Origin of the sequence: Paracoccus limosus, from assembly GCF_009711185.1 — a bacterium.
Taxonomy (GTDB): Bacteria; Pseudomonadota; Alphaproteobacteria; order Rhodobacterales; family Rhodobacteraceae; genus Paracoccus; species Paracoccus limosus.
In genome coordinates, this window is sequence record NZ_WMIF01000018.1 from 1 (window position 1) to 81,213 (window position 81,213).

General features: G+C 66.7%; 74 protein-coding genes. 41 read left to right on the top strand and 33 right to left on the bottom strand.

Annotation, left to right across the window (positions count from 1 at the left end; translation table 11 throughout):
- Nucleotides 1-107, top strand: a 107-nt coding sequence (locus GL279_RS12865; RefSeq protein WP_155064130.1) for a transposase domain-containing protein, incomplete at its 5' end; no start/stop codon positions are given.
- Between the two features lie 24 nt (nt 108-131).
- Nucleotides 132-509, top strand: a complete 378-nt coding sequence (locus tag GL279_RS12870; RefSeq protein WP_343039814.1) for an ABC transporter permease — start codon at nt 132-134, stop codon at nt 507-509.
- Between the two features lie 70 nt (nt 510-579).
- On the opposite strand, the gene GL279_RS12875 is transcribed toward GL279_RS12870, so the two are convergent.
- The 6 genes from GL279_RS12875 to GL279_RS12900 all read right to left on the bottom strand — a co-directional run bounded on the left by GL279_RS12875 (nt 580) and on the right by GL279_RS12900 (nt 7,038).
- Nucleotides 580-2,076, bottom strand: a complete 1,497-nt coding sequence (locus GL279_RS12875; RefSeq protein WP_155065048.1) for an aldehyde dehydrogenase family protein — start codon at nt 2,074-2,076, stop codon at nt 580-582.
- A gap of 88 nt (nt 2,077-2,164) precedes the next feature.
- Nucleotides 2,165-3,727: an FAD-binding oxidoreductase gene (locus GL279_RS12880; protein WP_155065049.1), complete on the bottom strand. Its 1,563-nt coding sequence runs from the start codon at nt 3,725-3,727 to the stop codon at nt 2,165-2,167.
- Nucleotides 3,724-4,053, bottom strand: a complete 330-nt coding sequence (locus GL279_RS12885; protein WP_155065050.1) for a c-type cytochrome — start codon at nt 4,051-4,053, stop codon at nt 3,724-3,726. Before GL279_RS12885 ends, GL279_RS12880 begins: the two co-directional genes overlap by 4 nt.
- Nucleotides 4,054-4,063: 10 nt before the next feature.
- Nucleotides 4,064-4,405 carry a twin-arginine translocation signal domain-containing protein gene (locus tag GL279_RS12890; protein ID WP_155065051.1) on the bottom strand — a complete coding sequence of 114 codons (342 nt, stop codon included), beginning with the start codon at nt 4,403-4,405 and terminating at the stop codon, nt 4,064-4,066.
- Nucleotides 4,406-4,444: 39 nt separating this feature from the next.
- The gene (locus GL279_RS12895; protein ID WP_155065052.1) at nt 4,445-5,554 is read right to left on the bottom strand and encodes an aldehyde dehydrogenase family protein; all 1,110 of its coding nucleotides are present in this window, start codon (nt 5,552-5,554) and stop codon (nt 4,445-4,447) included.
- A complete protein-coding gene (locus tag GL279_RS12900; RefSeq protein ID WP_343039810.1) occupies nt 5,551-7,038 on the bottom strand; it encodes an aldehyde dehydrogenase family protein in 1,488 nt (495 codons plus the stop codon). The genes GL279_RS12895 and GL279_RS12900 overlap by 4 nt, the downstream gene beginning before the upstream one ends.
- 127 nt (nt 7,039-7,165) lie before the next feature.
- Between GL279_RS12900 and GL279_RS12905 the strand changes: the two genes are divergently transcribed.
- The 9 genes from GL279_RS12905 (at nt 7,166) to glpK (ending at nt 17,438) form a co-directional block, all read left to right on the top strand.
- Nucleotides 7,166-8,065 carry a helix-turn-helix transcriptional regulator gene (locus GL279_RS12905; RefSeq protein WP_155065054.1) on the top strand — a complete coding sequence of 300 codons (900 nt, stop codon included), beginning with the start codon at nt 7,166-7,168 and terminating at the stop codon, nt 8,063-8,065.
- Nucleotides 8,066-8,208: 143 nt separating this feature from the next.
- Complete coding sequence (gene glpD, locus GL279_RS12910; protein WP_155065055.1) at nt 8,209-9,777, top strand: glycerol-3-phosphate dehydrogenase; 1,569 nt, start codon at nt 8,209-8,211, stop codon at nt 9,775-9,777.
- Nucleotides 9,778-9,835: 58 nt separating this feature from the next.
- Complete coding sequence (locus GL279_RS12915) at nt 9,836-10,924, top strand: ABC transporter ATP-binding protein (RefSeq protein ID WP_155065056.1); 1,089 nt, start codon at nt 9,836-9,838, stop codon at nt 10,922-10,924.
- A 1-nt stretch (nt 10,925) separates the two neighbouring features.
- Nucleotides 10,926-12,002 carry an ABC transporter ATP-binding protein gene (locus tag GL279_RS12920; RefSeq protein WP_155065057.1) on the top strand — a complete coding sequence of 359 codons (1,077 nt, stop codon included), beginning with the start codon at nt 10,926-10,928 and terminating at the stop codon, nt 12,000-12,002.
- The gene (locus GL279_RS12925; protein ID WP_155065058.1) at nt 12,002-12,889 is read left to right on the top strand and encodes a carbohydrate ABC transporter permease; all 888 of its coding nucleotides are present in this window, start codon (nt 12,002-12,004) and stop codon (nt 12,887-12,889) included. The genes GL279_RS12920 and GL279_RS12925 overlap by 1 nt, the downstream gene beginning before the upstream one ends.
- Complete coding sequence (locus GL279_RS12930) at nt 12,889-13,692, top strand: carbohydrate ABC transporter permease (RefSeq protein WP_155065059.1); 804 nt, start codon at nt 12,889-12,891, stop codon at nt 13,690-13,692. The genes GL279_RS12925 and GL279_RS12930 overlap by 1 nt, the downstream gene beginning before the upstream one ends.
- The gene (locus tag GL279_RS12935; protein ID WP_170293970.1) at nt 13,692-14,117 is read left to right on the top strand and encodes a DUF2160 domain-containing protein; all 426 of its coding nucleotides are present in this window, start codon (nt 13,692-13,694) and stop codon (nt 14,115-14,117) included. The genes GL279_RS12930 and GL279_RS12935 overlap by 1 nt, the downstream gene beginning before the upstream one ends.
- Nucleotides 14,118-14,186: 69 nt before the next feature.
- Nucleotides 14,187-15,899 carry an ABC transporter substrate-binding protein gene (locus GL279_RS12940; protein WP_155065113.1) on the top strand — a complete coding sequence of 571 codons (1,713 nt, stop codon included), beginning with the start codon at nt 14,187-14,189 and terminating at the stop codon, nt 15,897-15,899.
- Between the two features lie 57 nt (nt 15,900-15,956).
- Nucleotides 15,957-17,438 carry a glycerol kinase GlpK gene (glpK, locus tag GL279_RS12945; protein ID WP_155065060.1) on the top strand — a complete coding sequence of 494 codons (1,482 nt, stop codon included), beginning with the start codon at nt 15,957-15,959 and terminating at the stop codon, nt 17,436-17,438.
- Nucleotides 17,439-17,453: 15 nt separating this feature from the next.
- Here the strand turns inward: glpK and GL279_RS12950 are convergent, their stop codons facing one another.
- The 9 genes from GL279_RS12950 to GL279_RS12990 form a co-directional block, all read right to left on the bottom strand.
- Nucleotides 17,454-18,227: an ABC transporter ATP-binding protein gene (locus GL279_RS12950; protein ID WP_155065061.1), complete on the bottom strand. Its 774-nt coding sequence runs from the start codon at nt 18,225-18,227 to the stop codon at nt 17,454-17,456.
- Nucleotides 18,214-19,032, bottom strand: coding sequence for an ABC transporter permease subunit (locus tag GL279_RS12955; protein WP_155065062.1), 819 nt, complete (start codon nt 19,030-19,032; stop codon nt 18,214-18,216). Before GL279_RS12955 ends, GL279_RS12950 begins: the two co-directional genes overlap by 14 nt.
- Before the next feature lies 1 nt (nt 19,033).
- The gene (locus GL279_RS12960) at nt 19,034-20,011 is read right to left on the bottom strand and encodes an aliphatic sulfonate ABC transporter substrate-binding protein (protein WP_155065063.1); all 978 of its coding nucleotides are present in this window, start codon (nt 20,009-20,011) and stop codon (nt 19,034-19,036) included.
- A 10-nt stretch (nt 20,012-20,021) separates the two neighbouring features.
- On the bottom strand, nt 20,022-20,609 hold the full coding sequence (locus GL279_RS12965) for an NAD(P)H-dependent oxidoreductase (protein ID WP_155065064.1): 588 nt from the start codon (nt 20,607-20,609) through the stop codon (nt 20,022-20,024).
- Between the two features lie 22 nt (nt 20,610-20,631).
- Entirely contained in the window at nt 20,632-22,056 is a 1,425-nt protein-coding gene (locus GL279_RS12970) for an FAD/NAD(P)-binding protein (protein WP_170293971.1), read from the bottom strand.
- Nucleotides 22,057-22,060: 4 nt separating this feature from the next.
- Nucleotides 22,061-23,257 (bottom strand): FMNH2-dependent alkanesulfonate monooxygenase, encoded by a 1,197-nt coding sequence (gene ssuD / locus GL279_RS12975; RefSeq protein WP_155065066.1) that lies wholly within the window; start codon nt 23,255-23,257, stop codon nt 22,061-22,063.
- A 413-nt stretch (nt 23,258-23,670) separates the two neighbouring features.
- A complete protein-coding gene (locus GL279_RS12980) occupies nt 23,671-25,185 on the bottom strand; it encodes a malonate--CoA ligase (protein WP_155065067.1) in 1,515 nt (504 codons plus the stop codon).
- A 15-nt stretch (nt 25,186-25,200) separates the two neighbouring features.
- Entirely contained in the window at nt 25,201-26,580 is a 1,380-nt protein-coding gene (locus tag GL279_RS12985) for a malonyl-CoA decarboxylase (RefSeq protein WP_155065068.1), read from the bottom strand.
- 32 nt (nt 26,581-26,612) lie between these two features.
- Entirely contained in the window at nt 26,613-27,995 is a 1,383-nt protein-coding gene (locus GL279_RS12990) for an SLC13 family permease (protein ID WP_155065069.1), read from the bottom strand.
- 172 nt (nt 27,996-28,167) lie between these two features.
- Here GL279_RS12990 and GL279_RS12995 point away from each other — a divergent pair, with 172 nt between their 5' ends.
- A complete protein-coding gene (locus tag GL279_RS12995) occupies nt 28,168-28,833 on the top strand; it encodes a GntR family transcriptional regulator (protein ID WP_155065070.1) in 666 nt (221 codons plus the stop codon).
- Between the two features lie 7 nt (nt 28,834-28,840).
- Here GL279_RS12995 and GL279_RS13000 read toward each other — a convergent pair whose 3' ends face one another.
- Nucleotides 28,841-29,725 (bottom strand): oxidoreductase, encoded by an 885-nt coding sequence (locus GL279_RS13000; protein ID WP_155065071.1) that lies wholly within the window; start codon nt 29,723-29,725, stop codon nt 28,841-28,843.
- Between the two features lie 124 nt (nt 29,726-29,849).
- Nucleotides 29,850-30,617: a lipase family protein gene (locus GL279_RS13005; RefSeq protein ID WP_246175306.1), complete on the bottom strand. Its 768-nt coding sequence runs from the start codon at nt 30,615-30,617 to the stop codon at nt 29,850-29,852.
- Nucleotides 30,618-30,800: 183 nt separating this feature from the next.
- On the opposite strand from GL279_RS13005, the gene GL279_RS13010 reads away from it, so the two are divergent.
- The 5 genes from GL279_RS13010 to GL279_RS13030 are packed head-to-tail and all read left to right on the top strand — an operon-like array spanning nt 30,801 to nt 35,440.
- Nucleotides 30,801-32,228 carry a hypothetical protein gene (locus GL279_RS13010; protein ID WP_155065072.1) on the top strand — a complete coding sequence of 476 codons (1,428 nt, stop codon included), beginning with the start codon at nt 30,801-30,803 and terminating at the stop codon, nt 32,226-32,228.
- Nucleotides 32,228-33,067 carry a hypothetical protein gene (locus GL279_RS13015; protein ID WP_155065073.1) on the top strand — a complete coding sequence of 280 codons (840 nt, stop codon included), beginning with the start codon at nt 32,228-32,230 and terminating at the stop codon, nt 33,065-33,067. Before GL279_RS13010 ends, GL279_RS13015 begins: the two co-directional genes overlap by 1 nt.
- On the top strand, nt 33,067-33,993 hold the full coding sequence (locus GL279_RS13020) for a hypothetical protein (RefSeq protein ID WP_155065074.1): 927 nt from the start codon (nt 33,067-33,069) through the stop codon (nt 33,991-33,993). The genes GL279_RS13015 and GL279_RS13020 overlap by 1 nt, the downstream gene beginning before the upstream one ends.
- Nucleotides 33,986-35,071 (top strand): OmpA family protein, encoded by a 1,086-nt coding sequence (locus GL279_RS13025; protein WP_155065075.1) that lies wholly within the window; start codon nt 33,986-33,988, stop codon nt 35,069-35,071. The genes GL279_RS13020 and GL279_RS13025 overlap by 8 nt, the downstream gene beginning before the upstream one ends.
- Before the next feature lie 42 nt (nt 35,072-35,113).
- The gene (locus tag GL279_RS13030) at nt 35,114-35,440 is read left to right on the top strand and encodes an SLC13 family permease (RefSeq protein ID WP_211371310.1); all 327 of its coding nucleotides are present in this window, start codon (nt 35,114-35,116) and stop codon (nt 35,438-35,440) included.
- A gap of 344 nt (nt 35,441-35,784) precedes the next feature.
- Here the strand turns inward: GL279_RS13030 and GL279_RS13035 are convergent, their stop codons facing one another.
- From GL279_RS13035 to GL279_RS13055, 5 genes are all read right to left on the bottom strand, one after another.
- The gene (locus GL279_RS13035; RefSeq protein WP_155065076.1) at nt 35,785-37,416 is read right to left on the bottom strand and encodes a Na/Pi cotransporter family protein; all 1,632 of its coding nucleotides are present in this window, start codon (nt 37,414-37,416) and stop codon (nt 35,785-35,787) included.
- A gap of 208 nt (nt 37,417-37,624) precedes the next feature.
- A complete protein-coding gene (locus GL279_RS13040) occupies nt 37,625-39,019 on the bottom strand; it encodes an efflux transporter outer membrane subunit (RefSeq protein WP_155065077.1) in 1,395 nt (464 codons plus the stop codon).
- A gap of 51 nt (nt 39,020-39,070) precedes the next feature.
- Nucleotides 39,071-42,175: an efflux RND transporter permease subunit gene (locus GL279_RS13045; RefSeq protein WP_155065078.1), complete on the bottom strand. Its 3,105-nt coding sequence runs from the start codon at nt 42,173-42,175 to the stop codon at nt 39,071-39,073.
- Nucleotides 42,176-42,178: 3 nt separating this feature from the next.
- Nucleotides 42,179-43,384, bottom strand: a complete 1,206-nt coding sequence (locus GL279_RS13050) for an efflux RND transporter periplasmic adaptor subunit (protein WP_155065079.1) — start codon at nt 43,382-43,384, stop codon at nt 42,179-42,181.
- Between the two features lie 39 nt (nt 43,385-43,423).
- The gene (locus tag GL279_RS13055) at nt 43,424-43,990 is read right to left on the bottom strand and encodes a TetR/AcrR family transcriptional regulator (RefSeq protein WP_155065080.1); all 567 of its coding nucleotides are present in this window, start codon (nt 43,988-43,990) and stop codon (nt 43,424-43,426) included.
- 113 nt (nt 43,991-44,103) lie between these two features.
- Here GL279_RS13055 and GL279_RS13060 point away from each other — a divergent pair, with 113 nt between their 5' ends.
- Nucleotides 44,104-44,808 carry a FadR/GntR family transcriptional regulator gene (locus GL279_RS13060; protein WP_343039811.1) on the top strand — a complete coding sequence of 235 codons (705 nt, stop codon included), beginning with the start codon at nt 44,104-44,106 and terminating at the stop codon, nt 44,806-44,808.
- Here GL279_RS13060 and GL279_RS13065 read toward each other — a convergent pair.
- Entirely contained in the window at nt 44,805-45,545 is a 741-nt protein-coding gene (locus GL279_RS13065; protein ID WP_246175307.1) for an IclR family transcriptional regulator domain-containing protein, read from the bottom strand. The two genes, GL279_RS13060 and GL279_RS13065, sit on opposite strands and share 4 nt — an antisense overlap.
- Before the next feature lie 147 nt (nt 45,546-45,692).
- Between GL279_RS13065 and GL279_RS13070 the strand changes: the two genes are divergently transcribed.
- The 6 genes from GL279_RS13070 to GL279_RS13095 all read left to right on the top strand — a co-directional run bounded on the left by GL279_RS13070 (nt 45,693) and on the right by GL279_RS13095 (nt 52,039).
- Nucleotides 45,693-46,427, top strand: coding sequence for a 3-oxoacid CoA-transferase subunit A (locus GL279_RS13070; RefSeq protein ID WP_155065082.1), 735 nt, complete (start codon nt 45,693-45,695; stop codon nt 46,425-46,427).
- Nucleotides 46,424-47,092 carry a 3-oxoacid CoA-transferase subunit B gene (locus GL279_RS13075; RefSeq protein ID WP_155065083.1) on the top strand — a complete coding sequence of 223 codons (669 nt, stop codon included), beginning with the start codon at nt 46,424-46,426 and terminating at the stop codon, nt 47,090-47,092. Before GL279_RS13070 ends, GL279_RS13075 begins: the two co-directional genes overlap by 4 nt.
- 1 nt (nt 47,093) lies before the next feature.
- The gene (pcaF, locus tag GL279_RS13080; RefSeq protein WP_155065084.1) at nt 47,094-48,293 is read left to right on the top strand and encodes a 3-oxoadipyl-CoA thiolase; all 1,200 of its coding nucleotides are present in this window, start codon (nt 47,094-47,096) and stop codon (nt 48,291-48,293) included.
- Nucleotides 48,294-48,602: 309 nt separating this feature from the next.
- A complete protein-coding gene (locus GL279_RS13085) occupies nt 48,603-50,048 on the top strand; it encodes an amino acid permease (RefSeq protein WP_211371311.1) in 1,446 nt (481 codons plus the stop codon).
- A complete protein-coding gene (locus GL279_RS13090; protein ID WP_343039812.1) occupies nt 50,045-50,986 on the top strand; it encodes an asparaginase domain-containing protein in 942 nt (313 codons plus the stop codon). The genes GL279_RS13085 and GL279_RS13090 overlap by 4 nt, the downstream gene beginning before the upstream one ends.
- A 75-nt stretch (nt 50,987-51,061) precedes the next feature.
- Nucleotides 51,062-52,039, top strand: a complete 978-nt coding sequence (locus GL279_RS13095; protein ID WP_155065087.1) for an FUSC family protein — start codon at nt 51,062-51,064, stop codon at nt 52,037-52,039.
- Between the two features lie 12 nt (nt 52,040-52,051).
- Here the strand turns inward: GL279_RS13095 and GL279_RS19150 are convergent, their stop codons facing one another.
- Nucleotides 52,052-52,468, bottom strand: a complete 417-nt coding sequence (locus GL279_RS19150; protein ID WP_170293972.1) for a response regulator — start codon at nt 52,466-52,468, stop codon at nt 52,052-52,054.
- Between the two features lie 326 nt (nt 52,469-52,794).
- Between GL279_RS19150 and GL279_RS13105 the strand changes: the two genes are divergently transcribed.
- The 6 genes from GL279_RS13105 (at nt 52,795) to GL279_RS13130 (ending at nt 59,421) form a co-directional block, all read left to right on the top strand.
- On the top strand, nt 52,795-53,589 hold the full coding sequence (locus GL279_RS13105) for a DeoR/GlpR family DNA-binding transcription regulator (protein ID WP_155065089.1): 795 nt from the start codon (nt 52,795-52,797) through the stop codon (nt 53,587-53,589).
- Complete coding sequence (locus GL279_RS13110; RefSeq protein WP_155065090.1) at nt 53,586-55,109, top strand: sugar ABC transporter ATP-binding protein; 1,524 nt, start codon at nt 53,586-53,588, stop codon at nt 55,107-55,109. The genes GL279_RS13105 and GL279_RS13110 overlap by 4 nt, the downstream gene beginning before the upstream one ends.
- Before the next feature lie 2 nt (nt 55,110-55,111).
- Nucleotides 55,112-56,086, top strand: coding sequence for an ABC transporter permease subunit (locus tag GL279_RS13115; protein ID WP_155065091.1), 975 nt, complete (start codon nt 55,112-55,114; stop codon nt 56,084-56,086).
- A gap of 50 nt (nt 56,087-56,136) precedes the next feature.
- Nucleotides 56,137-57,075 carry an ABC transporter substrate-binding protein gene (locus tag GL279_RS13120; RefSeq protein ID WP_155065092.1) on the top strand — a complete coding sequence of 313 codons (939 nt, stop codon included), beginning with the start codon at nt 56,137-56,139 and terminating at the stop codon, nt 57,073-57,075.
- A 67-nt stretch (nt 57,076-57,142) separates the two neighbouring features.
- Nucleotides 57,143-57,853 carry an L-ribulose-5-phosphate 4-epimerase AraD gene (araD, locus tag GL279_RS13125; RefSeq protein ID WP_211371313.1) on the top strand — a complete coding sequence of 237 codons (711 nt, stop codon included), beginning with the start codon at nt 57,143-57,145 and terminating at the stop codon, nt 57,851-57,853.
- Nucleotides 57,850-59,421 (top strand): ribulokinase, encoded by a 1,572-nt coding sequence (locus GL279_RS13130; protein ID WP_155065093.1) that lies wholly within the window; start codon nt 57,850-57,852, stop codon nt 59,419-59,421. Before araD ends, GL279_RS13130 begins: the two co-directional genes overlap by 4 nt.
- A gap of 22 nt (nt 59,422-59,443) precedes the next feature.
- On the opposite strand, the gene GL279_RS13135 is transcribed toward GL279_RS13130, so the two are convergent.
- On the bottom strand, nt 59,444-60,247 hold the full coding sequence (locus GL279_RS13135) for an SDR family NAD(P)-dependent oxidoreductase (protein WP_155065094.1): 804 nt from the start codon (nt 60,245-60,247) through the stop codon (nt 59,444-59,446).
- 147 nt (nt 60,248-60,394) lie between these two features.
- On the opposite strand from GL279_RS13135, the gene uxuA reads away from it, so the two are divergent.
- Both uxuA and GL279_RS13145 read left to right on the top strand, forming a co-directional pair.
- The gene (gene uxuA / locus GL279_RS13140; protein ID WP_343039813.1) at nt 60,395-61,603 is read left to right on the top strand and encodes a mannonate dehydratase; all 1,209 of its coding nucleotides are present in this window, start codon (nt 60,395-60,397) and stop codon (nt 61,601-61,603) included.
- Nucleotides 61,600-62,280, top strand: a complete 681-nt coding sequence (locus GL279_RS13145) for a D-lyxose/D-mannose family sugar isomerase (protein WP_155065095.1) — start codon at nt 61,600-61,602, stop codon at nt 62,278-62,280. Before uxuA ends, GL279_RS13145 begins: the two co-directional genes overlap by 4 nt.
- Here the strand turns inward: GL279_RS13145 and GL279_RS13150 are convergent.
- Nucleotides 62,265-62,891, bottom strand: a complete 627-nt coding sequence (locus GL279_RS13150; protein WP_155065096.1) for an RraA family protein — start codon at nt 62,889-62,891, stop codon at nt 62,265-62,267. The genes GL279_RS13145 and GL279_RS13150 overlap by 16 nt on opposite strands.
- Nucleotides 62,888-64,132, bottom strand: coding sequence for an aminotransferase-like domain-containing protein (locus GL279_RS13155; protein WP_155065097.1), 1,245 nt, complete (start codon nt 64,130-64,132; stop codon nt 62,888-62,890). The genes GL279_RS13150 and GL279_RS13155 overlap by 4 nt, the downstream gene beginning before the upstream one ends.
- Before the next feature lie 129 nt (nt 64,133-64,261).
- On the opposite strand from GL279_RS13155, the gene GL279_RS13160 reads away from it, so the two are divergent.
- Nucleotides 64,262-64,705, top strand: a complete 444-nt coding sequence (locus tag GL279_RS13160) for an Lrp/AsnC family transcriptional regulator (protein ID WP_155065098.1) — start codon at nt 64,262-64,264, stop codon at nt 64,703-64,705.
- Between the two features lie 5 nt (nt 64,706-64,710).
- Here GL279_RS13160 and GL279_RS13165 read toward each other — a convergent pair whose 3' ends face one another.
- Nucleotides 64,711-65,838, bottom strand: a complete 1,128-nt coding sequence (locus tag GL279_RS13165) for an HPP family protein (RefSeq protein WP_246175308.1) — start codon at nt 65,836-65,838, stop codon at nt 64,711-64,713.
- 177 nt (nt 65,839-66,015) lie between these two features.
- On the opposite strand from GL279_RS13165, the gene mprF reads away from it, so the two are divergent.
- The gene (gene mprF / locus GL279_RS13170) at nt 66,016-68,673 is read left to right on the top strand and encodes a bifunctional lysylphosphatidylglycerol flippase/synthetase MprF (RefSeq protein ID WP_170293973.1); all 2,658 of its coding nucleotides are present in this window, start codon (nt 66,016-66,018) and stop codon (nt 68,671-68,673) included.
- A 333-nt stretch (nt 68,674-69,006) separates the two neighbouring features.
- On the opposite strand, the gene GL279_RS13175 is transcribed toward mprF, so the two are convergent.
- A complete protein-coding gene (locus GL279_RS13175) occupies nt 69,007-70,119 on the bottom strand; it encodes a helix-turn-helix transcriptional regulator (protein WP_170293974.1) in 1,113 nt (370 codons plus the stop codon).
- Between the two features lie 365 nt (nt 70,120-70,484).
- Between GL279_RS13175 and GL279_RS13180 the strand changes: the two genes are divergently transcribed.
- Nucleotides 70,485-70,883 carry a hypothetical protein gene (locus tag GL279_RS13180; RefSeq protein WP_155065102.1) on the top strand — a complete coding sequence of 133 codons (399 nt, stop codon included), beginning with the start codon at nt 70,485-70,487 and terminating at the stop codon, nt 70,881-70,883.
- 70 nt (nt 70,884-70,953) lie between these two features.
- Here the strand turns inward: GL279_RS13180 and efp are convergent, their stop codons facing one another.
- Nucleotides 70,954-71,520, bottom strand: a complete 567-nt coding sequence (gene efp, locus GL279_RS13185) for an elongation factor P (RefSeq protein WP_155065103.1) — start codon at nt 71,518-71,520, stop codon at nt 70,954-70,956.
- Between the two features lie 133 nt (nt 71,521-71,653).
- On the opposite strand from efp, the gene epmA reads away from it, so the two are divergent.
- A complete protein-coding gene (gene epmA / locus GL279_RS13190; protein ID WP_155065104.1) occupies nt 71,654-72,706 on the top strand; it encodes an EF-P lysine aminoacylase EpmA in 1,053 nt (350 codons plus the stop codon).
- A gap of 364 nt (nt 72,707-73,070) precedes the next feature.
- Here the strand turns inward: epmA and GL279_RS13195 are convergent, their stop codons facing one another.
- Both GL279_RS13195 and GL279_RS13200 read right to left on the bottom strand, forming a co-directional pair.
- Nucleotides 73,071-73,271: a hypothetical protein gene (locus GL279_RS13195; RefSeq protein ID WP_155065105.1), complete on the bottom strand. Its 201-nt coding sequence runs from the start codon at nt 73,269-73,271 to the stop codon at nt 73,071-73,073.
- A gap of 348 nt (nt 73,272-73,619) precedes the next feature.
- Nucleotides 73,620-74,306, bottom strand: coding sequence for a hypothetical protein (locus GL279_RS13200; RefSeq protein WP_155065106.1), 687 nt, complete (start codon nt 74,304-74,306; stop codon nt 73,620-73,622).
- 508 nt (nt 74,307-74,814) lie between these two features.
- Here GL279_RS13200 and GL279_RS13205 point away from each other — a divergent pair.
- From GL279_RS13205 to GL279_RS13225, 5 genes are all read left to right on the top strand, one after another.
- Nucleotides 74,815-76,119 carry an AAA family ATPase gene (locus GL279_RS13205; protein WP_155065107.1) on the top strand — a complete coding sequence of 435 codons (1,305 nt, stop codon included), beginning with the start codon at nt 74,815-74,817 and terminating at the stop codon, nt 76,117-76,119.
- Nucleotides 76,116-77,243: a ParB/RepB/Spo0J family partition protein gene (locus tag GL279_RS13210; protein WP_155065108.1), complete on the top strand. Its 1,128-nt coding sequence runs from the start codon at nt 76,116-76,118 to the stop codon at nt 77,241-77,243. The genes GL279_RS13205 and GL279_RS13210 overlap by 4 nt, the downstream gene beginning before the upstream one ends.
- Before the next feature lie 835 nt (nt 77,244-78,078).
- Entirely contained in the window at nt 78,079-79,068 is a 990-nt protein-coding gene (locus GL279_RS13215; protein ID WP_155065109.1) for a glycosyltransferase, read from the top strand.
- Between the two features lie 56 nt (nt 79,069-79,124).
- Nucleotides 79,125-80,255 carry a UDP-galactopyranose mutase gene (gene glf / locus GL279_RS13220; RefSeq protein WP_155065110.1) on the top strand — a complete coding sequence of 377 codons (1,131 nt, stop codon included), beginning with the start codon at nt 79,125-79,127 and terminating at the stop codon, nt 80,253-80,255.
- An 8-nt stretch (nt 80,256-80,263) separates the two neighbouring features.
- Nucleotides 80,264-81,139 carry a hypothetical protein gene (locus GL279_RS13225; protein ID WP_155065111.1) on the top strand — a complete coding sequence of 292 codons (876 nt, stop codon included), beginning with the start codon at nt 80,264-80,266 and terminating at the stop codon, nt 81,137-81,139.
- Here the strand turns inward: GL279_RS13225 and GL279_RS13230 are convergent.
- The coding region (locus tag GL279_RS13230; protein ID WP_155064130.1) for a transposase domain-containing protein at nt 81,109-81,213 on the bottom strand (105 nt) is incomplete at its 5' end. The two genes, GL279_RS13225 and GL279_RS13230, sit on opposite strands and share 31 nt — an antisense overlap.

The window sequence follows — 81,213 nt, forward strand, 5'->3', positions numbered from 1 at the left end:
ACTACCTCGCCGATACCCTCCGGGCCATCCTCGACGGACACCCCAGATCCCGCATCGAGGACCTCATGCCCTGGTGCTACGACCAAGCGTCAAGCCTCGCTGCATAGGGCCTCGTCGTCGCGCTTACGATCATCTTTCTGCTGGCCTTTGCGGCGCTGTGGCCGATCCTGCTGAACACCGCCGCCGGCGTCAGGCAGCTGAACCCGCAATGGCTGCTCTTGTCGAAAAGCCTTGCCGCCACCGGCCGGGAAACGCTGGTGCGGGTGATCCTGCCGGGCGTGCTGGGCCAGATCCTGACCGGGCTGCGGCTGGCCATCGGCATCAGCTGGATCGTCCTTGTCCCCTGCGAGATGCTGGGCGTGCAGGCGGGTCTGGGCTATTTCATCCTCGATACCCGCGACCGGCTGGCCTATGGCGAACTGGTCGCCGTGGTGCTGGTGATCGGCGTCATCGGCTATCTGCTGGACCTGCTGGCGCGGCGGCTGGCCCTGGCGCTGCGCGGCGGCTGAGCGCCTCGCGCCCGCAGCCCCAAACGGGCCGAGGTCAGCGACCCCGGCCCGCGCGCCTATCAAACCCGGCTCAGAACGGAAAGACCGGGACCTCGTCGCGGGTGGTGATCCATTGCGTGCGGGTGAATTCCTCCATCACCCATTCGCCGTTGAACCGCCCAAGGCCCGAGTTCTTTTCGCCGCCAAACGGGGCATGGGCATGATCATCGACGCTGATGCTGTTGACATGGGCCATGCCGGCGCGGATGCCGCGCGCGAACCGCACCCCCCGTTCGGGATTGCCCGAGATGACGGCGCATGACAGGCCGTATTCGGTGGCATTGGCCAGTTCCAGCGCATGTGCCTCATCACGGGCCTTGATGATCGGCAGGACGGGGCCAAAGGTCTCATCCGCCGCGATTTCCCATTCGGGATCGACATCGGCAAAGACATGCGGCGGCAGCACATTGCCCTGCGCCTCGCCGCCCGCGACCAGACGCGCGCCGGCGGCTTTGGCGGCCTCGATCTTGTGCTGGATGCCGGCCAGCTGCTGCGCGTTGATGATCGGGCCCACATTGGTCGCGGGATCGGCCGGGTTGCCACTGGTCAGGCCGGACACCCGCCGGGCAACCGCCTCGACAAAGGCGTCGTAGATCCCGGCATCGACGATGGCGCGGTTCGTGGACATGCAGATCTGGCCCTGATGCAGAAAGCGGCCAAAAACGGCGGCGCGGGCCGCAGCCTCGGGGTCGGCATCGGCCAACACCACGATCGGGGCATTGCCCCCCAGCTCAAGCGCGACGCGCTTGATCCAGCGCCCGCCGGCGGCGATCGCCCCGACCCGGCGGCCGACATCGGTCGAGCCGGTAAAGGACACCAGACTGGGCGTCGGATGCTCGACGAAATAGTCGCCGATTTCCGAGCCCGAGCCGACGATCACGTTCAAAAGACCCGGCGGCAGCCCGGCTTCTTCCAGGATCTTGCCCAACAGCGTGCCGCCCGTCACCGGCGTGTCCGAGGCCGGTTTCAGCACCACGGCATTGCCCAAAGCCAGCGCCGGCGCGACCGAGCGCATCGACAGGTTCAGCGGAAAGTTCCATGGGCTGATCACGCTGATCACGCCCAGCGGCGCGCGATAGACGCGGCTTTCCTCGCCCGGGGTCGAGGTTGCCAGAATCTGGCCATGCGCCCGCGTCGGGAATGTCGCGGCCTCGGCCGTGATCGCCTGCGCGGCGCCCAGCTCGAACGCGGCCTTGACCTGGGTCGAGCCGGATTCGCGGGTGATCCAGCCACGGATTTCATCGGCGCGCGCCTCCATCACCGCGACGGCGCGCTGGATGATGCGGGCGCGTTCGGCCGGGGCGGTGGCGGCCCAGGCGATCTGCGCCTCGGCGGCGGCGCGATAGGCCGCGTCGACATCCTCGCGGCTGGCCAGCCGGATGTTCAGCAGGGTCTCGCCGGTATAGGGGTCGCGGTCGTCAAGATCGCGCGCCGAGGCGCCGTCGCGCCAGCTGCCGGCGATGAACTGCTTGTCGAGCCCGGCATAGGGGGCTGGCGCCGCCCCTCGGGTCGCGTCTGATACGGTCATGGTGTGGTTCCTTTCATGCGTGATCGTCGATGCCGCGGCAGGCATCGCCCGGCGCGGCCCCGCGATGGGCCCGCGCCGAGACCTGGTCTCAGATGTCGATACCGGACTTGCCCGGCGCGATGATCCCGTTGGGGTCCAGCGCCCGTTTCAGGGTCTGGTTGATCCGGCGCTGGACCGGGCCATAGCAATCGGCAACCTGATCCATGAAGGCATTGTTGGTGCGATAGACGGCATAGCCTTCGCTGCGGAACGTCTCGATCAGCTCGCTCATGCAGGCATGGGCGTTCTTGGTGTCTTCTTCGTCGGTCTTGTCAAACAGCAGGTCGATGACATGGTGCATGTCGCGCATGCCGACGATGTATTCGCCGCAATAGTCAAAGCCCCATTTGTTCAGGATCCGGGTGGCCAGCGCCGTCTGCTTGCGGGTCTCGGATCCCTTGGCGACGGTCACGGGCGCAAACCACATCGAGCCGCCGCCGCCGCGCCAGCGGTAAAGGCCGAATTCCTGCAATGACATGCCCCCCCGCATCAGCGCGGCGCGATAGGCAAAGGGCTCCTTGTCGCCCATGTCCTCGGCGGTAAAGATCTCGCCCTTGCCAAGCGCCTTGACGGCATCGGTGACGATCTTCCAGTTCACCTCGATCTGCTCGGGCGTGCCGTAAAGCGCGGCATAGACGTTCCAGGCGCCGATGCCCTCGGCCGCCTTCATCGCCTCGATCCGCTCGACTGGCATGGCGCCCTTGCCATCATAATATTTCGAGCGCGGGATGATCGCCGGGGCCTCCCACAGCGCATGGGCAAAGACCACGGCGTTCGGGATGATCTGCGCCAGCCGCAGCGGGCGCATCATGTCCACGATCGCCGCGATGTCATCATCGTCATTGAAGCGGATATAGAAGGGTTTATAGGCCGGCGGCTTGTGCATCAGCCACAGGCCCATCTTGGTCACGATGCCATAGTTCGACTGGGTGAAGATGCCGTCCAGATAGGGGCCGAACCCCCATTTGAACACCTGCCAGCTGTTCGAGCCCTCGACACCGCCCATGGCGGTGCGCAGCACCTCGCCATCGGGCAGCACCACCTCCATGCCGCATTGCATCATGAAATGCTCGCCATAGGGCGTGTAGCCCACACCGCGATCCAGCGTATTGCCGACCGGCGAGGCAATCGCCGAGGGCGCCGGGCAGGACACCCACAGCGGGATGTTGTGCTCTTCAAGGTAGTCGACAAGCTGCTGGTAGGTCACGCCCGGCTCCAGCAGCGCCGTGCCCAGTTCGGCATCGACTTCAAGGATACGATTCATGTGGCGAAAGTCGATGACGACCTGATGCCGGCGACCCTTGGCATTGCCCTGGGCATAGGTGCCATAGCCAAAATTGCGCCCGGTCGAGGTCGGCCAGACCGGCACGCGGAACTCATTGCAGATGCGCACGATGTCCTGCACCTGCTCGGTGCTGGTCGGCTGCAGGACCGCCGACATGGCGTATTCCTCATCGGCGACCGGCATCATGGTCTTGAAATAGGGGGTCAGCCGGTCCTCGTCGGTCAGCACGTTGTCTGCGCCGACGACGGCCTCGAATTTGGCGATCGCGGCCAGGAAATCCTCTTTCGAGACCCCGTCCGGGACATGTGCCAGCTCGCGCGTGGTCATTCTGCGGGCTCCTTGTGATTGGCGATGACATAGGCCGCGATCTGCGACAGCGTGGTGTCGTCGACCATTGCGGCGGTAAAGGCGGGCATCGGCCCCGAGCCGTGACGCGCAAAGAACCGGATGATGTCCTCGTCGTAGCTGCCTTGCAGCAGGTTCGGACCGACCGAATTCTCGTGTCCGCTGTGGCAGCGCGAACAGACCTTGTTCCAGGCCTCTTCGCCGGTCGAAAACATGCGGCTGTCGTCCAGCCGGGCGTCCTGGGCATGGGCCATCCCCGCAGTCAGGACCAGCGCCGCCAATGTGGCAGGCCATCGTTTTCCGGGCATCGGTCTCTCCTTAGCTCAGAATGGTGAAGGTGGCGCCGTCGGCGCGGTGACGCGCCGGCCCGACGCGCCGGCCCGAGGCATTCAGCGCCGCGTCAAGCAGCACCTGCCCGGCGCCGTCCAGATGCGTCTCGACGGTGACGGGCCCGGTGCCCCCGAGGGCGCGGCCCAGTTGGGCAAAACGGTCAAGCTGATTGCCCGACAGCCGGATCCTGTCCGGGCCGGCGGCAAATCGCGGCATCTCGATGCTGTCGATGCGCAGCAGGCGGCCCGGCTCGGCGGCAAGGGCGGGAAAGGCCAGCGCCGCACCGATGGCGCCTGCCGTTCCCTGAATGAATGTCCGGCGTGAAATCATGTCCTGCTGGTCCTCCCTGGAGAATGTCTGGCAAAGGTTTCAAGGCTGGTGCGGCCAAAGCGGGGCGTCGATCCCGATCCGGCGGCGTTCGGTGAATTCGGCAAGCCCGGATGCGCCGCAGAAGCGGCCGTCGGACGCGGCCGGCCCGCCATCGGGCAAGGGCAGGCGGTTGATGGTGCAATTCGCGGCCCCGACGCCCTCGGCCAGCCACAAGGCGCGGCCAAGGTCGCGGCTGAATATCGCGCAACCGGGCGCGGGCGCACCGTCCAGGGCGGCGGCCAGCGCGGCGCCGTCTCCCGGCACCTTCAAAAGCCACAGCGCGCCCGCGTCACCGCCCCGCGCCGCGATGTTCGCCGCCAACGCCTCGGCCACGGCTGCCTGCACGATCACCGGCCCCAGTGCCGCATCTGGTGCGGCCAGCACGGCATCGGCCGTCGCCTCCAGATCGGCATCGTCAAGGACGATCAGGACGGACCTGCCCTGCAGCTCCAGCAGCATCGGCTTGAGGTTCTCGCCCGCCAGACGGCCGACAAGGCGCGCGGCAGGCTGTGGCCCGGCAAAGCTTACATGACGCACCGGCGTGGCGGCGATCAGCGCGGCGGCCAGCTGCGTGCCCTCGCCGGGCGCGGCCGGCACGACCCCGACCACCCCGGGCGGCAGGCCCGTCCGCTCCACGCATTGCCCGATAAGCCCGTGCACATCGCGCGATCCCTCGAACGGCAGGATCACGACCGTGTTGCCCAAGGCGATGGCAAAGGCAAAGGCCCGCACCGTATGCGAAATCGGCGCGACTGCCGGCACGATCCCAAGGCAGACACCGCGCGGCTGCACAAGCTGCATCTGGATCCGGCCTGCGGCATCCATCGGGGCTATGCTGCCCTCGGGCAGAGTGCAGGCGCCGGCGGCGGCCTCCAATATCTCGACCGCGCGCCGCAGATCGGCCGCCGTTTCCGCGCCGGCCTCTGGCGCGGCCAGCGTCTGGAACCGGGGCGCATCCGCCCGCAGCGCATCCGCCAGCGCCAGCAACCCCTTGCGCCGGGCGCGCGGATCGGTCGCGGCCCAAAGCGGAAAGGCAGCCCGGGCCTGCGCGATGGCCGTCCGCGCCCGCTGCATCTGTGCCGGGTCTGGCACTTGCGCTGCGCTGCTCATATCCCGGCCCCACTGTCCGGCCGGCCAAAGCCGGTGCGGCGCGGCGCCCGGGCAATGTCGATCCAGCGCGTTTCCGTGAATTCGTCCAGCATCTGGACACCGCCAAAGCGGCCAAAGCCGCTGTCCTTGACCCCACCCACCGGCATGTCCGGGCGGTCATTCAGCGTCGGGGCATTGACATGGCACATGCCGCTATCGATGCGGCGCGCGACGCCGAGAGCGTGGGCGATGTCGCGCCCGAACACCGCGCCGGAAAGCCCATAGCGGGTGTCATTGGCGATGCCGATCGCCTCGGCCTCGGACTGGACGCGGCAGATCGCGGCGACCGGGCCAAAGCATTCCTCGGCATAGATCATCATGCCCGGCTCGACCCGGTCAAGCACCACCGCATCGACATAGGGCCCGCGCCGCGCGCCGCCTGCCAGCACCATTGCGCCCTTGGCCACGGCATCGGCCACCATGTCCTCGATCCGCTGGGCCACGCCCTCGCTGACCATCGGTCCCAGGGCGTAGCCGCCCAGCATCGGGTCGCCCGCGCGCAGATTGCGGGCCAGCGCCGCCAGACGCTGGGCAAAGGCATCGGCCACCTGCTCCATGACGATGATCCGGTCGGTCGCCATGCAGATCTGGCCCTGATTAAAGAACGACCCAAAGGCAGCCGCATCCGCCGCCGCGTCCAGATCGGCGTCCTCCAGGACGATGAACGGGGCCTTTCCGCCCAGTTCCAGCAAGCAACGCTTCAGATGGCGGCCCGCCAGCTCGGCGACAATCCGGCCAACGCGGGTCGAGCCGGTGAAATTCACCCGCCGCACGGCATCATGGGCGATCAGCGCGGTGACGATTTCTTCGGACAGGTCGGGGGCATGGGTCACAATGCCAAGCGCGCCCTCGGGCAAGAAGCCGGCCTCGGCCAGCACCCGCCCGATCAACATATGCATCGCCGGGCAGTTCTCGGAGGCTTTCAGCACCACCGTATTGCCGCAGGCCAGCGCCGTCGCCACCGCCCGCATCCCCAGCACGAAAGGCGCGTTCCAGGGCGCGATGGCCAGACAGACCCCGACCGGATCGCGAAAGCACATCTGCAATCCCTCGGCATCGCGCCGAACGCCGCCGCCGATATGTTCGGTCAGGTCGGCCGCCGTTTCCAGATGCCGACGCGCGATATCCAGATTGAAGCGCACCCAGTCGTCCGTGGCACCGATCTCGGCCCGCATCAGACGGGCGATTTCGGGGGCATAGCCGTCAATCAGACCGGCGGCGCGGTCCAGCACGGCGCGGCGGGCGGCGGCGGGCTGGCCGCTCCAGCCGGGAAAGGCACGGGCGGCGGCATTGACGGCCGCCACCGCCGCCTTGACGCCATGCGCGGGCACGCGCGAGGCCACGGTTCCATCGGCGGGGTTCAGGCGTGTGTAATATCCGCTTTCGCCATCTGGCGAACCCGTCCGGCCCGCGGGCGGGCATAAGCCGTCGTCTGGATGTTGCACCGCGCCCTCCCCGGCAATCCGCAGCCCGTTTCCGCTCTCCCCAGCGGAACTGGCCCAGAAATAGGGGTTGCCATTTTACTTCGGAATGTCATTTTCAGGCGGATTCTTGTGATTTTCGGTCGAATGAATGGCAAAGCCGGTCGGCGCTGACGATCTTGCCAAACAGGTGCGCGTCGAGGCGCTGCCTGCCACCCTGCGTCCCCAGGTGCTGCGTCCCTGCCGCGGCCAGTATGAGATGTTCACCCATGTCCTGCTGCTGGACGCCGGCCAGGCCGCCATCGAAATGGCCTCGGGCACGGCCGAGGTCGACAGCCCTGCCGGGGTGATCCTGCCTGCCTCGTCCGCGATGACGCTGACCTTGGGGGCGGGCACCAGCGGCTGGCTTCTGGGCCTGTCGCCGATGGCTCTGGCCAATGCCATCGGCGCGGGGCCGGAATCCAGCCTGCTGGCGCCGCTGGGCCTGCACCAGATCATCGCCCGCGACTTTCACCCGCAAACGGTGCCCGACCCCGACATGCTGGCCCGGGCCATTCTGGCCGAGCTTGCGCGCGGCGCCGAGGGGGGCCAGCTTGCCGTCGTGGCCTATATGCGCCTGATCCTGCTGTCGGTCTGGCGCGAAAGCCGCGTCGAGGTCTCGGCCCCCGGCCATGGCAGCGAGCTGCACATCCTCGAAGGCTTTCGCCGCACCGTCGAGGTGCATTTCCGCAGCCACAAGCGGATCGCCGATTATGCGCTGTTGCTGGGCATCACCGAAAGCCGCCTGCGCCGGATCTGCCAGCGCAACCTGCAACGCAGCCCTCTGGAACTGGTCCATCTTCGGATGATGCGCGAGGCGACGACATGGCTGGAACGCTCGGGCAAATCCATCGCCGAGATCGCCCATGCGCTCGGCTTTGCCGAAAGCACCGAATTCAGCCATTTCTTCAAGCGCCACAGCCAGTTGTCGCCACGCCAATACCGCGAGACGGTGCGCCGCCGCGCCGAGGCGGTCACCGGTTCGCTGACATCCTTCGCCGATTGGCCCTGAGCGCGGGCTTGACCCGATCCGATGCGCGGCTTGCCATGTCGCATGTTCGTTTACATTCTATTTACATTAAAAACGAAAATCGGCGTTGACCGGGATCGCGAAAGCGTTATTGCTGGTGACAGCGGATGCGAGTGAGGCGCGGCATGTCTTCAGCAACGACCGACCTGTTCGTCATCGGCGGCGGCATCAATGGCTGCGGCATCGCCCGCGACGCGGCCGGGCGCGGACTGTCGGTGACGCTGGCGGAAATGGGCGATCTGGCGCAGGCGACCTCTTCGGCCTCGACCAAGCTGTTCCATGGCGGGCTGCGCTATCTGGAATTCTTTGAATTCCGGCTGGTGCGCGAAGCGCTGGAGGAACGCGAGACGCTGCTGACGGCCATGCCGCATATCAGCTGGCCCATGCGCTTCGTGCTGCCCTATTCGCCCGAGATGCGCTTTGAAAGCGACACGCCGACCTCGCGTCTGCTGGGTCTGGCAATGCCGTGGCTGCGCGGCCGGCGTCCGGCATGGCTGATCCGGCTGGGGCTGTTTCTTTACGACCATCTGGGCGGGCGCAAGATCCTGCCCGGCACGCGCCGGCTGGACCTGTCGCGCGATCCGCTGGGCCGCCCGCTGAAGCCCTTTACGCTGGGCTGGGAATATTCCGACTGCTGGGTGCAGGACGCGCGGCTGGTGGTGCTGAACGCGCGCGATGCGCAAGCGCGCGGCGCGACCATCCTGACGCGCACCCGCGTCACCCATGCCGAGCGGGCGGGCGATCTGTGGCATGTCACCACCGAAGGCCCCGAGGGCCGGCGCGCGCATCGCGCCCGCGCGCTCGTCAATGCCGGCGGGCCGTGGGTCGAGGATGTGATCCGCAACGTCGCCCATATCGCGACCAGCGAAGGCGTGCGGCTGGTGCGCGGCAGCCATATCGTGGTGCCGAAACTTTACGACCACGACCGCTGCTATTTCTTTCAGGGCACCGATGGCCGCATCATCTTTGCCATCCCCTATGAGCAGGATTTCACCCTGATCGGCACCACCGACATGGACCATCAGGGCCCGCCGGGCGAGGTGAAATGCACCGATGCCGAACGCGACTACCTGTGCCAGTTTGCCAGCGCCTATTTCGCCAAGCCAGTGACGCCCGATCAGGTGGTCTGGACCTATTCCGGGGTGCGGCCGCTTTACAATGACGGTGCCAAATCGGCGACGGCGGCGACGCGGGACTACGTCCTTAGCCTCGATGCCGGGGGGGCGCCGCTGCTGAATGTCTTTGGCGGCAAGATCACCACCTATCGCCGGCTGGCCGAGGGGGCGCTGGCTAAGCTCGCGCCATTCTTTCCGCAGGCGGGCGGGGCATGGACGGCGGGCGTCGCCCTGCCCGGCGGTGATTTCCCGGTCGACGGGGTCGAGGCGCTGCTGGCGCGCATTCAGGCGCGCTATCCGTTCCTGTCGCCGCGCGTGGCGCTGCGCCTGATGCGCACCCATGGCACCGAAACCTTTGCCGTGCTGGGCAATGCCCAGAGCTGGCAGGATCTGGGCCGCGACTTCGGCGCCGGCCTGACCGAGGCCGAGCTGGACTGGTTCCGCGCCCGTGAATTCGCCTGCACCGCCGAGGATATCCTGTGGCGGCGCACCAAGCTGGGCCTGCATCTGACGCCGGACCAGCGCGCTGCGGTGGACCGCCATCTGCAACCGGAACGGAGCATGGCCGCGACGACATGACGGGGGCCGGCCCGTCCGCGCCGGGGAGGGCGCGGCGGCAACCGGAGAGGGAGGAAAGATGACGCTGGAACTGCAAGGCGTGTCGCGGCTGGTCGGGGGGCGGGTCCATATCCACCCCACCAGCCTGACATTGCAAAAGGGCACGATGAACGTGCTGCTGGGGCCGACGCTGGCGGGCAAGACCTCGCTGATGCGGATCATGGCCGGGCTGGACCAGCCGACGACCGGGCGCGTGCTGTGGCAAGGGCGCGATGTCACCGGCCAGCGCGTGCAGGATCGCGGCGTGGCCATGGTCTATCAGCAATTCATCAACTACCCCGGCCTGACGGTCTATGAAAACATCGCCTCGCCCCTGCGCATCCGGCGCCGCCCCCGGGCCGAGATCGACGCCCGCGTCCGCGCCACCGCCGAGATGCTGCGCCTGACGCCGATGCTGCAACGCAAGCCGCTGGAACTGTCGGGCGGCCAGCAACAACGTTGCGCGCTGGCCCGCGCCCTGGCCAAGGACGCGGGGCTGGTCCTGCTGGACGAGCCGCTGGCCAATCTGGACTACAAGCTGCGCGAGGAATTGCGCGTCGAGATCCCGCGCATCTTCGAGGCCTCGGGCGCGATCTTTGTCTATGCCACCACCGAACCCGAAGAGGCGCTGCTGCTGGGCGGGCAGACCGCAACGCTGTGGCAGGGCCGCGTGACGCAATTCGGGCCCACGCCGCAGGTGTTCCGCCAGCCGCAAGACGCCATCACCGCCCGCGTGTTCAGTGACCCGCCGATGAGCTTTCTGCCGGTGGTCAAGCAGGGTGGCCGGCTGCGCTATGGCGCCGCTCCCGAGATTGCCGCCCCGGCGGCGCTGGCGGCCCTGCCCGATGGCCGCTATCTGGCCGGCTTTCGCGCCCATCATCTGGGCCTGCGGCCCGGCGCGCCGGGCGCCCTGCCCTTTGCCGCCCGCGTGATCGGGACCGAGATCACCGGCTCGGAGACCTATATCCATGTCGCGCATGACGGCGCGCCCTGGGTCGGGCTGATCGAGGGTGTGCACCGGCTGGAGCCAGGCGCCGGGATCACGGTCTGGCTGGACCCCGCGCAGCTTTATCTTTTTGCCGAGGATGGCCGGCTGGCCGTTCCCCCCGCCCCGGCGGAGGCCGCCTGACATGGCCCGCATCACCTTGCAAAACCTTGCCCACAGCTACCTGCCCCACCCCGCCGGCGAACAGGATTTCGCGCTGAAGGAACTGAACCACGTCTGGCAGGACGGCAGCGCCTATGCGCTGCTAGGCGCCTCGGGCTGTGGCAAGACGACGCTTCTGAACATCATCTCGGGGCTGTTGCGCCCCAGTCAGGGGCGGGTGCTGTTCAACGACCGCGACGTGACCGATGCCGCCACCGCCGAGCGCAACATCGCGCAGGTGTTCCAGTTCCCGGTGGTCTATGACACCATGACCGTGCGCCAGAACCTTGCCTTTCCGCTGCAGAACCGGGGCCGGGACGCTGCCTATATCAAGGCGCGCGTGCAAGAGATCGCCCGCATCATCGGCATGGAGGCGGCGCTGGACCGCCGCGCGCAGGGGCTGACGGCGGATGCCAAGCAAAAGATCAGCCTTGGCCGCGGCATGGTGCGCGAGGACGTGAACGCAATTCTGTTCGACGAGCCGCTGACCGTCATCGACCCGCATATGAAATGGGAATTGCGCACCCAGCTGAAGCGCCTGCACCGCGAGTTCGGCCATACGATGATCTATGTCACCCATGACCAGACCGAGGCGCTGACCTTTGCCCAGCAGGTGGTGGTGATGCATGACGGCCGCGTGGTCCAGATCGGCACGCCGCAGGAGCTGTTCGAACGCCCCGCCCATCGGTTCGTGGGCTATTTCATCGGCTCTCCGGGCATGAACTTCCTGCCGGCCGAAATCGCGGGCAGCAGCGCGCGGCTGGCGGGCGGTGCCACGCTGTCGCTCTCGGGCCATTACGCCCCGGCCACGGGCGCCATCGGCATCCGTCCCGAGCATCTGTTCCTGACCGACCGGGGCGGTCTGCCCGTCACCATCCGCCGGATCGAGGATGTCGGCCGCCACCGCCTGATCCGCGCCGAATTCCAGGGCGCGCCCCTGAACATCGTCGCCCCCGAGGGCCTGCCCATCGACGGGCTGTCCCATGTCGGCTTCGACGCCCGGCGGATCAATGTCTATGTCGGTGACTGGCGCGTCGCCCCGCAAGAGAAGGCTGCCTGATGGAAAAGACCACCAACAACCGGGCGTGGTTTCTGGTGCTGCCGGTGCTGGTGCTGGTCGCCTTTTCGGCGGTGATCCCGCTGATGACCGTGGTGAACTATGCCTTCAACGACACATTCGGCAACAACGAGTTCTTCTGGGCCGGGCTGGAATGGTTCGACGAGATGGTGCATTCCTCGCGCCTGCACGGCGCACTGGGGCGGCAGGCGCTGTTTTCGGCGATCATTCTGGCGATCGAGGTGCCCCTGGGCATCTTCATCGCGCTGAACATGCCCAAACGCGGCTTCTGGTCCAGTCTGGTTCTGGTGCTAATGGCGCTGCCGCTGCTGATCCCGTTCAACGTCGTCGGCACCATCTGGCAGATCTTTGGCCGGGTCGACATCGGCCTTCTGGGGCATACGCTGGAAGCGCTGGGGCTGGACTACAACTATACCAATGACCCAATTGATGCATGGATCACCGTGATTGCGATGGATGTCTGGCACTGGACCAGCCTTGTTGCGCTGCTTTGTTATGCGGGCCTGCAATCCATCCCGCAGGCCTATTATCAGGCCGCGCGCATCGATCAGGCCAGCCGCTGGGCGGTGTTTCGCTATATCGAACTGCCCAAAATGAAGGGCGTGCTGCTGATCGCGGTGCTTTTGCGCTTCATGGACAGTTTCATGATCTATACCGAGCCCTTTGTCGTCACCGGCGGCGGTCCAGGCAATTCGACCACGTTCCTGTCGATTGACCTTGTGAAGATGGCGGTGGGCCAGTTCGACCTTGGCCCGGCGGCGGCCTTCAGCCTGATGTATTTTCTGGTGATCCTGCTGGTCAGCTGGGTGTTCTACACGGTGATGACCAATATGGACCGCAGCGCGTCCGATATTCCGGAGGGGCTGTGATGCGGATCAAACCCTCGGCCATGGTGATGGCGCTCTATCTGATCTTTTTGATGCTGCCGATCTATTGGCTGGTCAATATGAGCCTGAAGACCAATACCGAGATCACCGGCACCTTCAGCCTCTATCCGCATGACCTGACCTTTCGCAACTATCGCGTGATCCTGACCGATCCCAGCTGGTATATGGGTTACGTCAATTCGATCATCTATGTGGTGATGAACACGGTGATCTCGATCGCGGTGGCGCTGCCTGCGGCCTATGCGTTTTCGCGCTACAATTTCATGGGCGACAAGCACCTGTTCTTCTGGCTGTTGACCAATCGCATGTCGCCACCGGCGGTGTTCGCGCTGCCGTTCTTTCAGCTTTATTCCTCGATCGGGCTTTTTGACACGCATATCGCGGTGGCTCTGGCGCATTGCCTGTTCAATGTGCCGCTGGCGGTCTGGATCCTTGAAGGCTTCATGCGCGGCGTCCCGCGCGAGATCGACGAGACCGCCTATATCGATGGCTACTCCTTCCCGCGTTTCTTCCTGCGCATCTTCATGCCGCTGATCGCCTCGGGCATCGGCGTCGCGGCCTTTTTCTGCTTCATGTTCTCATGGGTCGAGCTGTTGCTGTCGCGCACTTTGACCTCGGTCAATGCCAAGCCCATCGCCGCAACCATGACCCGCACGGTCAGCGCCTCGGGCATGGATTGGGGCGTTCTGGCGGCAGCGGGGGTGCTGACCATCGTGCCGGGCGCCTTGGTGATCTGGTTCGTGCGCAATTATATCGCCAAGGGCTTTGCCCTGGGGAGGGTCTGATGAGCGAAACCGAAACCCTTGCCCGCCGCCGCGCCAATTGGCCGGCGATCTATGCCGCAGCCGTCTTGGTGCTGGGCGCCGTGCTGGCTCTGCTGATCCGCGCCACGCCCGTCACCGAGGGCGCCCGCGACTGGACCGCGCCGATGATCCCCGGCGGCTGGATGGCATGGACGTTCCCGGTGGCGCTGTTCTTCTGGATCATCGCCAGCCTTCTGGTCCTGTTCACCATCCTTGCGATCCGCTTTCCCGAGGTGCCCCGGCGCGGCATCCTGCGCATCGAGACCACGCGCGGCGACCGGCTGTTCATCTCGCTTCTGGGCTCGGCCTTCATCTGTCTGGGCTGGCTCTTGCTGGCGGGTCCGCCCTTGTGGTGGGCGCTTGGCCTTTGCGCGATCTATGCCGCAGCGGTGTTCCGCTGGGTCTGACCATTCCCTGCCGCACCGCGTCCGGCAGGGCAATCACGACGTCTCATCAGGGAGGATGATATGAGACCGATGACAACGACGACCGCGCTGGCCACGGCATTTTGCGTGCTGGGCCTGCCGGCATGGGCCGATATGGAGGCGGCCCGCAAATTCCTTGACGCCGAGATCGGGGACATGTCCACGCTGTCGCGCGCCGATCAGGAAAAGGAAATGCAATGGTTCATCGACGCCGCAAAGCCGCTGGCGGGAATGGACATCAAGGTGGTCTCGGAAACCATCACCACGCATGAATACGAATCCAAGGTGCTGGCGCCGGCCTTTACGGCCATCACCGGCATCAAGATCACCCATGACCTGATCGGCGAAGGCGATGTGGTCGAAAAACTGCAGACCCAGATGCAGACCGGCGAGAACATCTATGACGGTTACGTCAACGACAGCGACCTGATCGGCACGCATTGGCGCTATCAGCAGGCGCGCGACCTGACCAAATGGATGGCGGACGAAGGCAAGGCCTTTACCAGCCCAACGCTGGATCTGGCCGATTTCATCGGGCTGAAATTCACCACCGCGCCGGATGGCGATCTGTATCAGCTGCCCGACCAGCAATTCGCCAACCTCTACTGGTTCCGCTACGACTGGTTCAGCGATCAAAAGACCAAGGACGATTTCAAGGCCAAATACGGCTATGACCTTGGCGTGCCGGTGAACTGGTCGGCCTACGAGGACATCGCCGCATTCTTTACCGGCCGCGACATGTCCTATATCGAAGGCGGCCCCAAGAAGGCATGGGGCAACATGGACTACGGCAAGAAGGACCCGTCCCTTGGCTGGCGCTATACCGACGCATGGATGTCCATGGCCGGCATGGGCGACAAGGGCGAGCCGAACGGCCTGCCGGTCGACGAATGGGGCATCCGCGTCGATGAAAAATCGCGGCCCGTGGGCTCATGCGTGGCGCGCGGCGGCGCGACCAATGACGCGGCGGCGGTCTATGCCGTGACCAAGGCCATCGAATGGCTGAAAAACTACACGCCCCCCGAGGCGATGGGCATGACCTTTGGCGAGGCGGGCCCGGTCCCGGCACGCGGCGACATCGCCCAGCAGATGTTCTGGTATACCGCCTTCACCGCCGACATGGTCAAGCCGGGCACGCCCGTCATGAACGCCGACGGCACGCCGAAATGGCGCATGGCTCCCAGCCCGCATGGCGCCTATTGGTCGGACGGCACCAAGATCGGCTATCAGGACGTGGGCAGCTGGACGCTGCTGAAATCGACGCCGGTCGACCGCGCGCAGGCCGCATGGCTTTACGCGCAATTCGTCACCTCCAAGACCGTGGATGTGAAGAAATCCGATGTCGGCCTGACCTTCATCCGCCAGTCCACCATCGACAGCAAGCACTTCTCGGACCGCGCGCCGCAACTGGGCGGCCTGATCGAGTTCTATCGCTCGCCCGCGCGCACGCAATGGTCGCCGACCGGCACCAATATCCCGGACTACCCCAAGCTCGCGCAGCTGTGGTGGCAGAACATCGGCGACGCGCTTTCAGGTGCCAAGACCCCGCAAGAGGCGCTGGATGCGCTCTGCGCGGAACAGGAAAAGGTGCTGGCGCGGCTGGAACGCAGCAAGGTGCAGGGCGATCTGGGTCCCAAGCTGAACGAGGAAAAAGACCCGCAGGAATGGCTGGACGCCCCCGGCGCGCCGGTCGCCAAGCTGGAAAACGAAAAGCCGCAGGGCGAAACCGTGTCCTATGACGAGCTGATCAAATCCTGGCAGTAATGCCGGGTTCCCGGGGGCGGTCCGCCGCCCCCTTCCCTTTTTGCCGGAGCCGCTGCCATGACCCATATCCTTGCCATCGATCAGGGCACCACCTCGTCGCGGGCGATCATCTTTGACGGCGCGCTCAGACCCATCGCCATGGCGCAAGAGGAGTTCACCCAGCATTTCCCGGCCTCGGGCTGGGTCGAGCATGATCCTTCGGACCTTTGGACCACGGTCGCAGCCACCGCCCGCGCCGCCATCGAAAAGGCGCGGGGCACGCGCATCGCCGCCATCGGCATCACCAACCAGCGCGAAACCGTGGTGGTCTGGGACCGTGCGACCGGCCTGCCCATCCACAATGCCATCGTCTGGCAGGACCGCCGCACCGCCGATCTGTGCGCAAGCCTGCGCGAGGCCGGGCACGAGCCGATGATCAGCGCCCGCACCGGGCTGCTGCTCGACCCCTATTTCTCGGGGACCAAGCTGAAATGGCTGCTCGACAATGTGGACGGTGCGCGGGCCCGCGCCGAGGCGGGCGAGCTGGCCTTTGGCACCGTGGACAGCTGGCTGATCTGGAACCTGACCGGCGGCGCGGTGCATGCAACGGATGCCACGAACGCCGCACGCACGCTGCTTTACAACATCGTCGAGAACCGCTGGGACGATGACATCTGCGCGCTTCTGGACATTCCCATGGCGCTGTTGCCCGATGTGCGCGATTGCGCCGGCGATTTCGGCGTCACCCGGGCGGATCTGTTCGGCCGCGAGATCCCGATCCTTGGCGTGGCGGGCGATCAGCAGGCCGCGACCGTGGGGCAGGCCTGTTTCCGGCCCGGCATGATGAAATCGACCTATGGCACCGGCTGCTTTGCGCTCTTGAACACCGGCGAGCGGATGGTGCCCTCGCAAAACCGGCTGCTGACCACCATCGCCTATCGGCTGGACGGGCGCACCACCTATGCGCTGGAGGGCTCGATCTTTGTCGCGGGCGCGGTGGTGCAATGGCTGCGCGACGGGCTGCAGATCATCCGCAGCGCCGCCGAGACCCAGCCGCTGGCCGAACAGGCCGATGCGGGGCAAGAGGTCATCATGGTGCCGGCCTTTACCGGCCTTGGCGCACCGCATTGGCGGCCCGATTGCCGCGGCGCCATCTTCGGCCTGACCCGCAATTCGGGGCCGGCCGAACTGGCTCGGGCGGCTTTGGAAAGCGTGGGCTATCAAACCCGCGATCTGCTGGAGGCGATGCGCGCCGACTGGCCCGATGCCGGCGATGCGGTCTTGCGCGTCGATGGCGGCATGTCGGCCAGCGACTGGACCATGCAATTTCTGGCCGACATTCTGGGTGCGCCCGTCGACCGGCCCACCGTGACGGAAACGACCGCGCTGGGTGCGGCCTATCTGGCCGGGCTGGGCGCGGGCCTGTGCCCGCCGCCCGAGGAGTTTGCCGAAGGTTGGGCGCTGGATCGGCGGTTCCAGCCCGACATGTCCAACGACTGGCGCGACGCCCGCTATGCCCGCTGGCAGCGCGCCGTGCAGGCGGCCATGGTGGCGATCTGAACCGCCACCCGCCGCTCAGGCGGCAAAGATCGCGTCCAGAATGCCAGCCTCGATCTCGGCCAGTTCAGCGGCGGTATGCGGGCGGTCGCGCGCGATGCGGGTTTCGCTCAGAATGCCGCCACGGCCCAGCACGATGATCCGGTCCGACAGCGCCACCGCCTCAGAGACATCATGCGTGACCAGAACGGCGGTAAAGCCCGCGCGCTCATGCATGTTGCGGATCAGCTTTTGCATGGTCAGGCGGGTCAGCGCGTCCAAGGCCCCCAAGGGCTCGTCCAGCAGCAGCAGGCCCGGATGGCTGACCAGCGCCCGCGCAAGCGCCGCGCGTTGCCGCTGGCCCCCCGACAGCTGCGCCGGCCAGAACCCGGCCTTGTCGCCCAGCTCGACCGCGCGCAGCGCCTCGGCCACCGCCTCGGGGTCCGGCCCGGTGCGCAGGCCCACCGCGACATTATCGGCCACGCTGGCCCAAGGCAGCAGGCGCGGTTCCTGAAACATCAGCCGCAGCCGGTCACCGGCGCGGTTCGCCGCCACGCCATCGACCAGCACGCTGCCGGAACTGGGCTGATCCAGCCCGGCGATCAGCCGCAGCAGCGTGGATTTGCCGCAGCCGCTTTTGCCGACGATGGACAGAAATTCGCCCGGCGCCACCTCAAGGTCCAGATCGGCCAGCACCCGGTTGCCGCCAAAGCTGCGCCCGGCATGGCGCAATTGCACACGCGCGCCGGGGCTGTGCAGCGGATGCGCCACCGGCACCGCGATGTCGCGCGGCAGGATCTCAGTGATTGGCATAGGCGGGGCTCCATTTCAACACGCGGCGTTCCAGCGCGCGGGTCAGGGTGTCGGCCAGCTTGCCAAGCGCCGCATAAAGCAGGATCGCCAGCACGACGACATCCAGCACCATGAATTCACGGGCCTGCATCGCCATGTAGCCCAGACCGGACGAGGCCGAGAGCGTTTCGGCCACGATCAGCGTCAGCCACATGATGCCAAGGCCATAGCGCAGACCGACAAAGATCGAGGGCAGCGCCCCGGGCAGCACCACACGGCGAAACAGCGTGCGCCCGTTCATGCCATAGGCGCGGCCCATCTCGATCAGCTGCGGATCGACATTGCGGATGCCGTGCAGGGTGTTGAGATAGATCGGAAAGAACACGCCCAAAGCCACCAGGAACAGCTTGGCGCCCTCGCCGATGCCGAACCACAGGATGACCAGCGGGATCAGCGCCAGATGCGGAATGTTGCGCACCATCTGCAAGGTGGTGTCGGTCAGCAGCTCGCTGCGCCGCGACACGCCATTGGCGACCCCCAGCGCAAAGCCGATGCCGCCGCCGACCACCAGCCCGGCCAGCGCCCGCGCCGCCGAAACGCCCAGATGGTTCACCAGCTCGCCCGAGGCGGTCATCCGCGCCCCGGTCGCAAGGATGGTCGAGGGACGCGGCATCACCGTATCCGACAGATAGCCGGTGGCCCCCGCCAGCTCCCACAGCAGCAGGATGGCGGCCGGCACCGCATAGGGCAGCAGGCTTTGCGCCGAGGGCAGGCCGGGCCGCCAGCCGGCAAAGCGCGCCCGGTTCAGGGTTTCGGCAAGGCTCATCTTACGCTCCCTGACTGGCGGTGGGGGTCCAGACCACCGAGGCGATGTCCAGCTTGCGCGGGATGATCCCCAGATCGTGGAAGGTGTCGGCCACCCCCTGCTCATAGGCGACATGTTTGGGCTCGACGAAGCCGATCAGGCCAAGATCGCTGCCCTTGCGGGTCAGGAACCGCTGGACCACCGGCTGCGACAGGCCGGTTTCGCGGGCGAAGGTCGCAACGGTGCCGGGCAGATCGGCCTGCCCCTTTGCGCCCGCCTGCTGCACGGTCTTGACCAGCGTCGCGACCAGTTCGGGGTTGTCGCGGACGTAATCGCCATTGGCCGAGTAGAAATTGTAATCGGGCTCCAGCCCCTCGGTCGTGCTCAGCACGCGGGTGTTGGGACGTTCCTGCGCCGCCGCGAAATAGGGATCCCAGATCGTCCAGGCCCCGATGGCGCCGGCGTCAAAGGCCGCGATGGCATCGGGCGGCGCCAGATCCTGCGGCTTGATGTCGTCCAAAGTCAGCCCGGCGGTGCCAAGCAGCCGGATCGTGGCGTAATGCGCCGAGCTGCCGCGCTTGAAGGCGACCTTCTGGCCCTTCAGGTCGGCGATGCTCTGGATCGGCGAGTCCTTGGGCACCAGAATGGCATGCCCCTCGCGCGAGCCCTGCCCCGCGCCGACAAACAGCAGGTTGCCCCGCGCGGCATGGGCAAAGATCGGCGGCACGTTGCCGGTATAGCCGAAATCCAGCGCATTGGCCGACAGCGCCTCAAGTAGTGGCGGGCCCGAGGTGAACTCGGACCAGCTGACGCGGATACCCTTGTCGGCCAGCGCCTGTTCAAAGGCCTGCGAGCCCTTGACCAGCCCCAGAATGCCGCCCTTTTGCCAGCCGACGCGCAATTCGCGGGCGGGGGCCGCGCGCAGCAGTCCGGGCGTGGCCAGAGCGGCCAGACCCAGCCCAAGGGCCGCGCGACGCGAGAATGTGGTCTTGATGGTCATGATCAGGCTCCTAAAGCGCGCGCAGGATCGGCGCGAACACGGCCGCATCGGGTTCCGAGGCGACGCGGGGGGAAAGGAAGGGCGCCAACTGGCCCACGGCGCGGACCAGCCGGGCGCGGGTGGCCTCGCCCGCCAGCCGGGTGCCCAGAAAATCGCGCTCGGCGGCGTGAACGCCGGTCGCCAGCACCTGAGCGTCGAAATAGGCAAAAAGCGGGCGCAGGTGGTGTTCGATCATCAGCGCATGGCGGTCGCCGCCGCCGGTCGCGGCCAGCAGCACCGGCTTGCCGGCCAGAAGGCCCGGATCGATCAGATCCATGAGATGTTTGAACAGCCCGCCATAGCTGCCCTTTTCCACCGGGCTCGCGATGACCAGCGCATCGGCACGCAAAAGCGCGCTGACATGCACCAGCGCCTTGGGATCCAGATCGCCAAGGCTGCGGGCCGTCCCCAGCGAAGGGCCCAGATCGTTCAGGTCAAAGACATGGCTGGCGGCGCCGAAACGGGCGCTGGCCAGTCCGACGGCGGTTTCGACCAGCGCGCGGCTGCGCGAGGGCGTGGAAAGGCTGCCGGCAAAGCCGGTGATGTTCAGTCTGGGCATGAAGGCCTCGGATCTATCTGTGTCAGACGGTCCGCAGCTGGGACCGCGTAATGGGCGCCAGCATGGCGGCCCGGGCGATTTCGCGGGCGATGTCCTTGGCCTGTGCCGCGCATTCCGGCGCACCGACCAATTCGCCCAGATGGCCCCGTGCCAGCGGCCCGGCGATCAGGATGCGGTCGCTGGCGCGACCCTCGGCATCAAGCGCCTTGCAACTGGCCGTGGTGGCCAGGCCAAGCCCCAGCGGACAGGGCGCGATCAGGCCCAGACGGGCCAGCGCGCCAAGCGCGGGGCTGGCGGCGATACATCGGTCCTGCGCCGGGCCGGTGGTCACGACCACGCGGTCAAAGACGGCCTGCCGCGCATCGGTGCGACCGCGCGGGCGCCAGTTGACGAGGATGCCGGCATCGCCTGCCTCGGCGCGCAGCAGATGCCCGGCCAGAAATTGCAGCCGGCCTTGGGCGATCAGGCCCGCGATCACCGTTTCGGTCTGCGGCGGCAGGCGATAACGGTGCACGTCCCACCATGTCCGCGCATGCCGCAGCAGGCGGCGGCGGGCGTCCTCGGGCAGCGCGGTCCAGATCTCCTGACCCTGCGCGCGCAGCCGGTAGAACACCGCCTGCCAATCCTGCCCGCGCGCCTGTTCGTCGACGATGGCATGGCGCACGCGGCGCAAAAGGTCCGAGGCCTGACGGCTGGGCGGATCAAGGAAATCGGCGCTGCTGTCCTGTCCCCGCGGCCCCTGCCCGCGCGAGCGCAGCCCGCGGCGCGACAGGCAGGTGATGGCACCGCGATGGCCCTGCCGGTCCAGCGTGGCGATGACATCGGCCGCCGACAGCGCCGCGCCAAGGATCAGCACGCGCGCATCCTGCGGCACTTCGGCCAGCCGGGCCTCGTCCTGCGGATCGGCGATCAGCGCCGGCTGGCCGCTGAGCCCGGCCAGAAGCTTGGGCAGGGCCGGTGCCGGATGGCCGGTCGCCAGCACCAGAAGCTCGGCCCGGATCCGGCTTTCGTCCGACAGGATCAGCACGAAGCTGCCGTCGCCCGCGCGTTCGATATCACTGACCCGCGCCCGGATATGGCGGATCGCGCCGCTGGCCAGATGCGGCGCCAGCCGGTCGGCCACATAGCTGCCGAACAGGCCCCGCTGCGGATAGATGTCGCCGCCCTCGGCCTGCGCATCGGGGGTCAGCCGCGCCGGATCGGCCTGCAGCCAGCTCAGGAAATCGCCGCGATCCTCGGGGTCGATCGACATGCGATGCGCCGGCACATTGATGCGATGCGCCGGATCGCGCGAGGAATAGGCCAGACCCCGCCCCAGTTCGGCGCGCGGCTCGACCACGGTGATCCGCGCCGGCAGGGCCATGCGGGCCAGTTGCCATGCCAGGCTGGCGCCGGTCAGGCCGCCGCCGATGATGACCACGCGCAGGGGCTGGGGAACCGAAGTCATCGGCTCAGCCCCCGGCGACCAGCACGGGGCGCTGCTGGCGGTTGTCGGGCCGGAACGGCCGGAAGTCATTGCCCACCGTCTCGCCGAACGGGTCTTGCGCGCTTTGGCGCGGCCGCGCCTGATCGCTGGCCAGAGGCAACAGCGGCAGCACCCGTTCGCCAAAACTGTAGGCCTCTTCCAGATGCGGATAGCCCGACAGGATAAAGCTGTCGATGCCGATGCGGCGGTATTCGTCGATGCGTTCGGCCACGGTCGCTGCATCGCCGACCAGCGCGGTGCCGGCGCCGCTGCGCACCAGACCGACGCCCGCCCAAAGGTTGGGGCTGATTTCCAGCCGGTCGCGGCGGCCACCATGCAGCGCGGCCATGCGGCGCTGGCCTTCGGAATCCATGCGGGCGAAATTGGCCTGCGCCTTGGCGATGGTTTCGTCATCGACACGGCTGATCAGGCTGTTGGCGGCCTCCCAGGCTTCGGCGTTCGTATCCCGCACGATGACATGCAGGCGGATGCCAAAGCTCAGCTCGCGGCCCTCGGCTTCGGCCAGCCGGCGCACGGCCTCGACCTTGGCGCGGACCTGTTCGGGCGGCTCGCCCCAGGTCAGGTATTTGTCGACCTGCCTGGCCGCCACGCCGTTCGCCGCCTCGGAGGAGCCGCCGAAATACAGCGGCGGGCCGTTTTTCTGCACCGTCGGGAACAGCAGCTTGCCTTCGTCGATCTGCAGATGCTTGCCGTGGAAATTCACCGTCTCGCCGGCCAGAAGCGCCTTGTAGACGGTCAGGAATTCCTGCGTCACCTCATAGCGTTCCTCATGCGACAGATGGATGCCGTCGCCGGCATTTTCGACCGGATCGCCGCCGGTGACGACATTGATCAGCACCCGCCCGCCCGAAAGCCGGTCCAGCGTCGCCGTCATCCGCGCCGCCAGCGTCGGCGATTGCAGGCCCGGACGCACCGCGACCAGAAACCGCAGCCGTTCGGTCTGCGAGGCCAGAGCCGCCGCCGTCACCCAGCTGTCCTCGCAACTGCGGCCCGTGGGCAAGAGCACACCGTAATAGCCCAGCGAATCGGCGGCCTGCGCGATCTGGCGCAGATAGGGCAGATTGACCGCGCGCGCCCCTTCCGAGGTGCCAAGGAACCGGCTGTCGCCATGCGTCGGCAAGAACCAGAAAACGCGGATGCTTTCGGGGATTGCGGTGCTCATCTGACAGTCCTCTTTCGCTCGGGGCGCGGCAATCGGCGGGCCGCGTCTCTCTGTCGCCACAATACACGTAAACACGATTGGATATATAGTCATTTAACACCGGACGGCGAAAAAGGCGGATTTCCTACCCGGTCCTGCCCATGCGGGAAGCATCTTCCCCGCGCCGGGGCCGGAACAGAGCATTGATCCCGCCGCCGCCCATCTGGCAGAACGGTGCGCGGGAAAGCGGGCAAATCCCGAGGCTTGCGCGCCATCGCCCGCGCGGGGGCCCTGCGCGGGCCAGTGCGGGCCTGCCCGTTTGCCGGGCAATCGCCGAGGACCCAGCAGACATGGAAACGCCCCGGCTGCCGGGCGTGGCAGATCCGGGGCGCGACGCAGCCGGGCGGATGGGCCCGGCTGCGGGTCAGGGGGGCTCAGCCGTCGTAAAGCCCGGCAAAGCGGTCGCGCAGCAGGTTCTTTTGCACCTTGCCCATGGTATTGCGCGGCAGTTCCTCGACAAAAAGCACGCGCTTGGGCTGTTTGAAGCGGGCGAGCCGGTCCTGCAGGGGGGCAAGCACCTCGGCCTCGGTCAGCGCCGGTGTGCCGCTGGGCACCACCACCGCCGTCACCCCCTCACCCAGATCGCCATGCGGCAGACCGATCACCGCGCTTTCGGTGACGCCGGGCAGAGCGTCGATCTCGGTCTCGATCTCCTTGGGATAGACGTTGTAGCCGCCGGTGATGATCAGGTCCTTGCCGCGCCCGACGATATGCAGATAGCCGGCCTCGTCGAATTTCCCCAGATCGCCGGTGATGAAAAACCCGTTCGCGCGCAGCTCGGCGGCGGTCTTTTCGGGCATCTGCCAATAGCCCTTGAAGACGTTCGGGCCGCGCACCTCGACCATGCCGATCTCGCCCTGCGGCAGCTCGGCGCCGGTCTCGGGATCGGTTACGATGATCTCGGTTCCGGGCAGCGCCATGCCGACCGTGCCCGCGACCCGCGCCCCCTCATAGGGGTTCGAGCTGTTCATATTGGTTTCGGTCATGCCATAGCGTTCAAGGATGGCGTGGCCGGTGCGGGCCTGCCATTCGCGATGGGTTTCCGCCGGAAGCGGCGCCGAACCCGAAACGAAGAGCCGCATTGCGGCGGTCTTGTCGCGGTCCAGCGCCGGTTCCTGCAACAGCCGGACATAGAATGTCGGCACGCCCATCAGCACAGTCGCCCGATCCATCAGCGCCATGATCCGCGCCGGATCGAACTTCGGCAGAAAGATCATCGAGGCGCCCGAGAACAGCGTGATGTTCGTCGCGACGAACAGGCCATGGGTGTGAAAGATCGGCAGCGCATGGATCAGCAGGTCATCCGCCGAATAGCGCCACGCCTCGCGCAGCGCCAAGGTGTTCGAGACCAGATTGCCATGCGTCAGCATCGCGCCCTTGGAGCGCCCCGTGGTGCCCGAGGTATAAAGCAGCGCCGCCAGATCGTCGGCCGCGCGCGGCACGGTGGCAAACCCCTCGGGGGCAGCCTCTGCCGCCTCGGTCAGGCTGCCCTGCCCGCCGGCATCCAGCGTCATCAGCCGCGCGCCGGCCTCGGCGGCAATCGGGGCCAGCGTCTCGGCCCGGGCCGGGTCGCAGACAAAGACCCGGGGCCGGGCGTCGCCGACGAAATAGCCGACCTCGGCCGGGGTATAGGCGGTATTCAGCGGCAAGAACACCGCCCCCGCCCGCACTGTCGCAAGGTAAAGGATGATCGCCTCGACCGATTTCTCGACCTGCACCGCAACGCGGTCGCCGGGCTGGACGCCAAGGGCCAGCAGCGCATTGGCCATGCGCCCGGTGCGCGCCACCAGATCGCCATAGCCGATGCGCCGGCCATCCGGGGTCTCGATCGCGGTGGCGGCGGGATCGGTAATGCCGGCCTCCAGAATATCGAACAGGTTCTCGCTCATGACTTCCCCTCCAGTTCAGGCCGCCGGCAACAGGCGCCTGACATCCTCCGAGGCGGCCACCGCGCCGCGCTCGGCAAAACCCTCGTGATTGGCCTCGATCCGGTCGAGGTCGTAAAGATAGTTCACCATCATCCCATGCGATTGCTGCACCCCCTTGGCCGAGACATCGCCAAGATAATCCAGCCGCTCCAGCCGGGCGCCATTGCCCAGATGGAAACGCGCCACCGGGTCGATCACCCGGCCACGTCCGTCGCGGGCGCGCAGGAAATAGGTGGCGGCTGCCGCCAGCAGCGGCGCGCGCAGCGCCTCGGCGCGGACGGGATCGTCCTGCCAGCCCGGCTCGTCCAGCAGCGCCAGCGCGATGCGCTGTTCGGCATCCAGCATCCCCAAGGCCGGATCGGCCCGCGCCTCGGCCAACCATGTGGCAAAGCCCGGCACCGGCGACAGGGTGACGAAGGTGCGGATATTGGGCAGTTCCGCCTTCAGCTCGCCCACCACCTGCTTGATCAGGAAATTGCCAAAGGACACGCCGGCCAGCCCGCGCTGCGTATTCGAGATCGAATAGAACACCGCCGTATCGGCATCCTCGGCCGCGATCGGCTGGCGGGCAAGGTCCAGAAGATCGGCGACATTGTCCGGGATGGCGCGGGTCAGCGCCACCTCGACAAAGATCAGCGGCTCATCGACCAGCTGCGGATGGAAAAACCCGTAGCAGCGCCGGTCCGTAGGCTCCAGCCGGTTGCGCAGATCGTCCCAGTTCTGGATCGCATGCACGGCCTCATAGCGGATGATCTTGGCCAGAACCGCCGCCGGGGTGTTCCAGTCGATATGGCGCAGGCCCAGAAAGCCGCGGTTGAACCAGGACGAAAACAGATGCGCGAAATCGCTGTCGACCCGGCGCAGGGCCGGCGTGTCGCGCAGATGGCGCAGGCATTCCTCGCGCATGCGCACCAGCGCCGCCGTGCCGCCCGGCGCAAGGTTCAGCCGTCGGAACAGTTCTTGCCGGCGGGGTTCCGAGGCGGCGTGCAGCGCCTCGATGGCATCGGCCCCGCCCGCATCGCGCGAAAGCGCGGCCAGCGCCTGCTCGACACGGGTGGCATCGGGGCCGAAACGCTCGGCAAGGTTTTGCAAGAAGGCCAGCCGCGCCCCGGCATCGGCCCGGTCAAAGGCCGCCAGCAGCTCGGCTGCGATGGCGCTGCCCGAGGCCTCGCCCCGGCGCGACAGCAGCGCCTCGGCCAGTTCGGACAGGTTGGGCGCCTCGACCGGCGGGCTGCCGGCGTCGCGGCGGCCCCACAGCCGCCGGGTGCGGTCGGTCAGCGTCTCGAACAGCTCGGCCAGAAAGGCCGGCCGGCTTTGGCGCTGCGAGTCTCGCGGAGATTCTGCGGTCTTCATCATTCGGGCCTCCTGACGGGTTCAGGCCGCGGGCGTCAGCCCGGCAGCACGACAAAGATCAGCCACAGCACCACCGGAGCCACGACGGTCACCAGCGCGCCATAGCCCAGCAGTTTGCGGAAGAACGCCTGCTTGTCGACCCCGGTGGCATTGGCCAGCACCAGTGCACCATTGGTCGAAAACGGGCTGACGTCCACGATGGTCGAGGCGACCGCCATGCCGGCGATGAAACCGATGGCACTGACCCCGGTGCCCGCCTGCAGAAACGGCACCGCCAGCGGGATCAACGAGCCCAGCACCGCCGTGGACGAGGCAAAGGCCGACACCACCGCGCCGACAAAGAACAGCACCAGCGCCGCCAGCAGGGGCGAGGCCATGCCCGCGACGCTGTCGCCGACAAAGTCGATAGTGCCCATATGTTCCAGCACCGCGACATAGGTCGAAACGCCGGTGATCAGCATGATCTCGGGCCATGCCACCTGCGCCATGGCGCGTTTCTGCATGGTGGGCGCCCAAAGCGCCAGCGCAAGGCCGATGGTCAGCGCGACAAAGCCGATGTCCAGATTGAAGGCCAGAACCAGCACCGCCAGCGCGACCAGCCCGCCCAGCGTGAAGATCTGATACAGCGTGCCCTCGGGCTCATTGCCCTCTTCGACCTCGGCCACCAGCTTGTTCGAACTGCCGCCGCCCTCGGCACCGATGCGGCGCGACAGGGCCTCGGCCTCGCTGTCGCCAAAGATCTGCGGGCCGGTGGCCGGACGCGCGATCTCGATATGCGGGACGTTGACGGTGACCGGGCCATCGCTGCGCATCGCCATCAGCTTGCGCCCGCCCAGCACCATGAACAGGATCAGCGCGACGCCCGCGTTGACAAAGAAGCTGGCGGCGAATGTCGCCATCTCGTTCAGCGGCAGGCCGGCCTTGGCCACGACGCCATTGGTGATGCCGCCGTAGATGCTGATCGGCGAAAAGCCCCCGGCCTGCGCGCCATGCACCACCATCATCCCCATCAGCATGGGCGAGATGTGGTAGCGAAAGGCAAACCCCAGCGCGATGGGCGCGACGATGGCGACGGCGCCGGGGCTGACCGCGCCCACCGCCGTCAGCATGGCCGAGATGCCGAACATGATCCACGGAATCGCCGCGATCCGCCCCTTGACCGCGCGCACCGCCATGCGCACCAGCCAGTCGATGGTGCCGTTGTTCTGCGCCAGCGCAAACAGCCATGTAATGCCGACCAGCGTCAGGAACAGCCCGCCCGGAAAGCCGGCGATGATTTCCTTGCTGGTCTGGCCGGCCATCAGCGTGCCGACCAGAAAGGCGCCGACGAAGGCCAGCACGCCCATGTTGATCGGCCAGATCGTGGCCACGACGAACATCGCCACAAGGGCGTAAATCGAAATCAGATGCGGGGTCATGCGCGGCTCCTCCTGCTTGCAACATTCCCGACGATCCGCCGCCCTCCCAAGCGGGCGAATCCTCCCCAGCCTCGTTATACGCTTGCGTGGCCTTGTTGTATATAACAGATGCCGATATGGATATTTGCTTCGGGCATGGCTAGATTGCGCCAAAGGGCGACCGGGGGCGGGGATGCGACTTCCCAATGCGATGCGGATCAGGAATGCGCTGGAAAATGCCATCGTGCAGGGGCGATACGCCCCCGGCGACCGGCTGGACCCCGAGGCCTTGGCCCGCGAATTCGACTGTTCGCGCACGCCAATCCGCGAGGCGCTTTACCAGCTGGAATCCTCGGGTCTGGTCAAGGTCATGCCCAAGCGCGGCACATTCGTCACCGCCTGGAGCCCCGAGGAACTGGCCGAGCGTTTCGAGGTCATGGCCGAGGTCGAGGCCAGCTGCGCCCGCCTTGCCGCCCGCCGCATGAACGAGGCCGAGCTGGCGCGGTTCCAACAGATCCACGAACGCTGCCGCGCCTTTGCCGAGGCCGGCGACGTCGAGGGCTATTACGCCGAAAACTCGCGCTTTCACCATTGCATCTATGGCGGCACCCATAACGCCTTTCTGGAACAAGAGGCATCGCGGCTACATGCGATGTTGCAGCCCTATCGCCGGATGCAGCTGCGCGTGCGCGGGCGTCTGGGCGGCTCGCTGCGCGAACATGAGGCGGTGGTGGCCGCGATCCGGGCCGGCGACGCCGAGGCGGCGGGCCGGGCCCTGCGCGATCATGTCGTCGTGCAGGGCGACCGTTTTCACGACCTGCTGGCGATGATGCGGCAGGACGCGGCCGCGCGCGGCTAGGCCGGGTTCAGCCGGCCAGCGCGTCAAGCCGCGCCAGCGCCTCGGGCGGCAATTGCAGCGCGGCGGCCGAGATATTGTCGCGCAGATGGCTGCGCCGCGCCGTGCCGGGAATCAGCAGGATGTTCGGGCTGCGCTGCAACAGCCATGCCAGCGCCACCGCCTGCGGCGATTGCCCCAGCCCCGCCGCAACCTCGTTCAGCGTGGCGTCCTGCAGCGGCGTAAAGCCGCCCAGCGGGAAATAGGGCACATAGGCGATGCCATCGGCCTCAAGCGCGTCGATCATGGCATCATCGGCGCGCTGCACCAGATTGTAATGGTTCTGCACGCAGGCGATGGGCGCGATCTCGCGCGCGCGGGCCAATTGCTCGGCGCTGACCGTGCTGATGCCGATATGGCCGATCAGCCCCTCGTCGCGCATCTCGCACATGGTGCGCATCGGCTCAAGCACGTCATCCTCGGGGCCGCCCATGCGCAGATTGACTAAGGGCAGCTGCGACAGGCCCAGCCGGTCCAGATTGTCCTGAACCGAGCGGCGCAGGAAATCCGCGCTGCGCTCAAGGATCCAGTCGCCCTTGTCGTCGCGCCATGCGCCGATCTTGGTCACCAGCACCAGCCCGTCGGGATAGGGATAAAGCGCCTCGCGGATCAGCCGGTTGGTGACATGCGGGCCATAGAAATCGCTGGTGTCGATGTGATCGACGCCCAGGGCCACCGCCTCGCGCAGGACGGCATGGGCCTCGTCGGGGTCGGCAGGCTCGCCAAAGACATGCGGGCCGGCCAGCTGCATCGCACCATAGCCCATGCGGTTCACGCTGATCGCGCTGCCGGCAAAGGTAAAGCGCCCGGCGGCAGCGGCCGGATGGACGCCGGCATTGGGAACGGGATTGGTCATCGCGGCTCTCCTGTGATGCGGTCCTTGGGATATGGCACCGCCGGGGGCGGGTGATAATCCCCGCCGGCATCGAAACATCCCGCAGGCCCGATGCGGAATGCCCCCAATGCAGAATGCCCGGGGCTCAGCCCGGGTTCCCGCCGCCGGTCAGCAGGGCCAGCGCGCCGGGCAGGCGCAGCCCGTGGCGAAACCGCCCCTCGCGCAGAAAGATCAGCACCTGCGCCATCACCACCGGATTGTTCATCAAAAAGGTATGGCTGGCATGGACCACCAGATGATCGCGCATCCCGGCTAGCCGCGTGCTTTCGACCGAGACCTTGCCGTCATTGGCGCCCGGGATCGGCGCCGACAGCAGCGGGTTCAGCGAGATATCCCCCGCGATGATGCCCAAGGGGTAATCGGCCGGCGGCAGCCGGCGCGGCAGGCTGGCGGGATCGGTGCCCAGCTCGGCCCCGGCCGGGCCGTTCAACAGCCGAAACAGCGCCCAATCGCCATATTCGTCCACGATCTCCGAGCCCTTGTTCGGCGGCGCCAGCATCACCACCCGCCCCAGCCGCACCGGCGGCCGCCGCGCCAGCCATGCGCGCAGCAGGATGCCGCCCATGGAATGGGTGACGAAATCGACGCGCGACGGGCCGCAATCGGCCACCGCGCGATCGACATGGCCCAGAAGCTCCTCGATCCGGGCGTGGGTCGAGGGGTAAGAGTGGTTCACGACCCGGTAGCCCGCACCCTCCAGCACCTCCTCGAGCAGCGTGAACGAGGCATCGCTGCGCGCCAGCCCATGCAGCAGCACGACGCAATCCTGCGCCTGCGCCGGCGCGGCCAGCAGCCCCAGCAGCAGCGCGCCGCGCGCCAGAATCCGGCGTGGCAGTTTCGGCATGGCGGTCATCGGGCGCCTCCTTTCCGGGGGTCGATCCTGCGCCAAAGTCGCGGCGGATCGCAAGCGCCCGCGCCCTTGCGTTAACTTTGCCTTAAAATACAACTTCAGACCGGTTGACGAATATGTTGATTGATCTTCATTCCCAAGAGTGCCCGAATCCGTCTTTCTTGCTTTTCCTGTTCCGAGGTTCCCGTGATTGCGCGCCTGAAATCCATTTTCCGCTCGGACGCCTTCGTGCCGTCGATGTCCGTCTTTCCCAGCATCGACACCAAGGCCATCGCCGGGGCGCTGAAATTGCAGGAACAGGGCCGCGACCGTGGCCTGCACAACCAGCCCCCGCCCGATGCTGCGGGCTTTGACCATGTCGAAACCGGCATCATCGAAAAGGTCGAAGAGCTGCGCCGCAAAGGGCTGGAAAACTATGAAAACAACCGCCGCGTCTATAACGAGCGGCTGGCGCGGGCCGGGCAGGCCTCGAAAGAGGTCGATATCGCCGCCGGCGCCGCGCGCAACGATTTCGGCGCGCTGGTGCAGGTCTGGCGTTCGCGCATCGTGGCGGCGCGCGAACGGCTGAACGAAAGCTACAACTGGCGCAACCGCTATCGCCAGATCCACCGGCTGGAACGGCCGGCCAACGAATTCCACGGCTGGGTGAATGTCATCGCGCTGGCGCTGATCCTGATCGTGCTGGAAGCCGGGATGAACAGCTATCTGTTCTCCAAGGGCAATGAATTCGGCCTGCTGGGCGGGCTGCTGGTCGCGGTGATCGTGTCGCTGGTCAATGTCGGCGGCTCGCTGCTGCTGGGTTATCTGGCGCGCTACATGAACCGGCGCAACCCGCTGGCCAAGCTGATGGGGCTGGGCGCGCTGGCGCTGTGGCTGGGCCTGGCCGGGGCGCTGAACCTTGCCGTGGCGCATTTCCGCGACGGGCTGGAACGCGGCCTCGTCTGGGCCGAGGCGGCGGCGCAGGCGGTGCCGGGGCTGATCGCGCGCCCGCTGGAACTGGCCTCGCTGGAAAGCTGGCTGCTGGTGGGGCTGGGGGCGCTGATCTCGGTTCTCGCCTTCCGCAAGGGCTGGCACACCGACGACCCCTATCCCGGCTACGGACCGGTCGAGCGCAATCTGGAACAAGCCCGGCTGCGCTATGAAGAGGAATTGCACGCCGCGCTGGAGGATCTGCAAAAGCGCCGCGACGAGGCCATCGAGGAATTGCAGGACGCCAATGAACAGGTCCGCGACGGCATCACCGAGGCGGTGGATGCGCTGTTCGGCCAGTCCAGCCTTGGCGCGCATCTGCGGGCGTTTCTGGAGCAATGCGACCTCAAGGTCGCGCATCTGCTGGCGATCTATCGCGACGCGAACCTTGCGCAGCGCACCCAGCCGGCGCCCGCCGCCTTCAACACGCCCTATGCCTTTCCCGCCTTCGCCCCCGAGGCCATCGACGCCAGCCGCCGCCTGACCGCCGAGGCCGAGGCCGAGCGCGTCAAGGCCACCGTCGAAACCGCGATCAGCGAGATCTTCGATCAGTTCGAAACCGCGCGCCAGCAATTCAGCGTCACTGATGACGTCGAACTGGACGGGCCCAAGCCCGGACGGGCCGGACGCGGCGAGGCCGCGTGATGGCCCGCAGCAGCAGAACCAGCCGGCGCAGCCGCAGCGGCGCCCGCCGGCGCGCGACCCGGCGCGGACCTTCGGCGCTGTTGATTCTGGGCGCGGCGGCGGCGCTGGCGGTGCTGGCGGGGCTGTTCCTGCTGCAGCGCCAGACCGAGGAACAGATGGCCGTCGATCCCGACACGCTGTGCCCAACCGGCGGCCCGCGCGCCATGGTGGCGATTCTGGTCGATGTGACCGACCCGCTGGCCCCGGCACAGGCGATGAAGCTGCGCGAATATGTCCGGCGCGAGGTCGATCAGGCCGAAACCGGGACCGAATTCTCGCTGGGCATGGTGTCGGATGACGCCAGCCGGCTTGGGGCGCAGGTGGCGCTCTGCAAGCCGCATTCCGGCGCCGATGTCAGCCAGCTGAACCAGAACGTGCGCCTTGTCGAAAGCCGCTACGAGGACCGGTTCCTGAAGCCGCTGAACGGGCTGTTCGAGCAGATGATCGCCGCCTCGAACGCCAAGCAATCGCCGATCATGGAGGCGCTGCAGGCGCTGATCGGCGACACGCCCGGTTTCGTCACCTTCGACGGGCCGAAACGGGTGATCCTTGTTTCGGACCTGCTGCAACATTCCGATGCGATGAGCTTTTATCGCGGTCAGGACTGGCAGGGTTTCGCCGCCTCGCCCACCGCGCAGCGCCTGTCGCAAAGTCTGGGCGGCGCGCAGGTCGAGCTGTACCTGATCCCGCGCCCCTCGGGCTTCAAGGGCGATCCGGCCGCCGTCGAGGATTTCTGGATCCGCTATTTCGATCATCAGGGCGCCGGCCTGCCGGTGGTCCACAGGCTGGGGGATCTGTAATGGCCCGCGCAACCACCCGTCGCATGCACGATGTCTCGCCCCGCGAATCCTGGGACCGGATCGTACTGCTGCTGGCCTTTGTCGCGGGCGTCGCCGGCGGCATCGCGCTGAAGCTTTCCGGCGTGCATCCGTTCTGGGCGGCGGGCTATGCCGCGCTGGTGCTGTGCAGCTATGCCTTGCTGACCTATTTCACCACCAATCTGCGCATCGAACCCGAGGCGATCGGCGACAACTGCTATTACCTCGGCTTTCTGTTCACGCTGACCAGCCTTGCGGTGACGCTGTATTTCGTCGTCGAATCCGGGGCCGAGGACCGCGCGCGGCTGATCCCCGAGGTGATCTCGGGCTTTGGCGTGGCGCTGTCCTCGACCATTGTCGGCGTGTTCCTGCGCGTCTTGATGATGCAGTTCCGCGTCGATCTGGTCGCCCGCGAACGCGAAACCCGGCTGGAGCTGGACATAGCCTCGCGCGATCTGCGCGAGGAAATGGCCCGCAGCGTGCGGCAGATCAAATCCTTTACCATCGAGGCGCTGCAACATGCCAGCGAACGCGAGGAAGCGATGCGGCGCACCACCGCCGCCATGGTCACCGACATCCGCGAACAGATGGGCCAGACCACGGAAATCGTGAACGACGCGCTGCGCGAGGCCGCACAGGCGCAGGCCAGCGCCGCCATCACCGCCATCCGCGACAGCGTGACCGAGGCCGCGCAGGGCCTGCTGAACACTGCGCAGGCCGCCGAATCCGGGCTGGAGGCCGATGCCAATGCCGCCCATGTCGCCCGGCTGCGCGCGACCGAGCGCATGACCCGCAGCGCATTGGCCGTCGAGGCCGCCTGCACGCGGCTTGCCGAACAGGCGGCGGTGCTGGGCACGGCGCTGGACCGCGCCTCGGCCCGGCTGGAGGCGGGCGACCGCCATGCGTGAACCGGGCGCCGCCCGCGGCTTTGACCGCAATTACAAGCGCGGCGCCGTCATGGGCCTGACCGTGGCCGAGGCCTTTATCCTGCTGGCCTTTTGCCTGCTCCTGCTCTTCAGCTGGTGGCAGGTCGAAACCGAACGCAAAAGCCTGGTCGCCGCCGATGAGATCGCGCATCTGACCGATGCGCAAAAGGCCGAGATCGTCGCCGGCCTGTCGGATGGCACCTTCCAGATGGCCAATACGCTGCGCCATGAAATGACCCGCGCCGGCCTGCCGGTCGCTGGCCCCGAGGCGGTGGCCGATGCCAAGGCCTTCTCGCGGTTCATGTCGGAACAGGATCTGAAACGGCTGATGCAAGGCGCGGCGGAACTGCCGCCCGAGACGCGGCTGCGGCTGGCCGATACGGTCGAGGTGGGCGACGCCCGCCGGCTGGCGCAGGCCATGGACCGCATCGAGGCCGAGACCCCGGTCGAGGATCCGACACAGCGCATCTCGCAGCGGTTGGCACAGGCCGACGCGGCCGAGCGCCAGTTGGTCGAGACCTTGCAGGACCGGCTGGGCGGCACCATCCGCGCTGCCGGCGGCTCGATCGGCGCCGATGGCGCGATCAGCCTGCCGCAATCGGTGCTGTTCGAGGTCAATGACGACAAGGTCAAGAATCCCGCCTTTCTGCGCGATTTTTGCGCGCCCTGGCTGCAGACCCTGCGCCAGTCCGGGGTGGACATCTCGGAGCTGAAGATCGAGGGCCATGCCTCATCCGAAGGGCCGCCCGGCGCCAGCCCGGAACGCGCCTATCTTTACAACCTCGACCTGTCGCAGCGCCGGGCGCAAAACGCGCTGCGCGTCTGTCTGAACGCGGTCGAGAATGCACCGGTGCAGGCCTGGGCGCGCGATCACCTGACGGCGGTGGGCTATTCCTCGAACCGGCTGATCCGCGACCCGGATGGGGCCGAGAACCGCGACGCCTCGCGCCGGGTGATGTTCTCGGCCGCGGTGGACCGCAAGCAGCTTCTGGACCAGATTCAGGACGACATCGCCCGCGACGACCCGGCGCGACCGACCCACCGGCCCGCCCAACCCTAGGCGGAACCGCCCCGCCGCGTTCCGCCGGATGCGGAGCGTGCCATGACCCATCGCCAGATCGCGGCCTTGATCCTTGCCGGGATGATGGGGCTCTTTGTCAGGGGGCGGCTGCGCTATGATCTGGTGGCGCTTCTGGCCTCGCTGGCGGCGAGCACCGTCAAACCGCACCAGGCCTTCAGCGGCTTCAGCGATGATATCGTCATCATCGTCGGATCCGCACTGGTGGTCAGCGCCGCCGTGGGGCCTTCGGGCATCATCGAAACCGCGATGAATTGGCTGGCGCGGCGTGTCACCGGGCTGGGCGCACCGCTGAGCCTTTTGGTCGTGCTGGTCGACACGCCGCTGATCCTTGCCGTCTGGGGCAGTTGATCGGGCTGGGTCCCGGGGGAACAGCGCGGCGCTATCGCTCGCTCTGAGCGGCGGGAGCCACCGGCGTTGCCACCCGCTGCGGGTGCGGGACCAAGCGGCATGGGGGCCGACACCATCCAGCTGCGATGTGGCGCCCCCCAAAACACACCTGGCTTTGGTCATGCGCCCGCAGCGGCCCTAAGCGCCTTCGGCGGCACACCCACCGCCAGCGGTCGCCCACGCGCGCCGTCACACCATCGTGGCGGGCCCACCCCCACAGGCCACGCCCCAAAGACTGGCGCCCCCTGCGCAATCTCGTGCAAATGCACAGGCGCAACCACCTGCCCCGGCACCACCCAAGCGCCCTACCCCGAACGCAGGCGGCTTTCGATCAGCAGCCCCTCCTCGTCCAGAATCGGATGCGCGACCGAGACCAGATGCGCGTTGATCCGCTTGAGGTCGCGCAACATGTCCAGATGCAGCGACGAGGTTTCGCGGCTGGCGGGATGGCCTTCGCGCAGGCGGATCAGGTGCTTCTTGGCGGATTGCCGTTCAAGGTTGCGGATCTCGACCTTGATCTCCATCAGGCGACGGGCCATGTCGCGGTCGCGGCTTAGAAACACAGTCTGCGCCAGCCGCAGGTTTTCCTGCGTGGCAACGAACAGCGTGTCCAGTTCCGCATAGCCGGGATCGGAAAAGCGCAGGCCCAGCCCCACCTTCATCCGCACGGCGGGCGCCAGCCCCTTGTCGATGATGTCGCCAACATGCTCCAGGTTGATCACATAATCCAGAATGGTGATCGAGCGGCGGCGGTCGTCCTCGCTGGCGGCGGCACCAAGGCGCGACAGATAGGTCTTGATCTCTTGCTGGCGGCGGTCGACGCGGGTTTCGATCTGGGCCACCTCGGCCAAGGGCGCGGTGTCGTTTTCGCGGAATGCCAGCCGGGTCTGGGTCAGCATGCGCTGCACGGAATCGCCCACCGCCAGCACCTCGCGGCTGGCCCCGGTCAGCGCCAGCAAGGGCGTGGCCAGCGCGCTGTCGTCCAGCCAGGCCGGGCCCGGTTCGGCGCCGGCATCGTCGTCATCCGGCACCAAGCGCTGCAAAAGCCGCCCCAGCGGCCCGGCCAGCGGTGAGGCCAGCGCCGCCAGTGCCAGATTGAAGGCCAGATGCGCCTCGACCGCCAGCCCGCCGCTGGGCAGTGGCAGAGCCGCAAGCGCGGTGCCCGCCACCCCCGCCAGCGGCAGTGCCAGCACGCAGCCTGTGGCGCGCACGACCAGATTGCCCAAGGTGACACGGCGCGCAGCCGCCCCAAGCTGCGCCGTGGCCAGAACCGCCGGCACCGCCCCGCCAAGGTTCGCCCCCAGCACCAGCACCACCGTCAGCCCCGCCGGCAGCACCAGCGAGGCGACCAGCAGAACCGCCGCCAGCGAGGACGAACACATCACCGCGATCAGCGCCGCAAACAGCAATGCCACCGGCCATGCCCCATCCAGCAGCGGCAGAAAGGCCGCCACCGCCTGCGATTGCCGCAGCGGCAGCGTCGCCTGTTCCAGCAGCACCAGCGACACCAGCATAAGCCCGATGCCGATCAGCGCCCGGCCCAGACCCGAACACAGCGCCGTGCCGCGCCGGCCCAGCACATAGCCCAGAAACAGTAAAAGCGGCGCCAGCGCCTCGACCCCGGCCGAAACCATCACCGCCGTCAGCGCGGTGCCGATATTGGCCCCCAAAAGCAGCACCTGCGCCATGCGCGCGTCGATCATCCGCCGTTCGACGAACGAGGCGGTCAGCAGCGCCGTCGCGGTCGAGGATTGCAGGCCCAGCGTCGTGATCACACCCGACAGAAAGGCGCGCGGCCCGGTTCCCGCCCCCTTGCCCATCGCCATGCGCAGGCGCATGCCAAAGGCATCGGTGACGCCATCGCGCACCAGCCCCAGCCCGAACAGCAACAGGGCGATGGCGCCAGCCAATTGGAAAAACACGAGCAGCGAAGCCATGACACCCCCTTTCACCGGGATCATGCAACAAGGGCGTTAATCAAACGTGACCGCCGCCCCAAGGCCACGCAAGCCCGGCAGCGATCCGGCCGGTCCCTGTCACATTACTGTCACAATCAACACCACAATGCCCGATTGCGAGGCATCACGTCCCCGTGCCCCCGCAAATACGGCTGCCCGGCAGCGATGCGCCGAGCGGGGTCCTGGATCAGGACTTGGGCTTGGCCATGCCGACACCGCCGGCCGAGGCCGCGCTTAGCGCCACATAGTTCAGCGCCTGCTGGCGCAGGGCATTGGCCAGATCCTGACGCGCCGACAGCAGCGTGCGCTCGGCGTCCAGCACCGGGAAGAACCCGGCCTCGCCCAGCTCATAGGAGGTCCGCGCCAGACTGACCGATTCCCGCGCATTGGCAACCAGCCGGGTCTGGGCATCGACCGAGCGCGCGTCGCGGTTATAGCCGGCCAGCGCGTTCTCAACCTCTTCGACGGCCTTCAGCACCGCCGCCTGCCATGCCAGCCGCGCCTGTTCCGCCTTGGCCTCGGCCGCGGAAAGCCGCGCCTTGTTGGCGCCGCCCGAGAACAGCGGCACCGAGATCTGCGGGCCAAAGCCCCAGGTCTTCATGCTGCCGCCGCCCGACAGGTTGACGGGGGTGACATTGCCCGACAGCGTCAACTTGGGATAGAAGGCCGCCTTGGCCTCGCCCACGCCGGCGACGGCGGCGGCCAGATTGGCCTCGGCCACGCGCACATCGGGGCGGGCGCGCACCACATCGGCCGGAACGCCGACGCTGGCGCGATAGCGGGCGCGCGGCTGGCTGCTGCCCTTGCGCAGACGCTGCGCCAGATCGGCGCTGCGCCCGGCGGTCAGCGTCGCCAGCCGGTTGATCGACTGGTCATAGCCCACCTCCAGCGTCGGCAGCGCGGCCTCGGCCTGGGTGACCAGCTGCTCGGCTTGCAGGACCTCGACGCGGCTGACGCTGCCCAGCACATCCTGTTCGCGGGTCAGGGCCAGCGTGCGCTTGCGGCTTTCAAGGCTTTGCCGGGTCAGGGCGACCGCCTCCTGATAATAGCGGGCATCGACATAGGCCTGCGCGATGGCGCTGGCCACGGTCAGCCGCGCCACCTCGGCCGAGAAATAGGCCGCATCGACCTGCGCCGAGGCGCCGGCGCGGGCGGCGCGGTTCTGGCCGAAAATGTCGATCAGCCACGAGACGCCCAGCGTGCCCGAGGTGCTGTCGCTGATCACGCCGGTGCCATTGCTGTCGCCCCGGTTCGCTGCGCCCGACAGGGTCGCCTGCGGCAGGTCATTGGCGCCGACCATGCGGGCATTGGCCTGTGCCTCGCGGATGACGGCAACGGCGGTCTGCACATCAAGGTTGCGCGCAAGGCCTGCGGCGATCAGCGCATCCAGCTGGCTGTCACGGAAGGACGACCACCAGATATTGCTGCCGGCACGGCGCGCCGGGCTGTCGGCGGCGAACCGCTCGGGCAGGTCGGCCTTGGCGGCGGTCAGGCTGGTGGCGGGGGCGCAGGCGGCCAGCGCCAGCGTCGAGGCAAGGCCGCCCAGCATCAGGCGGCGCGACAGGATCAGGGATTGAGTCATGGTTTCACTTGCACAAAAGGGAAAGGACGGGCCCGAAGGGGGCCCGCCGGATCACGCGGTCTGGCCGGCTGCGCCCCGCGCCCGGCTGAACAGCCCAAGCACGAAGACGAAGAACACCGGAACGAAGAAGATCGCAAGCACCGTTGCCGCAACCATGCCGCCGATCACCCCGGTGCCGATGGCATTCTGGCTGGCGGCCGAGGGGCCGGTGGCGATGGCCAGCGGCACCACGCCCAGCGTGAAGGCCAGCGAGGTCATCAGGATCGGGCGAAAGCGCAGCTTGGCGGCCTCGACGGCGGCGTCGATCAGGCTTTGGCCCTGTTCGCGCAGTTCCTTGGCGAATTCCACGATCAGGATGGCGTTCTTGGCCGACAAGCCAATGATTGCGATCAGCCCGACCTTGAAATAGATGTCATTGGGCATGTCGCGCAGCAGCACCGCGACCACGCAACCCAGCACACCCAGCGGCACCACCAGCATCACCGACAGCGGGATCGACCAGCTTTCGTAAAGCCCCGACAGCAGCAGGAAAACGAACAGGATGCTCATGGCATAAAGCAGGGTTGCCTGACTGCCGGCCTGAATTTCCTCAAGCGATTGCCCGGTCCATTCATAGCCAAAGCCCTGCGGCAGCGCCTCGGCCAGCCGCTGCATCTCGGCCATGGCTGCGCCCGAACTGTGGCCCGGCGCGGCATCGCCGGCGATGCGGATCGAGGGATAGCCGTTATAACCGACCACTTGCGACGGCCCCTGTTCCCAGTTCACCGTGGCAAAAGAGCTGAACGGCACCATGCCGCCATTGCTGTTGCGCACCGTCAGCTTCAGGATGTCCTCGGCATTCATGCGCGCGCCGGCATCGGCCTGCAGCATCACCCGCTGCATCTTGCCGGCATTCGGGAAGTCGTTGACATAGGCCGAACCCAGATATTGCGAGATCGTTCCCGAGATATCGGCAAAGGTAACGCCAAAGGCATTGGCCTTTTCGCGGTCCACGGTGACAAAGACCTGCGCCGCCGATGGCAGGCCCTCGATGCGCAGCCCGGTCACGATGCCGCCCTTTTGCGCCTCGTCGATGATCTGCTGCGCGGCTGCCAGCAGGGCCTCCTGCCCCTGCCCGGCACGATCCTGCAAGCGGAAGCTGAAGCCGCCGGTTGTGCCCAGACCCGGGATCGGCGGCGGCGACAGGGCATAGACCTGCGCATCCTGATAGGAAAACATCTGCATGTTCGCTGCCATGGCAATCTGATCGGCCGATTGGTCGCGCTCGGCCCAGTCCTTGAAGGTGGTAAAGATCAGGCCGGCATTTGGCCCCTGCCCCGAAAAGCTGAAGCCGCGGATCGACACGACATTCTCGATCTCGGGCATATTCTGATACATGGCAGTCGCCGCCGCCAACACCTCGTCGGTGCGGTTCGAGCTGGCGGTGGGGGGCGTCTGGATGTCGGTGATGACAAAGCCCTGATCCTCGTTCGGCAGAAAGCTGGTGGGCAGGCGGACAAATCCCGCGCCCATGGCCACCACCAGCAGCGCATAAAGCCCCATCATCACCAGCCGCCGCCGCGTGACCATGACGACCGAACGGCCATAGCTGTCGGTCAGCGCATCAAAGCGGCGGTTGAACCAGCCAAAGAAGCCGCGTTTCTCATGATGGCCGGTGATCGGCTTCAGGAAACTGGCGCACAGCGCCGGCGTCAGCGTCAGCGCAAGGAAGGCCGAAAACAGGATCGCCACCACCATGGTCAGCGCGAACTGCCGGTAGATGATGCCCGACGAGCCGGGGAAGAACGCCATCGGGATGAACACCGCCGCCAGCACCAGCGTGATGCCGACGATGGCGCCCGAGATCTGGCCCATGGCCTTTTGCGTGGCTTCGCGCGGCGGCAGGCCTTCGGTCGCCATGATGCGCTCGACGTTCTCGATCACCACGATGGCGTCATCGACCAGAATGCCGATGGCCAGCACCATGGCGAACATGGTCAGCACGTTGATCGAGAATCCGGCGACCAGCATCACCGCGACCGTGCCGGCCAGCGCGATCGGCACCACGATGGTCGGGATGATGGTATAGCGGAAATTCTGCAGGAACAGGAACATCACCGCAAAGACCAGCACCATCGCCTCAAGCAGCGTATGCACCACCTTTTCGATCGAGGCCGCGACGAAGGGGGTCGTGTCATAGGGGATCTGGTAGCTGACGCCCTGCGGGAAGAATCGCGACAGCTCCTGCATCTTGTCATGCACGGCGGCCGAGGTGTTCATCGCATTGCCGGTCGTGGACAGCTGGATGCCCATGGCGGCGGCGGGCTTGCCGTTGATGCGGGTGGCAAAGCTGTAAGTCTCGGCGCCGACCTCGATGCGGGCCACGTCGCGCAAAAGCACGGTCGAGCCGTCCGGGTTGGCGCGCAGCACGATGCGGCCAAACTGGTCGGGATCATCGAGCTGACCCTTGATCAGCACATTGGCGGTCAGCTGCTGTCCGATAGGGTTCGGATCGGCCCCGACCTTGCCCGCCGAAACCTGCGCGTTCTGCGCCCGGATTGCGGCCAGCACATCGGCGCTGGACAGGTTCAGGCCGGTCATCTTGGCCGGGTCGATCCAGATGCGCAGCGCACGCTCGGGGGCAAAGACCTGCGCCCGGCCCACGCCCTCGATCCGGCGCATTTCGCCGGCGACGTTGCGGTTGATGTAGTCGCCAAGCGCGATGTCATCCATGCTGCCATCGTCCGAGGTCAGCGCCACGAACATCAGAAAGCCCGAGCCCGCTTCCTCGATCAGCACGCCCTGATCGACCACGCTTTGCGGCAGCAGTGGCTCGACCCGCGCGACGGCGTTCTGCACATCGACCTGAGCGCGGGCGATATCGGTGCCCGGGGCAAAGGTCGCGGTGATCTGCATGGCGCCGGAACTGTCCGAGACCGACTCGTAATAGGCCAACCCTTGCACGCCGTTCAGCTCGTCTTCGATGGGCTGGGCAACGGACTGGTTGATCTCGCCCGGCGCGGCGCCGGTGTAGCTGGTCGAGATGGTGATCTGCGGCCATGCCACCTGCGGATATTGCGCAACCGGGATCCGCGGCAGGGCGAGCAGCCCTGCGATCACGATAAAGATCGAGATGACCCAGGCCAGCACCGGCCGGGTGATGAAGAATTGCGCCATGGATCAGCCCTTTTCCGACGAAGCGGCGGCCTGCACCGCATCCGGCGCAGGCGTCGCTGCGGCCTCGGCCCCGGCCTCGGCCCCGGCCCCGGCCCCGGCGGGTTGGGCCACGACCTTGGCCTGCGGATAAAGCTTCTGCGCGCCCGCCACGACGACGCGGTCGCCGGGGTTCAGCCCCTGTTCGACCAGCCAGCGGTTGTCGCTGGTCTGGCCCAGCACCACGTCGCGGCGCACCACGCTGTCCTCGCCCTCCAGCGCATAGACATAGGCCTGCCCGGCCTGATCGCGCTGCACGGCCATCTGCGGAATGGTCAGGGCGTTTTCACGCACCGCCTGTTCGATGCGGGCACGGACGTAAAGCCCGGGCAGCAGCATGCCGTCGGGGTTCGGGAATTCGGCGCGCAGCGTGATCTGGCCGGTGGTGCTGTCCACACTGGCCTCGGAGAACAGCAGCTTGCCCGAATGCGGATAGCTGGTGCCATCGTCAAAGATCAGCTGCACCCGCGCCTCGTTCGCGGCATCCATGACCAGTTGCCCCGCCTCGCGCGCGCGGCGCAACGCAAACAGGTCGGAGGCCGATTGCGTCACATCGACATAGACCGGGTCCAGCTGCTGGATCGTGGCCATGATGTCGGTCTGGGCGTTGACCAGCGCACCCTCGGTCACCAGCGCGCGACCGACGATGCCGGAAATCGGCGCGATCACATCGGTATAACCCAGATTCAGCTCGGCCTCTTGCAGGGCGGCGCGGGCGATGGCGACATCGGCCTCGGCCTGCGCCAGCGTGGTATTGGCGTTCTCCAGATCGACACCGGCGGTCACGCGACGCTCGCGCAGGGCGGCGGCGCGTTTCATCTGGTCGGCGGCATTGTCGCGGCTGGCCTCGGCACGCTTGAGCGTCGCTTGGGCGCTGGCCACGCGCACCGCAAAGGGCGCCTTGTCGATGCGGTAAAGCACATCGCCCATCTTGATGCGGCTGCCCTGTTCAAAGACCCGCTCGGTGACGATGCCGCCGACGCGGGGGCGCACCTCGGCGGTGCGGGTGGCGGCAACGCGGCCCGGCAATTCGTTGACGACGGGCAGCGCCTCGGGGGTCATGGTCTGGACGCTGACCACCGGCGGCGGCAGTTCCTGCGCGGAGAGCGGCGCTGCGGACAATAGCAATGCGGTCAGGCAGGCGAACCTGCCCGGCAATCTGTCGGGAAGCATGAGCGGATCTTTCGGTGTGGGGAGGGGAGAGTTAGGGCGTCAGGGTGCCGAGACCCCCTTGTCGGTCTTGGCGACCTCCAGCAGGTCGTCGAGGATCTCGTTGCGGGTCACATCGTCAAAGCGGTGAAACCCGAAGCATTCCAGAAACATCATGCCGTAAAGCGTCAGCAACAGCCGCAGCATCCGGCGCGGCTCTTCCGCCTCGGCGGAAATGCGGCAGGCGTCTTCGGACAGGGCCTCGCGCATGACCTCGCGGCATTGCGCATTCTCGCCCATGCTGGCGCTGATCAGCATGGTGATGGCCACGTCGTCATCGGTGGGCGCCGTGCGGAAATGTTCGATCAGGGTGCGCAGATAGGCGTTCGGCTCGCCCTCATGATCGACCAGCATCGCGGCGAATTCGCTGCGGTGGGTGGCGATCTGGTGGCGGGTGAAGGCAGCCAGCAGCCCGGCCTTGCCGTCGCAATCATAGACCACGCTGGACTTGCTGACGCCCGCCTCTTTGGCGACGGCATCGATGCTGAGCCCGCTGACGCCGACACGGCGGGCAACCGCCTCGACGGCCCGCATCAATTCCTCGCGGTCGATGCTGCGCTTGCGTCCCATTCCGGCCTCGTCTATTTCAATACGACCGTTCGTAAATAATTCGTGGGCCTGAGTCAACCGGCTTGCCCGAAGGCGGTCAATGCGGCACAGTCGGCCGTCATCTGGGGGGAAACGTGCAGGACTGGCTGGCGGGCAAGACGCCGATCCAACGCAAGAACGCAGCCGAAGTCGTGTTCGAGGATCTGCGCGCGGCCATTCTGGCCGGAGGCATCCCCATCGGCAGCCGGCTGCCGTCCGAGGAAAAGCTGGCGCGCAGCTATGGCGTCAGCCGACCCATCATCCGCGAGGCGATGCGGTCCCTGCAAACGCTGGGCCTGACGCGGTCGCGCTCGGGCAGCGGCAGCTTTGTCATCTCGGACAGCCCGCCGCCGGACCTGGCTTACGGCGCCGTCACCGCCCGCGACCTGATCGAGGCCCGCCCCCATGTCGAGATCCCGGCCGCCGGCTGGGCCGCCCTGCGCCGCAGCGAGGCGCAGCTGGCGCGGCTGATGGCGCTTTGCGACCGGATGGAGCAAGAGGTGGCCAGCCTGACCTGGGTGGGTCTGGACAGCGATTTCCACGCCCTGATCGCCGAGGCGGCGCAGAACGCGCTCTTTGCCCGCATCGTCGTGGAATCGCGCGAGGCGCTGCAAAAGCAGTCCGAGCTGGTCAACCTGATGGCGGACCGGCGCATGGCCTCGAATATCGAGCACCGCCGCATTGCCGAGGCCATCGGCTCCGGTTCAGAGGCTGCGGCGCAAGAGGCGATGCGGGCGCATCTGGACCGGGTCGCGGCCGCCGTCACCGGCATCACCGCGCGCAACCGCAAGAACGGCTAGCGCAGCAGCCCGCGCAGCTCGGTCTGGATGCGTTGCAGGCCGGGCAGGAAACGCGCCGGCAAGTCCTCGACCGTGGCATGCGATGCCGCAAGCCCGATGTTCAGCGCCGCCACCACCCGGCCGCGCATGTTCCACAAGGGCACTGCGATCGAGCGCAGGCCCAGTTCCACCTCTTGGTCGATCACGGCATGACCCTGGGCACGCACGCGAGCGATCTCGGCCGCCAGCGCCACCGCGCCGGTGCGCGTCCTTGGCGTCCGGGCCGGGAACGGCGCCTGCGCCAGCACCGCGTCCAGTTCCGCCTGCGGCAGCGCCGCCAGCAGCACCCGGCCCATCGAGGTGCAATAGGCCGGCAGCCGCGACCCCGGCATCAGCGCAATCGACATCACCCGTTGCTGCGCCGCGCGTGCGACATAAACGATTTCCGCCCCGTCGAGAATCGAGACCGAGCTGCTTTCGCCTGTCTCCTCCGACAGCTGATCCAGCCATGGCTGCACGATCTGCGGCAGCGGCATGGTCGCCAGACAGGCCGTGCCCAGCCGCAGGACGCGCGGGGTCAGGGTGAAATATTTGCCGTCGTAATCGGCATAGCCGTGATGGGCCAGCGTCAGCAGGCAGCGCCGCGCCGTCGCCCGGTCGAGCCCCGCGGCGGTCGCCGCCTCGCCGATGGATTGGCGCGGACGCTCGGCGGTGAAGGTCTCGATGACGCGCAAGCCCTTGGCGAGCCCCCCCATCATGTCGCGTTCCGTAATCCCCATCACCCTGAACCCTGCCAAAACGTGCGATATGCGAACAACGGTCCCATAGCGCACAAATTTGATTTACGGAAGGGGATTTCCGGGTGTAGCCAAGGCCCGCGCTGACCCATTTGCACGAGGATAGCCATGGACAAGACGCTTCCCGATCTGGCCGCCGCCGTGGCCGGCATCGAAGACGGCATGACGGTGATGATCGGCGGCTTTGGCGGCTCGGGCGCACCGATCGAGCTGATCCACGCCCTGATCGACCGCTTTCGCGCCACCGGCCACCCCAAGGATCTGACGGTGGTGAACAACAATGCCGGCAACGGCCATGTCGGGCTGGCCGCGCTGATCGAACAGGGCATGGTGCGCAAGCTGATCTGCTCGTTCCCGCGCTCGGCCGATCCGCGCGTGTTCACCGAGCTGTATCTGGCCGGCAAGATCGAGCTGGAGCTGGTGCCGCAGGGCACGCTGGCCGAACGCATCCGCGCCGGTGGCGCTGGCATCCCGGCGTTTTACACGCCGACCAGCTATGGCACCGATCTGGCCAAGGGCAAGCCGGTCGAGGAATTCGACGGCCGCCCCTATGTCCGCGAACGCTGGCTGAAAGCCGATGTGGCGCTGATCAAGGCCGAGACCGGCGACACCTTGGGCAACCTGACCTACCGGATGGCCGCGCGCAATTTCGCGCCGCTGATGGCCATGGCCGCCGCCCGCACCGTGGTGCAGGTCAGCCATCTGGTCGCGCCCGGCGGCATCGACCCCGAGGCGGTCATTACCCCCGGCATCTTTGTCCAGGGCGTGGTCGAGGTGCCCCACCCCGCGCAGGAAGAAGACCTGAACCGCGCCAATGCCGTCTACCCGGAGGTGGCCCAATGACCAAGCTCAGCTCGACCCAGATCGCCTGGCGCGCCGCCCAGGACATCGCCGATGGCGCCTATGTCAACCTTGGCATCGGCTTTCCCGAGATGGTGGCGAAATTCCAGCCCCCCGGCCGGCAGGCGATCTTTCACACCGAAAACGGCATTCTCGGCTTTGGCGAGGCCCCGGCTGCGGGCGCCGAGGACTGGGATCTGATCAATGCCGGCAAAAAGGCGGTGACGCTGAAGCCCGGCACGGCGTTCTTTCACCATGCCGACAGCTTTGCCATGGTGCGCGGCGGCCATCTGGATGTGGCGATCCTTGGCGCCTATCAGGTGGCGCAGAACGGCGATCTGGCGAACTGGTCGACCGGCCCCAAGGGCGTGCCGGCAGTGGGCGGCGCCATGGATCTGGTGCATGGCGCCAAGCGCGTCGCCGTCATCACCGAGCATGTGACCAAGGACGGCAAACCCAAGCTTCTGGACGCCTGCACCCTGCCGCTGACCGGCGTCGGCTGCGTGACGCGGGTCTATACTTCGCTGGCGGTGGTCGACATTCAGGACGGCCATTTCGTCCTGCGCGAGAAACTGCCGCAGATCTCGCTTGACGAGCTGCAATCCCTGACCGGCGCCACGCTGCACCTTGACGGTGCCGTGGCCGATCTGATCGTCCCGGAGCTGTGACATGACCGAAGTTTTCATCTGCGACTATATCCGCACCCCCATCGGCCGTTTCGGCAGCGCGCTGGCCCCGGTGCGGGCCGACGATCTGGGCGCGGTGCCGCTGCGCGCGCTGATGGCGCGCAATGTCGCCGTGGACTGGCAGGCGGTCGATGACGTGGTCTTTGGCTGCGCCAATCAGGCCGGCGAGGACAATCGCAACGTCGCGCGCATGTCGGCCCTGCTGGCCGGCCTGCCGCTGGAGGTGCCGGGCACCACGATCAACCGGCTCTGCGGGTCGGGCATGGATGCGGTGCTGGTCGCCGCGCGCCAGATCGCCGCCGGCGAGGCCGAGCTGATGATCGCGGGCGGGGTCGAATCGATGTCGCGCGCGCCCTTTGTCATGCCCAAGGCCGAAAGCGCCTATAGCCGTGCCGCCGAGATCCACGACACCACCATCGGCTGGCGCTTTGTCAACCCGGCGATGGAGCGGCAATATGGCGTCGATTCCATGCCGCAGACCGGCCAGAACGTCGCCGATGATTTCGGCATCTCGCGCGAGGATCAGGACGCGATGGCGCTGCGCTCGCAGCAGCGCGCCGCCGAGGCGCAGGCCAATGGCCGTCTGGCGCGCGAGATCACCCCGGTCAGCATCCCCCAGCGCAAGGGCGAGGCGCTGGTCGTGGACCGCGACGAACATCCCCGCGCCACCACGGCCGAGACGCTGGCCAAGCTCAAGCCGCTGTTTGCCAATGGCTCGGTCACGGCGGGCAATGCCTCGGGCGTCAATGACGGCGCGGCGGCGCTGATCCTTGCCAATGAGGCGGCGGCGCGCCGATACGGGCTGACCCCGATCGTGCGCGTGCTGGGCGGCGCCACCGCAGGCGTGGCACCCCGGATCATGGGCATCGGCCCGGCGCCGGCCAGCCAGAAGCTGATGGGCCGTCTGAACCTGACCCCGGCCGATTTCGACGTGATCGAGCTGAACGAGGCCTTTGCCAGCCAGGGCCTTGCCACGCTGCGCCTGCTGGGCATTGCCGATGACGACCCGCGCGTGAACGCCAATGGCGGCGCCATCGCGCTGGGGCACCCCTTGGGCATGTCGGGGGCGCGCATCACCGGCACCGCCGCGTTGCAACTGGCCCATGTCGGCGGGCGCCGCTCGCTTTCGACCATGTGCATCGGCGTTGGGCAGGGAATCGCCATCGCGCTGGAGCGCGTCTGAACCGGGGCGCTGCCCCTGCGGGGCGGTTGCAGGCTGCGCGACAAGGCGCCGCAGCAACCGCCCGGCGAATTCGTGCCGGCCGGCCGTTAGCCCCATCCCGGACACAATCCCCCGCCCAATCATGGCCTTGCGCCGGCCTGCCTGCACAGCCGGGCCGGGCCGCCGCCCCCTGTCCCGGCACAGAACCGCCAAGTTTTCCTTGACGTTGCGGCAGAGCCGGAACTATCGCGAATCTGTCAAACAGCTTTGCAGCCTTGGCATTCACGGATGCCGGGCGCCAAGCGTTCGGGGGATGAGGGAGAACATCTGTTGCATCACCAAGCACCCGGTTCCGAGGGGCATGTCTATGCCGCCGAAGAAGCCGGTTTCCACAAGGAATTGAAACCACGCCAGATCCAGATGATCGCCATTGGCGGCGCCATCGGCACCGGGCTGTTTCTGGGCGCGGGCGGGCGTCTGGCGGTTGCCGGTCCCTCGCTGGTTCTGGTCTATGCGCTTTGCGGCTTTTTCGGCTTTCTGGTGCTGCGCGCCCTGGGCGAGCTGATCATGCACCGGCCCAGCTCGGGATCGTTCGTCAGCTATGCGCGTGAATTCTATGGCGAAAAACTGGCCTTCGCGGCAGGCTGGATGTATTGGATCAACTGGGCGATGACCTCGGTGGCCGATGTCACCGCCGTCGCCGTCTACATGAACTTTTTCAAGGCCTATGTGCCGTGGCTGGCGGGCGTGGACCAATGGGTCTTTGCGCTGGTGGCGCTGATCGTCGTGCTGGCGATGAACCTGCTGTCAGTCAAGGTCTTTGGCGAGCTGGAATTCTGGTTCAGCCTGATCAAGGTGGTGGCGCTGGTCGGCTTCCTGATCATCGGCATCTATTTCGTCGTCACCGGCACGCCCATCGCGGGGCACACCCCCGGCCTGCATCTGATCTCCGAAGGCGGAGGCTGGTTCCCGAACGGCATCCTGCCCGCGCTGGTGCTGACGCAGGGCGTGGTCTTTGCCTATGCCTCGATCGAGCTGATCGGCACCGCCGCCGGCGAGACCGAGGATCCGCGTCAGGTCATGCCGCGCGCCATCCGCACTGTCGTGCTGCGTCTGGTGGTGTTCTACGTCGGCTCGGTGCTGCTTTTGTCGCTGCTGCTGCCCTATACCGCCTACAAGGGCGGCGAGAGCCCCTTTGTCACCTTCTTCGGCGCCATCGGCATCGAGGGTGCGGATGTGGTGATGAACCTTGTGGTGCTGACCGCCGTGCTGTCCTCGCTGAACGCCGGGCTTTATTCCACCGGGCGCATCCTGCATTCGATGGCGATCTCGGGCTCGGCCCCGGCGGCGCTGGCGCGGATGAACAAGTCGGGCGTGCCCTATATGGGCATCGGCGTCACCGCTGCCGTCACCGTGATGGGCGTGGTGCTGAACGCATGGCTGCCCTCGCAGGCATTTGAAATCGCCATCAACGTCGCGGCGCTGGGGCTGATCTGCGCCTGGGGCACCATCGTGCTGTGCCAGCTGAAGCTCTGGAGCCTTGCGCGTCAGGGCAAGATGCAGCGCCCCGAGTTCCGCATGTTCGGCGCGCCCTTTACCGGCATCCTGACGCTGGCTTTCCTTCTGGGCGTGGTCGTGCTGATGGCCTTTGACTATCCGGTGGGGACATGGACCGTGGCCTCGCTGGCGCTGATCGTGCCGGCGCTGATCATCGGCTGGCATCTGGCGCGCGGTCGCATCGCCCGCATCGCCGCTCAGGCCGGAACCACCGCGTGAGCGGGTTGGCAGACACGCCTCTGGTCGCGGTCATCGCGACCGGGGGCACCATCGCCAGCCGCAAGGATGCAGCGGGCGCCGCGCGGCCGGCGCTGAGCGGTCAGGATCTGCTGGACCTCTTGCCGCCGATGCAGGTCCGCCTGCGCCCGGTCGAGCTTTTGGCCAAGGACAGCTCCAGCCTGACCCTGACCGACATGCAGGCGATCAGCGATGCGGTGGCGGCCCAGCTGGCCGACCCCGAGGTCGCCGGCGTGGTCGTGCTGCACGGCACCGATTCGATGGAGGAAACCGCGCTGCTTCTGCATCTGCAGGGCCGTACGGCCCGGCCGGTGCTGCTGACCGGGGCGCAATTTGCCGCCGACAGCGCCCAGCCTGACGGGCCGGGCAATCTGGCGGCGGCCATCGGCGCGGTGCTGCAGGGTCCGGCCGGGGTCCGCGTTGCCTTTGGCGGGCGGCTGCTGCCGGTCTGGGGGCTTTACAAATCCGCCTCGGACAGTGCCGACGCCTTTGCCCGCGCCAAGGCCGATGCCGTGCCACCCCGATTGCCGCCGCTGCCGCGCCCGGTGCCGGGTCTGCGCGTCGATATCGTCGCGCTGCATCCGGGCGCCGATGCGCTGCATCTCGATGCCAGCATCGCCGCCGGAGCGCGCGGCATCGTGCTGGCGGCGCTGGGGTCGGGCAATACCACCGCTGCGGTGGTGCAGGCCGTGGCCCGCGCGCGAGACGCCGGCATTGCGGTCGTCACCTCCAGCCGGGTGCCGAACGGCTGGCTGGCGCCCGCCTATGGCGGCGGCGGCGGCGGCCATGATCTGGTCGAGGCGGGGGCGGTGCATTCCGCGCTGCTGCGTCCGGGTCAGGCGCGGATCCTGCTGGCGGCACTGCTCGCCAATGATTGCGCTGATCGCGCCACGCTGACGGCCGCTTTCGGCCAAGCCTGAACCACGACAGGTTGCGCCCGCGCCGCAACGCGCGCAATACGGGCGCAACCCCCTTAGCTCGTGCCAGACCAAGCCATGAACCCTGCCTCTCCCTGGACGCTGCGCGCCCTGCAATTGTTTTCGGCCGCCGCCATTTCGCTGGTGGTCGCGGTGCAGCTGGGCCTGCACAACCCGTTCTGGGCCGCGATGCCGGTCTGGGTCGTGGCCCAGCCCAACCGTCAGGACCTCTTGCTGCGCGGCACGCTGCGGGTGCTGGGCACCGCCATCGGCGCCGCCATCGGCTGGTGGGCGCTGACCGCCCTGCCCGACCCGACCGCCCGCATCGCCGTGCTGACGGTGACCGTGGCGCTTGGCACCGCGCTGACCTATTGGATCGGCACCGCCTACAGCTATGGCATCCTGCTGGCCGCCATCACCATCGCCGTGGTGCTGATCCCGGCCATGGATCACCCGGTCGATGCCGCCGCGCTGGCGCTGGACCGGATCCGCTGCACGATGATCGGCGTGATCGCGGTCACGGTCATCACCTTCCTTTTTACCCCCCGCCGCAGAGAACGGCTGCCCCCGCGCATCGCGCCGCCATGGCGGATCGTGCTGCGGCAGGGCCTGCTGGGGGCGGCGGCGGGGCTGCTGGCGGGGCTGCTGCTGCGGCATCTGGGTGGGCCTGCGGGCATCGCCTCGGCCCTGTCGCTGTGCATCTTCATCCTGATCATCGGCTCGGCGCGCAATCCGACGCCGATGCTGACCTATATGCCAACCGGCGCCAGCATCGGCGTGCTGGCGGCGCTGGCCTATCGCGGGCTGGATCTGGCGCTGCCCGATCCGGCGGGGCTGGCGCTGGGGCTGGCGCTGCCGTTCCTGGCTGCGGGCGCCATCCTGCGCAGCCGCGCCCGCACCGCACCTCTGGGGCTGGATTCGAACATGTGCTTTCTGCTGACGGCCGAGGCCGGCACGGCGGGACATGGCTTTTCGGCGCATCTGCAGGGCGGGGTGGCGCTGGTCCTGACCGCCTTTTGCCTGACCGCACTGCTGCGGCGCCTGCCTGCGGCCTAAGGCGCGCCGCGCTTAGCCGGCGTGGCGCAGTTTGTGCAGCACTTCGCCGATCTGATAGGGTTTTTCGACCACCGGCACGCCGGCGAATTCCGCCGGCAGCACCAGATCGCCGCCATAGCCGGTGGCAAAGACGAAATGCACCCCCTGCGCCAGCAGCGCCCGTGCCACCGGAAAGCAATCCTCGCGCCCCAGCTTGACGTCCAGCACCGCCAGATCGGGCGGCCCGTCCTTGATCATGCGCAGCGCGGTGGCGACATCGCCGGCCAGCCCCATGACCTCATAACCGAAATCCTTCAGATCGGCCTCCAGCGCCATGCCGATCAGCAGCTGATCCTCGACCAGCAGCACGCGCGCCCGGCCGGGGCGGGCGCGGAACTGCCCCCCCTGCGCGACCCCCGGTCTGCCGAACTGATCCGACATCTCGCTCATGCGCGGATCTCGCCGCAGCGCCGCATCACCGCACCCGGCCGGACAGATCACGCGCCGCGTGTATCCGCGATGGGCGAGAGGATTGGCCAAGGGATTGGGCAGGCATGAAATCTTTCGCAGCTCCGGTCGGTGTCGCCTTGTTTGGTAGAGATGGCCCGCAGGCTCGGCAACGTCGAACGCATTCCTGACACGACAATGTAACTTATGTTTAGGGTTCGTCCCGCCGCCAACCTGCGGGCGAGTTTCGTCATGCCGCGATGCAGTATGAACATTTTCTGAAAGAGTATTTACACCGATGACGAAGTACTTCAAAGATTGGCGCAAGAATGCGCAACTTGGGGGGAGTTGTGAGCGATTCCGACCGCCAGGAAAAAATTGTATCGTTATTGGATGAACGACCTTTCGCATCCGTGCGCGATCTTCAGCAATTGATCGGCGTGTCGGGGGCAACGATCCGACGCGATATAGAAAAGCTGAACGAAGCCGGACGCGCCCGCAAGGTCTATGGCGGCGTCGCCGCGATCGAACTGGGGCCGCGCCCCGACTCACTGCCCTTTGTCGAGAACCGCGACATCGCCGTGGCCGCCAAGCGCGCCATCGCGCGCGAGGCCGAAAAGCTGGTGCAGGACGGCAGCTCGGTCATCATCCATGGCGGCTCGACCTGTTTTCACTTCGGCATCCGCATCGCGCATCGCAACCTGCGTGTCTTTACCAATTCCATGCCGCTGGCCGCGCATCTGGCGGAAAGCGGCACCTGCCAGCTGACCGTGGGCGGGGGCGACCTGCACCGCGAGCCCGGCGTGCTTTACGACCCGGCCGAGGGCAACCGCCCCTTTTACGCCGCGCAGTTCTTTGTCGGCGCGCTGGGGATCAGCGAATTCGGCATCCTTGAACAGCATCCGCTGCTGGTGCGGCTGGCCGACGAGATGAGCCGCGTCGCCGCCGAGACCATTCTTCTGGCCGACAGCCGCAAATTCGGCATCCGGCCACCGACCGTATCGCTGCCTTTCTCGCGCATCGCGCGGGTCATCACCGACGACGGCCTCAGCGACGCCCATGCCCGTATGCTGGAACGGGCCGGTGTCGAGGTCGTCATCGCCCAGATCGAGAGGGAACAATGAGCCAGACCCCGATCCTCGAGATGCGCAACATCTCGAAGACCTTCGGCGCCGTCCGTGCGCTCAAGGATGTCAGCCTGACCGTCTATCCGGCCGAGCTGCACGCGCTGATGGGCGAAAACGGCGCCGGCAAGTCGACGCTGATGAAGATCCTGTCCGGCGCCTATATCGCCGATCCGGGTGGCACCATCACCATCGAGGGCAAGCCGCAGGCCGAGGCCAAGGGCGCCGTCGCCGTGATCTATCAGGAACTGTCGTTGGCGCCGAACCTGACGGTGGCCGAGAACATGTTCCTTGGCCGCGAGATCGCCACCCGTGGCGTCGTCGACCGCGCCACCACCCGCGAACGCGCCCAGCCGATCCTCGACCGTCTGGGCGTCAGCTTCGACGCGCGCACGCTGGTCGGGCAATTGTCGCTGGGCGAGCGCCAGATGGTCGAGATCGCCCGCGCCCTGACCACCGACGCCCGGCTGATCGTCATGGATGAGCCGACGACCTCGCTGTCGGCGCGCGAAACCGACCGGCTGTTCGAGGTGATCGCCCGGCTGAAATCCGAAGGCATCGCCATCATCTACATCAGCCACCGCATGGAAGAGGTCTATGCGCTGGCCGACCGCTGCTCGGTGCTGCGCGATGGCGTCTATATCGGCACGCTGGAACGCGACGAGCTGTCGGCGCAGCGGCTGGTGCAGATGATGGTCGGCCGCGATCTGGACAGTTTCTACAAGAAAGAGCACGTCGCCTCGCCCGACCATTCCGGCACGCCGCTGATGTCGGTGCGCGACATGTCCGATGGCGGGCTGGTCAAGGCCTGCAATTTCGATCTGTGGAAGGGCGAGGTTCTGGGCATCGCCGGCCTCGTCGGCTCGGGGCGCACGGAACTGGCGCGGCTGATCTATGGCGCCGACGACCGCAGCAGCGGCACGGTGGCGCTGGACGGCAAACCCGTCGACACCAGCGAGCCGCGCGTCAGCCTTGCCAATGGCGTGGCCTATCTGACCGAGGACCGCGCCAAGCTGGGCCTATTCCTTGACATGTCGATCTCTGAAAACGTCAATGTCGGCGTGATCCAGCGCGATGCCGGCAAGGGCGGCTTGCTGAACTTTGCCGCCGCCGCCAAACGCGCCAACGAGGCGATCAAGGCGCTGGCGGTCAAGGCGCCGAACGCCCGGATGCCGGTGGGCGGGCTGTCGGGCGGCAACCAGCAGAAGGTGCTGATCGCGCGCCTGCTGGAAACCAAGCCCCGCGTCGTCATTCTGGACGAACCGACCCGCGGCGTCGATGTCGGCGCCAAATCCGAAATCTACAAGCTGATCGACGCGCTGGCGCGTCAGGGCGTCGGCGTCATCGTCATTTCCAGTGAGCTGGCCGAGATCATCGGCACCTGCGACCGCGTGCTGGTGATGCGCGAAGGCCATCTGGCCGGCGAGGTCGCCTCGCGCCCCGGCCAGCCGATCAGCCAGGAGGCCATCATGGAACTTTCGACCGGCACTGTGGCCGAACCCGCGATCCAAGGAGCGTAACAATGTCCGACAAGACCAGCCCCGCGGCCAACCAACGCCTGCGCACGATTATGAGCGTGGCAGGGATGCTGCCGGTTCTCATCCTTCTGGCCATCGTCTTCCAGATGATGAGCGGCCGCTTCATGAGCGTGAACAACCTTTCGAACGTCATGCAGCAGGCCTCGATCAACATCGTGCTGGCCTCGGGGATGACCTTCGTCATCCTGACCGGCGGCATCGACCTGTCGGTGGGCTCGATCCTGGCCACCTCGGCGATGGTGGCGGTGATCGTGTCGCTGATCCCCGAATTCGGCTGGTTGGGCGTGCCCGCGGCCATGCTGGTCGGCCTGGCCTGCGGTCTGGCGAACGGCATCCTGATCTCGGCGCTGAAACTGCCACCGTTCATTGTAACCCTGGGGTCATTGACGGCGGTCAGGGGCATTGCCCGACTGGTCGGCAATGACACCACGGTGTTCAACCCCGACCTGCCCTTCGACGTGATCGGCAACGGCAGCCTGTTCGGTATTCCGTGGCTGGCGATCATCGCGCTGGCGGTGATCCTGCTGTCGTGGTTCATCCTGAAACGCACCGTGCTGGGCACCTGGATCTATGCCACCGGCGGCAACCCCGAGGCCGCGCGCCTGACCGGGATCAAGGTGCCGATGGTGCTTCTTTTCGTCTATGGTCTGTCGGGCCTCTTCGCGGGTCTCGGCGGCGCCATGGCGGCAGCCCGTCTTTACGCGGCAAACGGGCTGCAACTGGGGCAGGCCTATGAACTGGACGCCATCGCGGCGGTCATTCTGGGCGGCACCAGCTTTGTCGGCGGCGTCGGCTCGATCTGGGGCACGCTGATCGGCGCGCTGATTATCGCGGTTCTGTCGAACGGCCTGATCCTGATCGGCGTCTCCGACATCTGGCAATATATCGTCAAAGGTCTGGTCATCATCGCCGCCGTGGCGCTGGACCGCTATCGCCAAAAGGGCGGCGCCCGCACCTGAGGCGCACCCTGACCCCCATTCGAACACGCATATAACGGGAGGAAAACCACATGCGTTTTACGAAAACCCTGGCTTCGGCCTTGGCACTGGCAGCAGTCTCGGCCGTTCCGGTCGCGGCAAAAGACCTCAACAGCGTCGGCATCTCGGTCGGCCTGTTGGGTAACCCGTTCTTCGTCGCCACCATCAAGGGCATCGAGGACTCGGCCAAGAAGATCAACCCGAACGTCAAGGTCACCTCGGTTTCGGCCGATTATGACCTGAACAAGCAGGTCAGCCAGATCGACAGCTTCGTCGCCGCCGGCGTCGACATCATCATGCTGAACGCGGTCGACGCCTCGGCCATCGGCCCGGCGGTGAAACGCGCCACCGATGCCGGTGTCGTGGTCGCGGCCTTCGACGTGTCGGCCCCCGGCGCGACCGTCACCGTGATGACCAACAACGTGCAGGCCGGCGAGAAAGCCTGCGCCTATCTGGCCGAAAAGCTGGACAACAAGGGCGATATCGTCATCGTCAACGGCCCGTCCTCGTCCTCGATCCTTGACCGGGTCAAGGGCTGCAAGGACGAGCTGGCCAAGCACCCCGACATGAAGATCCTTTCGGATGACCAGAACGCGCAAGGCTCGCGCGATGGCGGTCTGAACGTCGGTCAGAACATCCTGACCCGCTTTGACAAGATCGACGGCGTGTTCGCCATCAACGATCCGACCGCGATCGGTTTTGCGCTGGCCGCCAAACAGGCCAACCGCAGCGAGTTCATCATCACCTCGGTCGATGGTGCGCCCGATATCGAGAACGAGCTGAAATCGGGCAAGGGCCTGATCAAGGCCTCGGCCTCGCAAGACCCCTACACCATGGCCGGTCAGGCGCTGGACATGGGCTATGAGGCGCTGCAGGGCAAGACGCCCGAGCCCAGCACCGTTCTGCTGGAGCCGCAGCTGATCACCCACGAAAACATCGGCGACTACAAAGGCTGGACCGCAGCCCGCTGATCGCTTCGGGCCGTGCGGGGTGCATATCCCCGCGCGGCCTTTTTCTATTGACCGAAAGACCGCCCCCATGTCCGATTCTTTGTCCGGCGATCTGCGCCACGCCGTGCTTCAGGCCAATCTCGACACCGTCCGCCACGGGCTGGTGATCTCGACCTTCGGCAATGCCAGCGGCATCGACCGCGCGGCAGGCCGCATTCTGATCAAGCCCAGCGGCGTGCCCTATGACCGGCTCAGCGCCGAGGACATGGTGGCCTGCGATCTGGACGGGCGAGCACAGGACAACCGGCTGCGGCCATCGTCCGATCTGGCGACGCATGCGGTGCTTTACCGCGCCTTTCCCGGCATCGGCGGCGTCGTTCATACCCATTCCACCTATGCCACGATCATGGCGCAGGCGCGGCGTGCGATCCCTTGCCTTGGCACCACACATGCGGATTATTTCTACGGCACCATCCCGGTGACCCGCGATCTGACCCCCGATGAGATCGCACAGGATTACGTCGGCAACACCGGCCGCGTCATCGCCGAGACCTTTGCCGAGCTGGACCCTCTGGCGGTGCCGGCGGTGCTGGTCGCCGGCCACGGCCCCTTTGCCTGGGGCCGCACCCCGGCCGAGGCCGTGCATAACGCGCAGATGCTGGAGTTCGTCGCGCAGATGGCCTGGCACAACATGGCGCTGAACCCAGACCCGCAGCCGATTTCCGAGGCGCTCCTGGACCGGCATTACCTGCGCAAGCACGGCGCGCAGGCCACCTATGGTCAGGGGGACGTGCAATGATCGTCGCCGGCGTCGATTTCGGCACGCTCAGCGTGCGCGTCACCCTGATGGATTGCACCACCGGCGCGACTTTGGGCGGCGCGGTTGCGGGCTATCCGCTGAAACGCAGCGCCGCCGATCCCCTGTTGGGCGGGCAATCGCATGACGACCAGATGGCCGCGCTGACCCGCGCCATGCGCGAGGCGGTGGCCAATGCCGGCATCGACGGCACTGCGGTCGCGGCGCTGGCCTGCGACACCACCGGCTCCAGCGTCGTCATGGTCGATGAAAACCTGGAACCGCTGGCCGATTATTACATGTGGTGCGACCACCGCGCCCATCACGAGGCCGCCGAGATCACCGCGCTTGGCCGCGCCGAAGGGCTTGAGGCGCTGGACTGGTGCGGCGGCACCTATTCGCATGAATGGGGCTATGCCAAGGTGCTGCATTTCCTGCGCCACAACCCCGGATTGCGCAACCGCTTTGCCACGGCGCTGGAACATTGCGACATGGTGGCGGCGGTGCTCTGCGGCATTCGCGATCTGTCGCAACTGCCGCGATCCATCTGCGCCGCCGGGCATAAATGGATGTGGGGCGCCGCTTGGGGCGGGCTGCCGCCGCAGGACTTTCTGTCGCGCGTCGATCCGCTGTTCGATGGCATCAATGACAAGCTCAGCGGGCGCTTCCTGACCTCGGATCAACTCGCCGGGCATCTCTGCGCGGAATGGGCGGACAAGCTGGGTCTGCGGGCCGGCATCCCGATCCCGGTCGGCGCCTTTGACGCGCATTGGGACGCCATCGGCGCCGGCGCGCATCCAGGCGACATCACCAATGTCGTCGGCACCTCGACCTGCATCATCGCCATGGGGCCGCAAGGTTTTCCGCCGGTGCCGGGCCTGTGCGGCGTGGTGCCGGGCAGCGTCCTGCCCGACTGGACCGGGATCGAGGCCGGCCAGTCCGCCACCGGCGACGTGTTCGAGGCCATCGCAAAACGCGCCAGCCGCGCCGTGGGCGATCTGTGTGCCGAGGTGGCGCATCTGCCGCCGGGTGGCAGCGGCCTCATGCGGCTGAACTGGGACAATGGCGACCGCACGGTGCTGGTGCGCTCGGATCTGGGCGCGGTCACGCTGGGCTGGGATCTGAACCACAGCGCCGCCGATGAAATGCACGCCGCCATCGAGGGCATGGCCATGCATGTGCGCATCATCACCGAGCGCATCGAACAGGGCGGCATGACCACCGCCCGCATCGTCAACGCCGGTGGCATCCCGCAGAAAAACGACCTGCTGAACCAGATCTACGCCGATGTGCTGGGGCGCGAGGTGCATGTGCCGGCGCATTCGCCCACCGGCACCGGGTCGTGCATCTTTGCCGCGGTGGCGGCGGGAGCGTTCGACAGCTTCGATGCGGCGCAGGCGGTGCTGTGCCCGCCGGCGCGGGTGTTCAGCCCACGCGGCGGCTATGACGATCTGTTCGCGCTGTTTCGCGACCTTTACTTCGGTCTGGGACAGGGGCAGGCGCTGGACCTTGGCGCGGTGCTGCCACGCCTGCGCGCCTATCGGCTGGGCGGGGCGGCGGCGCGGGCCTGATGCCCGCCGCCCACCCGCGCCGTCACTTGACCGCCAGCCCGGCGGTCAGCCCGCCGTCGATGCCATAATCCGATCCGGTGATGAAACCGGCCTTGTCCGAGCACAGGAATGCGATCAGCTCGGCCACCTCTTCGGGCTCGCCGATGCGGCCCAGCGGATGAGCGGCGCCAAAGCGGGCAAAGACCTCGTCTTGCGCCAGTTCGCTGCCGAGCTTGCGCGCCGCCAGCTCCAGTATAGGCGTGCGGATCGAGCCGGGCGAGACCGAGTTCACCCGAACCCCCGCCGCCGCATGGTCCAGCGCCATGGCCCGGGTCAGCGCGTGGATCGCGCCCTTGCTGGCCACATAGGCCGCGACGCCCTGCTGGCAGGCGTGCCCCTGCGCCGAGGACAGGTTGACGATGGCGCCGCCGCCGCGCTTTTCCATCTCGGGGATGGCATGGCGGCCGGTCAGCATGATGCCGCCGACATTGACCTCCATGCAGCGCCGGATGTCCTCCCAAGACGTGTTCAGCACGGTGCCATAGGGATGCACGGCGGCCGAGTTCACCACGATGTCGAGCCCGCCGAACAGATCCACCGCCTCGGCCACCGCCGCCTCGACCGAGTCGGGATTGGCGACATCGGCGCGATAGGCGGTGACCGACAGGCCCTGCGCCAGGGCCAGCGCCGTCAGCTCGTGATTGGCGGCGCTGTCGATGCCGCAGGCCAGAACCGCAGCGCCCCCGCGCGCCAGTCGCAGCGCCGCCGCCCGGCCGATGCCGGTGGTGCCGGTGACCAGCGCGACCTTGCCCGCGAAATCCTGCTCTGCCCGATCCTGCCCCGTCATGCGCGATCACCCTCCTTGCGGTTCCGCAGCCCTTGTCTTGCGCGCGATCCTAAGCCTTGCGCGGCCAAGGTGAACCCCCAATCATATTCACGGATGGACAGCCCCGCCAGAACGGCAATAGTGGCGCCCGCAAGACGGGAGGAATCGATGCAGTTCATGGAGGAATGTTTCCGCTGGTATGGTCCGGGCGACCCGGTGCCGCTGGCCCATATCCGCCACGCCGGCGCCACCGGCATCGTCACGGCGCTGCATGCGGTCTATGACGGATCGCCCTGGCCGATTGACCAGCTCGCCGCGCTCAAGGCCGGGATCGAGGCCGAGGGGCTGACATGGTCGGTGGTCGAAAGCATCCCCGTGCACAACCAGATCAAGATCGCCGGCCCCGAGCGTGACCGTTACATCGGTTACTACAAGGACTCGATGCGGGCTCTGGCGCAGGTCGGGCTGAAAACCATCTGCTACAATTTCATGCCGGTGGTCGACTGGACCCGGACTGAGCTGCGCCACCCGATGCCGAATGGCGCGCTGGCGCTGCGCTTTGACGCGGTGGATTTCGCGGCCTATGACGCTTTCGTGCTGAAACGCCCCGGCGCCGAGGGCGATTACACCGCCGCGCGTCTGACCGAGGCCAAGGCCCGGCTGGCCCTGCGCGGGCCCGAAGGCATGGCGCGCGTCGAACATACGCTGATCGCCGGCCTGCCCGCCGCCGAACGCAATTACGACCGCGCCGGGTTTCTGGCGGCGCTGTCGGAATATCGCGACATCTCGGCCGCCGACCTGCAGGACAACCTGACGCATTTCCTGCGCCAGATCGGCCCCGTGGCCGAGGAACTGGGCCAGCGCCTGTGTATCCATCCCGACGATCCGGCGTTTTCGCTGTTCGGCCTGCCGCGCGTGGTCTCGACCGCCGATGACGCGCGCCGCATCCTTGCCGCCTATGACAGCCCGGCGAATGGCCTGACCTTCTGCACCGGCTCTTATGGCACGCGGGCCGACAACGACCTGCCAGCCATGGTGCGCGAATTCGGCCCCCGCATCCATTTCGCCCATCTGCGCAATGTCACGCGCGAGGCGGACGGCTCTTTCCACGAGGCCGATCACCTTGGCGGCTCGACCGACATGCCCGCCGTGATCCTCGCGCTGCTTGACGAACAGGAACGCCGCCGGGCCGAGGGCCGCGCCGACTGGCAGATCCCGCTGCGTCCCGACCACGGCCATCTTCTGGCCGATGACATCGCCAAGGACCGCATCAATCCCGGCTATTCGCTGATCGGCCGGCTGCGCGGTCTGGCCGAGCTGCGCGGCACCATGGCCGGCATCGCCGCTGCCCGCAAACATCAGGGGGAACCGGCATGAACCGCTCCGAAGTCAACGAAATCCTGCGCGAAGGCGCGGCCTTCATTGCCTCTTTCGGCTGGCGCCTGCCGCCATTCGCCGATTGGAGCCCGGACGATTTCCGCGCCCGCAAAGATCAGGCCGGCGCCATTCTGGGCGCAAGCCTTGGCTGGGATCTGACCGATTTCGGCCTTGGCCGCTACCGCGACACCGGGCTTTTCCTGTTCACCGCCCGCAACGGGAGCGAGGCCGATCTGAAGGCCGGGCGCGGCATGTGCTATGCCGAAAAGATCATGTGGGTGCGCGACCGCCAGATCACGCCGATGCACCGCCACAACATCAAGGCCGAGGATATCATCAACCGCGGCGGCGGCGATCTGGTCCTGGAAATCCACGGCAGCAACCCCGACGGCACGGTGAACCGCGACGATGCGGCCACGGTGCCCTGCGACGGCGTGATGCGGCAACTGACCCCCGGCGCACTGCTGCGCCTTGCCCCCGGCGAAAGCGTTACCCTGCTGCCCGGCGTCTGGCACAGCTTCTGGGCCGAGGGCGGCGATGCGCTGGTGGGCGAGGTGTCGACCGTGAACAACGATCTGACCGACAATGTGTTCGAGGAATCCGTGGGCCGCTTCGCCGACATCGCCGAGGACGAGGCGCCTTGGCGGCTGCTCGTCTCGGACTACGGCAGGCTCTGAAGCCCGAAGATCGCGTCAAGGGTTTCGCCGGCCGCCAGCCGGCGGACCCATTCGACCTCCAGCGCCACCTTGGCCTCGCAGCGATCAATCAGTGCGTGGGCCTCAAGGGGCGTCAGCGCGGCCAGCCCGTCATCGTCGCCGATGATCAGATCGCCCGCCGAAACCGCACGGCCGCCGATGGTCACCGGCCCGTTCACCTCGGTCCCTGCCGCCGCCTTCGGGCCGCGCGGGTTGATGTGACGAACATAGACCGCCAGCCCCTCCATCCCCGCCAGATTGCCGGTGTCGCGCACGGCGCCGTCACAGACGATGCCGGCGGCACCGATGCGGTGCAGATGCCCGCCCAGCACATCGCCGATCATCGCCCAGCCCGCCTCGCCGGCGGCGTCGATCACCAGCACCTCGCCCGGCTGGATCAGGCCGATCGCGCGCAGCACCGGGCCGAAGTCCGGCGGCGCACAGCGCGCGGTGACGGCACGGCCGAACAGCGCCGGGTTTTGCCCCGCCGGGCGCAACGGGCGCAGCGCGATGTCGATCTGGCACTCGGGCGCATGATCGACGATCACCGGCACCGGAATGGCGCGCCAGCGGTCCAGCAGTTCGGGCGTCATGCGGCGATTCCTTCGGCAAGGGTGGCGCGGGCGGCCTCGGCCAGCCGGCGCACGCCTTCGGCCAGTTTCTCGGGCGGGTTCAGGGTAAAGTTCACCCGGATCGCGCCATGGTCCAGCCCCTCGGGGTCAAAGACCGACGAAGGGCTGACGCAGGTGCCATGGTCCAGCGCCAGCCGCAGCAGCCGGTCGGTGTCCATGCGCGGATCGCGGGCGCGGGCCCAGACGAACATCCCGCCCTCGGGCGGCGTCCATGTGAACAGGTCCGACAGATGTTCGTCCATCGCCGCCAGCAGCGCATCGCGCCGGCTGGAATACAGCGACAGGATGCCGGGCAACACACGCTCCAGCAGCCCCGCCTGCAAGGCGCGCAGCAGGATCATCTGGCACAGCCCGCTGGTCGACATGTCCGAACCCTGCTTGGCCAGCACCAGCGCCTGCACCATCTCGGGCGCAGCAATGACCCAGCCCAGGCGCAGACCCGGCGCCAGTTCCTTGCTGACCGTGCCCAGATAGATCACCGGCCCGTCATAAGCGCCCTCGCCTGCCGCCAGCTCGATCAGCCGCGGCAGCCGGGTGCCATCGTAATACAGCGTGCCATAGGGGTCGTCCTCGACCAGCCATGTGCCGGTGGCGTGAGCGGCCTCGACCAGCGCGCGGCGCTGTTCCAGCGGCACCAGCCGCCCGGTCGGGTTCGAGAAATTCGGCACCGTATAGGCAAATTGCGCCCCGGCCATCCCCGCCACCAGATCGGGATCGCGGGCCAGATGCAGCGGGCGATAGCGCGGCATCCGCGGCCGCCAGGCATCCAGCGCGCCCAGATAGGCCGGCGATTGCGCGGCGATGGTCTGGCCCGGATCGACCAATACCTTGCCGATCAGCTCCAGCGCATGCATGCCGCCGGTGGTGATCAGGATATTGTCGCGCGTCAGCAGCAAGCCGCCGGTGCTGAAGCGCGCGGCGATGGCATCGCGCAGCACCGCCAGCCCCTCGATCGGCGAATAGGCCAGCGTCAGGGCCGGATCCTCGCGCACGACCCGGCCGGCAATCTCGGCCAGTTCCTCGACCGGCCAGACCGAGGCATCGGGCAGCCCGCCCGCCAGATTGATCAGGCCGGGGATCTGGCTTGCACCCAGAAACAGGCGCGTGACCTCATTGGTCTGGGCCAGCCAGCCGGCCAGCGCCGGACGCGGCGCGGGGGTTGCGGATTGCGGGGCGTGGGTGAGGGAAATCGGATCGGCCATGCTGCACCTGAAAGCGAATCCGCGCAACATACTGCTGGTGACGTGGCGTGTCCCTGCAAATATCGCTATGATCGGCGGCATCCGCGCGTTTCTTGGCTAATTCCTGCGCCCGGATTGGAGATTTCCGCCATGGCCGAGCTGGACGCCATCGACCGCCGCATCCTGTCGATCCTCGAAACCGAGGGGCGGATCTCGATCCTTGATCTGGCCGAGCGGGTCGGCCTTTCGGCCACGCCCTGCGGTCGCCGGGTGCGCCGGCTTGAGGATGAGGGCGTGATCCGGGGCTACGGCGCGCGCATCGACCCGCGCGCGCTGGGGCTGCAGATCGGCGCCTTCATCTCGGTGCGGCTGGGCCGGGTCGGGCCCGAGGGTACGGCGCAATTCCTGCGCGCCGTCGCCACCCTGCCCGAGGTCGTCGAATGCCATCTCGTGACCGGCAACAGCCTCGATTACATGCTGCAAGTGCGGCTGCGCGACGTGGACGCGCTGGGGCATTTCATCCGCGACAAGTTGCAGGCGATCCCCTCGGTGGGCGAGACCTCGACCATGGTGATCCTGTCGCGCGAGGTCTGAGCCGGTCAGCCGGCGCGCAGGCTCTGCCGGGTCAGGGCCGCGATCAGATCGGTCTGGGTGACGATGCCGCGCAGCCGGCCGGCCTCCAGAATCGGCACCGCATCGCAATCGGGCCCCGAAAGCAGCGGCAGCAGCGCCGCCAGCGGACTGTCGGGGCGGGCCAGCGGCACGTTGCGGCGCATGACGGTTGCGGCGCGGCCGGACCCCGGCAAGGCGCGACCGCGCCCCGCCCGGGCCTGCACCTGCTGGCGGGCATGGCGGATCAGGTCGATCTGGCAGATCAGGCCCAGATAGCGGTCGCCCTCTTCCACCACCGGCACGGTGTGGAAATCATGGCGGGCAAACAGGTCGGCCACCACATCCAGTCCGGTTTCCGGCGTGACCGTCACCAGATCACGCGACATGATCGAGGCGGCATCCTCGGGCCGGGCATGGCTGGCGGCCTGCAATTGCGCCGCGCCGATCAGGCGGGCCAGATCCTCGACGCCAAGGTTCAGCGACTGGCGATAGGATTGCAGGATATTTTCCAGCTCGGCCTCGGACAGGCCCAGCCGCTCGGCCGGGGGCGGATCGGTGGTGCCATGCGGCCCGGGATCGTCGAAATGCCGGAACGGGTAATGCCGCCCGGTCGCGCGGGCATAGGCGATGGCCAGCGCCACCAGCATGACCGTGCCCAGCGTCACCGGCGCCAGCACGAACCACAGCCCCAGCGCGCGGATCGCCTCGGGGTTCATCGCCGCCGTCATCGCCACCGCCCCCGCCGGCGGATGCACCGCGCGCAGCCCGATCATCGCAACGATGGCAAGCCCCACCGCCAGGGCGATGCGCAGGCCCGGATCGCGCACCGCCAGACAGGCGGCCACCCCGACCAGCGCGCCGGCGGCATTGCCCACGACCGCCGACCAGGGCTGCGCCAGCGGACTGTTCGGCGCGGCAAACAGCAAGACCGCGCTCGCGCCAAAGGGGGCGATCATGTAAAGCCCCAGCCGCAGGTCGGTCCCCGCGGCCGCCATGACCAGCGCCACCGCCAAAAGCCCCAGCACCGCGCCCGACCCGGCCCGCAGCGCCTCGCGCGATGAGCCCGGACCGATCGCCGGGCCGAGGGCGCGCCACACCCTTGGCAAATGACCCATGTTTCCCCCCTGATTCGGGCGGCACATTGTCGCAGCCGTGCCGCAACCGCAATGCCATCGCCGGCAAACATGCGCCGGACCGACGCGCCACCTTTCCCCTAGGGCGCGGCTGCTCTATGCAGCTTGAAATGTTTCGGCCGCGTCCGACGGGCGCCGGCCCCCAGACACAAGATGACGATGCGCCTTTCGCCTCCGCCCGAGCGGCTGACCGATCCGGAAGACCCGGCCCTTGCCCAGTCCGCGCGGCCGGCGCTGTGGCGGATGCTGCTTCCCTATGTTGTGGCCTTTGCCCTGTTCGGTGCCGGGCTTTACGCGCTGAACCGGATGCTGGCCCCGGTCGATATCCGTGAGGTCGCCCAGCAGATCCGCGCCACCCCCTGGAATGTCACCGGGCTTGCGCTGTTCACCACCGTTCTGGGCTATCTGTTTCTGGCCGGATATGACTGGTCGGCCTTGCGCCATATCGGCAAGCCGCTGCCCTTGCCGGTGTCGATGACCGGCGGGCTGATGGCCTATGCCTTTGGCAATACCATCGGGCTGTCGGCGATCTCGGGCGGCGCGGTCAGGTGGCGGGTCTATTCCGGGCTTGGCCTCGACGGCTATGACATCGCCGCGATCTCGACCTTTACCGCCGCCTCCTTCGGCGTCGCCGCCTCGGTCATCGGCTTTTCGGCGCTGGCGCTGCATCCGACGGCGCTGGGGCCGCTGCTGCCGCTGCCGCCGCCGACGATCCGGCTGATCGCCATTGCGGCGATCCTTGGGGTGATGCTGCCGCTTCTATGGGCCGCCGCCACCCGGCGCGAGCTGCACATCGGCCGCTTTTGCCTGCATGCGCCGACCTTGGGGGTGCTGGGCTCGCAACTGGTGATCTGCCTTGGCGACATCGTCTTCTCGGCGCTGACGCTTTATGTGCTGCTGCCGGTGGCGGATGTCAGCTTCCCGACCTTCCTTGCGGTCTTTGCCGCCGCGATGATGGCCGGCATCCTCAGCCATGTGCCGGGCGGCGTCGGCGTCTTTGAAAGCGTCATCATCGCCGCCATGCCGCCCAGCGTGCCCATTGATCAGGTCGCGGCCGGGCTCTTGCTGTTCCGGCTGATCTATTACCTCGTGCCCTTTGCCATGGCGCTGGTGCTGCTGGCCTCATACGAGTTCTGGCGTGTGCTGGGCGGGCGGCCGATCACCACCGCGCTCGGGCGCCATCTTGCCGCGGTCGAGCCCGCGCTGCGCGCCGTCACGCCCCTGGCGCCGCTGCTGCTGGCGGTCATGGTCTTTGGCTCGGGCCTGTGGATGAGCGTCGCGGCCCTGCTGCCGCCGATGACCGAGACGGCCGAGCTGGCCGAAAGCTTTTTCCCGCTGGCCTTTGTCGAGGGCTCGATCCTGCTGTCCTCGGCGCTTGGCGCGGGGCTGATCGTGCTGTCGCTGGGCGTGGTCCGGCGCAGCCTTGGCGCCTTCTGGCTGACCGTTGCCGCCATGCTGACCGGGGCGGTCTTTGCCCTGCTCGAAGGGCTGGACCTGGAACAGGCGGGCGCGCTGGTGCTGGGCGTGCTGATCCTTTTGCCCTTCCGCTCGGCCTTTCACCGCCGTTCGATGCTGACCCATTCGGCGATGACGCCGGGCTGGATCGCGCTGATCATCGCGGCGCTGGCGGGCTTTGGCTTCGTGCTGTTCTTTGCCCATAAGGACACGCCCTATTCCAACGAGATCTGGTGGGAATTCGCCGCCGATGAGCGCGCGCCACGGGCGCTGCGCGCGGGCCTGCTGGTCTGTCTGCTGATCGGGCTGGCGGCGCTGTTTTTGCTGCTGCGCATCCCACGATTCCGCCCGACGCCGCCCGATGCCCGCACGCTGGAGATCGCCGGCCATATCGCCATGCAGGGCGACAATCCCGACGCGGGCTTCGTGCTGACCGGCGACAAGGCGGTGATGCTGTCCGACAACCACCAGGCCTTCCTGATGTTCGGCGTCGCCGGCTCCAGCTGGATCGCCTATGGCCCCCCCGTGGGCGAGACCGAGGCCTGCGAAGAGGTCGCCTATAGTTTCGTCGATGCCGCCCGCCGCGCCGGCGCCCGGCCGATCTTTTACGAGGTCGGGCTGGACGCGGTGCCGCTGATGCTGGATCTGGGCATGACGCTGCACAAGATGGGCGAAGAGGCGGTGATCGACCTGACCCGGTTCTCGCTGGAGGGTCCGCAGCGCAAGCGCCTGCGCACCACCTATGCCCGCGCCGGCCGCGACGGGCTGACGCTGGAGATCGTGGCGCCGCCGCATTCCCCCGCCCTGCTGGCCGAGCTGCGCGGCATTTCGGACGAATGGCTGACCGGCAAGAAATCCCGCGAAAAGGGCTTTTCCGTCGGCCGCTTCGATCCCGACTGGCTGAACCACTGGCAGATTGCGCTGGTGCGTGAAAACGGCACCATCATCGCCTTCGGCAATATCATGACCACCGAGCATCACCACGTCGCCTCGATCGACCTGATGCGGCACCGGCTGAGCGCGCCTTCGGGGACGATGGAGTTCCTGTTCACCGCGCTGATGCTGGCCCTGAAAGAGCGCGGCTATCCGGCGATGTCGCTGGGCATGGCGCCCCTGGCCGGGCTTGACCCGCACCGCTCGCGCCGGACCTGGGATCGTTTCGGCGCGCTGATCTTTCGCCACGGCGGCAGCTTTTACAAATTCGAGGGGCTGCGCGCCTTCAAGGACAAGTTCGGCCCCGACTGGACCCCGCATTACCTTGCCACCCCCACGGCCATGCCGCCGCTGCTGCCCTTGGCCGATGCGGCCCGGCTGATCGCGCGCAAACCGGGCGTGGGCAGTGCGGTGCGGGACGAGGACTAGACAAATCCACAGCAAATTCCTGCCGCCATAGCGCAGCTGCGTCATGCGCGAGCCGTCGATAGCGGGCAGTGTCGTCCTTGGCTCGCCCGCGCAGGAAACGTCACAAGGCACTTGTTGCGGCGCGAGTGGTTTTAGCGAGTGATGGGGTGCCCCGTCCAAGCAGACGGTCCGTTGGCTGTGGTGGCCCGGCGGACTGTGGCAAATGGGCAGCCTGTGGCGAAGAGATGTTGACAGAGCCGAATTTCGAAAGCTGACCTTTCATGCGTCTGGCGCAGGGGGCTCCTTCAGCCCCCTGCCCGACCCGCGCAAACCGGAACCCGGCCTCATAAGGTCTCACGGGTTCCGGTTTTTTTCCGCCATCACCTCGCGAATGACGCCGCCGCGATCCCGCACCTCCATCTTGGCCAATACGGCGCGGATCTGGTTGCGGATGGTGTGCAAGCTGGTCTGACGCAGATCGGCCATCTCTTGCGTGGAATGCCCTTCGGCAATCAGCGTCGCAATGGCAACTTCTGCCGCCGAAAGCTGAAAGCGAGCGCCCAGCCGATCCTCGATAGTGACCTGCCGGTTGCGGCGCGAGATGACAAAGGTGCGCTGACGCTCAGACCAGCCGCTGCCGTGAAAGAACCCGGGAAACAGCGGCGAGACCGGCATCTCGGCATGGGGGCCGATCAGCTTGCGGATGATATATGGCCCGGCCTCGCATTGACGCAGGGCATTGCCCCCTCGACCGAACCGGGTCTGATCCTGCGCCGCCCACAACTGCACATCAGGATCACCAAAGCGCAGGCGCCCCAACATGTCCACCCGCAGCAGTCCCGCCATCCCGGACAGAATTGCGGGATCGGCCCAGAGCACCATGAAATCGTGATCGGTGATGACCACCCCGCCCTGGTCCGCCTGATCGTCCCGACCGGTCAGCGCAGTTGCGCGCAGTTCAGCCACCACCTGCGAGACCTCGAAGGCATGGCTAATATATGGCTCAAGCTGCTCCAAAAGCACCAGCGCGCGCGCATCGGTTTCCTCGCGCCGCTGCCGGCGCACATTGACCCCGACGAACAGCGAACTTGAGCGATACGCCCGGGTCTTCAAGGCGACGCCGCCAATCAGGTCATCCTGCTGCCGCATCCAGTCATTGTAGAATTCGGTCCGTTGCAACTGCGCGTCGTCGATATGGGCCAGCGACCGCTCGGCCCGCCCCGGAGCAAGGTTCAGAAAGTAGCCCGAAAACGGATTGATCCGATGGTAATAATCCGCAAAGACCTTCAGGCCTTGCGCATCGATCCCCTGCCCTGTCGTGACATAGATCGCCTCGCGCGAGGCGGCATTCACGCCAAACAGCGTCGCGCCGACCCCCGGCACGGCCCGTTCCAGCGCCAGAAGAAAGCCATGCCAGCCAGCCGGTTGCAAAGCCGCATGATGCAACGTCGCAATCAACTGCTGCAAGCTATCCGGTCGCATGCCAAACACGAAGCGCGCTCCGCCGAGGATACCCAGAGCCCCGCCGCGAGGCCCAGTACCAGCACAACAAACATATTATGCTTTTTTTGGCCTCCTCTCCAGTATATAAAGTCGGCCCCGACAATTTATCCCTTGGCCGCCACAGGAAAGATATAGAAAGTTAACAGCTCGGACTGAGGCGAGAATAAACTCAACCAATATAGCTCATTTGGATGATGCGCATCAGGCATGATCCGCGCAATCTTCAAGCGATAGATCTTTTAAATCCCGCCAGAACAACCCAAAATTGAAACAGGGATGACTGTCGCATTTTAAAAGAATCTATACCGCTCGTTCTTTAAAAGGAAGATATGATGCTAAAAGTGTCTGGGATATTTGCTGCCGCCCTGCTTCTTGCTCAGCCGGCATTGTCACAGGTCGTGACGCAGCAAAAGCCTTCAGCTTATTGCGAAACTCCGCCTTACACCGGTCAAGGCGGCAAGAACTGCCATTCCGTGTGGCAAGAAATCACCGCCCCTCCCGGATATATCTTTGAAAAGGACAGCCTGAAGGGCGGGATAACTTCGATCATTCCCGGCGAACACGGGGAGTGCACGACAGAATGGCAGGATGAGCGCAAAGTCATCCCCGGACTCACCCAACCCGGAAGGATCCGCCTAAAAGCCTATGGCGAACGTAACTCGGGATTCGGCACCGGCGGCCACACAAAGTGCGAATACACTGTCAACATGCTCAAACTTCCGTCGTGACCGGACTGCTTGAACAAAACAAAACGGGGCCCGCACGGGCCCCGCTTCCCCATCCCTCGCTTCGCGAAAATCACGCCTTGGCGCGCTCCACATAGCTCAGATCCTCGGTGTTGATGATGACCTTGGTGCCCACGCCGATATGCGGCGGCACCATGATGCGCACGCCGTTATGCGCGGTCGCAGGCTTGTAGCTCGACGAGGCGGTCTGACCCTTCACCACCGGCTCGGTCTCGACCACCTCGACCGTCACCTTCTGCGGCAGCTCGATCGCGATCACGACGCCGTTGTGGACTTGCAGGAAAACGCTGATCCCGTCCTCCAGAAACACCTTGTCATCGCCCACGACATCGGGCGAGGCGACAAGCTGCTCATAGCTTTCCGGCTCCATGAAATGGAAACCCTCGCCGTCTTCATAAAGGAAGTTATACGAGCGCTCGTCGACATGGGCGCGCTCGACCTGCTCGGTCGTCTTCCAGCGTTCCGAGACCTTGTTGCCGTCCGAGATGCGGCGCAGATCGACCTGCGTCGTCGGCGTGCCCTTGCCGGGGTGGAAGTTCGTCGCCGTCAGGACGACATGGAGCTTGCCGTCGATCTCGACGACATTGCCTTTGCGAAGGCTGGAGGCGATGACTTTCAAGGTGGTATCCTTGGCTGCTTTTCAAATGGCGGAAGGCCGGCTAGGACTGCCGGCAAAGATGGCGTCCCATAGCGTTTTCCGCACGCGATTGCCAGCCGCTCGCGGAAATTCATTCGCCAGAAGGAGTTCCGCGATGACCCGCCCTGCCCTGCCGCCCGAAACGCCCTGGTGGCACCCGCATCGCCATGCCGAACGCCGCGCGCTTCTGCTGACACGCAACCGCATCCAGTCCGGGATCCGCGACTGGCTGGCCGCGCGCGACTTCGTCGAGGTCGATCCGGCCGCGCTGGCGATCAGCCCGGGCAATGAGGCGCATCTGCACGGTTTCGCCACCCGGATGATCGGCAATGATGGCGTGGCGCAGCCGATGTATCTGCACACCAGCCCGGAATTCGCGATGAAGAAACTGCTGGCGGCGGGCGAGCAGCGGATCTTTTCCTTTGCCCATGTCTGGCGCAACCGCGAACGCACAGCCCGGCATCATCCCGAATTCACCATGCTGGAATGGTATCGCGCGGGCGAGGATTATCGCGTGCTGTTTTCCGATTGCATCGCATGGCTGCGGCTGGCGGCGCAGCGCGCGGGCGCGCCCCTCTTGCGCCACGGCCATGCAACCTGCGACCCCTTTGCCGAACCGCAGGTGATCTCGGTGGCCGAGGCCTTTGCCGCCCATGCCGGCATCGACCTGCTGGCCACCTGCGACGGCGCCGAAACCGACGCCCGCGCCTTGCGTGCCCAGGCCGGGGCGCAAGGCATCCGCCTTGGCGGCGATGATACATGGTCGGACATGCTGTCGCGCATCCTCGTCGAAAAGGTCGAGCCGCATCTGGGCCACGACCGCCCGACCATCCTCGACCGCTATCCGGCCGCCGAGGCCGCCCTCGCCCGCCCCGCCGCCGACCCGCGCGAGGCCGAACGCTTCGAGCTTTACGCCTGCGGCGTCGAGCTGGCCAATGGCTTTGGCGAGCTGACCGACCCCGCCGAGCAACGCCGCCGCTTTCAGCTGGAGATGGACGAAAAATCCCGCGTCTATGGCGAACGCTATCCGCTGGACGAGGATTTCCTGACCGCCCTTGCGCTGATGCCGCCGGCCTCGGGCTGCGCCATGGGCTTTGACCGGCTGGTGATGCTGGCGACCGGCGCCCCGCGGATCGAGGACGTGATCTGGACCCCGGTGCCCGGCTGACCTCCCTGCCCTGCCGCTACGCTGCCGCCGGTTCGAGCGCGAGCCCGGCCCGACATGGACCAGCAGCACCGGCACCTCGACCAAAGGTCAGATCACCGCTGCAACGGCCAGCCCGAAGGTCGCGATGGTCACAGATCAAAATTGTTGCCGGCGGTGCTGTACGGATGATCTGCCTTTATTAGCCGCGCCAAGGCCAAGCGGATCAGGAACTGGATTCCCAAATACAGCAGCAACGCGATGCGCCGGGCATCCCTTGGCCGGCGCCGCCCGTCAGGCTGAACACGGTAAAGATGGTGAACAGCGGCGCCATCGGCCGGATGCGTGGCAAGAACACCGATTGATACGTCGCCTCGCCCCGACGAGATCAGGATGCGGCGACAAAGAGAATACCCAGATGGATGACATTGTCCTGTAAGCCGAACATCTGCGGCAGCACGGACCGGAAAAGCCACGCAAAGACCGAAGAGAACAGGGCCGGGAACACCGAATTCAGCGCCGCCGCATATTGCCCGCCGTCCCGCGCCAACTCGTTCCAGACCAGAACCATGGCGATGGGCGGTCGCACAGGACTATCGCCGCCAGCTCGCCATGTGGCGCCGATCACTGGCTGGCGACTCCTCATCATTGAATGCGTCGAACACCGCTTCGGACGGTCAGCACCTTCTTGGGGCTGATGGCAATGGGTCGGTTGATCTGGATGGGTCATCCCACACCCTCTGATCGCCCCGACGCAGCCGGGCATGGAGCAAAGGCACGTGGGCACCGATGTCCGTGCGACCAAGAGGACGGATCAGCATGGCGCACGACGACAAGGGAACCTTGCTGCACGTCCGCACTTGCCCCCTACCCGCTTGGGCCGCGCCCCGGCATATCCGCAGGAAAACCCCGAAATGCGCCCTACCCGGACAGGCGCTCAGCCGGTCTCGATCCGCACCCGCCCGACCCGCCCATCGCTGCGCAGGACCGCGATACGCAGCCGCGCCAGAAGGTGGCTTTGCACATAAGCAGCATGGAACCGGCTGGGCGCGATCAGCAGCAGGCAATCGCCCTCGACACCCCCTTCGCGCAGCCCGGCAAACCACGCTTCATAGGACAGCCGGTCCTCGGCCTCCAGCAGCGCACAGGCCCTGCCCCAGAGGCCGTCGGCCGGAACCGGCACGGGCGTCGCGCGCGGAAACGGGATCACCTGCGGCCCCGCTTCGGGCGCGCGCGCCTCACCGCCCATCCGGGCCACGAAATCCGGGCCGATATTTTGCCACTCCGGCTTGGTGTCGATCATCAGCCGGTCCAGATCCAGCCCCAGCACCGAAACCCGACCCCGGGCCCCCTGCCGCTTGACCACGATCCAGCCCAGGCCGCGCAGCCGCGCCATGTCGCGCTTGACCGTGCGCTCATCGACGCACCACAGCCGGGCGATCTCGCGCTGGCCCACCGCCAGCTCGTCGCGCTGCCAATTGTAGCGGCTGGTCACCAGCGCCATCAGCCGCAGCACCAACCGCTGCCGGTTCTGGTCGCCCGCCAGCGCATGTGCCATCATCGCTGACAGCACGTCATATTTCTTCGAAGCCGCCTCTCGTCCGACGGGTCGAATCACCTGCATCCCAATCCTGCCTGCCGGTTGGTCCCGGCTGTCCTGCTCTGTTGCGATGGTCGGATCCGGGATCGGCCCTGCCTGTGCCGCGGCCCTTATGGGCTTTTATGCTTCCCGAAACGCTTTTCGCCACCGTCCTCGCATTAGCGTCCTCCTTTCCGATTCTGTCAAGACCGTTGCGTTACCGCGCCCTGCACCGTTCGCCTTCGATCATATGAAAAACGGTATCAATGGTATTGCGGGACATCTAGGCCGTCACCCAATCGGGACCCCATGTCCCCCAATCTGCGCCGCAACTGCCGTGCGCGTCCCCTAATCGCCGGGTGCATTCCCAAGGCCTTGGCCCCGATCACCCCGCAACGGGCCCCGCGCGCCACAACCCCGATTCGCGCAACCCCCGTTGGGTTTTGCTATATTGCGGCAATTCGGCCTCCTCAGTTAACTTGGCTTTTGCGTCAAGCGCAAATCCGGCGTAAAAGGCGAAAGAACAATAATCAACGTCCTCTGAGGCAGACACATGTACAGTCACGAAGACCTGGCCCGCTTACAGGCGCAGTCATTGAAGATGCAGGGCTGGATCCGGCGCCAGACCTTCAGCCCCGACAATGAAAAGTCCCTGCGCCGCTTCTCCAGCTGGGAGGTGGCCGAGCTGATCTTCCGCATCAACCAGTCCACCTTCCGCGGCAAGCTCGCCGCCGACCCGAACCTTCCCCTCGGGGAAGTCGAAGAGGATGGCCGCCAGCGCTGGTTCAGCCTCGATGAGATCAACGAGCTGCGCCGCCGCATCCGCATCAACAAGAAGTCGCTGATGCCGCCACGCCCCGAAGGCAAGCGCGCCTTCCGCGCTGCCATCGCCAACTTCAAGGGCGGCGCCGGCAAGTCAACCGTGGCGCTGCACTTTGCCCACGCCGCCGCGCTGGACGGCTACCGGGTCCTTGTCGTCGATTTCGATCCGCAAGCCACGCTCTCGCACAGCATGGGCCTGACCGATGTCGGTGAGGATCATACTGTCTGGGGTATCATGGCCCGCGATCTGGAGCGCGAGACCGACCGCATGAACGCCGCGACGCGGGGCGCCGAATCCGGCACCGCCTTGCCCCAGCGCAAGCTGCCGGCCTCGATCCGCGACATGGGTCTGGGCACGCTGCGCCCGGCCGATTTCATCAAGCCCACCGCCTGGGCCACCATCGACATCGTGCCGAGCTGCGCCAACGCCGCCTTCGTCGAGTTCGCCAGCGCCCAATACCGGCACCTGAACCCGGAATGGACCTTCTTTGGCGCGGTATCGCGCTTCCTCGACAGCCTGGCCGATGATGCCTATGACCTGATCCTCTTCGATTGCCCGCCGGCCATCGGTTACCAGTCGATGAATGCGGTCTTTGCCGCCGACATGCTCTATATTCCCTCGGGCCCCGGCTATTGGGAATATGACTCGACCACCAGCTTCATCGGTCAGCTGGCCGAGGCGCTTGGCGATCTGTCGCATGGCTTTGAAAACTTCCCCACGGGGAAGATCGCGCTGCCGAAATGCTTTGCCGACATCCGCTTCCTGATGACCCGTTACGAGCCCTCGAACGAGCTGCATCAGGCGATGCTGGCGGCCTTCCGGCAGGTCTTTGGCGATCGTATGGCCGAGCACCCGATCGAGCTGACCCGCGCCGTCGAGCAGTCGGGCCGCTTCCTCAGCTCGATCTATGAGATCGACTATCGCGAGATGACGCGCGGCACCTGGCGGCGCGCGCGGGCCAGTTTCGATCAGGCCTATGAAGAGTTCAAGACCCATGCAGTCGCTGCCTGGGCCAAGCTGGAGGATCAGGCATGAGCCGCAAGCGCCGCGTCTTCGACATCGAAATGCCCGACGAAGCCGCCGAGCCGATCGTCCCCGCGGGGAAGGTCGAACCGGCCGAGCCCGAGGCGCCCGCGCGCGAACAGCGGCGCGGCCCGATGGCCGCCGCCATCACCGAGGCTGCCGAATCGACCCGCGAACGCGCCCGGCTTGAGGCGCAGATCCGCGCCGAAAACGACGCATTGGCTGCCGAGCATGTGCGGCTGAAACGCGACGGGCTGATCACCGACCTGATTCCGCTGGACGCCATCGACACCCGCAAGTTGATCCGTGACCGCGCACCGGGCCCGGATTTCGAGCTGGCCGAGCTGGTCGAATCGATCCGCGATATCGGGCTGTCGAACCCGATCCGGGTCGAGCCGGGCGAGGCGGGCCGCTATGAGCTGATCCAGGGCTGGCGCCGGATTTCGGCCTATCGCCAGCTGCTGGAGGAAACCGGCGACGTCGAGCGCTGGGGCCGGATCCCGGCCGGCATCGCCGCGCGCGGCGATGAGCTGGAGCGGCTGTATCGCCGCATGGTCGATGAGAACATGGTCCGCAAGGACATCTCGTTTGCCGAGATGGCGCAGCTGGCCGTGCATTACGCCATGGACCCGCTGACCGAGGAGAATGACCCCGAAAAGGCCGTGGCGATCCTGTTCCGCTCGGCCGGCTATCAGAAGCGCAGCTATATCCGCTCGTTCATTCCTCTGGTCGAACGGCTGGGCGAGGTGCTGATGTATCCGCACGAGATCCCGCGCGCCCTTGGCCTGTCGCTGGCGGCGCGGCTGGAGGATGTGCCGGGCCTTGTCGGGGCGATCCGCGAGGAGCTGTCGGATTGGGACAGCCGCAGCGTCAAGGATGAGCTGGACGTGCTGCGGCGCATGGCGGGGCAGGGGGCGGGCACCGAACGCACTGCACCGGCGCAGCAGCCTTTGGCCGCGCCCTCGGTGCCCGGCGCCAAGGCCAAGACCACCTTCCAGATCGAGCGGCCGCAGGGGCGCGCGAAATGCACCGCCGCCAATGGCCGGCTGGAGATCCGCCTTGCCCGCGATTTCTCTGCCGTCGATCGCCGGCGGCTGGAGGCGGCAGTGGCAGCGCTGCTGGAGCAGATCGGTTGACCTTCCCCACGGGGAAGTTTTTAATAAGTCATTGAAATAAAATTATTTTATAAACCTTCCCCGTGAGTTTCTCGGGGAAGGTTTCGTTTTGTGGGGGTTGCGGTTGGGACTTGGCGCGTGGCTTTGCTGGCCGTTGGGACCGTTGGGGCCATGCTTTGCCCTCGGGCGGCGTTTGGCGATCGGGCGCGCAGGATCGGCCAAAGACCAGAGGGCCCGCACTGTCGGCATGATGCCGCTTGCGGGCCGGGCTGCGAGGGCAGGGGGCTCTGCGCGGCGCGGTCGGCTTGGCGTCAGAGGCGCGGCCTTCGTTGGGGCGTGGCCGCAACGAGGCAAGGGTGCGGGGCAGGGCGGGGCTGTGGCGGGACATCCTATCCGCTTCGGTGCCTCCGCCGTGCGAGGCATTCCGTTGAGAGCCCAGGTGTCGCAGGAGAGCAGGCCTGTCTGCCGATGTGCCATGCGCGGTGGGTGGCGGCGGTCGTGAGGCTGGATCCCCGGCGGTCAATGGAGCGGGTCGTGACCGGCTGTCAGCCATGCGGGACTTTGCGGAGCCTCGCCTTTATCTTTTCCTCTGCCTTGATCGCGACGCAAAGCCATGTCGCGAAAGCCTGCGGCATGGCCATTCAGAGTGCGATAGCGCCTGGCCTCCAGAGCCTGGCCAAAGCCGCCGAAATGCGCGCCGGCACCGCTGACCCCTCCCAGCCCCAACGCCTTTGCTTCCCGGCGTCGCCCGCCCCGTGGCGGCCATCCGCCCCCGCGTCCGCAGCCCTTGCAGCCCTTGCTTGTTCCCGCCCCCCTGATCCGCTAGGTGTAGCGCCGTCACAGCAGCGAACATGTAATGTCAGCCAACCAACCCTTGCCCGCCACGCATCGTCCGAGCATCGCGGCGCTTGTGGTGACGCATCAGCGGCTGGCGAAATTGCGCGTCACGGTCGAGCGGCTGCTGGCCGAAGAGCTGGATCACGTGCTGGTCTTCGACAATGGCTCGCAAGATGGCACCGGTGACTATCTGGCCGGCATCGACGATCCGCGCCTGCAAGTGGTGCTGCACCCGGACAATCTGGGCGGGGCAGGGGGCTTTGCCCGCGGCATGCGGCAGGTGGCCGAGCAGATCGATCCCGACTGGCTGGTGGTGATGGATGACGATGGCCGGCCCCGGCCCGGCTGCATCGCGCGCTTTCGCGCGGCACTGGCCGCCGGTGAGGTCGCGGGCTGGGACGCGGTGGGCGCCGCCGTGCTGACCCCGGGCGGCTATATCTGCGAGATGAACCGCCCCTATCGCAACCCGTTCTGGCACGGGCCCGAGTTCCTGCGCACCCTGACCGGTGGGCGGCGCGGCTTTCACCTTGAGGATGCCGCCTATGCCGAGGATGCGGCCCCGGTCGCGGTGGACATGAGCTCATTCGTCGGGCTGTTTTTGTCGCGGGCGGCGCTGGCGCGGGCAGGCTATCCCGACGAGCGGCTGTTCATCTATGGCGACGACCAGCTTTATACGCTGCAGATGCGGCGCAAGGGGCTGCGCATCGGCTTTGTGCCGCAGATCCAGTTTGAGCATGACACCGGCTCGATCCAGTCCGGGCGGCTGGTGCTGCGGCCGATGTGGAAAGTGTATTACATGTATCGCAACGCGCTGATCGCCTATCGCGTCGCGGCGGGGCCGTGGTTCTGGCCGCTGTTGCCGGTGCTGGCGGTCAAGTGGCGCCGCCATGCCGACCGCTATGGCGAGGATGGCGCGCGCTATCGCCGCATCCTGCGGCAGGCGTTTCGCGACGGGCTGACGCGGCGGCTGGGGCGGTCGCATCTTGAAATCGTGGCACTGAGCAGATGACAACGGCCGGCACCCGGGCGAAACGGGGGCGACATGGCGCAGGAATGGGGGCAGGTATGGATATCCTATTGGTGGGGGCGGGGCTTTCGGGCGCGGTGATCGGGCGCGCGCTGGCCGAGGCGGGGCACCATTGCCGCATCATCGACAGCCGCGACCATATCGCCGGCAATTGCTATACCCGGCGCGACGATGAGACCGGAGTGATGATGCATGTCTATGGCCCGCATATCTTTCACACCGATGACGAGGGGGTGTGGGATTACGTCAACCGCCACGCCACCTTCATGCCCTATCAGAACCGGGTGAAGACCACCTCGCAGGGCGCGGTCTATTCGCTGCCGATCAACCTTTTGACCATCAATCAGTTCTTTGGTCAGGTGCTGCGCCCCGACGAGGCGCGCGATTTCATCGAGGCCAAGGCCGATACCAGCATCGCCGACCCGCAGAATTTCGAGGAACAGGCGCTGCGTTTCGTCGGGCGCGAGCTTTATGAGGCCTTTTTCAAGGGCTATACCGAAAAACAATGGGGCTGTTCGCCGACGGAATTGCCGGCCTCGATCCTGAAGCGGCTGCCGGTGCGGTTCAATTACGACGACAATTATTTCTTCCACCGCTTTCAGGGCATGCCGCGCGACGGCTATACCGCGATGGTGGAATCTATTCTGGACCATCCCAATATCGAGGTGGCGCTGAATACCGATTACGACCCGGATATGAAGGCCGATCACGTCTTTTGGTCGGGGCCGCTGGACGGGTATTTCGGTTACCGGCTGGGCCGGCTGGGCTATCGCACGCTGGATTTCGACGCCTTTCGTTATGACGGCGATTATCAGGGCTGCGCGGTGATGAATTACGGCGACCGGCAGGTGCCCTATACCCGCATCACCGAGCACAAGCATTTCAGCCCTTGGGAAAGCCATCAGGGCAGCGTCTGCTATCGCGAAGTCTCGCGTGCGGCGGGGCCGGGCGACATTCCCTATTATCCTATCCGGCTGGTCGAGGAAAAATCCCTGCTGGCGCAATATGTCGCGCTGGCCGAAGAAACGCCGGGCGTCACCTTTGTCGGCCGGCTGGGCACCTATCGCTATCTGGACATGGATGTGACCATTCGCGAGGCGCTGGATACGGCGGGGGTGTTTTTGCGCGACAGCGCGCAGATGCCCACCTTCGTGCAAGCGCCTCTGTAGGAGCGGGGATGTTCGGTCTGTTCCGCAAGCCCGGCAAGGAAATCATGACCGGCGAGAATTTCAGCATCGAAACCGCCAATCATCGCCTGCAATATCAGGCAGGCGGTGAAACGCTGATCGTTGCGTTCGACGATGCTGCGCGCTCTGTTGAGACGCCCTTTATCGGCAGGCCGACATGGGGGCAGAAATTCTATCGCAGCGAGGGTCATTCACTTTTGGGCGTCATTGCGCGAAGTAATGACTGGTTCCGCTGTGCAGAGGTCATCCGGGAATTGGAAACCCTATCTAGGTCCGGGTTCTTTGGCAAATTCCGCAAGGTCGTGATGACCGGCTGCTCGATGGGTGGCTTTGCAGCGGGGGCATTTGCGCCGCTGGCGCCGAACTGCACGGTGATTGCGATGAGCCCGCAGGCCACCCGCGACCCGCGGCTGGTGCCATGGGAAAGCCGCTTTCCCAATGGCAAGGTGCAGAATTGGAACTTGCCTTATGGAAACGCCTTCGCGGGCATCAGGTCGGCAGGTCTCGCCTATGTGTTCTTCGATTCATTGAATAGGCAGGATCTGAAGCATGCCAGAATTCTGGCGGCCGCGGCGCCGGTAGTGCTGATGCCCGTTCCCGCCGGTGGCCATGGTGTGCCGCCGATGCTGTCGCAGTTGGGAAAGCTGGGCGACGTGACGCGCGCCGCAATCGACGGCACCCTGTCTCGGGAGACCTTTCTACGCGACATGCGCGAACGCAAGCAGACGGCGCGTTATTACCGAATTCTTGCCCGCGAGGCGCTGTATCGTGGGCGCAATGGCGCCGCGATCCAGGTTTGCGATGCCGGGATCAGGGTAAGCGCGACGACGAGGCCCTATGCAGCGAGGCTTGACGCTTGGTCGTAGCACCAGGGCATGAGGTCCTCGATGCGGGATCTGGGGTGTCCGTCGAGGATGGCCCGGAGGGTATCGGCGAGGTA

Coding starts and splice junctions, on each gene's coding strand:
- GL279_RS19150 (WP_170293972.1), bottom strand. CDS start 52,468: ATGAGCGAGATGTCGGATCAGTTCGGCAGACCGGGGGTCGCGCAGGGG.
- GL279_RS13065 (WP_246175307.1), bottom strand. CDS start 45,545: ATGATGGGGGGGCTCGCCAAGGGCTTGCGCGTCATCGAGACCTTCACC.
- GL279_RS13130 (WP_155065093.1), top strand. CDS start 57,850: ATGATCGTCGCCGGCGTCGATTTCGGCACGCTCAGCGTGCGCGTCACC.
- GL279_RS12905 (WP_155065054.1), top strand. CDS start 7,166: ATGGCAAAGCCGGTCGGCGCTGACGATCTTGCCAAACAGGTGCGCGTC.
- GL279_RS13150 (WP_155065096.1), bottom strand. CDS start 62,891: ATGACGCCCGAACTGCTGGACCGCTGGCGCGCCATTCCGGTGCCGGTG.
- GL279_RS12985 (WP_155065068.1), bottom strand. CDS start 26,580: ATGATGAAGACCGCAGAATCTCCGCGAGACTCGCAGCGCCAAAGCCGG.
- GL279_RS13145 (WP_155065095.1), top strand. CDS start 61,600: ATGAACCGCTCCGAAGTCAACGAAATCCTGCGCGAAGGCGCGGCCTTC.
- GL279_RS13210 (WP_155065108.1), top strand. CDS start 76,116: ATGAGCCGCAAGCGCCGCGTCTTCGACATCGAAATGCCCGACGAAGCC.
- GL279_RS12995 (WP_155065070.1), top strand. CDS start 28,168: ATGCGACTTCCCAATGCGATGCGGATCAGGAATGCGCTGGAAAATGCC.
- glpK (WP_155065060.1), top strand. CDS start 15,957: ATGACCCATATCCTTGCCATCGATCAGGGCACCACCTCGTCGCGGGCG.
- GL279_RS13050 (WP_155065079.1), bottom strand. CDS start 43,384: ATGCTTCCCGACAGATTGCCGGGCAGGTTCGCCTGCCTGACCGCATTG.
- GL279_RS12935 (WP_170293970.1), top strand. CDS start 13,692: ATGAGCGAAACCGAAACCCTTGCCCGCCGCCGCGCCAATTGGCCGGCG.
- GL279_RS12925 (WP_155065058.1), top strand. CDS start 12,002: ATGGAAAAGACCACCAACAACCGGGCGTGGTTTCTGGTGCTGCCGGTG.
- uxuA (WP_343039813.1), top strand. CDS start 60,395: ATGCAGTTCATGGAGGAATGTTTCCGCTGGTATGGTCCGGGCGACCCG.
- GL279_RS13115 (WP_155065091.1), top strand. CDS start 55,112: ATGTCCGACAAGACCAGCCCCGCGGCCAACCAACGCCTGCGCACGATT.
- GL279_RS13160 (WP_155065098.1), top strand. CDS start 64,262: ATGGCCGAGCTGGACGCCATCGACCGCCGCATCCTGTCGATCCTCGAA.
- GL279_RS13040 (WP_155065077.1), bottom strand. CDS start 39,019: ATGACTCAATCCCTGATCCTGTCGCGCCGCCTGATGCTGGGCGGCCTT.
- GL279_RS12990 (WP_155065069.1), bottom strand. CDS start 27,995: ATGACCCCGCATCTGATTTCGATTTACGCCCTTGTGGCGATGTTCGTC.
- GL279_RS13000 (WP_155065071.1), bottom strand. CDS start 29,725: ATGACCAATCCCGTTCCCAATGCCGGCGTCCATCCGGCCGCTGCCGCC.
- GL279_RS13075 (WP_155065083.1), top strand. CDS start 46,424: ATGACCAAGCTCAGCTCGACCCAGATCGCCTGGCGCGCCGCCCAGGAC.
- GL279_RS13035 (WP_155065076.1), bottom strand. CDS start 37,416: ATGGCTTCGCTGCTCGTGTTTTTCCAATTGGCTGGCGCCATCGCCCTG.
- GL279_RS13205 (WP_155065107.1), top strand. CDS start 74,815: ATGTACAGTCACGAAGACCTGGCCCGCTTACAGGCGCAGTCATTGAAG.
- GL279_RS12895 (WP_155065052.1), bottom strand. CDS start 5,554: ATGAGCAGCGCAGCGCAAGTGCCAGACCCGGCACAGATGCAGCGGGCG.
- GL279_RS12960 (WP_155065063.1), bottom strand. CDS start 20,011: ATGACCATCAAGACCACATTCTCGCGTCGCGCGGCCCTTGGGCTGGGT.
- GL279_RS13200 (WP_155065106.1), bottom strand. CDS start 74,306: ATGCAGGTGATTCGACCCGTCGGACGAGAGGCGGCTTCGAAGAAATAT.
- GL279_RS12930 (WP_155065059.1), top strand. CDS start 12,889: ATGCGGATCAAACCCTCGGCCATGGTGATGGCGCTCTATCTGATCTTT.
- GL279_RS12965 (WP_155065064.1), bottom strand. CDS start 20,609: ATGCCCAGACTGAACATCACCGGCTTTGCCGGCAGCCTTTCCACGCCC.
- GL279_RS13165 (WP_246175308.1), bottom strand. CDS start 65,838: ATGGGTCATTTGCCAAGGGTGTGGCGCGCCCTCGGCCCGGCGATCGGT.
- GL279_RS12885 (WP_155065050.1), bottom strand. CDS start 4,053: ATGCCCGGAAAACGATGGCCTGCCACATTGGCGGCGCTGGTCCTGACT.
- GL279_RS13055 (WP_155065080.1), bottom strand. CDS start 43,990: ATGGGACGCAAGCGCAGCATCGACCGCGAGGAATTGATGCGGGCCGTC.
- glf (WP_155065110.1), top strand. CDS start 79,125: ATGGATATCCTATTGGTGGGGGCGGGGCTTTCGGGCGCGGTGATCGGG.
- GL279_RS13025 (WP_155065075.1), top strand. CDS start 33,986: ATGCGTGAACCGGGCGCCGCCCGCGGCTTTGACCGCAATTACAAGCGC.
- GL279_RS12955 (WP_155065062.1), bottom strand. CDS start 19,032: ATGAGCCTTGCCGAAACCCTGAACCGGGCGCGCTTTGCCGGCTGGCGG.
- GL279_RS13105 (WP_155065089.1), top strand. CDS start 52,795: ATGCGCAACTTGGGGGGAGTTGTGAGCGATTCCGACCGCCAGGAAAAA.
- mprF (WP_170293973.1), top strand. CDS start 66,016: ATGCGCCTTTCGCCTCCGCCCGAGCGGCTGACCGATCCGGAAGACCCG.
- GL279_RS13215 (WP_155065109.1), top strand. CDS start 78,079: ATGTCAGCCAACCAACCCTTGCCCGCCACGCATCGTCCGAGCATCGCG.
- GL279_RS13020 (WP_155065074.1), top strand. CDS start 33,067: ATGGCCCGCGCAACCACCCGTCGCATGCACGATGTCTCGCCCCGCGAA.
- GL279_RS13180 (WP_155065102.1), top strand. CDS start 70,485: ATGATGCTAAAAGTGTCTGGGATATTTGCTGCCGCCCTGCTTCTTGCT.
- pcaF (WP_155065084.1), top strand. CDS start 47,094: ATGACCGAAGTTTTCATCTGCGACTATATCCGCACCCCCATCGGCCGT.
- GL279_RS12940 (WP_155065113.1), top strand. CDS start 14,187: ATGACAACGACGACCGCGCTGGCCACGGCATTTTGCGTGCTGGGCCTG.
- epmA (WP_155065104.1), top strand. CDS start 71,654: ATGACCCGCCCTGCCCTGCCGCCCGAAACGCCCTGGTGGCACCCGCAT.
- GL279_RS13155 (WP_155065097.1), bottom strand. CDS start 64,132: ATGGCCGATCCGATTTCCCTCACCCACGCCCCGCAATCCGCAACCCCC.
- GL279_RS13015 (WP_155065073.1), top strand. CDS start 32,228: ATGGCCCGCAGCAGCAGAACCAGCCGGCGCAGCCGCAGCGGCGCCCGC.
- GL279_RS12915 (WP_155065056.1), top strand. CDS start 9,836: ATGACGCTGGAACTGCAAGGCGTGTCGCGGCTGGTCGGGGGGCGGGTC.
- GL279_RS13135 (WP_155065094.1), bottom strand. CDS start 60,247: ATGACGGGGCAGGATCGGGCAGAGCAGGATTTCGCGGGCAAGGTCGCG.
- GL279_RS12920 (WP_155065057.1), top strand. CDS start 10,926: ATGGCCCGCATCACCTTGCAAAACCTTGCCCACAGCTACCTGCCCCAC.
- GL279_RS13070 (WP_155065082.1), top strand. CDS start 45,693: ATGGACAAGACGCTTCCCGATCTGGCCGCCGCCGTGGCCGGCATCGAA.
- GL279_RS13045 (WP_155065078.1), bottom strand. CDS start 42,175: ATGGCGCAATTCTTCATCACCCGGCCGGTGCTGGCCTGGGTCATCTCG.
- ssuD (WP_155065066.1), bottom strand. CDS start 23,257: ATGAGCACCGCAATCCCCGAAAGCATCCGCGTTTTCTGGTTCTTGCCG.
- araD (WP_211371313.1), top strand. CDS start 57,143: ATGTCCGATTCTTTGTCCGGCGATCTGCGCCACGCCGTGCTTCAGGCC.
- GL279_RS12970 (WP_170293971.1), bottom strand. CDS start 22,056: ATGACTTCGGTTCCCCAGCCCCTGCGCGTGGTCATCATCGGCGGCGGC.
- GL279_RS13225 (WP_155065111.1), top strand. CDS start 80,264: ATGTTCGGTCTGTTCCGCAAGCCCGGCAAGGAAATCATGACCGGCGAG.
- GL279_RS13095 (WP_155065087.1), top strand. CDS start 51,062: ATGAACCCTGCCTCTCCCTGGACGCTGCGCGCCCTGCAATTGTTTTCG.
- GL279_RS13005 (WP_246175306.1), bottom strand. CDS start 30,617: ATGACCGCCATGCCGAAACTGCCACGCCGGATTCTGGCGCGCGGCGCG.
- GL279_RS12950 (WP_155065061.1), bottom strand. CDS start 18,227: ATGCCAATCACTGAGATCCTGCCGCGCGACATCGCGGTGCCGGTGGCG.
- GL279_RS12980 (WP_155065067.1), bottom strand. CDS start 25,185: ATGAGCGAGAACCTGTTCGATATTCTGGAGGCCGGCATTACCGATCCC.
- glpD (WP_155065055.1), top strand. CDS start 8,209: ATGTCTTCAGCAACGACCGACCTGTTCGTCATCGGCGGCGGCATCAAT.
- GL279_RS12875 (WP_155065048.1), bottom strand. CDS start 2,076: ATGACCGTATCAGACGCGACCCGAGGGGCGGCGCCAGCCCCCTATGCC.
- GL279_RS13120 (WP_155065092.1), top strand. CDS start 56,137: ATGCGTTTTACGAAAACCCTGGCTTCGGCCTTGGCACTGGCAGCAGTC.
- GL279_RS12890 (WP_155065051.1), bottom strand. CDS start 4,405: ATGATTTCACGCCGGACATTCATTCAGGGAACGGCAGGCGCCATCGGT.
- GL279_RS13030 (WP_211371310.1), top strand. CDS start 35,114: ATGACCCATCGCCAGATCGCGGCCTTGATCCTTGCCGGGATGATGGGG.
- GL279_RS12880 (WP_155065049.1), bottom strand. CDS start 3,727: ATGACCACGCGCGAGCTGGCACATGTCCCGGACGGGGTCTCGAAAGAG.
- GL279_RS13110 (WP_155065090.1), top strand. CDS start 53,586: ATGAGCCAGACCCCGATCCTCGAGATGCGCAACATCTCGAAGACCTTC.